We start from the raw sequence: 112,804 nt of genomic DNA, 5'->3' as shown, positions 1-112,804 counted from the left end.
CTGGGCCTCAGCGAGCCAAGGGGTCTTGGCGGGCAGTTGGCGCAGTTGCAGCCGCAGGCATTCGCTTAAGGTGCGCGCGCCAATGCCGGCCGGCTCGAACTGCTGGATACGGTGCAGGACGGCTTCGATCTCGTCCAGTTCGATGTCCAGTTCCGGGTCGAAGGCCTCGAGGATTTCATCAAGGGTTTCGTCCAGGTAGCCCTGGTTATTGATGCAGTCGATCAGGGTGACGGCGATCAGGCGATCGGTGTCGGACATCGGTGCCAGGTTCAGTTGCCACAGCAAATGGCTTTGCAGGCTCTCGCCAGCGGATGTGCGGGTGGTGAAATCCCACTCGTCATCATCATTATTGCTCGGCAGGCTGCTTGCGCTGGTCTGGTAAACGTCTTCCCACGCGGTGTCCACGGGAAGCTCGTTTGGAATGCGTTCGTTCCAATCGCCTTCCTCAAGGTTATCCACCGTAGGGGCAGTTTCCTGGTAGGAGGGTTCCTGCACGTCGGAATTGGGTTTTTGCTCGATGTTATCGGCCAGCGGGTCTGCATTATCGAAGTCTTCGCCTTCTTCTTGGCGTTCGAGCATCGGATTGGACTCCAGAGCCTCCTGGATTTCCTGTTGCAGGTCCAGGGTCGACAATTGGAGCAGGCGGATGGCCTGTTGCAGCTGCGGTGTCATCGTCAGCTGCTGGCCCATTCTCAGGACTAGCGATGGTTTCATGGCAGGGGCTTAACACCTTATTCGCCGGCGCAATGCGCCATCCACGACAGGGCGCGTGAGCGCCAAACATAAGCAAATTATATGCCTGATGTCGGGGGCTTTGCCTAGAGCGCGGTAACAATAAAAAAAAGAGGTTTTTATTGACTACCGCGCGTCTTGGCGTATGGCCAGACACCGCAGTGCTTACAGGCGGAACTCGTGGCCCAGGTACACTTCCTTGACCAGCTCGTTGGCCAGGATGGTGGCGGAATCGCCTTCGGCGATCAGTTGACCATCGTTGACGATATAAGCCGTTTCACAGATATCGAGCGTCTCACGGACGTTGTGGTCGGTGATCAATACACCGATGCCCTTGGCCTTGAGGTGGTGAATGATCTGCTTGATATCGCCGACCGAAATTGGGTCGACGCCGGCAAACGGTTCATCCAGCAGGATGAACTTCGGCGCGGTAGCCAGGGCGCGGGCGATTTCAACACGACGACGCTCACCACCGGACAAGCTCATGCCGAGGTTGTCGCGAATGTGGTTGATGTGGAATTCCTGCAGCAAGCTTTCCAGCTCTTTGCGGCGGCCGTCACGGTCGAGTTCCTTGCGGGTCTCGAGGATCGCCATGATGTTGTCGGCAACCGACAGTTTGCGGAAGATCGACGCTTCCTGGGGAAGATAGCCGATACCTGCGCGTGCACGACCGTGCATGGGCTGGTGGCTGACATCCAGGTCGTCAATCAGCACGCGCCCCTGATCCGCCTGAACCAGCCCGACGATCATATAGAAGCATGTGGTCTTGCCGGCACCGTTTGGGCCAAGCAAGCCGACGATCTGGCCACTGTCGATCGACAGGCTCACGTCGCGCACGACCTGGCGGCTTTTATAGGCCTTGGCCAGATGCTGGGCTTTCAGGGTTGCCATCAGTTCGCCTTCTTCGCAGGTGCAGGTTGGGCGGTGCCGTCTTTCTTCTTCGGTTGGATAACCATGTCGATACGCGGGCGAGGTGCGGTGACCTTGTTGCCATTGGCACGGCCAGCCTGAGCGATCTGCTTCACAGTGTCATAGGTGATTTTTTCACCTTCTGTGGTGTTGCCATCGGTGCTGACCACTTTGGCCTGATCGATCAGGACAATGCGGTTCTGCTGGGCGTGGTACTGGATGGTTTTTCCGTAGCCCTTCATCGGGGCGGTATCGGTGGGCGCCTGCTTCTGTTCGAAATAGGCCAGGTTACCCACCGACGTCACCACGTCAATATCCCCAGCCGGGGTACGCGTGAGCGTCACCGTGTTGCCAGTGATTTTCATCGTGCCTTGGGTGATGATCACGCCGCCTGTGTAGGTCGCGACGCCTTGCTTGTCATCCAGCTGCGCATCGTCAGCCTGAATGTGGATCGGTTGCTGGCTATCGTTCGGCAGAGCCCAGGCGCTCACGCTTCCCAGTGCTGCGCCCAGACCGAGCAAAATAGGGAGGGTTTTAACGAGCCTCATACTGTCCTCTTACGTTCGATAGCAGGTGTATCCTGCTTTCTTTCAAATACGCTTTCATTCCCTTGCCAGTCGATACACCGCCAGCGCCGTCGATTCTAACGTCTTGCTCGGTCTGCGCATATTGCTGTTGTGGGAAAACCGTCATGCGACTGCTGGTAATAATGGTGTCACGCTTCTTGTCGTCGGTACGTGCAATACGTACTGAGTCGATCAGTTCGACCTGGGTGCCGCCTTTGTTCACTTCGCCGCGCTTGCTGGTGACGTGCCATGGGAACTCGGTGCCCCGGTAAAGATTCAGGTCGGGATTGGTCAGCAGGCTGACGTCCGTGGCCTTCAGGTTCTCGACTTTATCAGCGGTCATTTCGTACTGAACCTTGCCGTCGGGCAGGAACTGTATGGTGTGAGCGTTGATCGCGTAGTAGGCGATAGCACTATCGTCGACGGCCGCTACAGGCTTGTCGAGGAAGCGCTCCGGGCTGATATTCCAGTAGCCCACCGCCAGGAACAGCGCGGCGATCACTGCGAATAACAGAAAGTTGCGAATCTTTTTGCTCAGCATAAAACGCTCTATAGGTAGGCGGCGTGGGCCGCTTCAAGACTGCCCTGGGCACGCAGGATCAACTCGCAGAACTCGCGGGCGGCACCTTCACCGCCACGTGCGGTAGTAATGCCGTGCGCGTGTTCGCGGACAAAAGCCGCGGCATTCGCGACGGCCATGCCCAAGCCCACCCGGCGAATAACCGGCAGGTCGGGCAGGTCGTCACCCAGGTAGGCGACCTGCTCATAGCTTAGGTTGAGTTGGCCAAGAAGCTCGTCCAGAACCACCAGTTTATCCTCGCGGCCCTGATACAGGTGAGGAATCCCCAGGTTTTGTGCGCGGCGTTCCACAACCGGAGTTTTCCGACCGCTGATAATCGCCGTTTGCACGCCCGCTGCCATCAGCATCTTGATGCCTTGACCGTCGAGGGTATTGAACGTCTTGAATTCGCTGCCGTCTTCGAGAAAGTATAAGCGGCCATCGGTCAGCACACCGTCAACGTCGAAAATCGCCAGCTTGATGTTTTTACCGCGTTGCAACAGGTCGCTGCTCATTTACATCACTCCCGCACGCAGCAAGTCGTGCATGTTCAGGGCGCCAATCGGGCGGTCGTCGCCATTGACCACCACCAGCGCGCCGATCTTGTGGTCTTCCATAATCTTCAGCGCTTCGGCTGCAAGCATCTCGGGGCGGGCGGTCTTGCCGTGTGGCGTCATGACCCCATCAATAGTGGCGGTATGGATATCGATGGTGCGGTCCAGAGTGCGGCGCAAGTCGCCGTCGGTGAACACCCCGGCCAGACGCCCATCGGCTTCCAGGATGACGGTCATGCCCAGGCCTTTACGGGTCATTTCCATCAGCGCGTCCTTCAGCAGAGTACCGCGCTGCACGTGCGGCAATTCATCGCCCGAGTGCATGACGTTTTCCACTTTAAGCAGCAGGCGACGGCCCAGGGCGCCGCCCGGGTGGGAAAACGCGAAATCTTCAGCGGTAAAGCCGCGAGCTTCCAGCAGAGCAACCGCCAAGGCGTCGCCCATGACCAGGGCGGCGGTGGTGGAGGAGGTGGGTGCCAGGTTCAGAGGGCACGCCTCATGGGTCACATGCACATTCAAATTAACTTCGGCGGCCTTGGCCAGCGTAGATTCCGGGTTGCCGGTGACGCTGATCATCTTGATGCCCAGGCGCTTGATCAGCGGCAGCAGCGTCACGATTTCATTGGTGGTCCCGGAGTTCGACAGCGCCAGGATGATGTCATCCTTGGTGATCATGCCCATGTCGCCATGGCTGGCTTCGGCGGGGTGCACGAAAAAAGCCGTGGTGCCGGTGCTCGCCAGCGTGGCGGCGATCTTGTTGCCGACGTGGCCGGATTTGCCCATGCCCACCACGACAACGCGGCCCTTGCTGGCCAGAATCATCTCGCAGGCGCGTACGAAATCCGCGTCGATATGGGCCAGTAAACCTTCTACGGCTTCAAGCTCGAGGCGAATGGTGCGTTGTGCGGATTGAATAAGGTCGCTGGATTGGCTCATGTCTGAAATCGTATAGCCTGACGAAAAGTCGGCGATTATAGCGGTAATGATCAATTCCCTCACGCAAGTTCGTCAGGCTTTATTCTGTAGGCGCCTGAAATTGGTGCTTAGTCGCGTTTTCTCCCTGTCCAGAATCTGAACGAGCGTGGTTCCGGCCTTGGGGGCGCTGTACCAGCAGTGATATAGTTCGCCGCCAGTTCGGTCCGCCCAACCCATGTGGCTAATTATTGCATCCATCGCAAACGAATGTCGCAAACATGGTGTCTGAGTGAAAGGCTGCATCCCAAGGAGATTAGATGAGTGCCGATAACGCCTACGCGGTCGAGCTGAAGGGCCTTACCTTCAAGCGCGGGACGCGCAGCATCTTCAATAACGTCGATATTCGCATTCCCCGCGGCAAGGTCACGGGCATCATGGGGCCTTCCGGTTGCGGTAAGACCACCCTGTTGCGCCTGATGGGCATGCAATTGCGCCCTAGCGCCGGCGAAGTCTGGGTCAACGGCCAGAACCTGCCGACGTTGTCGCGCAGCGATCTGTTCGATGCGCGCAAGCACATGGGTGTGTTGTTCCAGAGCGGCGCGCTGTTCACCGACCTCGACGTTTTCGAAAACGTGGCGTTTCCGCTGCGGGTGCATACCCAGCTGTCTGATGAAATGATTCGCGACATTGTGTTGTTGAAACTGCAGGCAGTCGGCCTTCGCGGTGCCATCGACCTGATGCCCGATGAGTTGTCCGGCGGCATGAAGCGCCGTGTCGCCCTGGCGCGGGCCATCGCCCTCGATCCGCAGATCCTCATGTATGACGAGCCCTTCGTGGGTCAGGACCCGATCGCCATGGGCGTATTGGTGCGTCTGATTCGCCTGCTCAACGATGCGTTGGGGATCACCAGTATCGTGGTGTCCCATGACTTGGCCGAAACGGCAAGCATTGCCGACTACCTGTATGTAGTCGGCGATGGCCAGGTCCTGGGGCAGGGCACGCCTGAAGAACTGATGAACGCTGATAATCCGCGTATTCGCCAGTTCATGACCGGCGATCCCGATGGCCCGGTGCCTTTTCATTTTCCGGCAGCGGACTACCGCTCAGATCTTCTGGGGAAGCGCTGATGCGCAAGACATCTATAGTCGAGAAGGTTCGCCTTTTCGGTCGTTCCGGCATCGATCTGGTCGAGGTGCTGGGGCGTTCGACGATATTCCTCTTTCACGCGTTGCTCGGTCGCGGTGGCATAGGCGGCGGTTTTAGCCTGCTGCTCAAGCAACTGCATTCGATCGGTGTGATGTCCCTGGTGATCATTGTGGTTTCCGGGATATTCATCGGTATGGTGCTGGCGCTGCAAGGGTTTAATATTCTCTCCAGCTACGGATCGGAGCAGGCGGTAGGGCAGATGGTCGCCCTGACGCTGTTACGCGAACTCGGCCCGGTGGTCACCGCCTTGCTGTTTGCCGGGCGCGCAGGGTCTGCACTGACCGCCGAGATCGGCAACATGAAGTCCACCGAGCAGTTGTCCAGCCTTGAAATGATCGGCGTGGACCCGCTCAAGTACATTGTTGCCCCGCGCCTGTGGGCCGGTTTCATTTCCCTGCCTCTGCTGGCAATGATTTTCAGCGTGGTGGGTATTTGGGGCGGCTCGTGGGTGGCGGTTGACTGGTTGGGCGTTTATGACGGCTCTTACTGGGGCAACATGCAAAACAGCGTGACTTTCAGCGGCGACGTGCTTAACGGCATCATAAAAAGCATCGTCTTTGCCTTTGTAGTGACCTGGATCGCCGTATTCCAAGGCTATGACTGTGAGCCCACTTCAGAAGGGATCAGTCGTGCCACCACCAAGACCGTTGTGTACGCCTCGCTGGCGGTACTGGGCCTTGACTTCATTTTGACCGCCTTGATGTTTGGAGATTTCTGATGCAAAACCGCACTGTGGAAATCGGTGTCGGCCTTTTCTTGCTGGCTGGCATCCTGGCTTTACTGTTGCTGGCCCTGCGAGTCAGTGGCCTGTCGGCCAGCACCACCGCCGATACTTATAAACTTTATGCGTACTTCGACAATATCGCCGGTTTGACTGTCAGAGCTAAAGTGACTATGGCCGGTGTAACCATCGGCAAGGTCACAGCAATCGATCTGGATCGCGACAGCTTCACCGGCCGAGTGACGATGCAAGTGGATAAGAAGGTAGATAATCTGCCGACTGACTCTACTGCATCTATCCTCACTGCGGGTTTGCTGGGCGAGAAGTACATCGGTATCAGCGTTGGCGGGGAAACGGCCCTGCTCAAGGATGGTTCGACAATCCACGACACACAGTCGTCGTTGGTGCTTGAAGACTTGATCGGTAAATTCCTGCTCAATACGGTCAATAAAGACGCCAAATGAGGAATCTGTTCATGATCTCTACCTTGCGACGTGGCCTGCTGGTGCTGCTTGCAGCACTGCCGATGATGGCCAACGCGGCAGGTTCTGCGCACGATTTGGTGCAGGACACGACCAACAAAATGTTGGCTGACCTGACCGCCAACAAAGAGCAGTACAAGCAAGACCCGACCAAGTTTTACGATGCGCTGAATACCATCGTTGGTCCGGTGGTCGATGCCGAAGGGATTTCCCGCAGCATCATGACGGTCAAGTATTCGCGTAAGGCCACGCCTGCGCAGATGCAGACCTTCCAGGAAAACTTCAAGAAGGGCCTGTTCCAGTTCTATGGCAATGCCCTGCTGGAGTACAACAACCAGGGCATTACCGTCGACCCTGCCAAGGATGAGTCGGGCGACCGCACCAGCGTTGGCATGACCGTCAAAGGTACTAATGGCGCCATCTACCCTGTGCAGTACACGCTGGAGAAGATCAACGGCGAGTGGAAGCTGCGCAACGTGATCATCAATGGCATCAACATCGGCAAGCTGTTCCGCGATCAGTTCTCGGACGCCATGCAGCGCAATGGCAATAACCTGGACAAGACCATCAATGGTTGGGCCGGTGAAGTCGCCAAAGCCAAGGAAGAAACCGACAAACAAGCTGCCGGGAAGCCTGCGCAATGACCGAGTCGGCTGTTCGTCTTGACGATGCCGGTGAGTTGTTCCTCAGCGGTGTGCTGGATTACCGCTCCGGTCCTGGCCTGCGCAAGCAAGGCCAAGCGCTGATCAACAGCAGCAACGCGCCTGCGCTGGTGCTGGATTGTTCGGCGGTGACCAAGTCCAGCAGCGTCGGCCTGTCGCTGTTGTTGTGCTTCATGCGTGATGCCGAAGCGGTGAAGAAGCCGCTCAGCATTCGTGCATTGCCCGATGACATGCGCGAAATTGCTGGCGTTTACGGTTTGACCGAGCTGTTGGCGCATCCTTAATACACATTATTAGAGAAGCCCCCCGTCAGAGTCCTGCTATGCGGGGTTCGCAGGCGCGGGGCTTTTTTGTATGATGTGCGACCCGTGCGCACTGGGCGCCGATAGAGGTTGAGCATGCAGGCCCTAGAAGTTAAAAGCTTCCTTGAAGGAAAGCTGCCCGAAACGAACGTAGAAGTTGAAGGCGAAGGCTGCAATTTCCAGCTGAACGTGATTAGCGATGAACTGGCGGCATTGAGCCCGGTCAAGCGTCAACAGCAGATCTATGCCCATTTGAACCCGTGGATCACCGATGGCAGCATCCATGCGGTCACTATGAAATTTTTCAGCCGCGCGGCCTGGGCCGAGCGCACCTGAGCCCCCAAGGCGTCGAGATTCTTATGGATAAATTGATTATTACCGGCGGTGCCCGCCTTGATGGCGAGATTCGCATTTCCGGTGCGAAAAACTCCGCCTTGCCGATCCTGGCAGCAACCCTGCTGTGCGATGGCCCTGTCACCGTGGCCAACCTGCCGCACCTGCACGACATCACCACCATGATCGAGCTGTTCGGTCGCATGGGCATTGAGCCGGTGATCGATGAGAAGCTGTCTGTCGAAATTGACCCGCGCACCATCAAAACCCTGATTGCACCGTACGAATTGGTGAAAACCATGCGTGCCTCGATCCTGGTTCTGGGCCCGATGGTTGCTCGTTTCGGCGAAGCCGAAGTGGCGCTGCCCGGTGGTTGCGCTATCGGTTCGCGTCCAGTGGACCTGCACATCCGTGGTCTTGAAGCCATGGGCGCGGTCATCGACGTTGAAGGCGGCTATATTAAGGCCAAGGCGCCGGAAGGCGGTCTGCGCGGTGCGAACTTCTTCTTTGATACCGTCAGCGTGACCGGCACTGAGAACATCATGATGGCCGCAGCCCTGGCCAACGGTCGCAGCGTCCTGCAAAACGCTGCGCGCGAGCCGGAAGTGGTCGACCTCGCCAACTTCCTGATCGCCATGGGTGCCAATATCACCGGCGCCGGCACCGACACCATCACCATCGAAGGTGTTAAGCGTCTGCACTCGGCCACTTACAAAGTGATGCCGGACCGTATCGAGACCGGCACGTACCTGGTGGCTGCTGCCGTTACCGGTGGCCGCGTCAAGGTCAAGGATACCGATCCGACCATCCTTGAAGCCGTTCTGGAAAAACTCAAGGAGTCCGGTGCTGAAATCACTACGGGTGCCGACTGGATCGAGCTCAATATGCACGGCAAGCGGCCAAAAGCGGTGAACGTGCGTACCGCTCCGTACCCGGCGTTCCCGACCGACATGCAAGCGCAGTTCATTTCCTTGAACGCAATTGCCGAAGGCACCGGTGCTGTGATCGAGACCATCTTCGAAAACCGCTTCATGCACGTCTATGAACTGCACCGCATGGGTGCCAAGATCCAGGTCGAAGGCAACACTGCCATCGTTACCGGTATCGACAAGCTCAAGGGCGCGCCAGTGATGGCCACCGACCTGCGTGCCTCGGCAAGCCTGGTAATCTCTGCACTGTGCGCCGACGGCGACACTTTGATCGACCGCATCTACCACATCGACCGTGGTTATGAGTGCATCGAAGAGAAACTGCAGATGCTCGGCGCCAAGATCCGTCGCGTACCGGGCTAGTTCCCGCTGCAAGTGTGGCGAGGGAGCAAGCTCCCTCGCCACACTGCGCTGTTAGCTGAATTTGTTTCAAGTCGAGGCTGTAATGGCCTCGATCTGTGTCTGGCGCCGTTTGCGACCGGACAGCAATAGCCTGATGAAGGACTGACGTTTCCCATGTTGACCATCGCACTGTCCAAGGGCCGCATCCTTGACGACACTTTGCCGCTTCTGGCTGAAGCGGGCATCGTGCCGACCGAGAATCCGGACAAGAGCCGCAAGCTGATCATCCCTACGACCCAGGACGACGTTCGCCTGTTGATCGTTCGGGCTACCGACGTGCCGACTTACGTTGAACATGGCGCGGCCGACCTCGGCGTCGCAGGTAAAGACGTGCTGATGGAATACGGCGGCCAGGGCCTGTACGAGCCGCTGGACCTGCGTATCGCCCTGTGCAAGCTGATGACCGCTGGCCGTGTCGGCGACGTCGAGCCCAAAGGGCGCCTGCGCGTAGCAACCAAGTTTGTCAACGTCGCCAAGCGTTACTACGCCGAGCAAGGCCGTCAGGTCGACATCATCAAGCTCTACGGCTCGATGGAGTTAGCCCCGCTGATCGGCCTGGCCGACAAGATCATCGACGTGGTCGACACCGGCAACACCCTGCGTGCCAATGGTCTCGAGCCTCAGGATTTCATCGCCGACATCAGCTCCCGCCTGGTCGTCAACAAAGCTTCAATGAAGATGCAACACGCCCGAATCCAGGCGTTGATCGACACCCTGCGCAAGGCAGTGGAGTCTCGACACCGCGGTTGACTCACCTGCGCGGCCCTAGGTCGCGCCCGTCTATCCGCCTCATAGCCAGAATTCTCAGGTGCCCAAGCGGATCGACTGCTAACGTTCGGCGCCTGAGCATTTTTGCCAATCCTATGAGGCCCTCGCTATGACCACGTCCACTGCAATTGCCCGACTCAACGCTGCCGACCCGGATTTCGCCCATCATCTGGATCATCTGCTGAGCTGGGAAAGCGTGTCTGACGACTCGGTCAACGGTCGAGTGCTCGACATCATCAAAGCCGTGCGCGAGCGCGGTGATGCGGCGCTGGTGGACTTCACCCGCCAATTCGACGGCCTGGATGTGGCGTCGATGTCGGACCTGATCTTGCCGCGTGAACGCCTGGAGCTGGCCCTGACGCGCATCACTGCCCCGCAACGTGAAGCCCTTGAAGTCGCGGCAGCACGGGTGCGCAGCTACCATGAAAAACAGAAACAGGACTCCTGGAGCTACACCGAAGCCGACGGCACCGTGCTCGGCCAGAAGGTCACGCCGCTGGACCGTGCTGGGCTGTACGTGCCGGGCGGTAAAGCCTCGTACCCGTCATCGGTGTTGATGAACGCGATCCCGGCCAAAGTGGCGGGCGTGACCGAAGTGGTCATGGTCGTGCCGACGCCGCGCGGTGAAATCAACGAGTTGGTGCTTGCTGCCGCTTGCATCGCCGGTGTGGACCGCGTGTTCACCATTGGCGGTGCTCAAGCCGTTGCCGCCCTGGCCTACGGCACTGAAAGTGTGCCGAAAGTCGACAAGGTCGTCGGCCCTGGCAACATCTACGTGGCCACCGCCAAGCGCCACGTGTTTGGCCAGGTCGGTATCGACATGATTGCAGGGCCCTCGGAAATCCTTGTGGTGTGTGACGGCCAGACCGACCCGGACTGGATCGCCATGGACTTGTTCTCCCAGGCCGAACATGACGAAGACGCCCAGGCGATCCTGGTCAGCCCGGATACCGAGTTCCTCGACAAGGTCGCCGCCAGCATCAACAAGCTGCTGCCGACCATGGACCGCGCCGAGATCATCGAGAAGTCGATCAATGGTCGTGGTGCGTTGATTCTGGTGCGCGACATGGAGCAGGCCATCGAAGTGGCTAACCGCATCGCGCCGGAGCACTTGGAATTGTCCGTCGCCGACCCACAAGCCTGGCTGCCGTCGATTCGCCATGCCGGTGCGATCTTCATGGGCCGCCACACCAGCGAAGCCCTGGGTGACTACTGCGCCGGCCCCAACCACGTGTTGCCGACCTCCGGCACCGCGCGTTTCTCGTCGCCGCTGGGGGTGTATGACTTCCAGAAGCGTTCGTCGATCATATTTTGCTCGCCGCAGGGCGCGTCTGAGTTGGGTAAAACCGCCTCGGTGCTGGCCCGTGGTGAATCGTTGAGCGCGCACGCTCGCAGCGCCGAATACCGCATCGTTGACGATAAGCAGGGGAACTGACACATGAGCAAATTCTGGAGCCCGCTCGTCAAGGATCTCGTTCCTTACGTGCCCGGTGAGCAGCCGAAGTTGACCAAGCTGGTGAAACTCAACACCAATGAAAACCCCTACGGCCCATCGCCCAAGGCGCTGGCCGCCATGCAGGCCGAGTTGAACGACAACCTGCGTTTGTACCCGGACCCCAACAGCGACTTGCTCAAGCAGGCGGTGGCGAAGTACTACGGGATCGACGCGGGCAAGGTGTTCCTCGGCAACGGGTCCGACGAAGTCCTGGCGCACATCTTCCACGGTTTGTTCCAGCACGACCTGCCGCTGCTGTTCCCGGACATCAGCTACAGCTTCTACCCGGTGTACTGCGGCCTTTACCGCATTGCGTTCGACGCCGTGCCGTTGGATGAGCAGTTCCAGATCCGCGTGTCGGACTACGCCAAGCCCAACGGCGGGATCATCTTCCCGAACCCGAACGCGCCGACCGGTTGCGTGATGGCGCTGGACGCCGTGGAGCAAATTCTCAAGGCCAGCCCGGATTCGGTGGTGGTGGTCGATGAAGCCTACATCGACTTCGGCGGCCAAACGGCGATCAGCCTGGTGGACCGTTACCCTAACCTGCTGGTGACCCAGACCCTCTCCAAATCGCGCTCACTGGCCGGTTTGCGTGTGGGCCTTGCGGTGGGGCACCCAGACCTCATCGAGGCGCTGGAGCGGGTCAAGAACAGCTTCAACTCCTACCCGCTGGATCGCCTGGCGATTGTCGGCGCGGCGGCGGCATTTGAGGACCGTGAGTACTTCGAGAAGACGTGCCAGTTGGTGATCGACAGCCGTGAAAAGCTGGTCGCGCAGTTGCAGGCCAAGGGGTTTGAAGTGTTGCCTTCTGCGGCCAACTTCATCTTTTCCCGTCACCCACGGCACGACGCCGCTGGCTTGGCCGCCAAGTTGCGTGAGCAAGGGGTGATTGTGCGGCACTTCAAACAGGAGCGGATTGCCCAGTTCCTGCGGATCAGCATCGGTACGCCGGAGCAGAACCAGGCACTGATTGACGGGTTGGGCGAGCTTTAAGCCCTACTGAAGATCAAAAAAATGTGGGAGGGGGCTTGCTCCCGATTGCGGTGTGACAGTCACAGTATCTGTGTCTGATCCACTGCTATCGGGAGCAAGCCCTCTCCCACATTTGGTTTTGCGGTGTGAGTTAGAGCAGTGGCTCATCCTGCTTCTTGTTCTTCCAGCCATCATTGCCCGGCAGCAGCAGGTTCAAACCAATCGCGACTACTGCGCACAAGGCGATGCCCTTGAGGCCGAAATCATCCGGGCCAGTGCCGGTGCCGACCAGCACGCCGCCAATCCCGAACACCAGGGTCACCGACACAATCACCAGATTGCGGGCTTCGCCCAGGTCGATCTTATGGCGGATCAGTGTGTTCATACCCACGGCTGCAATTGAGCCAAACAGCAGACACAGAATCCCGCCCATCACCGGTATCGGAATGCTTTGCAGCAATGCGCCGAACTTGCCGATAAACGCTAGGCTGATGGCAAACACCGCCGCCCAGGTCATGATTTTCGGGTTGTAGTTCTTGGTTAGCATCACCGCGCCGGTCACTTCGGCATAGGTGGTGTTCGGTGGGCCGCCAAACAGGCCAGCAGCCGTGGTGGCAATCCCGTCACCGAGCAGGGTGCGATGCAGGCCGGGCTTCTTCAGGTAGTCGCGACCGGTCACGCTGCCCACCGCAATCACACCGCCGATATGTTCAATCGCCGGGGCCAAGGCCACCGGGACGATGAACAAAATCGCCTGCCAGTTGAATTCCGGCGCGGTGAAGTGGGGTAGGGCGAACCACGGCGCAGCGGCGATCTTCGCCGTATCGACCACGCCAAAGTAGAACGACATGGCAAAGCCGACCAATACGCCGGAGATGATCGGCACCAGGCGGAAAATGCCCTTGCCGAACACCGCCACGATCAAGGTGGTCAGCAACGCCGGCATCGAGATCAGCATGGCTGTCTGGTAATGGATCAGCTCGGCGCCATCGCCTGACTTACCCATCGCCATATTGGCGGCAATTGGCGCCATGGCCAGACCAATGGAGATGATCACCGGGCCGATCACCACCGGCGGCAGCAGGCGGTCGATAAAACCGGTGCCCTTGACCTTCACGGCCAGGCCGAGGAAGGTATAGACGAAACCGGCCGCCATCACCCCGCCCATCGTCGCCGCGAGGCCAAACTGGCCTTTGGCGAGAATGATCGGAGTGATAAACGCAAAGCTCGATGCCAGGAATACCGGCACCTGCCGCCCTGTCACCACCTGGAACAGCAACGTGCCTAGGCCCGCGGTAAACAGGGCGACGTTTGGATCAAGGCCTGTGATCAGCGGCATCAACACCAGCGCGCCAAATGCTACGAAGAGCATCTGTGCGCCAGACAGGATCTGGCGCCAAAGCGGGTCGTTGAATTCATCCTGCATGTTCACGCGTCCTTCTGCTTGGTGCCGAAGATCTTGTCACCGGCGTCGCCCAGGCCTGGGATGATGTAGCCGTGTTCATTCAAGCGCTCGTCGATCGACGCAGTGTAGATCTGCACGTCCGGGTGGGCCTTCTCGACGGCGGCAATGCCTTCGGGTGCAGCCACCAGCACCATGGCGCGGATGTCCTTGCAACCCGCCTTTTTCAGCAAGTCGATGGTGGCAACCATGGAGCTGCCGGTGGCGAGCATCGGGTCGATGATCATCGCCAGGCGCTCGTTGATTTCCGGGACGAGTTTTTCCAGGTAGGTGTGCGCCTGCAATGTTTCTTCGTTGCGGGCCACGCCGACGGCGCTGACTTTAGCGCCCGGAATCAGGCTGAGCACGCCTTCGAGCATGCCGATACCGGCGCGCAGGATCGGCACTACAGTGATTTTCTTACCGGCGATTTTCTCCACCTGCACGGGACCGGCCCAACCGGGGATCTCGTAGGTTTCCAGGGGCAAATCTTTGGTAGCTTCGTAAGTGAGCAGCGCTCCGACTTCCTGAGCAAGCTCACGGAAGTTCTTCGTGCTAATGTCGGCACGGCGCATAAGGCCGAGTTTGTGTCTGATCAGCGGGTGGCGGATCTCGCGAGTGGGCATGGGAAAAGCTCCGGCGGCGGGCAAAAAAACCGGCCTAGATTAATCTATCCGAGGGTGTTGTCCTATAGACATCTAGTACGTTAGTCCATTAAGGCTTGAACGTTGCGCCTCACATGCGTACCTTTGCCCGCTTTTCTTGCCACAGCACCCCCCTTGGAGAGCGCCATGTCTGCTGATCTCGAGCATATCCGTCAAATCATGCGCGAGGCTGACTGCCTGTACACCGAAGCGCAAGTCGAAGAGGCAATCGCCAAGGTCGGCGCTCACATCACTCGCGAAATGGCCGACACCAACCCGGTGGTCTTCTGCGTGATGAACGGTGGCCTGATCTTCGCCGGAAAATTGCTCACTCACCTGCAATTCCCGTTGGAAGCCTCCTACCTGCACGCCACCCGTTATCGCAACGAAACCACCGGCGGCGACCTGTTCTGGAAAGCCAAGCCGGAAGTCTCGTTCATCGACCGCGACGTGCTGATCATCGACGACATCCTCGATGAAGGTCACACCCTGGGCGCGATCATCGACTTCTGCAAACACGCTGGTGCGCGCACTGTGCACACCGCCGTGCTGATCGACAAAGACCACGACCGCAAGGCGCGCCCGGACCTGAAAGCCGATTATGTCGGCCTGCCGTGCATCGACCGTTACATCTTCGGTTACGGCATGGACTACAAAGGCTACTGGCGTAACGCCAATGGCATCTTCGCCGTTAAAGGGATGTAACCCGTGGCCCGCTTTCTTGATCAGTCGCTGTTCACCGAATTGGCCGAGAAAGCGGCCGTCAGCCCCCGGGCTCGGCACCATCACAACTTCCATCAAATGGAAGAGCCCTGCCACCGCCTGGCCGTGGGAATGCAACCCGACACGTATGTGCCGCCGCATCGCCACCTGAGCGCCGACAAGGCAGAAACCCTGTTGGTGCTCAAGGGCAGCGTGGGCGTGTTGGTGTTCAGCGACACCGGCGAGGTCATTGCCAAACGCGTGATGCAGGCGGGCGGTGAATGCTCGGGCGTTGACCTGCCACCGGGTGTGTTTCATGGCCTGGTCGTGCTGGAGCCTGACAGCGTGATGTTCGAGTGCAAGGCCGGGCCGTATCGAGCGTTGGGCGAGGGAGAATCACCTGCCTGGGCGCCGCGCGAAGGCGATGCCGGCGTCGCCGAGTATCAACGCTGGATGCTCGCCCAGTTCGATTGAGCTACAGTGCTCGGCCACCTTCCACGGAGCGGCCCATGAGCCTGTTGATACGCACCTGCGCCGTCCTGGCGTTGACCCTCAGTTTGCCCTTGGCGGCGGCCCCGGTGCCGATGCACAGCCAATTCCTGCCGCCTGACGACCTGACTCTGCGCGCCGAAACCCCTGACCAGCAGCAACTGCTGCAAATCACCGAATACGCGGTGGTGGTGGGCAATCAACGGCAATCCACTCAGCAGCCGATCCCGGTGACGTCGCCGCTGATGATTCGCCTCAAGGGCAAACCCTTGAACAAAGGCGCGACCATCGCTCAGGTGGTGCTCAATTTTGATGCCGAAAGCAAAAGCCTGAAAAAGCCGGTGTTCGATGAGAACAGTAAAACCCTGACGTTGTCTTACCCAGTGGCCCAGTACCGTGTGATTGTCGACCTGCTGCGCAACGACACGGTGTATGTGCAGTTCCTCAGTTATGCCAACGGGCATATCTGGGCGGATCTGCACACTGGCGCTGTTCGCGCTAAATAGTGAGACCGCGGGTAAGCCAATGTGCGGGCTCTTCGTTGCTTCCGAAGCGCGTGCCCCGCAGGTAAACTGCTTCTCCCGTGTAATGTCTGCAGGCTGGAGTCGGTAATGCGTAAAGATAAGAAACAGGTGATTGGTGACGAGATCGGCGACGACCAGATCAAGTTGTTCCTGGACTTCGAGCCGGTTGATGCGACTTCACCGTCCCTGCACAAGCTGATCAAGGCCTACCGCGGCCTGCGTATCGACGACTTCGAGCGTTTCCTGGGCTTTTTCAAGGAAGCAGGCCTGGATCTGGACGGCAAGGACGAGCATGGCCAGACATTCGTTGAGTTGATCAAGGATCAGCGCAACGCTGGCGAGTACATCGAGCTGATCGACAACGCTCGCAGCTGATTATCCGAGGCATAAAAAAACGCCCATAGGGGCGTTTTTTGATCTGCATCCTGTGACGCTCTGCGTCACGTCCTCAAGCGTAGCTTTCGGCTTCGTTGCTGTGCTCAACCAGTTCCAGGCTGATGTTGTTCTGCGTATTGATCTTGCGATACAGCTCGGCATCCGTTTCCAGCACTTTTTCTCGCGCGGGGAAGATCTCGTGCAACTTGGCCGCCCACTCACCGGCCGTTTTCTCCGGGAAGCAACGCTCGATCAACTCCAGCATGATCGACACGGTCACCGAAGCACCTGGGGACGCGCCCAGCAGGGCTGCCAGCGAGCCGTCTTTCGCTGCGACCAGCTCGGTGCCGAATTGCAGTACGCCGCCTTTTTTCGGGTCTTTCTTGATGATCTGCACCCGTTGGCCGGCCACTTCCAGGCGCCAGTCTTCGGCTTTCGCCTCAGGGTAAAAGCGGCGCAGGGATTCCAGGCGCTGCTCCATCGACTGGCGCACTTCGCTGACCAAGTACTTGGTCAGGTCCATGTTGTCGCGGGCCACGGCCAGCATCGGGCCGATGTTGCCGGCACGAATCGACATTGGCAGGTCCAGGAACGAGCCGTGCTTGAGGAACTTGGTGGTGAAACCGGCGTATGGTCCAAACAGCAGGGATTTCTTGCCTTCCACTACGCGCGTGTCCAAGTGCGGCACGGACATCGGTGGTGAACCCACCGCAGCCTGGCTGTAGACCTTGGCCTGGTGGTGCTTGACCACTTCCGGGTTGTCGCAACGCAGCCACTGGCCGCTGACCGGGAAGCCGCCGAAGCCTTTGCTTTCTTCAATACCCGACGCTTGCAGCAGCGGCAGGGCTGCGCCACCGGCGCCGAGGAACACGAACTTGGCGTCGACTTCACGGCTGTTGCCGCTGTTGACGTCCTTGATGCTGACGGTCCAGCCCGCGCCGTTGCGCTTGAGGCCGGTGACGCGCTTGCAGTACTTGACCTGGGCATCCGGTGCGCTGGTCAAGTGCGACAACAGTTGATTGGTCAGGGCGCCGAAATTGACGTCGGTGCCATTCATCACGCGGGTGGCAGCGATTTTTTCGTCGAGCGGGCGGCCCGGCATCATCAGCGGCATCCACTCGGCCATCTCGCTGCGGTCTTCGGTGTAGTGCATGTCCGAAAACGCGTGATGCTGGCTGAGGGTTTCAAAGCGCTTCTTGAGGAAGGACACGCCTTTGTCGCCCTGCACGAAGCTCAGGTGCGGCACCGGGCTGATAAACGATTTGGACGAGCCAAAGGTGCCCTTTTTGGTCAGGTACGCCCAGAACTGCTTCGACACCTCGAACTGGGTGTTGATGTGCACGGCTTTTTTGATGTCGATAGAGCCGTCAGCGGCCTGCGGTGTGTAGTTCAGCTCACACAGCCCGGCGTGACCGGTACCGGCGTTGTTCCACGGGTTGGAACTTTCCGCGGCACCCGAATCCATCAGCTCAACGACTTCCAGCTTGAGGCCAGGGTCGAGCTCTTTGAGCAGTACGGCCAGGGTGGCACTCATGATGCCGGCCCCTACCAGTACTACGTCGACTGCTTCGTTATGCGCCATTTAACGCGTCTCCAAAATCTGCAGCACCAAATTGACGGCATGGCTGCCAGGAGTGACGGGGCGGTTCACGTGTTGCCCCAGGTTACCCATGGCCAGGATCGCCATGTCCGTTTCGCAATTCTTTGCAACTTCAGCGCACGCTTCCTGCCGGGCTAATCTGCCTATGAACGCATTCATACGCGCCTGTGGCAATTCGACTTATGGTCAAAGCGTGCGATTTGTGCAACCAATCCGTAGCGGACAGGCTCAATCTCCGGTGTTTGAGGAGTACTTGGTCCTGTGTGGTTGGGCTGTTCCAGACGCTGATGGTGCTTGTACAAACGCCAAACTATTCATTTGCTCGCCACACTCTTGTGAAGTTGTGAAAACCCGTTTTTTTCACGCTCTTTTGAAGACGTGAACCTCAAAAAAGGGCTGCCCCAGCCTGGCACCTGGCCCGCAAACCTCTGCCGACACGCGGCAAAAAACGGGTAAACAACTCAAGTGGCCGAGCGCAATGGCAGCTCTGGCAGATTCGGGTAAAGACGATGGTTTGCAGAGAAAACAGCAAGCGCGCCAGCTTCACTCGATCTGTGTGGGCGGCTCTCTGTGGGCGATTTTGGAGTTAATACCGAGGCATTAACGATGCTGCGAGGCCCGATCAGGAGACGTCCTTATAATCGGGGGGAGATTGTAGCGAAGAACGCCAGGGAAATGGGCGTGTTTTATGACTTTAATTCGTGTCTCGGTCAGGAGGCCAACGCATGCCGGGTTTGCGCGTGCGTCACTTTTGGGCTAACCCGGGCGCTCGCTGGCAGCGGGCGGTGCATCCAGCCCAAGTGGGTCTCGGCGACCTCCACCCAGCCTTCACCGACGGGCGGCAAGCTGCACTGCTTGAAAGCTTGGCAATGACCATGGGCGTCCAGCAGGGCATAGTGCCGATGACGGGCGCGTGGCATGAACAATGACTTGAGAAGGCGCATGGCTTTGTACCTATTACGTTACATGCTTGAAGGTTGCCAGTGTGCCATGACACTGGAATGACGGATTTATGTGAAATTGTAATTTCAGCATGCTTTCAGCTGCCGTTCAGGATGGCTGGTGAGTGGCGCGTATGCACCGTTATACTGGCGGCCTGTTTGCATCTAGTCCTGGAGAAATGAGTATGTTGCAACGCCTGTTGTTCGGTTTGATCACTGTGACCAGTTTGACCCTGGTTGGCTGCGCCAACAGCCCGCAACAACTCAGCCCGCAACCTAAAGTCACCGCGCAACTGGCCCCTGTTGGCCATGGTCAGCCGGTGTCGGTGCGCGTGGTGGACGGTCGCCCCTCGCCGACTCTGGGCTCGCGTGGTGGCCTGTACCCTGAGACTGCGCTTATTTCGGTAACCGGTCAGGACGTGCTTCCCAAGCTGCAAGCCCAGGCTGAAGCTGCCGTGCGCCTGCTGGGTTTCACCCCGGCCAACTCGCCGGGCGCTCCTCAATTGACCATCACATTGGCGGAGCTGAAATACCAGTCGCCTAAAGATGGCCTGTATGTGACTGAAGCCTCCATCGGCGCGACGTTCAAGTCCGACGTCAGTGCCGGTACGCGTCGCTACAGCGGCCGCTATGGTGCTTCGCTGAATCAGCGCTTTGGCATGTCGCCGAACCAGGAAACCAACACCAAGTTGGTCAGCGATGTCCTGAGCGACGCCCTGACGCGTCTGTTCAAAGACCCAAGCATCGGCCAACTGCTCAGCTCGCAGTAACCGCCAACCGGCGCCTTAAAAAACAACCGGGCTCAGTGGATGAGCCCGGTTTTTTTATGCCTGTAACGTTCATGCAGCCGTTTCGACATAAAAGTCCAGCACACTCACACCAGTCAGCGAATCCAGCTCCGGCAGGTCGGCATGCTGGTGCCCGCCCAGCGCGCAATACACCAGCCAGTGGCGATCCTGCACGTTAAACGCCAAGCCGCCGACCAGCGCCTCTTGCTCATCGGTCTGGGCGATCAGATACAGCCGATCCTGGTTCTGCGCATGCAACATGAGAAGCTCCCGAACGTTCGAAGGGCAACAGAGTGGCCTGTTAAGGTGACGTTCAGGTGACGCTGTAAATTACTGGATACATTGATCGTACATGGGGGACGGAGCGTTTCGCGGCAGGAGGCCAATATCGTTCAGGTTTGTATCTGAATGGGTACCAGAACACTGTCCGACTGAGGTTTGCGATGGCGCTGCCTGCACTGCTGATCAATGCTGTGGCTTTAGTGGTAGCCTGCCTGGGTGCAGCGCTGCTGTTCATTACCCGCCTGCGCGAGCAACGCGCACTGGCTGACCTGACCACGCAAAGCGAAGAGCGCGCGATCGACCAACCTATGTTGTTTCTGGATGTGCGCACCGAACGGGCGCATCGCCTGGCTTACCGTGTCGGGTTTGCCTGCCTCGGGCTGGCGCTGGTCGCTTCTTGGCTCAGCACCCGCTTGTAAAAACACTGCAAAACTAAATGTGGGAGCGGGCTTGCCCGGCTCCCACATTTAGTTCCGGTGTTTACAGCGGGATGCCCGCTTTAACCCGATATTGATTACGCACTGGCGTCGCATACTGCACCACCAGAAACGGCCGGTGCTCAGTCGGGCACTCATTCAAGCGCCGCTCCCATTCCGCCTTCGCCTTGGCCAACTCCTCAGCTGGGAACACCTCGGCCGCCGTCGGCACCTGCAATTGCGGATCAGCGTCGCTCCACTGCGCGTATGCCAGGTAATGCACTGGGAACAAGCGATAGCCGCCGAGAATCTGCCGATCCATTTCCGTCGCCAGCAGTTTAGTGTCTTCAAAGCGCTCGGTAATCGGCGGTGCAAAGTTCACATGCACACGTCCCTTGTAGCCGGTGATGCCCAAAGCAATGCTCACATCATCTTCACCTGGCGCCTTGCTGTAGGTGCCGGTGGTGGCGCGGATGTACAACTCGCGAGCCTTGGCGGTGTCGCACGGGTCGTATTCGTAGCTGATCGACACCGGCGTCAGGTTCAACGACTGGATCACCTCGGCAAACGGCTCGTCCTTACGGCTGACATGGAACATCTTGAGGATCGCCGACTCGGTGCGATCATCGCCATCCTTGGCGCGGCCTTCGGCCTGGGCGATCCAGATCGACTGGCAGTCGTTGCGGATCGAGTGGTTGATGTAGGCCGACAGCAGGTTATACGCAGCCATCTTTTCCTTTCGCCCGGTGATCGAGCGGTGCACGATGAAGCTCTTGTTCAGGCGCATCAGGTCGCTGACAAACGGCTTTTGCAGCAGGTTGTCGCCAATCGCGATGCGCGGTGTCGGCAGCCCGGCGTGGTACACCGCGTAGTTGACGAAGGCGGGGTCCATCACAATGTCGCGGTGGTTGGCCAGAAACAGGTAGGCAGTGCCGGATTTGAGCTGTTCGACGCCGGTATAAGTAACGCCGTCGGTCGCGCGATCAATGGTATGGTCGACGTAATACTCGACTTTGTCCTGCAGCGTGGCCACGGTGGTGACGCCGGCGAACTCGCGGCGCAGCTTGCGGGCGATCATCGGCTTGAGCAACCAGCCCAGGGCGCCGGCAAAGCGCGGGAAGCGGAAGTGGGTCAGGATGTCCAGAAAGGCCTTGTCACTGAACAGACGTGCCAGCACTGCCGGGACTTCGCTGTCGTTGTAAGGTCGGATGGTATCGAATTCGCCCATCATGCTCTCTTGTTAGAAACGGCTAGGGTAAGTAAAGGAAATATCAGGGTGCGGCCGCAATATTGGCTCTGCCGTGAATAGCCCTGTAAATAGACCGGCGATTATACGCACAAGTCACCTGGGAGACCGCGATGCTGGAAACCGAGTCGTACGATTGTCCTTATTGTGGTGAGCCGGCCGAGGCTGTACTCGACCTTTCCGGCGGCGATCAGTCATACATTGAAGACTGCCCGGTGTGTTGCCGGCCGATTATCTTTGATCTGCAGGTACACGATGACGAATGGATGCTCTCGGTACGCAGCGAGAACGAGTGACAGGTACGTCCATGCAGCGAATCTATGAACCGGAGAACCTGATGGAAGGCGAGCTGCTGCAACAGATGCTCGCCAGCGAAGGCATCGAGGCGCACCTGGTGGGGCGCCATTTGCTCGGTGGTACCGGCGAATTGCCGATTTTCGGCCTGCTGGGCCTGGAAGTAGACAACGACCAGGCCGCCTACGCTCGCGAGCTGATCACCGCCTACATCGGCGCGCAACCGCTGCCCGGCGATGAACCCGACAGCTTCCCTGACGTATTGGTCTGTTAGGCTGTCGGTCGGTTTACCCAAGAGTCGTGTTGCCCCATGTGTGGACGTTATGCCCTGTTTCGCTGGAACCCCGCCTTTGCCGCCTTGCCGGGCTTCCCGGCCGACCAGCAGGCCCAGTGGAACATCTCCCCGAATGATTCGGTGCTGATCCAGCGCTTGAGCGAAGGCCAGCGCACCCTCGCGCGCGCCCGCTGGGGGCTTACCCCGCCCTGGCTGACCGACCTTTCGCGCACCCCGGCCCACGCCCGCGCCGAAACCCTGGCCGAGCAACCGATGTTCCGCGAGGCCTTCCGCCAGCGCCGCTGCCTGCTGCCGGCCAACGGTTTTTACGAGTGGCGTGGCACCCAGCGCAAGCGCCCCTACTGGCTGACCCCGGGCGAGGGCTCCACGCTGTTTTTTGCGGCGATCTGGGAAGCGTATCCGGTGCAGGAGCAAGTGTGGCTGAGTACGGCGGTGGTGACCCAGGCGGCGCAGAGCCAGCGACGGCCGTTGATTCTGGATGCGGCGGGGCAAGAGGCGTGGCTGAATCCGCAGACGCCGTTGTCGGTGTTGCAGGGTTTGTTGGCCGGTGAGCCGACCGCGTTGCGCGAGCGGGTGTTGGCCAATATGGTCAATGATCCGAAGCTGAATGGGCCAGAGTGCCTGACCCCAGGTTGAGGGCGGCCTCAAAACCACCGCAGATCCCTAAACCTTGAACTGATTGATCAACCGCCGCTGCTGCTCCGCCAGCTTGGTCAAGTCCGCACTGGCCGCACTCGATTCATCCGCGCCGCCCGCCACTTCATTGGCCACCTGGCCAATATTGATCACATTGCGATTGATATCCTCAGCCACCGCGCTCTGCTCCTCGGCTGCGCTGGCAATCTGGGTGTTCATGTCGTTGATTACCGACACTGCCTGAGTAATCGTTTCCAGCGCCTGCGCCGCCTTGGCCGCATGTTGTACGCTTTCATCGGTGCGGTTCTGGCTGTCTTCCATGACCTTCACCACGTCGCGCGTGCCTTGTTGCAGATGTTGGATCATGGTCTGGATTTCTTCGGTGGCCTTCTGGGTTTTCTGCGCCAGGTTACGCACTTCATCTGCCACCACCGCAAATCCACGGCCTTGCTCGCCAGCCCTTGCCGCCTCGATGGCGGCGTTGAGCGCCAGCAGGTTGGTCTGCTCGGCGATCCCGCGAATTGCCGTGAGGATCGCATTGATGTTCTCGCTGTCCTTGGCCAGGGCTTGCACAACGCCCACCGCCTTACCGATTTCTTGCGCCAACGCGCCGATAGATGTTGAGGTCTCGCGCACGATGCGCATGCCTTGGCTCGCCGCCTGGTCAGCGTGGCTGGCGGCTTGCGCGGCCTGGGTGGCGTTACGCGCCACGTCCTGAGCGGTGGCGGTCATCTCGTGTACGGCGGTGGCCACTTGGTCGATCTCGACCATTTGTTTGTGCACGCCTTGGTTGGTGCGTATCGCGATATCGGCGGTGTGCTCCGACGAATCGCTGACCTTCTGCACCGAACTCACCACCTGGGTAATCATCCCCTGCAGCTTGATCAAGAAGGTATTGAAGCCGGTGGCGATTGCGCCCAGTTCGTCGGCGCGGTCACTGCTCAGGCGGCGGGTCAGGTCGCCTTCGCCCTGGGCGATGTCGTTGAGCATCGCCACCATTTGCTTCAGCGGGCGGGCGATGCCGTGGCCCACCAGCCAGATCACCAGTAAGCCGATGCCCGCGATCAGCAGGCCAACCATGGCCATGCCGAAGGTGTCGGTCTTACGCTGGGCTTGCAGGTCACTTTGCAGTTTTTGCGAGTCGGCCATCACCGCGCTCAGCGGCAGTTGCAGCATCAAGGTCCAGCGCGCTTCGGCCTGGCCGATATTGAAGGGCAGGAACAGCACGATATGCCCGTGTTCCTTGTCGATGTCGTAGCGCACTTCGCCGACTTTCAACTGACCGAGGTTGGCCAGCTCGTTACTGTCGAGAAGGTCGGTGGCCTTTTCGCCGAGTTTGCTGGCGTCCTTGGTGTAGGCCACCAGGCGACCGTTGTTGGAAATCAGCGCCAGTTCGCCGGCACCGTTATAGAGGTTCTGGTCGGCGCGGGTGAGCATGTCCTGGATGAAGTTGACCGACAGGTCTGCGCCGACGATGCCCTGGAAGGCGCCGTCAATCATGATCGGTTCGATAAACGAGGCCAGCATCACCATCGCATTGCCGACCTTATACGGTGCCGGGTCGATGGCGCAGGGCTTCTTGCTCTCCTTGGAGCACAGGTAGTACTCGCTGGCGCGCACGCCGGTGGCGAGGATGTTCTGGTCGTTGACGTCGGCGAGTTTATCCAGGCCCAGGCTGCCATCAGCGTTGCGGTACCACCACGGCAGGAAGCGTCCGTCGGCGGCCATGCCGACAATCGGCGTGTTTACGTAGGCGGCGTCGTTGTGGTCGATCGCATTGGGCTCCCAGCCGATATAGGCGCCGAGGATTTTCGGGTTGCGCACCACGGTCTCGTGCAGCAGGCTGATCAGTTGTTCGCGGCCGACCTGCAGCGCCGGTTCGCCCTTGGCGTCTTTCATGCCGAGCAGGGCGTTGGCGGTGGCCAGGCCTTTGGCCGTCGCCAGGGGCGCTTCCAACTCGCGCTGGATCAGCGTGGCCTGGGTTTGCGCCAATGCCGTGAGGCGCTGCTCGATGGCCTGCTCGAACTGCGCCTGGGTGCGTTCCTGCACCAGTTCCTGGGTGCGCGCCCCGGCAAACACGGCGTAGAGCACCAACACGGCAACCACACTCAACACGATGGCCCCGGTCAGTGCTGCGACAGAAAACTGAATCGACTTGAATTTCATGAAGGCTCCGGGCGCAGGGGCAGATGGGCTGCCTTCTTGTATCGGCCGGGGGCTCGAGAGGCTTAAGGCTGGGCCTGTGAAAGAGTGCCGGATGTCGCAAATGGGCTGTTCGTCGCCGTTGTGGGTGTGTGGGATGTATCTGAAAGTTAGCGATTACACGTCTTGTCTCTCTGGCGCAGATACACGCGACCGCCTAGGATACGCGCCATGTATTCAGGGAGCGTGTTCATGAAGAAGTCATTGGCGGTAAGTGGGGTATTTGCGGCGATGTTGCTGGCTGGTTGCCAGTCGGTAAACACCACCAGCGGCGGCGCCGTTGGGGTGGAGCGCAAGCAGTACATGTTCAGCATGCTGTCGAGCCAGGAAGTCGACCAGATGTATGCCCAGTCCTACCAGCAGACACTGGGTGAGGCGAGCGGCAAAGGTATGCTCGACAAGACCAGCGCCAACGCCAAGCGCGTGCAGGCGATTGCCAATCGTCTGATCGCCCAGGCGCCGACCTTCCGCCCGGATGCGGCGCAGTGGAAGTGGGAAGTGAATCTGATCAAAAGCGATGAGATGAACGCCAACTGCGGGCCTGGCGGCAAGATCTTTGTATACAGCGCGTTGATCGACAACCTCAAACTCACCGATGACGAACTGGCTGCGGTGATGGGGCATGAAATCGCCCACGCCTTGCGCGAACACGGGCGTGAGGCCATGTCCAAGGCCTACGGCATCCAGATGGCGAAACAGGGCGCGGGCGCATTGTTCGGTTTGGGTCAGGACAGCCTGGCGTTGGCCGATACCGTGGCCAACTACGGTATGACCTTGCCCAACAGTCGCGCCAATGAAAACGAAGCGGACCTAATCGGTTTAGAGCTCTCGGCCCGGGCCGGTTATAACCCGAACGCGGCCATCACATTGTGGAACAAGATGGCCAAGGCTTCGGAAGGCGCGCCACCCGAGTTCATGAGCACGCACCCGGCTTCCGACAGCCGAATCGCCTCGTTGCAGGCGGCGATTCCGAAGGTGATGCCGCTTTACCAGCAGGCCAAAAAGTCCTGAGTTAACGCGGACCCATGTGGGAGCTGGCTCGCCTGCGATGCAGGCGACTCAGTCCTTCAGAAATGCCGAGTTGATGCTATCGCAGGCAAGCCGGCGCCCACATTGGATTGGGTTTACAGGTCTAGATCCAGCCACTGCTTTGCATGGCTTTGTACACCGCCACCACCGCCAGAACGAAGAAAGCCGTTGCCGCCAGTCGACGAATCAGGGTCAACGGCAGTTTTTCCGCCGCGAAATTCCCTGCCAATACCACCGGCACGTTGGCAATCAGCATGCCCAAGGTGGTGCCGATAATCACCAGCCACAGCTCAGGGTACTGCGCCGCCAGCATCACCGTAGCGATCTGCGTTTTGTCACCGATTTCTGCCAGGAAGAACGCAATCAGCGTAGTCAGGAAAGGTCCGAACTTGCGCGTGGTACTGGCTTCGTCATCGTCGAGTTTGTCCGGCACCAAGGTCCATAGCGCCGTGGCACAGAAGCTCGCCGCGAGGATCCAGTGCAATACCGCATCCGAGAAGAAACTGCCGAACCAGGCGCCCACGGCACCGGCGGCCGCATGGTTGGCCAGGGTCGCGGCGACGATGCCGGCGATGATCGGCCAGGGTTTGCGAAAGCGTGCGGCAAGGATGAGCGCGAGCAGCTGCGTCTTGTCGCCGATTTCGGCCAAGGCAACGATTGCGGTAGGAACGAGTAATGAATCCAGCATCAGGTAGGTTTCCAGGGGCGGGTCGACACGGCTATGACACGTACAGCCTTCCCGCCCCGGGTAAGGTGTGCGTGTCATAGGTCTTGTCAAACCCCGGTCCGTCTGTGCGGACTCCTGGGTCGCATACGCCATGGTCTGTTGACCAAGTATGTTGACGTATGCCGGACGAGCATGGCGCTCGTGGGAGACTACTCCCCTAGGACGGAGCGGATTCTGCCTAGGCAAAATCCATTCGGCAAGCCTTCTTTTTCAAAAAAGCATCAGCCGCGTTTGGCACGATAAATGCGAAAACCATTGCCTTCGGCTTTGATTGCACACACGCCCAAGTGTTCTTCGATGAGCGGCTGGTACTTGAGGAAGCTGTTGGCAACCAGGCGCAGTTCTCCGCCTTTTGCCAGGTGTTTTGCCGCTTTTCGCAGCAAGTTTTCCGTAGCGAAATAGTCCGTATGCACGCCGACATGGAACGGTGGGTTGCTCAAAATTGCGTTCAAACCCATCGGCGCGGCGTCGATGCCGTCACCGGTCAATACCTCAGCTTCCAGGCCGTTGGCCGCCAATGTGAGGCGACTGCTGGCGGCGGCAAAGGCATCCACGTCCAGCAGGGTCACTGTGTTATGCGGGTAGCGACGTTTGACTGCTGCTCCCAGTACGCCGGCGCCGCAACCAAAGTCGAGCAGATGCCCGCTGGGCAACTTGTCCAGGTGCGCAAGCAGCAATTCAGTGCCGCGATCCAAGCGGCCGTGGCTGAACACGCCCGGCAGGCTCACGACCTTGAGCGGGCCTTCGGCCAGCGGCACGTCAAAAACCTGCGCCAGGCTTTCCAGCTCGACCGCTTGCGGGGCGTTGGTCACGGTGACTTGCCACAGCTGGCAATGCCGCGCGTTATCGAGCTTGCGTGGTTTACCGAACGGGATCATCTGTTTGGCGGCGCTTTCGATACCGCCTTTTTTCTCGCCGACCAGATACAGCTCGGCGCCGGGCAGACGCGCGGCCACGGCATTGAGCAGGTAGTCGGTGAGGTCCTTGGACTTGGGCAGGAAAATCACCGCCGCATCAAACCCACGCTCGGGCACGTCCACGCCGAACTGGCTGCGCTCTGGGAAGCGCGCATCGAGCGCCGCCTGGTCGCCGGCATGCCAGCTCCAGCCGTGGGCATTGGGCAGGCGGCCGAGTAAGTCGTCGGCGGGTAACCCAACCAGCAGCAGGTTGCCTTGAAAAAGTTCGGCCTGACGAAGCAGTACTTCACTGCGCGGATCCATGGTCTGCTCCTTGAAAAGGGGCGCAGTTTATCAACTGACGACGCGCAGCGGGGCGCCGCTGAAAAAGGTGCGAGCGTTTTCTGCCAATTGGCCGACGATGCGCTGCCGCGCTTCGCGACTGCCCCAGGCGTTGTGCGGCGTGACAATCAAGCGAGGAATATCGCCGGCCAGCAGTGGGTTACCATTCACTGGCGGTTCCACGCTCAGCACATCAGTGGCTGCGCCGCCCAGATGGCCGCTGCGCAGGGCGTCCGCCAGCGCCTGTTCGTTGACCAAACCGCCGCGAGCGGTGTTGACGATAAACGCGCCGCGTTTGAGCAACGCCAGTTCGCGGGCGCCGATAAAGTCGCGGGTGTGTTCATTGAGCGGGCAGTGCAGGGTCAGCGCATCGACCTGCGCCAGCAGTTCATCCAGCGGGACGCGGTCGGCGCGGGCAGGGCGCCCGGGGATTGCACCGAGCAGCACGCGCATGCCAAAGGCCTCGGCCAGGCGCGCCACGGCGCTGCCCAGTTCGCCGTGGCCGAGCAGGCCAAGGGTTTTGCCTTGCAGCTCGACAATCGGGTAGTCCAGCAGGCAGAACTGCTTGGCGTCTTGCCATTTGCCAGCGGCAACATCCCGTTGATAGTCGTTCAAGCGTGTTGCCAAGTTGAGCAGCAGCATGATTGTGTGCTGCGCCACCGACGGCGTGCCGTAGCCCTGGCAGTTGCTTACGGTAATGCCATGGGCGCGCGCGGCGGCGAGGTCTACGTTGTTGGTGCCGGTGGCCGACACCAGGATCAGCTTGAGTTCGGGGCAGGCCTCCAGGGTCTCGGTGTTGAGGGCGATCTTGTTGCTGATAGCCACCTGGGCGCCTTGCAAGCGCTCGATCACGTTCTGCGGCGTGGTGTGCGTGTACAGCTGCAGGTCGCTGAAGCTGTTGCGCAATTCGCTGAGGTCGAGGTCCCCCAGGTCCAGAGATGGGTGATCAAGGAAGACGGCGCGGCGATTGTTCGTCATCAACTGTACCTTTTGCGACAGGGTTCGAAGGCGTAATCTGCCGAGCCTATCAGATGAAATAATCAGTTACTTAATGGAGTGAACATGTACGCCGCCGAGTTTTTGACCGTAGCCTTGATTCACTTGTTAGCGGTGGCCAGCCCCGGCCCGGATTTCGCCGTGGTGGTGCGCGAGAGTGTGACCCATGGCCGTCGCGCCGGGACGTGGACCGCTTTGGGTGTGGGTTCGGCGATTTTCCTGCACGTGGGTTATTCGCTGCTCGGGATTGGCCTGATCGTGTCGCAGTCCATCGTGCTGTTCAACGCGCTGAAATGGGCGGCGGCGGCGTACCTGTTGTACATCGGTTTCAAGGCCCTGCGCGCGCAGCCGGCCAAACCGCCGGTTGAAGGCGAGTTGCACCGCGAAGCCGGTGAACGCACGCCGCGTGGCGCCTTCACAGCAGGGTTTGTGACCAATGGCCTGAACCCCAAGGCCACGCTGTTCTTCCTCTCGCTGTTTACCGTAGTGATCAACCCGCACACGCCGTTGGCGATCCAGGCGGGTTACGGTGTGTACCTGGCGGTGGCGACGGCGTTGTGGTTCTGCATGGTCGCGATGTTGTTCAGCCAGCAACGGGTGCGTGCTGGTTTTGCGCGGATGGGCCATTGGTTTGATCGGACGATGGGTGCGGTGTTGATTGCGATTGGCGTGAAGTTGGCCTTCACCAGCATGAAGTAAACGAATTTCTTGAGTGACCACGGCTCAAAATGTGGGAGCGGGCTTGCTCGCGAATACGGCGTGTCAGTCACCGAATACCTAGGCTGATACACCGCCTTCGCGAGCAAGCCCGCTCCCACATTGGATCTCGGCTAGGCTCAAGTAATGGCGCAAAGCTAGCATTCATTGGGGTCTACAAATCATTCCTTTGGCTGATTTAGCTGAAACATAAGCGCTCTACAGTGCAGCTCTTCAAGCCAAGACCGTGCAGTCAGATAAGGGATTAGTATGTTGCAGACCCGTGTTATCCCGCCCGCCGAAGGCGCTTACCAATACCCGCTGTTGATCAAACGCCTACTGATGTCCGGGGCGCGCTACGAGAAGACCAGGGAAATCATCTACCGCGACAAACTGCGTTACACCTACCCGACCCTGATCGAGCGCGTTGCGCGCTTGGCCAATGTGCTGACCGAGGCCGGGGTCAAAGCCGGTGACACCGTCGCCGTGATGGACTGGGACAGCCACCGTTACCTGGAATGCATGTTCGCCATCCCGATGATCGGCGCGGTGATCCACACCATCAACGTGCGCCTGTCGCCGGAACAGATTCTCTACACCATGAACCACGCCGAGGACCGCTTTGTACTGGTCAACAGTGAGTTCGTGGGGCTCTACCAGGCCATCGCCGGGCAACTCACCACCGTCGACAAGACCTTGCTGCTCACCGATGGCGACGCCAAGACCGCCGAGCTGCCCAACTTGGTCGGCGAATACGAAACCCTGCTGGCGGCCGCCAGCCCCAAGTACGACTTCGAGGACTTCGACGAACATTCCGTCGCCACCACTTTTTACACCACCGGCACTACCGGCAACCCCAAGGGCGTGTACTTCACCCACCGCCAACTGGTGCTGCACACCATGGGTGTGGCGACCATCATGGGCAGTGTCGACAGTGTGCGTCTGTTGGGCACCAACGACGTGTACATGCCGATCACGCCGATGTTCCACGTGCACGCCTGGGGCCTGCCGTATGTGGCGACCATGCTCGGCTTGAAGCAGGTCTACCCCGGCCGCTACGACCCGGAATACCTGGTGGAGTTGTGGCGCAAGGAAAAGGTCACCTTCTCCCATTGCGTGCCGACCATCCTGCAAATGGTGCTCAATGCCAAGGCCGCCCAAGACGTGGACTTCGGCGGCTGGAAAATCGTCATCGGCGGCAGCGCGCTGAATCGCACGCTGTATGAAGCGTCCAAGGCGCGTGGCATTCAACTGACCGCCGCGTACGGCATGTCCGAGACTGGACCGCTGGTGTCCTGCGCCCACCTCAACGAAGAACTGATGGCCGGCACCGAGGACGAACGCACCACTTATCGCATCAAGGCCGGCGTGCCTGGGCCGTTGGTGGAAGCGGCGATTGTCGACAGCGAGGGCAACTTCCTGCCCGCTGACGGAGAGTCCCAAGGCGAGCTGGTGCTGCGTGCGCCGTGGTTGACCGAGGGCTATTACAACGAGCCGCAAAAGGGCGCCGAGCTATGGGATGGCGGCTGGATGCACACCGGCGACGTGGCCACCCTCGATGCATTTGGCGTGATTGATATCCGTGACCGCATCAAGGACGTGATCAAGACCGGCGGCGAGTGGATCTCTTCCCTGGCCCTCGAAGACCTGGTCAGTCGTCATCCGGCGGTACGCGAAGTAGCGGTGGTGGGTATCGCCGACCCGCAGTGGGGCGAGCGCCCGTTTGCGTTGCTGGTGGTGCGTGATGGCCATGTGATAGGTGCCCGCGAGCTCAAGGAACACCTTAAGCCTTTCGTCGAGCTGGGCCATTTGAGCAAGTGGGCGATTCCAAGTCAGATCGCCGTTGTTACTGATATTCCCAAGACCAGCGTAGGAAAACTCGACAAAAAACGTATCCGCATCGACATCATTGAATGGCAGGCCAACAACAGCACCTTCCTGTCCACGCTCTGAACCCCCGCGCCGCGCCCGTTCGGGCGCGGCAACGCTCTATCTCGCGCCTTGACTTGTGATTTGCCAATTTTCAGCCATCCTTGCCTCGCCGGCCTTCGTCGGCGTGGCGAAAGGGTTGTGGCAGACGGGTCGGTGATGCAAATCACACTTTAGAGGGATCAAGCGATACCCCCCGCTGGCTATAGTCCCCTTCAGAGTTTTTCAAGGATGTTGTGCTTCGAGCCATGGAGGCTCGGCTGCCGTTCGGCATTGGAATCGTTGTGTTCCGGCCGATACATGCATCCAGAAGACAAACTCACTGCCATAACAATAATGCACATGGAGTAGCGTCGATGACCTCAGTAAACCAGTTCTGGCGCCGGGCAAGACTGCCCCTGGCCGTCAGCCTCGCTTCTACGCTCGCCGGGCCCGCATTCGGCGTCAGTTTCAACATCGGTGAAATCGAAGGTAGCTTTGACTCATCCCTGTCGGTGGGGGCGAGCTGGTCGACTGCGGGTCGAAATAAGGACCTGATCGGCGTCAACAACGGTGGCAAGGGGTTGTCGCAAACCTCCGATGACGGCCACTTGAACTTTGACAAGGGCGACGCCTTTTCGAAGATCTTCAAGGGTATTCACGACCTCGAATTGAAATACGGCGACACCGGCATCTTTGTGCGTGGCAAGTACTGGTACGACTTCGCCCTGCAAAACGAAGACCTGGACTTCAAGAACGTCAGTAACAACAACCGTAAAGAGGGCGCCAAGTCCTCTGGCGGGCAAATCCTCGATGCCTTCATCTACCACAACTACAGCATCGCCGATCAGCCGGGCAACGTGCGCTTTGGTAAGCAGGTGGTGAGTTGGGGTGAAAGTACCTTCATTGGTGGCGGTATCAACTCCATTAACCCGATCGACGTGTCCGCATTCCGTCGCCCGGGGGCTGAAATCAAGGAAGGCCTGATTCCGGTCAACATGTTCTACGTGTCGCAGACGCTGACCGATAACCTGTCGGCGGAAGCGTTCTACCAGTTGGAGTGGGACCAGACCGTTACCGATAACTGCGGCACCTTCTTCTCCCAGCCTGATGTGGTCTCCGACGGTTGCAGCGACAACCTGCGCTTGCTTGCCAAACGCTCGACCATCGCCGCCACGGCGCCGGGCCGCGGGGCGCTCGCTCAATTCGCGGCGCGGGGCGTGGACACTAACGAAGAGGGCACCCTGGTCCGTCGTGGCGGTGATCGGGATGCGCGTGACAGCGGCCAGTTTGGTGTGGCCATGCACTACAACTTCGAGCCGCTGGACACCGAGTTCGGTGCCTACTTCATGAACTACCACAGCCGCGCGCCGATCTTCAGCGCAACGGCGGCGCCTGCCTCCGCTTATGCAATTGCACCGGCCTTCGGCACGTTGGCTCCGGTGTTTATCGCCGGTAACTCCAAGTACTTTATCGAGTACCCCGAAGATATCCGTCTATACGGCTTGAGCTTCTCGACCACATTGCCGACGGGGACGGCCTGGAGCGGTGAGCTGAGCTATCGCCCTAACGCACCGGTACAGCTCAATACAACCGACATCCTTTATGCGGGCGTGAAAGACCTGGGGGGCGCCTTCTCCAACGCCTCCCTACTCAGCGGCGCCAAGGGTCAGGACCTGAATGGTTACCGTCGTAAGGAAATCACGCAGTTCCAGACCACACTGACGCACTTCTTCGATCAGGTGATGGGCGCCAGCCGCTTGACCCTAGTGGGTGAAGTGGGTGTGACGCATGTGGGTGGGCTTGAAAGCAAGAACAAGGTTCGTTATGGCCGCGATCCGGTCTTCGGTCCTGGCGCTTTGCCGTCTACTGGTGGGCGTAACACCTGCGCGCAGATCCTCAACCCGTCCACTATCGGTGGCGCCGGCCCTGGTGCAGATGCCAGCAATGTCTCCAAGTACTGCGACAACGATGGTTTCACCACTGCCACCTCCTGGGGCTACCGTGGGCGGGCGATCTGGGAATACCCGGACACGTTTGCCGGTGTGAACCTCAAGCCTAGCGTGGCCTGGTCCCACGACGTAAAAGGTTACTCGCCGGGCCCTGGCGGCAACTTCGAAGAAGGTCGCAAGGCTGTCAGCCTGGGTGTCGATGCCGAGTATCAAAACACTTATACCGTTGGCTTGAACTACACCAACTTCTTTGGTGGCAAGTTCAGCACCGTGGACGATCGTGACTTTATCGCCTTGAGCGCCGGCATGAACTTCTAAGCACACTCTCTTTACGTAGTCCGTTTTCAGGAAGAACCAGAACATGAAAATAACTAAAAGTCTGTTGCACGTGGGTGTGCTAGGGCTGTCGATCATGGCGGGTAGCGTCATGGCGGCCGTCTCGGCAGATGAAGCCGCCAAGCTGGGCACGACCCTGACCCCGATGGGTGCTGAAATGGCCGGTAACGCCGCCGGCACCATCCCGAAATGGTCGCCACTGCCCACCAATGCTGGCGCCGTGGACGCACGCGGTTTCCTGGCCAACCCGTATGCCAGCGAACAACCGCAGTTCACCATCACCGCGCAGAACGTTGAGCAGTACAAAGACAAACTGGCGCCGGGGCAGTACGCGATGTTCAAGCGTTACCCGGACACTTTCAAGATGCCGGTTTACCCGACTCATCGCGGCGCCACCGTGCCAGCTGATGTGTTCGCCGCAATCAAGAAGAACGCCACCAACACCAATCTGGTGTCCGGCGGCAACGGCCTGGAAAACTTCGAAACCGCGATTCCATTCCCCATCCCGAAAAGCGGTGTGGAAGTTATCTGGAACCACATCACCCGCTATCGCGGTGGCAGCGTAACTCGCCTGGTCACCCAGGCCACCCCGCAAACCAACGGCTCGTTCAGCCTGGTGTACTTCCGCGACCAGTTCGTGTTCCGCGACAAGATGAAGGACTACGACCCGAAAAATCCGGGCAACGTATTGTTCTACTTCAAGCAGCAAGTGACTGCGCCGGCACGTCTGGCCGGTGGTGTGCTGCTGGTGCACGAAACGCTGGACCAGGTGAAGGAGCCGCGTTCGGCGTGGGTCTACAACGCTGGCCAACGCCGTGTGCGTAGGGCGCCGCAAGTGTCCTATGACGGGCCGGGCACGGCGGCCGACGGCCTGCGCACGTCCGACAACCTCGACATGTACAACGGTGCACCGGACCGCTACGACTGGAAGCTGGAAGGCAAGAAAGAAATGTACATCGCCTCCAACAGCTACAAAATCGACGATCCGAAGCTCAAGTATGCCGACATTATCAAGGCCGGCCACATCAACCAGGACCTGGCTCGCTACGAGCTGCGCCGCGTCTGGCACGTGGTCGCCACCCTGAAGGAAGGGCAGCGCCACATCTACGCCAAACGTGACTTCTTCATAGACGAAGACACCTGGCAAGCGGCGGTGATCGACCACTACGACGGCCGTGGCCAACTGTGGCGCGTCGCCGAAGCGCATGCCGAGAACTACTACGACAAGCAAGTGCCGTGGTACGCCATCGAAACCCTCTACGACCTGCAGTCCGGCCGCTACCTGGCCCTTGGCATGAAGAACGAAGAGAAACAGGCGTATGACTTCGGCTTCACTGCCAGCACCAGCGACTTCACCCCAGCGGCCTTGCGCCAGGATGGTGTTCGCTAAGGCGCACTCGCTCGACAATGTGGGAGGGGGCTTGCGCCCGATAGCAGTGGGTCAGTCGATGTATTGAGCGACTGACACTCCGCTATCGGGAGCAAGCCCCCTCCCACTTTTGTTTGTGGGGCTCTGGTGGGGATATTTTTTGTCGCAGTTCTTTTTCAGGCAAATGTTGCAAAGATCTACAAAGCTGCCGCTTTTACCGCTAGTCTGCGGACATCTGCAATGCCGACAACAGCCTTCTACAAGAGCCCGGCGATGACTGATCTGTCCCGAATCAAAGGGCCTGCAAGCGCGGTAATTCCAACCTTGGAAGCGCGTTTCTACAGGCCGCCGTTGCCTGATGGCTATGTGCTGCGCCCGCGCCTGTGCGAACGGCTGAGTGCGGGCCTTGCAGGGCGATTGTTATTGGTCAGTGCCCCGGCCGGGTTCGGCAAGAGTTCGTTGGCGGTGGAGTTCTGCCAAGGTTTACCGGCGCATTGGCATAGCCTGTGGCTGGGCTTGAGCCCACGCGATGGCGACCCCGGCCGTTTCCTCGAGCGCCTGCTCGACGGCTTGCAACACTACTTCCCGCAACTCGGCGCCCAATCACTGGGCTTGCTGAAAATGCGTCAGCGTCACCAACCCTTTGCCTTTGAAGAATGGCTCGACGGCCTGCTCGATGAGTTGACGCTGCACCTGTCCGCGCGCGCGCCGTTATTGTTGGTGCTTGATGACTACCACCTGGCCCAGGGCCCGGTGCTGGATCGCTGCCTGCAGTTTTTCCTCAATCATTTACCCGATGGGCTGGTGGTCATGGTCACCAGCCGCCAGCGTCCGGACTGGCATCTGGCGCGGCTGCGGCTGTCGCGGCATTTGCTGGAGTTGCACGAACAAGACCTGCGTCTGACCCACGACGAATCGTTGGCTGTGTTGGATCGACATAGCAGCTCGTTGCGCGGTGAGGCGTTGGACAACTTGATTCGGCGCAGTGAGGGTTGGGTCGCCGGCCTGCGCTTCTGGCTGTTGGCTGTCTCCGAAGCCGGCAATGAAAACCCGCTGCCGCAAAGCCTGCACGGGGGCGAAGGGCTGATTCGTGATTACCTGCTCGAAGAAGTCATCGACTGCCTGCCGGTTGAAGTCCAGGCGTTCCTTTATGATACCGCGCCTCAGGATCGTTTTTGCAGCGAATTGTGCGACGCCGTGCGCGAGGCTCACGACAGCGCCGAGATCCTCCGGTATCTGCAGGCCCATCAAGTATTTCTGGTGCCGCTGGACGAACAAGGCCACTGGTACCGTTATCACCACCTGTTTTCCGATTTGCTGCGCACCCGTCGCGCGAGCAACGCCACTTTGCCGATTGCCAGCCTGCACCTGCGGGCCTGCCGTTGGTTCAACGCCCAGGGCTTGATCGACGAGGCCGTGGAGCAGGCGTTGCGCGCCGGTCACCTCGATGTGGCTGCCAACTTGGTGCAGAACCTGTCGGAGGAGCAGCTGCTGGCCGAACAGAATGTCGGCATGCTGCTGCGCTGGAAGATGGACTTGCCCGACAGCCTACTGATCAGCACCCCGCGTTTGATCGTGCTGTACAGCTGGGCCTTGGGGCTGGCTTGCCAGTTGGATGCCGCCGAAGAATTGTCCGGCTACCTCAGTCGCTTCCTGCCAGCACCGTCGGTCACCGCGCAAAAATCGATGTTGGCCCAGTGGCTGGCGTTGAGCGGGATCATCGCCCGTGGGCGAGGCGACCGCGAGTTGACCCAGCGCTATTGCAGCGAAGCCTTGGAAAGCCTGCCGCACAAACGCTACGGCCAGCGCCTGATGTGCCTGTCGACCCTGTCTAACCTGGCCATCGTCGATGCTGACCTGTGGCGCGCCCGTGGCCTGAATCGCGAATCGCTGGAACTGGCGCAACGCGTTGGTAACCCGTTGTTTGAAGCCCTGGCCCACTACGACCGTGCGCGTGTCTTGCAGGCGCGTGGCGAAATCCTGCGTTCGCTGGACGAAGTGCGCCAAGGCCTGCAACGCTTGCATGGCCTGGCGCCGCAGCGGCTGTATGCGGTGCGCGCGCGGTTGTCGCTCTACGAAGGCTACTTGCTGCTGGTGCGTTATCAGCCCGAAGCTGGCCTCGCGCGTTTGCGTGCCGGTTTGAGCGAAGCGCGTGCCTGTCGGGATATCAGTGTGCTAATCGGGCATTGCGTGATTGCCAACTTCGAAGGGCGACGCGGTGATTTTGCCACGGCCTTTGCCGAACTTGCCGAGGCCGAGCGCTTGATGCACATCTGGGACGTACCGCCGATCTACTACCTGGCGATGATCACCCTGATCAAATGCGAATTGTGGTTGGCTCAAGGCCGTACCGACCTCGCCGATGCCTGGCTGACGCGTCTGGGGCAGACCTACAACGGCGAACACGCCGCTGCCGCGCCGGAATTTCACCCACACCTGCCGCAACATATCGGGCTGCAACAGGCTGCACTCGATGCCATCCGCCATCAGCCCGACGCCGCGCTTCAGCGCCTCGAAGAGCTGGCGCAACAGGCGTATAACAGCGGACGCCAGATGATTGCCCTGATGGCCCTCACCCAACAGGCGCATTTACTGCTGGAGTGTGGCCAGGAAGCCAAGGCGCGGCCGATCATGGCCTTGGCCCTTGAGGCGGGCGCTGGCGGCGCACTGCAACCGTTCCAGCGCCTGCTGGAACGCTACCCTGACTGGATGCGCGAACAACTCGGCAAAGACCCGCATGGCTTGTTGAATCAAAGCCTGTTGGCACTGCTGCCGGTGGTTGCCGCCGTCGAGACGTCGCCTACTCACGAAACCCTTAGCACCCGCGAGCTGGCGGTGCTGCAACTGATCGCCCAAGGTTGCTCGAACCAGGAGATCAGCAACCAGTTGTTCATCTCCCTGCACACGGTGAAAACCCACGCCAGTCATATCAACAGCAAGCTGGGTGTGGAACGGCGCACCCAGGCGGTGGCGCGGGCCAAGTCGATGGGCTTGCTGGTCTGATAGCCGATCTGCTTTCCTGTGGGCGCTGGCTTGCCTGCGATGGCATCAACGCTGTGTGCCTGATGTCTCCAGTCGTCCGTATCGCAGCATAGGTATCTACACATCTTTTTATGGGTTGAATTCTTTGGTTGTCGCGGGGGCGCGGGGTACATATCCGTTGCTGCGGTAACGGCTGATATTGGTTCCGCCCTTACGGCGGGTTACTTTTGGCTGGGCCGGCATTCCGGGCTCTTTTCCAAAAGTGACCCGCCGTAAGGGCGGAACCCTAAGCAGCCGTTACCGCAGCAACGGATATGTACTCATATCTACCTAAAAACCCCGTCAAAAGCTCAGCGCAACACAAAAATTTGCGTAGATACCCATGCGTATCGCAGGCAAGCCAGCTCTCACATGTTTACCGCGTATTACTTAAGGTTTATGGCGCCGTAGGGCACGCTTGCAGGGACTTGTCGACCGTTTGGCTGATCAGCGCAGCGAAGCGTTTGACGTTGTTCTGGTGCGCAACCACCACATCGTCGATCGTCGGGCCTGCGGGTGACTGCAAGGTGGTGCGGCAGGTCAGGGCTGGGCGATCACCGCCGCCGCTCGGCCTCAGCCGCCACCTCACGTCGAACAATGCGTACTGCCCGGGCACCGAGTCGAAGCGCTGCACTTCAACGCGTAATGACATGGCTTGTCGGGCGCTGCTGTTGGCCAGTTGATCCACCAGCGCACTTTTGAGCTCATCCGCCAGGCTGGATGCCCACCACTGGGTTTCCAGAATGGCCACGCCGCTGTCGCCCTGGCGAATCACAATCTGTGCCCGGTCGACCTGCGGCGGCACGCTGATGCTTTCAATGCGGATACCGCTAGCATCGGCGCCTGCACTGTTGTTCCAGTGCGCTGGGGTTAGCGTATGGAACGCAATCGGCTCGCTGCGACACGCCGCGAGTAACACCAACGCGGTGATCGAGGTGATCTTCAACGGAAACGTCATGGCTGCTCCAATGCTCATTTGCGGGGTGGCCCTTGCAGGTCAGTTGGTGCGGCGTTGTCAGGGCGGCCGCGAATCAGTGATTCCGGGTGCCGGCCGAGGTAATCCGACAGCTCGCGCAAGGAGCGTGACATACGGCCCAGTTCATCCAGGGTCTGGGTCAGTTGTTCGCGTTGCGGCGAGTCTTCGGCCAGGGTTGAGTTGGCTGATTGCAGGGTCTTGCTCATATCGCCCAATGTGTTCTGCACGCCGGGCAAGGTTTTGGCGTTGAGCTGGGCGAGCCCCTTGCGCAGTTCGACCAGGCTGCCGTCGAGGTTGGCGGCCATGCGCTCGATAGGCAGTTGGTTGATCTTGTTGACGATGCCTTCGAGTTTTTCCTGCAGTTGTTCGAGGTTGCCGGGGATCGTCGGAATGTTGACAGGACGCAACTTCGGGTCAAACGCGACTTTCTCGGCTTTCGGGAAGAAATCCAGGGCGATGTACAACTGGCCGGTCAGCAGGCTGGCGCTGCGAGCCTGAGCGCGCAGGCCGTTCTCGATAAATGTGCCAATCAAGCGTACGCCGCCCGCTTCATCGGCGGGGTCATGGTTGGTGGCCTTGAGCAGCTTGGTATTGGCCTCCCCAAGCAGCTGTGGATAAATCACGATGCCGACGTTGATCGGAAAGCTGCGCTTCTTCGCATCAAAATCCAGGTTGATTGACACCACTTTGCCGAATTCGACGCCGAGGAACTCCACCGGCGCGCCGACTTTGAGCCCGCGCAATGCCTGATCAAAACGCAGCGCTATGTATTGCCCCTGGCCATTGGGCGGGGCGAGGGCGCTTTGCTGGTCGTCGAAGAGCTCATACGTGTGATCTTCGGCGGCCGGTTTGTCGTTCGGGCTGTAGGGCGGCGCCTGGAACGCAATGCCGCCGGCCAGCATCGACGACAAGGACTCGGTTTTCAGTGCGAAACCATTGGCGCCGACGCTCAAATCAATACCGCTGGCATTCCAGAATCGTGTGTTTTCGGTGACATAAACATCATTGGGCGCATGCACGAAGACCTCGATATTCACACCTTTGCCATCGGCATCCAGCTCATAGGCCACAACCTGGCCCACGGGGATTTTGCGGTAATACACCGGCGAGCCGATATCCAGCGACCCCAGGCTTTGGGTGTGCAGGGTGAAGCGTTTGCCTGGCTCGCCGTACGTGATGGGTGGCGGGTTTTCCAGGCCCTTGAACTGTTTGGCGCGGATATCGGACTGGCCGATGTCGGCACCGATGTAGTCGCCGGACAGCAAGGTATCGATGCCGGACACGCCACCGGCGCCGATGCGCGGGCGCACCACCCAGAACGTCGAGTCTTGGCGGGTGAAGCTTTCCGCCTGTTTGGTCAGCTTGATGGTGGCGTTGACGCTTTTCTGGTCATCGCTCAAGGCAACGTCGGACACCTGGCCGATCACCACGTTGCGGTACTTGACCTCGGTTTTGTTAGCGACCAGGCCGCTGCCGGTCTTGAAGTTGAGCGTGATGGTCGGGCCTTGTTGCAGGACGTTGTGAACCACCAGCGAGATGCCCACCAGCACCGCAACAATCGGCACGATCCACACCAGCGAAACGCTAAAGCGCCGCGTCTTGATCGCAGGTGTGCCTGCAGGAGTGCGTGTATGAGTGTCAGCGTTGTGTGGTGTCATCCAGGCGCTCCTCGTTGTGTGGGTTTTCCCAGATCAGCCGGGGGTCGAAACTCATGGCTGCCAGCATCGTAAACACGACCACCAAGCCAAAAAACAGAATACCCAGACGTGGCTCAATAGTGCCCAGGGCCTGGAACTGAACCAGCGCGGCAACCAGCGCAACCACGATCACATCGAGCATCGACCAGTAGCCGATGAGCTCGACAAACCGGAACAGCTTCGAGCGCTCCTTGCGCGCCCACAGGCTGTTGCGCTGCACGGTGACCAGCAGCAGCGTCAGCGACACGAACTTGATGCCCGGCACCGCAATGCTGGCGATAAATATGATCAGGGCAATGTCCCAGGCGCCATGCTGCCAGAACTCCAGCACGCCGCTCATGATAGTGCTGTCTGCGCCCGAGCCGAGCATCGTTGTATTCATCACCGGCAATAAGTTCGCCGGCACATAAAACGCCAGGGCCGTTAGCAGGTAGGCCCAGGTGCGCGTCAGCGAGTGCACCTTGCGCCGGTGCAGGGCTGCGCCGCAACGGTCGCATTCGGTGGGCGCAGTGCTCATGTCGCAGGGCTGGCCGCAGGTGTGGCACAGGCACAGGTTGAGCTCGCGGGCGGTCGGCGGTGCGTTCATAAGGTGTCCCAAAGGTCGCGCACATCGCGCCCGGCGATACGGATCAGCAATAAGCTGAGGGCCGCCAACGCAAACAGCCCGGTGCCGGGTATCACATCGAGCATGCCAGCCAGCTTAAACACCGCCACCATCGCACCGAGCAGGCAGACTTCGAGCATGCTCCACGGTCTGAGCGCTTCCAGCCAGCGCATGCACAGCTTGAACGCCGGTGCGCGCCTGCCGGACAGGGCGAAACTCAAGACCCAGATCAGCAACAGCAGTTGGAACACCGGCGCGATGATGATGGAAATCGCTGCCACCAACGCAATAAAAGTGATCGGCCCCTGGCTCAACGCGACCACTGAATCCCAAAGGGTCGCGCTGTTTTTCAAGCCTTGCAGGCTGATGCTCATGACTGGGTAGAAGTTGGCAAACGTCCACAGGACGGCAGCGGTGACGCTCAGGGCCAGGCGTTGTTGCACTGACAGACCGTTGTAGCGCTGCAATACGCCTTCGCAGCGCGTGCAAAGGGCTTTTTGATGTTTGGCGAGCGTGACTTTTTCATACACGCAGTCGCAGTGTTCGCAGATCACCCGTTGATTCGCCATATGTCTTGCTCCAAACGCGATGCGCTGCGGTCTTGGACAGTGCTAGTGATTCAATGGCGCTTGAACAGCTTAGCAGTTGAGGTGCCGCAGGTTTGATCCCTTCCGGATCGGGGGCAAGGTCAACCATACTGCGGTTGGAATGTGCCATAGAGCTTGCAGGAACGCCCATGAATATCGAAAAAGCCGCGCTGATCCGCGAAACCTTCCCCGTCGGGCCGTTGCAGTGCAACTGCACGATCATTGGTGACCCGATTACCAAAAAAGCCATTGTGGTTGACCCAGGTGGTAATCATGAGCTGATCCTGGCGCGGCTCGATGCGTTAGGCTTGAAGGTGGTGAGTATCATCCATACCCATGCGCACCTTGATCACTTTCTGGCGTCCGGGCAGTTGAAAGAGAAAACGGGTGCTACCTTGCATTTGCATAAGGAGGATCAATTTCTTTGGGACAACCTGGAAATGCAGTGCCAGATGTTTCGTGTGCCGTATACGCCGGTGCCGTCGCCGGATCGCTGGCTTGAGCATGACGAGGAGTTGGCGTGTGGTTGTGGTGTGGCCTTGCACACACCGGGGCATACCCCAGGCTCAATGAGTTTCTGGTTTGCCGATGCAAAGTTGCTGATCGCCGGAGATACGTTGTTCAAGCGGGGCGTGGGGCGTACGGATTTGTGGGGTGGGGATCAGGCGACCATCGTGCGTTCGATCAAGCAGCGCCTATACACTCTGGATGAGGGCGCGACGGTGGTTACTGGGCATGGGCCGGATACGCGGCTGGGGGATGAAATGCGTGAGAACCCATTTGTCAGGGCTTAGATCCCAAGTGGCAACCGTCCTACGATTCTTATAGAGAAAATGACAATTTCCGTTGATGAAGTCTCTGCTAGGGTTTTAGTGTGCTCAGACGCTGTAGAGCGCGGGCTGGCCGGGTACGGAATTTTTACCGTTTGTCGCGTTCAAAACTCGGCACAGGTCCATTGCGAATGTCCTTTGCACCACAGAATGCAAAAGTAGGAGCTCCCTTCATGTTTACTCCGCGTCGTCTTCTTGTTGTTGCTACCGCCGTAGCCCTGCTGTCTGGTTGCGCCTCACCTAATCCTTATGATGGCAGCCAGGGGCAGGCGAATAACGGTTCGCAAGGCGGCATCAGCAAAACCGCCAAGTACGGCGGCCTGGGTGCCCTCGCCGGGGCATTGGCCGGTGCAGCCATCGACCATAACAACCGTGGAAAGGGCGCACTGATCGGGGGCGCCATCGCCGGCCTCGGCGCTGCCGGTTACGGCTACTACGCCGACCAGCAGGAAAAAAAGCTGCGTGAAAGCATGGCCAACACCGGGGTTGAAGTGCAGCGCCAGGGCGACCAGATCAAGCTGATCATGCCGGGTAACATCACGTTTGCTACCAACTCGGATGCGATCTCCAGCAGCTTCTACACGCCGCTGAACAACCTGGCGGGCTCGCTCAAGCAGTTCAACCAGAACACTATCCAGATCGTCGGTTACACCGACAGCACCGGCAGCCGCCAGCTGAACATGGACCTGTCCCAGCGTCGTGCGCAGAGCGTGGCCAACTACCTGACTTCCCAAGGCGTCAGCCCGACCAACCTGAGCGCACGCGGTGCCGGCCCGGATAACCCGATTGCCAGCAACGCCGACGTGAATGGCCGCGCCCAGAACCGTCGCGTCGAGGTCAACCTCGGCCCGATCCCTGGCCAGCAATACGGCCAGCCTGGACAGCAGCAGCAACAGGCGCCGCAGCAGAACAACCAGTTCCAAGGCAACCCGTACCAGCAGTACCAATAAACGCAGGCCATTAAAAAGGGCGCCGTGCAGTCAATGCACGGCGCCCTTTTTTGTGGCTGTCGTTTACATCAGTCGATGTATTCGAACACCTTGACGATTTTCTGCACGCCGGACACACCTTGTACAAGATTGGCCGCGCGCGTGGCTTCCGCCTGGGTCAGCAGGCCCATCATGTAGACGATGCCGTTATCGGTGACGATCTTGATTCGCGAACCTGGTATTGCGTTGTCGGTGAGCATCTGTGCTTTGATCTTGGTCGTCAGCAATGCGTCGTTACTGATGGCCAGCAGGGTGATCGGGTCCATGACTTGCAGTTCGTTGTGGACTTTCTTCACGCGTTGCACGCTCGAGGCGGCTTGTTCAGCCTGGGCCTTGAGGTCGGCACGCGGCGTTTGGCCAGCAAGCAGGACCACACCGTTGAAGCTGGTCACGACGATACGCGATGCGCCGTTGCCCAAGTCTGTCGCGGCCTTGGCAACGTTGACTTCGACCTTGGTTTCGATCAACGAGTCATCAATCTTGCTGCCAAACGTACGTGTGCCCCGGTCATCCTGAATGGGTGTGTCACGTGTCGCAGTGATTGCCGTGCTGCAGCCGCTGATGGCGAGGCACAGCGTAATGGCCAAAAGGCTGAGGCGGTTAACGGTCATTCTTCACTCCCGAACAGTTGGCTGTCGATCAGATCGCACAGGCAGTGGATCGCCAGCAGGTGGACTTCTTGAATGCGTGCAGTGACATTGGCCGGAACGCGGATCTCCACGTCCTCTGGCAACAGCAGCGAGGCCATGCCGCCGCCATCACGTCCGGTCAATGCTACGACAATCATTTCGCGATCATGTGCGGCCTGGATCGCTTGAATAATATTGGCTGAGTTGCCGCTGGTGGAAATCGCCAGCAACACGTCACCCGGTTGGCCCAGGGCGCGGATCTGTTTGGAGAAGATTTCGTTGTAGCTGTAATCGTTGGCGATCGAGGTGATCGTCGACGTGTCGGTGGTCAAGGCAATGGCTGGCAGGCTCGGGCGCTCACGCTCGAAGCGGTTGAGCAGCTCGGAGGAGAAGTGCTGGGCATCACCGGCCGAACCGCCGTTACCGCACGAAAGCATTTTGCCCTCGTTGAGCAAGGCATTGACCATGACCTGACTGGCTTGCTCGATGTGCGGTGCAAGTACGTCCATCGCCTGTTGCTTGGTGTCGATACTGGCCTGGAAAAGCTGGCGAATTCGGGATTGCATGTCCATCTGTGTGACCTTAAGTAGCGCGGCTGTTTGGCACAGGAATGTGCAGCCCGCAAAGCAAAGAGCAAAAGTGTGGGGTGAAGATGTCCGGTGAATCAGCTGTCGAAGGCGTCTTTAAGCCAGTTCAAATCAGCAGTGCCTGCCGGTGTGCTTTCTATGGCAACCACGTCGAAACGGCAGGGGGAGTCGGCCCAGCGATGCTCCTTTTGCAGGAAATACTGCGCGGCGAGTATCAGCTTCTGACGCTTGCGCCCGTCGATACTGGCGAGCGCACCACCCCATTGTGCGTGTTTTCTGTAGCGGACTTCGACGAATACTACTGTATCGCCGTCAAGCATGACCAGATCAAGCTCACCGCGTTTACACAACCAGTTCTGCGCCAGAAGGCGCAGACCTTGTTGTTGCAGGTACTTGAGCGCTTGAAGTTCAGCATCCTTGCCGCTTTGTGCGCTGGACCGCTCGGGCATCAGCGCGGGGTGTCCGGCAGGCGCTGGATTTCGCCGCCAACGAACTTGGCCCATGGCATCTGGCGGTCAACGCGTTGGTTGCCACTAATGCCCAGGTTACCTGAGAGGCCGTCAACGCGCGTATCTGGCAGCGCCTTGAGCTGACCCAGGCGTGGCGCCAGGCGGTAGGCATCGGCGCCCATCGCATACAGGCGGCCGAGGCTGCCATTGGCTTGTGGCCATTGCGCGGCAACCTGGTTGCGCAGCGGGTCGGTGGTGTTGAGCAGCCAAGGGGTCTCACAGAACATCACGTTGGTCATGTCCAGGTACTGGTTCCTGTCACCGCTGGCGCTGAACACGTGGGACGTTGCATACACCGGCACGTCGCCAGCGTACTGGAAGTTCAGGGTCGGCTTGATCTGCTGGGCCAATTGAGGCGTCACAGCCAGGAAGATGAACTCGATGTCCTGGCGACGCGACGGTTGGGCCGCTACGTCGGTGCCTACCGTGTTTTGCAGGCTTTTGGCGCGGCCTTCGCTTTTACGCAATTGGAACAGGTCGGCAATCTGCTGGGCGAGGGCAATCGGCTGGTCAACGTACTCGACGCCGACGACGGTGCCGCCATTGGCTTCCCAATCCTGGCGGAAGGCTTTATAGACGCGCTCGCCCCATTCTCCACGCGGCACCATGGCGGCGGCGCGGTGCAGGCCGTCGGCGCGCGCGCGGCGTGAGACTTCACGGGCTTCGTCTTCAGCAGCCAGGCCAAATTGGAACAGTTGCGGCGGGCTTTGATCGGTTTCGCTGTAGTTCAGCGCCAGTGTGGTAATGGGCAATTGCGGGCGAGCGGCGAGTTGTTTGACCAAGGGTTTTTCCAACGGGCCGACCACCAGCTGCACACCGGCGGCCTGGGCCTTGGCGTAGAAGTCATCGATGGAGGTCAGGCGCGAGCTGTCATAGAACTCGATCACCGGTGGTTTCTGCCCGGCGTGTTCAGCCTGGTAGTGAGCAGCCATGAACCCTTCGCGCAGCGCCTTGCCGACCGAGGCCAGCGGGCCTTCCTGCGGCAACAGCAGGGCGATCTTGTTCAGCGGCTGGCTGGCCAGTTCCTTGAGTTTGTTCAGTGGGGTTGGCAGATTGACTGCCGCCGGGTGACCTGGGTTTTGTGCGCGCCAGGTATCGATGGCGGCCTGTTGTTGCTCCAGGGTGCCAGCACCTTTGACCGCCTTGGCCAGGCTGATCCAGCCGTCGAGTGTCGGGTTACCGCTGGCTTGCAGCTGTTCTGCCGGCAGCGCGGCAATCAGCGCCCAGATGGCTTCGTGATTGCTGTTGGCTGCGTCGCCTGTCAGCAACGGGGCCATGGCGACACGCTCGCGAGCGGCTGCGAGGGTTTGACCGTCAGCCTCATAAGCGCGGGCATGCACGGTACCGGTACGGATCTGCTGGTCTGTCGGCAGCTCCTTCAGGTTTTGCAGGCTGGGGTGGTTCAGGGCAGTCAACGCAGCCTTTGGCTGGTTGCGTGCCATGGCCAGTTCGGCAGCCAGCGTGCTGGCAAATACTTGTGCGGCTGGCTTCAGGACATCCAGGGGTACTTGCGCAAGAATCTGCGACGAACGGGCTGGGTTGTTCTGGTGATAGGCCAGGTCCGCTGCACTCAGGCGCAGCATCGCGGCCTTTTCTGGCGTGTTGGCGGAGGCCGCCTGTTCGAGCAGTTGCTCGATACTGGCATCCGGGGTCCGGGGGAGGTCGCCAAGGCTGGACGAGGGCGAGCTGGCGCAAGCGGCCAGAAAGGCAGCGAGGCAGAGGGCGGAGAGCAGCCGCAGGCAAGCGATCATGTAAGTGTTCCTGATACCGATCAAATAAGCGTGGAATTGTACCCAAGCACTGGCCCAGGCGCGATGTTACTGGCGTGAAACCGTCGATTTAGGTCGTGCCAATGTTGCGAGCAGGCATCGACGGCCGACCTTGAGGGCATATTATCGAAGCGCCTACGCGCTACAATGCGACTTTTCTCAACCATCGAGGTGTGCGTTTTGACTGCTCCAGGTCCTTTGAATTCCACTGCAGGCTCGCTTTTTGTCGTGGCGACGCCCATTGGCAACCTGGACGACATCAGTGCCCGTGCACTGAAAGTGTTGCGCGAGGTAAAACTGATCGCGGCGGAAGACACGCGGCACTCCCAGCGTTTGATGCAGCATTTTGGTATCAGCACGCCATTAGCTGCGTGCCACGAGCATAACGAGCGCGAAGAAGGCAGCCGTTTTATCACGCGCCTGCTGGCCGGTGATGATGTGGCGCTGATCTCCGATGCCGGTACGCCGCTGATTTCCGATCCTGGCTACCATCTGGTCCGTCAGGCGCGTGCCGCTGGTATCAATGTAGTGCCTGTTCCGGGAGCGTGCGCGCTGATTGCAGCATTATCAGCTGCCGGGCTGCCGTCGGACCGCTTTATATTCGAGGGTTTCCTGCCGGCCAAGACGGTTGGGCGTCGCGCGCGTCTTCAGGCTTTAAAGGAAGAGCCGCGCACGTTGATCTTTTATGAAGCCCCGCACCGTATCCTTGAATGCCTGCAGGACATGGAGTTGGTGTTCGGCGGCGAGCGCCTGGCGCTGCTGGCGCGTGAGCTGACCAAAACCTTCGAAACCCTCAAGGGGCTCCCGCTGGAAGAACTGCGCGCCTTCGTCGAAGGCGATAGCAATCAACAGCGTGGCGAGTGCGTGGTGCTGGTCGCTGGGTGGACGGCACCGCAAGAGGAGGACGCAGTGGGCAGCGAGGCCGTGCGCGTTCTGGATTTGCTGCTCAAGGAAATGCCGCTCAAGCGCGCAGCAGCGCTGGCAGCCGAAATTACTGGCGTGCGTAAGAACGTGTTGTATCAAGTTGCGCTGGATAAACAGAAAACCGAATAGTTCCGGGGTTAAACCGGTATTCCGTCCGATGGTGATGCATTGCTGCACTTTTAATACTTGTCCTCAGCCTGCCGTGCCGTTAACCTGCGCGGCGGAGAGTCGATTGGACAGTCGCTGCCTTCTATGAAAATTAGGGGGGGGAGGAAAGTCCGGGCTCCATAGGGCGAAGTGCCAGGTAATGCCTGGGAGGCGTGAGCCTACGGAAAGTGCCACAGAAAATAACCGCCTAAGCACTTCGGTGCCGGTAAGGGTGAAAAGGTGCGGTAAGAGCGCACCGCACGACTGGCAACAGTTCGTGGCTAGGTAAACCCCACTTGGAGCAAGACCAAATAGGGTCCCAAGGCGTGGCCCGCGCTGGGACCGGGTAGGTTGCTAAAGATGTCCAGTGATGGCCATCGTAGACGAATGACTGTTCAAGACAGAACCCGGCTTACAGATCGACTCTCCACCTTTTTTCCTTTTGTCCGAATCTCGGGCAGAAACCCGGTAGTAACGCAAGAATCCCTCCCTGCCAAATCATTGGCAGATGCGTCTTCGTAATACCAAAAAAATCTTACTCTTAATAAATTACTTTAACTTTAAGCCATAGCTCTCTGAGCTATTTGCGATTGTTGAGTCAAAAACATCCCCGAACTCGCGTTTCTCCTCCTTTTGCGCTCCTAAATCTCCGTTCTGTAAGGCTTTTCCTTGAATCCGTGCCTTGACGGTGTGGTGGGCGCATTCCTATAGTGTGCGCAAGTGGCGGAAAGTGGCACAAAGTGGGTTTTTTGAACGTAAAACGCTAAAATTTGGAGAAACGCATCTGTGTTTCGCGGAGCTAACGCTATCAGTCTCGATGCAAAAGGCCGTCTCGCCATGCCGAGCCGGTATCGTGACGAGCTGATTTCGCGAAGTTCCGGGCAATTAATCATCACGATTGATGCCGTTGACCCTTGTTTATGTGTTTACCCGCTCGATGAGTGGGAGTTGATCGAAACCAAGTTGCGCGCTCTGCCTTCATTGCGTGAAGAAAACCGCCGCCTGCAGCGTTTGCTGATTGGTAATGCCGTCGACCTTGAACTCGATGGCAGTGGGCGTTTCCTGGTGCCCCCGCGTTTGCGCGAGTACGCCAAGCTGGACAAGCGCGCAATGCTGGTCGGCCAACTGAACAAGTTCCAATTGTGGGACGAAGATGCCTGGGATGCTGTTTCTGCAGCTGACCTGGCTGCTATTCAACAACCGGGCGCCATGCCTGATGAACTGCGTGATTTGATCCTGTGACTATTGATAGCGGCTTTAACCACATCACCGTACTGCTTGACGAAGCCGTTGAGGCTCTCGCCGTACGCGCGGATGGCTGCTATTTGGATGGCACCTTCGGCAGGGGCGGGCACAGTCGGTTGATACTTAGCCAGCTCGGGCCCGACGGTAAACTCCTCGGGTTCGACAAAGACCCCCAAGCGATTGCCACCGGGCAAGCGCTAGCGGCCGAAGACGGCCGCTTTGTCGTTGTGCAGCGCAGCTTTGCCGAGCTGGGTGCCGAAGTCGCCGAGCGCGGCATGGCAGGCAAGGTGGCCGGGGTTTTGCTCGACCTCGGCGTGTCTTCGCCGCAGCTTGATGACCCTGAGCGCGGCTTCAGCTTCATGAACGACGGCCCACTCGACATGCGCATGGACCCCACTCGTGGTGTCAGCGCTGCGCAGTTCATCGCCACCGCACCTCATGAAGAAATTGCCCGTGTGTTCAAGGAATACGGCGAAGAACGCTTCGCCGGTCGCATGGCCCGTGCCGTGGTCGAGCGCCGCGAAATCCAGCCGTTCGAGCGCACCGCCGACTTGGCCGAAGTGCTGAAAGTCGCCAACCCGGCGTGGGAAAAAGGTAAGAACCCGGCAACTCGCGCATTTCAGGGCTTGCGCATTCACGTCAATAACGAATTGGGCGACTTGGAGGCTGGCCTCGAGGCTGCCCTTGAAGCGCTGGAAGTGGGCGGTCGCCTGGTGGTGATCAGCTTCCACTCCCTGGAAGATCGCATCGTCAAATTGTTCATGCGTCGTCTGGTCAAGGGAGAGTCCGATAACCTGCCGCGCAACCTGCCGGTACGTTTCGAAGCCTTCGTGCCGAAAATCAAGATCCATGGCAAAGCGCAGTTCGCCTCCGAGGCCGAACTCAAGGCCAACCCACGTTCCCGTAGCGCCGTCATGCGCGTCGCGGAGAAACTGCGGTGAGCAAGCTTTTCGCCAAACCCCTCCCGGGCGGCAGCTTCTTTATGTTGCTGCTGTTTGTCGGCGTGCTGGTGTCCGCAATTGCGGTGTCCTATAGCGCCCACTACAACCGCCAATTGCTCAATACCCTGTACGGGGAGTTGAGCGTGCGGGATAAAGCGCAGGCGGAATGGGGGCGGTTAATCCTGGAACAAAGCACTTGGACTGCGCATAGCCGCATCGAAGTGCTGGCGACTGAGCAGTTGAAAATGCACATCCCTAGCGCGGCCGACGTTCGCATGGTGGCGCCATGATTAAACTTGAGGGCGCACTCTACCCATGGCGCTTCCGTCTGATGCTGGGCTTGCTGGCATTGATGGTGGGCGCGATTGTCTGGCGGATTATCGACCTGCAAGTGATCGACCGCGACTTCCTGATCGGCGAGGGCAACGCCCGCAGCCTGCGGCATATCCCGATTCCTGCACACCGCGGCCTGATCACCGACCGTAACGGTGAGCCTCTGGCTGTGAGTACGCCGGTCACCACGCTGTGGGCTAACGCCAAAGAATTGCAGGTGGCCAAGGACAAGTGGCCGGAACTGGCGGCCGCCCTGGGCCAGGATCCCAAAGCCTTGTCTGAACGCCTGGAAGCCCAGGCCAATAAAGAATTCATCTACCTGGTTCGCGGGCTCACCCCTGAACAAGGCCAGCAAGTGCTCGACCTTAAAGTCCCCGGTGTCTACGGCATCGAGGAGTTTCGTCGTTTCTACCCGGCCGGTGAAACCACCGCGCATATGGTCGGCTTTACCGACATCGATGACCACGGCCGCGAAGGCGTGGAGCTGGCCTACGATGAATGGCTGGCCGGGGTTCCCGGCAAGCGGCAGGTCATCAAGGATCGGCGTGGCAGGCTGATCAAGGATGTCCAGGTCACCAAAAACGCCAAGGCCGGTAAGCCCTTGGCGTTGTCGATTGACCTGCGCCTGCAATACCTGGCCAACCGCGAGTTGCGTAACGCGATCATTGAAAACGGTGCCAAGGCCGGCAGCCTGGTGATCATGGACGTGAAGACCGGCGAGATCCTGGCCATGGTCAACCAGCCGACCTATAACCCGAACAACCGACGCAACTTGCAGCCGGCGATGATGCGTAACCGCGCGATGATCGACGTGTTCGAGCCCGGTTCGACCATGAAAGCCATCTCCATGAGTGCCGCCCTTGAGACCGGGCGCTGGAAACCAAGCGACAAAGTCGAGGTTTACCCGGGCACCCTGCAGTTGGGCAAATACACCATTCGCGACGTGTCCCGCAGCGAAGGTCCGGTGCTGGATTTGACAGGTATCCTGATCAACTCCAGTAACGTGGGCATGAGTAAAGTCGCGTTCGATATCGGCGGCGAAACCATTTACCACCTGGCGCAAAAAATCGGCTTGGGCCAGCCTACCGGCCTCGATTTCCCTGGCGAGCGCGTGGGCAACCTGCCGAACTACCGCGATTGGAAAAAAGCCGAGACCGCCACACTTTCCTATGGCTACGGCCTGTCGGTGACTGCGATCCAGTTGGCCCATGCTTTCTCTGTATTGGCCAATAATGGCCGCATGGTTCCACTGAGCCTTATCCACATCGATGAAGCGCCCAAAGCCACCCAGGTGATCCCGGAAAGCGTCGCCAAGACCATGCAAGGCATGCTGCAACAAGTGATCGAAGCGCCGCGCGGTGTATTCCGTGCCAAGGTGCCGGCGTATCACGTGGCGGGCAAGTCGGGTACTGCACGTAAGACCTCGGTCGGCACCAAGGGCTACGCCGAAAACTCTTACCGCTCGCTGTTCGCCGGCTTCGGTCCGATGAGCGATCCGCGCTACGCCATCGTCGTAGTGATTGATGAACCGAGCAAGGCCGGCTACTTCGGTGGCCTGGTGTCGGCACCGGTATTCAGCAAAGTGATGTCCGGCACCCTGCGCCTGATGAATATCACGCCGGACAACCTGCCGCCGACTCAACAAGCGAACGCAGGACCACCGGCCGCAGCTGTCAAAGCCAATGGAGGGCGCGGCTGATGTCTCTTAGCCTGAACAAGATTTTTGCCCACGCCGGCCGCGATCTGCTGATTCGTGAATTGAGCCTGGACAGCCGTAATGTACGCGCCGGTGATCTGTTCCTGGCGGTGCCCGGCGGCAAGCTCGATGGCCGTGCACATATCGCCGATGCCCTGCAACGAGGCGCGGCCGCCGTGGCTTATGAAGTGGAAGGCGCTACCGTGCTGCCGATCACCGACGTGCCCTTGATTCCGGTCAAGGGCCTGGCCGCGCAACTGTCGGACATCGCCGGGCGTTTTTATGGTGACCCGAGCCGTCAGTTGAACCTGATCGGTGTGACTGGCACCAATGGCAAGACCAGCGTGACCCAATTGGTTGCGCAGGCACTCGACCTGCTGGGCCAGCATTGCGGCATTGTCGGCACCCTGGGCACGGGTTTTTACGGTGCGCTGCAAAGCGGCCTGCACACCACGCCGAACCCGATCGCCGTGCAAGCGACCCTGGCCGACCTGAAAAAGGCCGGTGCCAAGGCGGTTGCCATGGAAGTGTCATCCCACGGTCTGGACCAGGGCCGTGTGACTGCCTTGGCGTTTGACGTGGCGGTGATGACCAACCTGTCTCGCGACCACCTCGACTACCACGGCACCATGGAGGCGTACGCCGCCGCCAAGGCCAAGCTGTTCGCCTGGAATGACCTGAAGTGCCGGGTGGTAAACCTGGATGACGCATTCGGCCGCCAACTGGCTGCGCAAGACAGCGAAGCACGCCTGATCACCTACAGCCTGGAAGATTCCAGCGCGTATCTGTATTGCCGTGAAGCCCAATTTAATGACGAAGGCGTGCTCGCTACGTTGGTCACGCCTCAGGGCGAGCACCACTTGCGCAGCACCTTGCTCGGGCGTTTCAACCTGAGCAACGTGCTTGCGGCTGTTGGCGCATTACTTGGCCTGGATTACGCCCTGGACGAAATCCTGCGCGTGCTGCCCAAGCTCGAAGGCCCGGCCGGCCGTATGCAGCGTTTGGGTGGCGGCTCTCAGCCACTGGTGGTGGTCGATTACGCCCACACCCCGGACGCGCTGGAAAAAGTCCTCGAAGCCCTGCGCCCACACGCTAAGGGCAAATTGCTGTGCCTGTTCGGCTGTGGCGGTGATCGTGATCGCGGCAAGCGCCCGTTGATGGCCGAGATCGTCGAGCGCCTGGCCGATGGCGTACTCGTTACCGACGACAATCCACGCAGCGAAGCGCCGAGCCAGATTTTCGACGACATCCGTGTTGGCTTCAAAGACGCGTCCAAGGCCACTTTCGTCGCCGGTCGTGGTGCCGCCATCGCTCAACTGATCGCCGGCGCCAGCGCTGACGACGTAGTGGTGCTGGCCGGTAAAGGTCACGAGGACTATCAGGAAATCAACGGTGAGCGCCATGCTTTCTCCGATCTGGTCGAGGCCGATCACGCCCTGACCGCCTGGGAGGTCGCTCATGCTTAAGGCGATGAAGTTCAGCGAGCTGACCCAGGCCTTGTCGGCCCGCGTAGTGTCGAGCGACTGCAGTTTCAACGGCGTCAGTATCGACAGTCGCAACATCAAGCCGGGGCAACTGTTTATTGCACTGGCCGGCCCGCGTTTCGATGGGCACGACTACCTGAACGAAGTAGCCGCCAAAGGTGCCGTGGGCGCCTTGGTGCAGCGTGAAGTCACGGACTCGACGCTGCCGCAATTGCTGGTCGCCGATACCCGCCTGGCCCTCGGGCTGTTGGGCGCGCTGAACCGCGCTGCATTTGATAAGCCCGTTGCCGCCATCACTGGCTCCAGCGGCAAAACCACGGTCAAGGAACTGCTTGCCGGCGTGCTGCGCACGCGCGGGCCGGTGCTCGCCACCCGTGGCAACCTGAACAATGATTTCGGTGCGCCGTTGACCCTGCTTGAACTGGCCCCGGAACACACGGCGGCGGTAATCGAGCTGGGCGCTTCGCGCGTCGGCGAAATTGCTTACACCGTGGCGCTGACCAAGCCTCACGTGGCGATTATCAACAATGCCGGCACCGCCCACGTAGGCGAGTTCGGCGGCCCGGAGAAAATCGTCGAAGCCAAAGGTGAAATCCTTGAAGGCCTCGATGCCTCGGGCACCGCGGTATTGAACCTCGACGACAAGGCCTTTGAGACCTGGCGTGTACGCGCCGCCGGTCGCAAGGTGCTGACGTTTGCCGTGCTGAACGCCACGGCTGATTTCCACGCGTCGAACATCACCGTCGACGCGCGTGGCTGCCCATCCTTCACGCTGCACACCCCGCAAGGCGACGAGCACGTGCAGTTGAACCTGCTCGGCAACCACAACGTCGCTAACGCGTTGGCCGCTGCCGCCGCCGCGCATGCCCTGGGCGTGTCGCTGTTCGGCATCGCCACCGGCCTGGGCGCTGTGCAGCCGGTCAAAGGCCGCACGGTTGCGCAACTGGCGACCAATGGCATGCGCGTGATTGATGACACCTACAACGCTAACCAGTCCTCGATTTGTGCCGCCATCGACCTGCTTAAAAGCTTCGACGGTCGCAAGGTACTGGTCCTGGGCGATATCGCCGAGCTGGGCGACTGGGCCGAACAGTCCCATCGCGAAGTCGGTGCCTACGCCACAGGTAACGTCGATGCGCTCTACGCAGTCGGTCCGAACATGGCTCATGCCGTTGACGTCTTCGGCCTCGGCGCGCGGCATTTCGCAACCCAGGCCGAGTTGATCCAGGCATTGCTTGCGACTGAACACGACCAACACACAACCATTTTGATCAAGGGATCGCGCAGCGCGGTGATGGAAAACGTCGTCGCGGCCTTGTGTGGCTCAAGTACGGAGAAACATTAATGCTGCTGCTGCTGGCTGAGTATCTGCAACAGTTCCACAAAGGCTTCGCGGTCTTTCAGTACCTGACCCTGCGCGGGATTCTGGGTGTGCTGACTGCGCTGTCTCTGTCGCTGTTCCTGGGACCGTGGATGATCCGCACCCTGCAGAACCTGCAAATTGGTCAATCGGTTCGTAATGACGGCCCGCAGTCGCACCTGTCCAAATCCGGCACCCCAACCATGGGCGGCGCGCTGATCCTGTCGTCCATCGGCATCAGCACCTTGCTGTGGGCCGACCTGCATAACCGCTACGTGTGGGTGGTGCTGCTGGTGACCCTGCTGTTCGGCGCCATCGGCTGGGTCGATGACTACCGCAAAGTGATCGAGAAAAACTCCAAAGGGCTGCCAAGCCGCTGGAAGTATTTCTGGCAGTCGGTGTTCGGTCTTGCCGCCGCGATCTTCCTTTACACCACCGCCCCGAGCGCGGTCGAGACCACCTTGATCATTCCGATGCTCAAGGACGCCAGCATTCCATTGGGCATTGGCTTCGTGGTGCTGACCTACTTCGTGATCGTCGGCTCCAGCAACGCGGTGAACCTGACCGACGGCCTCGATGGCCTGGCGATTATGCCGACGGTGATGGTTGGTGGTGCGCTGGGTATCTTCTGCTACCTGTCGGGTAACGTGAAATTTGCCGAGTACCTGTTGATCCCTTATGTACCGGGCGCGGGTGAGCTGATCGTATTCTGCGGCGCGCTGATCGGCGCCGGCCTGGGGTTCCTGTGGTTCAACACCTACCCCGCACAAGTCTTCATGGGCGACGTCGGCGCACTGGCGCTGGGCGCAGCCTTGGGCACCATCGCCGTGATCGTTCGCCAGGAAATCGTGTTGTTCATCATGGGCGGTGTGTTCGTGATGGAAACCCTGTCGGTGGTCATCCAGGTGGCTTCCTTCAAATTGACCGGGCGCCGTGTGTTCCGTATGGCGCCGATTCACCACCACTTTGAACTCAAGGGCTGGCCCGAACCGCGTGTGATTGTCCGTTTCTGGATCATCACCGTGATTCTGGTACTGGTCGGCCTTGCCACCCTGAAACTGAGGTAGAAACGAGTGTCCCTGATCGCTTCAGACCACTTCCGCATCGTTGTCGGCCTCGGCAAGAGCGGCATGTCCCTGGTTCGCTTCCTGGCGAACCGGGGCACGTCGTTTGCCGTGGCCGACACGCGGGAAAATCCACCGGAGCTGGTCACGCTGCGCCGTGACTACCCGCACGTGGAAGTGCGATGTGGCGAGCTGGATGTCGAGTTTCTGTGCCGCGCCGATGAGCTCTACGTGAGCCCCGGCCTGGCTGTTTCGACACCGGCCCTGCAAGCGGCAGCGGCGCGTGGTGTGAAGCTGTCCGGCGACATTGACCTGTTCGCACGTAACGCCAAGGCGCCGATCGTGGCCATCAGCGGCTCCAACGCAAAAAGCACCGTGACGACCTTGGTCGGTGAGATGGCGGTTGCGGCCGGCAAGCGTGTGGCCGTGGGCGGTAACCTCGGTACGCCGGCGCTGGATCTGCTCAGCGATGACGTCGAGCTTTATGTGATGGAACTCTCGAGCTTCCAGCTCGAAACCACTCACGATCTGGGCGCTGAAGTCGCCACCGTGTTGAATGTCAGCGAAGACCACATGGACCGCTACAGCGGCCTGCCGGCGTATCACCTGGCCAAGCACCGGATCTTCCGCGGTGCCCGGCAAGTGGTGGTCAATCGCCAGGATGCCCTGAGCCGTCCGCTGATGGGTGAGGGCCTGCCATGCTGGACCTTCGGCCTCGGCAAACCCGACTTCAAGGCGTTCGGCATTCGCGAAGAGAACGGCGAGAAATACCTGGCCTTCGAATTCCAGAACCTGATGCCGGTGCGTGAACTGAAAATCCGTGGCGCGCATAACCAGTCCAACGCCCTGGCGGCGTTAGCACTCGGTCACGCAGTGGGCCTGCCGTTCGATGCCATGCTCGCGAGCCTGCGCACCTTCGCTGGCCTTGAGCACCGCTGCCAGTGGGTCCGCGACCTCAATGGCGTCAGCTATTACAACGATTCCAAGGCCACCAATGTGGGGGCTGCCTTGGCTGCCATCGAAGGTCTTGGCACCGATATCGACGGCAAGCTGGTGCTGATCGCCGGTGGCGATGGCAAAGGTGCTGACTTCAAAGACCTCAAAGCTCCAGTGGCTGCCCATTGCCGCGCCGTGGTGTTGATGGGGCGGGATTGCGGTTTGATCGCCGCCGCCCTCGGTGACGCCGTGCCACAAGTACGTGCCACGTCCCTGGACGACGCCATCGCTCAATGCAAAGCCCTGGCCCAGCCGGGTGATGCCGTGCTGCTGTCGCCAGCCTGCGCCAGTTTCGACATGTTCAAGAACTACGAAGAGCGCGGCCAGCTGTTCGCCCGCGCCGTGGAGGCCTTGGCATGAATTTCAGAAATATCATCAAGCCGTACCCGTCGCCGATCATCACTGGCCGTGGCATCGACCTTGATTTCCCGATGCTGGCCGGTTGTCTCGCGTTGCTCGGTCTGGGCCTGGTGATGATCACGTCGGCGTCCTCCGAAGTGGCTGCCGTGCAGTCGGGCAACACCCTGTACATGATGATCCGCCACTTGGTGTACCTGGTGATCGGCCTCGGCGCGTGCATCGTCACCATGATGATCCCGATTGCCACTTGGCAGCGCCTGGGTTGGCTGATGCTGATCGGTGCGTTCGGCTTGCTGATCATGGTGATCCTCCCCGGCATCGGCCGTGAGGTGAACGGTTCGATGCGTTGGATCGGTTTCGGTGCGTTCAACGTGCAGCCGTCGGAAATCGCCAAGGTGTTCGTGGTGATCTACCTCGCCGGCTACCTGGTGCGTCGCCAGAAAGAAGTCCGCGAAAGCTGGATGGGTTTCTTTAAGCCATTCATCGTGTTGCTGCCGATGGCTGGTCTGTTGCTGATGGAGCCCGACTTCGGTGCCACCGTCGTGATGATGGGCGCGGCTGCGGCGATGCTATTTCTGGGCGGTGTTGGCTTGTTCCGCTTCACCTTGATGGTGGTGCTGGCCGTGGCCGCCGTGACAGTACTGGTGCAGGCGCAACCTTACCGGATGGCCCGTCTGATTACCTTTACCGACCCGTGGGCCGACCAGTTCGGTTCCGGCTACCAGTTGACCCAGGCGCTGATCGCCTTCGGTCGCGGCGAGTGGCTGGGTGTGGGGCTGGGCAACAGCGTGCAGAAGCAGTTCTACCTGCCGGAAGCGCATACCGACTTCGTGTTCTCGGTACTCGCCGAAGAACTCGGCGTGGTCGGTTCACTGTGCACCGTCGCGCTGTTCGTGTTCGTGTGTGTACGCGGCATGTACATCGGCTTGTGGGCCGAGAAGGCCAAACAGTATTTCGCCGCGTATGTGGCGTATGGCTTGTCATTCCTGTGGATTGGCCAGTTCCTGATCAATATTGGAGTGAACGTCGGTCTGTTGCCGACTAAGGGCCTGACCTTGCCGTTTCTCAGTTATGGCGGCAGTTCGTTGGTGATTTGCTGCGCGTGCCTCGGGTTATTGCTGCGCATCGAGTGGGAGAGTCGAACCCACCTGGGCAGCGAAGAGATGGAATTCAGCGAGAGCGATTTTGCCGAGGAGCCGACCCATGGGCGCTAACGTGCTGATCATGGCGGGCGGCACCGGGGGCCATGTGTTCCCGGCCCTGGCCTGCGCGCGTGAATTCCAGAACCGTGGCTACAACGTGCATTGGCTGGGTACGCCGCGTGGCATCGAAAACGAACTGGTGCCGAATGCCGGCTTGCCGCTGCATTTGATCAACGTCACGGGCCTGCGTGGCAAGGGCAAGTTGTCCCTGCTCAAGGCGCCGTTTGTGTTGCTCAAGGCGGTGTGGCAGGCGCGTAAAGTCATTCGTGAATTGAAGCCGGTGTGTGTGCTCGGTTTTGGCGGTTATGTGACCGGCCCTGGCGGTGTTGCGGCCAAGCTCGCGGGCGTGCCGGTGATCGTGCACGAACAGAACGCCGTCGCTGGTACCGCAAACCGCTTGCTGGTGCCGTTAGCTGCGCGAGTGTGTGAAGCGTTCCCGAATACCTTCAGCATGTCGGACAAACGCCGCACCACCGGCAACCCGGTGCGTACTGAGCTGTTTATGGACATTGCCCGCTCGGCGCTGGCCGGGCGCAAGGCGCATTTGCTGATCCTCGGCGGAAGCCTTGGCGCCGAGCCGCTGAACAAATTGCTGCCGGAAGCCGTGGCGCAACTCCCTGTGCAATTGCGCCCGGAGATCTTCCACCAGGCCGGCAAGAATCACGATGAAGTGACCGCAGCCCGCTATCGCGAGGCTGGGGTCGAGGCGAATGTACAGCCCTTCATCAAAGACATGGCCCAAGCCTATGGCTGGGCCGACCTGGTGGTCTGTCGCGCTGGTGCGTTGACCGTCAGTGAACTGGCTGCGGCCGGTCTGCCGTCCTTGCTGGTGCCTTTGCCCCACGCGATTGACGATCACCAGACCCGCAACGCCGAATATTTGGCCGGGGAGGGCGCTGCCTTCCTGCTGCCGCAAAGAACGACTGGCGCCGCCGATTTGGCCGCACGCCTGACCGAGGTTTTGATGCAACCGGAACGACTCAACAGCATGGCGAGCACCGCAAGCCGCCTGGCCAAACCTGACGCAACCCGCACCGTGGTCGATATCTGCCTGGAGGTGGCCCATGGTTGAGAATCAGAAAGCCATGCCGCAACCGGAAATGCGCCGCATCCGTCGCATCCACTTCGTCGGTATCGGCGGCGTGGGCATGTGCGGGATTGCTGAAGTACTGCTGAACTTGGGCTACCAGGTGTCCGGCTCCGACTTGAAAGAGTCGCCGGTCACCGACCGCTTGAAGTCCTTTGGCGCGCAGATCTTTATCGGCCACCGCGCCGAGAACGCCGCCGAGGCTGATGTACTGGTGGTTTCCAGTGCCGTGAACACCTCCAACCCGGAAGTGGCCACCGCCCTTGAGCGTCGTATTCCCGTGGTGCCACGCGCCGAGATGCTCGCTGAGCTGATGCGCTATCGCCACGGCATCGCCGTCGCCGGTACGCACGGCAAAACCACCACCACCAGCCTGATCGCCTCGGTGTTCGCCGCCGGTGGCCTGGACCCGACGTTTGTCATCGGTGGCCGTCTGAATGCAGCGGGCACCAATGCCCAGCTCGGCACCAGCCGCTACCTGATCGCCGAAGCCGATGAAAGTGATGCGAGCTTCCTGCACCTGCAACCGATGGTCGCGGTAGTCACCAACATCGACGAAGACCACATGGCGACCTACGACGGTGACTTCAACAAATTGAAGAAAACCTTCGTCGAGTTCCTGCACAACCTGCCGTTCTACGGGTTGGCCGTGGTGTGCCTGGACGATCCGGTGGTGCGTGAAATCCTGCCGCAGGTTAAGCGTCCGACCGTGACCTACGGCTTCAGCGAAGACGCCGACGTGCGCGCGATCAATGTGCGTCAGGAAGGCATGCAAACTTTCTTCACTGTGCTGCGCCCTGACCGTGAGCCGTTGGATGTTTCGGTGAACATGCCAGGCAATCACAACGTGCTCAACTCACTGGCGACCATCTGCATCGCCTCCGATGAGGGCGTCAGCGATGAAGCCATTGTTGAAGGCTTGTCGCGCTTTGCCGGTGTTGGCCGGCGCTTCCAAGTCTACGGCCAACTGCCGGTAGAGGGCGGCGACGTCATGCTGGTTGACGATTACGGTCACCACCCGACCGAAGTTGCGGCGGTGATCAAAGCCGTACGCGGTGGCTGGCCGGAGCGCCGCCTGGTGATGGTTTACCAGCCGCACCGCTACAGCCGCACACGCGACCTGTATGACGACTTCGTTAATGTATTGGCCGATGCCAACGTGCTGCTGCTGATGGAAGTTTACCCGGCCGGTGAAGAGCCGATCCCGGGCGCCGACAGCCGCAAACTGTGCAACAGCATTCGTCAGCGTGGCCAGTTGGACCCGATCTACATCGAGCGCGGTGTGGACCTGGCGCCGATCGTTAAACCGCTTCTGCGTGCCGGTGACATTCTGCTGTGCCAGGGCGCCGGTGACATTGGCGGTCTCGCGCCTAAGTTGCTCGCCAGCCCGCTGTTTGCTGCGCAGAAGGGGAAGTCGCAATGACCTCGAATTACGACGCCCTGCATTCCACCTTCACGCCTGCCGACTTCGGCCGCGTGGCCGTGCTGTTCGGCGGCAAGAGTGCTGAGCGTGCAGTCTCGCTCAAGTCCGGCAATGCTGTACTTGAAGCACTGCAAAGCGCCGGCGTGAACGCGTTCGGTATCGACGTGGGCGATGATTTCCTCGCCCGCGTGCAAGCTGAGAAGATCGACCGTGCCTTCATCATCTTGCACGGCCGAGGTGGTGAAGACGGCAGCATGCAAGGTCTGCTGGAGTGCGCTGGCATTCCTTATACCGGCAGCGGCATCCTTGCTTCGGCACTGGCGATGGACAAGTTGCGCACCAAGCAGGTGTGGCACAGCCTGGGTATTCCAACCCCGCGTCACAGCGTGTTGTGCAGCGAAGACGATTGTATTTCTGCGGCCAAGGAACTGGGCCTGCCTTTGATCGTCAAACCTGCCCATGAAGGCTCCAGTATCGGCATGGCCAAAGTGAACTCGGCCGCCGAATTAATCGACGCATGGAAAGCGGCAAGTACCTACGATTCGCAAGTGTTGGTGGAACAGTGGATCCAAGGTCCCGAGTACACCATCGCCACCCTGCGTGGCCAGGTATTGCCGCCTATCGCATTGGGCACGCCCCACACTTTTTACGACTACGACGCCAAGTATGTGGCTTCCGATACTCAGTACCGGATCCCGTGCGGCCTCGACGCAACCAAGGAACAGGAATTGATGGACCTCACGGCGAAAGCCTGTGAGGCGCTGGGTATCGCCGGTTGGGCGCGGGCAGACGTGATGCAGGATGACCAAGGGAATTTCTGGTTCCTGGAAGTCAACACCGCTCCGGGTATGACCGATCACAGCCTGGTACCTATGGCAGCCCGTGCCGCCGGTTTGGATTTCCAGCAGTTGGTGCTGGCGATCCTGGCCGCAAGCATTGAGCCAAGAGGCTAAGCACATGAACGGCGCATCGCTTCGTCATCAGCCCCCACAAGCACCCGGCCGCAAGCCGGTGCCACGGGGTGCCAGCCGGATGGTGGCTAAAGAGCCGATGTCGGCGCGCCTGCCGAAAGCCAACTTTGGTTTTATCAAAGCGCTGTTCTGGCCGGTGCTGTTGGTGGCGTTGGGCTTCGGTACTTACGAAGGTGCTCAGCGCCTGTTGCCGTATGCCGACCGGCCGATCGCCAAGATCAGCGTGCAGGGCGACTTGAGCTACATCAGCCAGCAAGCGGTGCAGCAGCGCATCAGCCCATACCTGGCGGCGAGCTTCTTTACCATCGACCTGGCCGGTATGCGCCGGGAGCTGGAACAGATGCCGTGGATCGCTCACGCCGAAGTCCGCCGCGTCTGGCCGGACCAAGTGACGATCCGCCTGGAAGAACAACTGCCCGTGGCCCGTTGGGGCGATGGCGCGCTGTTGAACAACCAGGGTCAGGCGTTTACCCCGCGTGAACTGGCCAACTACGAGCACCTGCCGCAGTTGTTCGGGCCGCAGCGGGCGCAACAGCAAGTGATGCAGCAGTACCAGGCCTTGAGCCAGATGCTGCGGCCACTGGGCTTCTCCATCGCACGCCTGGAATTGCGTGAGCGGGGCAGCTGGTTTTTGACCACCGGTGCAGGCAGTTCCGGCCCCGGTATCGAGTTGTTGCTGGGACGCGACCGCTTGGTAGAAAAGATGCGCCGCTTTATTGCCATCTATGACAAGACCTTGAAAGAACAGATTACGAACATTGCGAGCGTCGACCTGCGTTACGCCAACGGCCTGGCCGTCGGCTGGCGTGAACCGGCTGCGCCGACGACAGCCAAACCCGCTGTCGCGAAGAATTAAGAAGAGGCAGGACCCATGGCAAACGTGCAAAGCGGCAAAATGATCGTCGGTCTCGATATCGGCACCTCCAAAGTGGTGGCGCTGGTCGGCGAGGTCGGGGAAGACGGTGTTATCGAAATCGTCGGTATCGGCACGCATCCGTCCCGGGGCCTGAAGAAGGGCGTGGTGGTGAACATCGAGTCCACCGTGCAATCGATCCAGCGCGCCATCGAAGAAGCGCAGCTGATGGCCGGTTGCCGGATTCACTCGGCGTTCGTCGGCGTAGCCGGCAACCACATTCGCAGCCTGAACTCCCACGGCATCGTGGCGATTCGCGACCGCGAAGTCAGCGCGGCCGACCTTGAGCGCGTACTCGACGCTGCCCAGGCCGTGGCGATTCCGGCCGACCAGCGTGTGCTGCACACACTGCCGCAGGACTACGTGATCGACAACCAGGAAGGCGTTCGTGAGCCGCTAGGCATGTCGGGCGTACGTCTGGAAGCCAAGGTTCACGTGGTGACCTGCGCCGTCAACGCTGCACAAAACATTGAAAAATGCGTGCGCCGCTGCGGCCTGGAAATCGACGACATCATTCTCGAGCAGTTGGCTTCGGCCTACTCGGTATTGACTGACGACGAAAAAGAACTGGGCGTGTGCCTGGTGGACATCGGCGGCGGCACCACCGACATCGCGATCTTCACCGAGGGTGCGATCCGCCACACCGCCGTGATCCCGATTGCTGGCGACCAAGTCACCAACGACATCGCCATGGCGCTGCGTACACCTACCCAGTACGCCGAAGAAATCAAGATCCGCTACGCCTGTGCCCTGGCCAAGCTGGCGGGTGCCGGTGAAACCATCAAGGTGCCGAGCGTGGGGGATCGCCCACCGCGTGAGCTGTCGCGCCAGGCGCTGGCTGAAGTGGTCGAGCCGCGTTACGACGAGCTGTTCACCCTGATCCAGGCCGAACTGCGTCGCAGCGGCTACGAAGATTTGATCCCGGCCGGCATCGTGCTGACCGGTGGCACCTCGAAGATGGAAGGCGCGGTCGAACTGGCCGAGGAAATCTTCCACATGCCGGTCCGCCTGGGCGTGCCCCATGGCGTTAAAGGTCTGGGCGACGTGGTGCGCAACCCGATTTATTCCACCGGCGTGGGCTTGCTGTTGTACGGGCTGCAAAAGCAGACCGACGGCATTTCCCTGTCGGGCCCGAGTATTCGTGACAGCTACCGTGGCGGCGACGATGAAGCCAAAGCGCCGTTGTTCGAGCGGTTACAGGCTTGGGTAAAAGGCAATTTCTAAAGATTTACCGCAACACCGCAGTAAGTAGTAGGCGAAAAAACTAGAGAAAACGAAAGGAGAGGGAACATGTTCGAACTCGTAGACAACATCCCCGCAAGCCCGGTTATCAAAGTAATCGGTGTTGGCGGTGGCGGCGGCAACGCTGTCAATCACATGGTCAAGAGCAACATTGAAGGCGTTGAATTCATCTGCGCCAACACTGATGCCCAGGCGCTGAAAAGCATCGGCGCGCGGACCATCTTGCAATTGGGCACAGCCGTGACCAAGGGCCTCGGCGCTGGCGCCAACCCGGAAGTCGGCCGTCAAGCCGCGCTGGAAGACCGCGAGCGTATTGCTGAAGTGCTGCAAGGCACCAACATGGTGTTCATCACCACCGGCATGGGCGGCGGCACCGGTACCGGTGCAGCCCCGATCATTGCCGAAGTGGCCAAGGAAATGGGGATTCTGACCGTTGCTGTCGTGACGCGTCCGTTCCCGTTCGAAGGTCGCAAGCGTATGCAGATCGCCGACGAAGGTATCCGTCTGCTGTCTGAAAGCGTCGACTCGTTGATCACCATTCCCAACGAGAAGCTGCTGACCATCCTGGGCAAGGACGCAAGCCTGCTGTCCGCATTCGCCAAGGCTGACGACGTACTGGCCGGTGCCGTTCGCGGTATCTCCGACATCATCAAACGCCCAGGCATGATCAACGTCGACTTTGCCGACGTACGTACCGTGATGAGCGAAATGGGCATGGCAATGATGGGCACTGGCTGCGCCAGCGGTCCGAACCGTGCACGTGAAGCCACTGAAGCGGCGATCCGCAACCCGTTGCTCGAAGACGTGAACCTGCAAGGCGCACGCGGCATCCTGGTGAATATCACCGCCGGTCCTGACCTGTCCCTGGGTGAGTACTCCGACGTGGGTAGCATCATCGAAGCTTTCGCTTCCGAGCACGCCATGGTCAAAGTCGGTACCGTTATTGATCCGGACATGCGCGATGAACTGCACGTGACCGTGGTTGCCACCGGCCTGGGCGCAAAAATCGAGAAGCCTGTAAAGGTCATCGACAATACCGTTCACACCGGCCACAACAGCCACGCCAGCCAGCAAGCTGCCGCTCCAGCGCCTGCGCGCCAGGAACTGCCGTCTGTGAACTATCGTGACCTGGACCGTCCGACCGTGATGCGCAATCAGGCTCAGGCCGGTGCTGCGGCGTCCCGTAGCCCGAATCCGCAAGATGACCTGGACTACCTGGACATCCCGGCATTCCTGCGTCGTCAGGCCGATTAATGGAATGTATCAGGGCTATGAAGGTGATTGGTGTTCAGCAAAGGTCTGGTCTGCTATTATCGCCAGCCTTTGTTGATACCAGTTCGCAATTTGCGCTGAAGCGGTCCAAGCCATGATTAAACAACGCACCCTGAAGAATATTATCCGTGCCACAGGTGTAGGTCTGCACTCCGGGGAGAAGGTATACCTGACTCTCAAACCTGCACCTGTCGACACCGGCATCGTGTTTGTTCGTGCCGACCTGGACCCTGTGGTGCAGATTCCTGCTCGCGCGGAAAACGTTGGCGAAACCACTATGTCGACCACATTGGTCAACGGTGACGTCAAAGTGGACACGGTGGAGCACTTGCTCTCGGCCATGGCTGGCCTGGGCATCGATAACGCCTACGTCGAGCTCTCCGCGTCCGAAGTCCCAATCATGGATGGCAGCGCTGGACCCTTCGTATTCTTGATTCAATCTGCCGGCCTGGAAGAACAGGACGCAGCCAAGAAGTTCATTCGCATTCTGCGGGAAGTGACAGTAGAAGACGGCGACAAGCGCGCCACCTTCGTCCCGTTTGAAGGCTTTAAAGTGAGCTTTGAGATCGATTTCGATCACCCGGTATTCCGTGACCGCACCCAAAGTGCAAGCGTGGATTTTTCCAGCACTTCGTTCGTAAAAGAAGTCAGCCGCGCCCGTACCTTTGGTTTCATGAGTGACATCGAGTACCTGCGCAAGCACAACCTCGCACTCGGCGGTAGCGTTGAAAACGCCATTGTGGTCGACGCGGATGGTGTACTGAACGAAGACGGCCTTCGCTACGAAGACGAGTTCGTGAAGCACAAGATCCTCGATGCAATCGGTGACCTCTACCTGCTGGGCAACAGCCTGATAGGCGAGTTCAAAGGCTTCAAGTCGGGCCACGCCCTTAACAACCAGCTGCTGCGCAAGTTGATTGAGCAGACAGATGCTTGGGAAGTCGTGACCTTCGAAGATGCCAGCACCGCACCGATCTCTTACATGCGTCCCGTTGCGGCGGTGTAAGTAACAACTCTCTTTCTTTAGTTTTGAAAGGCCACCTTCGGGTGGCCTTTTTTTTTGCGCGCTTGGCAGGATTTTCATGTGGCTGGCGCTTTTTTATTCGAAGCCCAACACATCATGACACTTATGGGGATTGTCCGTGACTTGTTTGTAGGAACTGATACCTGGTCGCGTACCACAATATGTTCGTAAGCCCGTTGAATTGGCGACGTCTTAAGAAGTAAGGCAAGGGCCAAGCGATGAGTAAATAAAGCAATCACAGCGAAATACATCAAACCTTACTTTTTGAGGCGTATTGCTAATGAATAACGTATCTCCAAGTTACGCATACCGTGGCCCGTCCCCTCAACAACAAACCGGGCCGAGCGCTCATTATCAACAGCGAAGTGGCGGGGATATTAACGATCAGCAACAAAACGTTAATAGTCACCAGCCGCCGCGCTCCTTTGCCGCGCCCTATACCGCGAATGTATTCGGCGGTGAGGCAAGGTTTCAACCGATTCCCACGCTGTCTTTTTACCCGAGAGCCTATGCCACGATTGCGGCCAGGCTCACCCCGATTCCTGGCGGTCCCAGCGTTGGTGTGAGCGCAACAGCACGCTTCGACCCCGCAATCACCTTGCGCCCAACGGAGGCCGGTGGCCTCCATGTCAGCTTTGTACCCAGGATGCAGATAGCTGCCAGTGGCGATGTTCGGGCAGGCATCCCCAATATTTTTAACACCGGTTTTGGTATTAACGCAGGTGCTCGCCTTACACAGTTTCTCAATTTCAGTGCGCCAGAGTTCAGCGCTAATATCGAACCCAATGGTGCATTCAACTTTAAAGCCAATCTGAATCCTACTATTAGCACTCAACAATTTGCTGGCGTGGATGGTGGGGTGGAGGGAAATGTCTCAGTCCCGGTGCCTGGCCCTGTTCCAGGTTTAAGTTTGGGGGCTGGAGGTGGGGTAAACCAAAGTATTACCGGTGGGCCGGGGCATGAAATAAAAGTTGGCGGTCCTGGTATTGAGTTTGCAATGTCTGCCAGCGGTAAACCGACAATAACCCATAATGTTGATCGCACTGTCTCAGTCGCAAACAGTTATACCTTTTTCCCAAGATCAAGTATCAACGCGAATGTTCACGCTGGCCCGGTAACCGTCACTACCGGAGCGGGCGTTACACCGACATTCACCGTTCAGCACAGGGTTACCTTCAGCACTGACCTTGCTAGCAAGATGACGCCCAAGCACGAGTTTTCTGCGACGCCAGGGGTGGCGGTTGACGGTTCCTTTGGTGTCCGGGTCTCGCTGCTTCCTCGCGAGTGGCCGGTGAGCATTACCAAAGAAATCGGTGCCGACCCCAGAGCCACAGTGACGACGAGGGCGAGTTACACGGTTTAGCGGTTTCAATCACGCCTGACTCCCAAGGAGAGGCGTTACCCTTTCAGCAGCGGGCTTTGGCATCGACGATCCGATTGCGCCCGCTGTGCTTGGCCTCATACAGCGCCTGGTCCGCACCCAGCAATAACGCTTCCAATGACATACGGCTGCGTTTGTCCCACGTACTCATACCGATACTCACGGTAATCGGCTGCTCGGCACCGGTCACCCATGGCAAGTGCTCGACGCTGCTGCGAATGTGCTCGGCGATCACCCACGCACCCTGGGCGTCGGTATGCGGTAGCACCACGGCGAACTCCTCGCCGCCGTAGCGCGCTGCCAGGTCGGCCGGTCGACGAATGTTTTCTTCGATCACTTGGGCTACCGTGCGCAATGCCTTGTCACCACCGTGATGGCCGTGACGGTCGTTGAATGCCTTGAAGTGGTCCACGTCGATCATCAGCAGCGTCAGCGGCTCGGTTGAGCGTTGTGCGCGGTCCCACTCCAGGTGCAGGCGCTGGTCCAGGGTGCGACGGTTCGCCAGGCCGGTGAGGGCATCGGTGGCGGCCAGTTCAGACAGCACGTGTTCGGCGCGACAGCGGCGGCGCAGCTCGCGGCGCAACATCCAGGTCAGCCACAACAGGCCGATACACAGCACGCCGGTGGCGCCGCTGGTCAGCAGCGCGGCACGTTGCCAAGGGGCGAACACGTTTTCGCTGGCCAGCGCCACCACCACAATCAATGGCAGCTCACCGACCTTGGTGAACGTATACAAACGCTCTGTGCCAGAGAGTGCGGAAATCGCCTGGAAGCTGCCTTCGCCTTCGCGCAGTATGCGTTTGAAATTGGGCCGGTCGCTGAGGTCCTTATCAATCATGTCGCGCTCCAGCAGCGGCTGCTGGGCCAGAAGAATGCCATGGGTGTTCAGCAGGTTGACGGAGCTGCCGTTGCCGATGGTGAGGCGGCTGAACAGTTGATCGAAATACGCCAGGCGCATCGTCGCCACGGCCACGCCAGCGAACTCGCCGTTGGGGCCCTCCACTCGACGACTGAATGCCATGCGCCACACTTGATCGCAATCGCAGCGGATCTTGAACGGGCGGCTGATAAAAAGCCCTGCCTGTGCATTTTGTTTATGCACCTGGAAATAGTCACGGTTGGCGAAATTGCGCGACGTCGGCTGCAACGTCGAAGAATCGGCAACCACCGCACCATTGGCATCCAGCAACAGCACTTCGCCCTTGAACGGCGCTGCGGTGGATTGATCAAACTGCACCATGTGCCGGATGTCCGGCGGCGTCCGCGACAGGTCATTGCGTGTGGTGGCCGTGATCAAGCCCTGCAGCGCCAGGTCGTAGAGTTCGGCGTTGCGCAGCACATCGGCATTGATCAGTTGGGTGATATTGGTGGTTTCGCGCTTGGCCGCCTGCAGGGTGCTGGCGTGTTCGCGGGTCAGCAAGGCTGCGACGATAACCACGATCAGGATGACGGTGAGGCCACTGCCCAGCATCAGCAGAAGCTCCGAGCGGGCAGGTAGATCAGGAGGGCGGGGTTGACTCATCGCGCAGGCTTCAACAGGGAAGATGCTGGCAGTTTAGTTCTACGCGATGAAAATTAGAGCATGGGCTAAAAAAGAAAGATCAACGGGTTAGAACACGTTGATCGGGTAGTCCACGATCACCCGGTATTCGTCCACGTCCCGATCGACCGCCGCGTAGCCGTTGCCACCGCGGTTGGTCGCCCACTGCAGGCGCACGGCCAGGTCTTTGGCTTTGCCGCCTTGCACCACGTACTTCAGGTCGATATCGCGCTCCCAATGTTTCGCGTCCTTGCCGTCGGCGCTGTACCAGGCGCTGTAGCCACGGCTTTGCGGGTCGACCTTGGTCAGGTCGGTCTTGCCGCTGATGTAGGACACGGCGGACGTCAGCCCAGGCATACCGAGGCCGGCGAAGTCATAGGCGTATTTGAGTTTCCACGAGCGCTCGTTGGGACCGTTGAAGTCCGAGTATTGCTGGGAGTTATCCAGGTAGATGCTATCGCCCTGGCTGATGTAGTCGAACGGCGTGTTGCCGTTGACCCGCTGGTAGGCGGCGGTAACGCTGTGGTTGCCCACGCCCACGGTGAAATGCAGGCTGTAGGTGTTGTTGTCGATGTTGCCCAGCAGCGATTGGCCGGTGTCCTGGGTGTGGTAGTAGTGCAGGCCTGGGTTGAGGCTGACCCAGTCGTTCAGCGCGTAGGTGTAGTCCAGGTCGTAGTAGTACTGGTGCCACACGTCCTTGAGTTCGGAGGCGTACAGATTGCTGGTCAAGCCTGGGATGCCGCTGAAGGACACGCCGGCCCAGTCCAGATGCTGGCTGTCGGCATGCTCCGGCAGCGCGCCGTAGCTGGTGCCGATGCGCCGGTGGCCGCTCTGGTTGTAAAGCTTGGTGAAACTGGCCCGGCCACCTTCGAGCATCCAGCCGTCGAAGCTGTGGTTGGTCAGGCTTACACCACGGAAATCCTGCGGCAACATGCGGGTCATGCCGCCGGCAATCACCGGATTATTGAGGAACAGGTCGCCGGCCTTCAGCTCGGTGTCGAAGGCGCGCATTTTCAAGGTGCCGCCTGCGGTGGAGAACGAGCCGGGCGCTTTGCCGTTGCCGGAGCCTACTGGCAGGATGCTGGAACCGTCGGTGCCGCCACCGCCGTCGAGCTTGAGGCCGAGCATGGCGTTGAGGTCCAGGCCGAAGCCGACGGTGCCTTGGGTGTAGCCGGATTCGAACGTGCCGATGAAGCCTTGGCCCCACTCCTTGCTGTCATCGGTGTGAATGTCGCGACGGTCGCGGTTCATGTAGTAGTTGCGGGTGTTGATCTTGAGGCTGGAACCTTCGACGAAACCGTCGGCTGGGGGGGGGGCTGCCGCTTGGGCGAAAGGGGCGATCGTTGCTGCAATCGCGAGGAATAGCGGGGTGAACGTCAGCGAGTTCTTCACCGGTGGAGCTCCTTTGGTCAATCGTAAACGGCCAATGTCGTGGGGGTGTGCCTGGCCTTTTTTACGGCAAAAAAAAACCGCTGAAATCAGCGGCTTTAAACAGATTCCCAGTGTAGAGCCCTGGAAATAAGTCGAGGGAAATTTTGGGGCGCGGGAAGCTGTGTTTGCCGTCGCGCTCATCGGTGCGTCAAATTAGCGCAGGTGAGCGGTGCGATACAGAGTGTAACAAGATAATGACTGTTGCCAAAATCGCAATAGTCAAGGTGACAGAGCTCCCACAGTTGACCTCGGTGTTAAACGGGCAACGTGATGCCAAAGGTATTGCCGCCCCCATCACTGCGTACAAACACATCCCCGCCATGCATCAAGGCAATCGCCTTGACGATCGCCAGCCCCAACCCATGATTCGCCCCGCTGTTACTGCGCGACGCGTCCACCCGATAGAAGCGTTCGAACAGCCGTGGCAAATGCTCCCTGGCAATTTCATCGCCAGGGTTGGTCACCCCGATGGCCACCTGATGCGCCTGCACTTCGATGTTCACTTCGATGATCTGCCCTGGCGCGGTGTGCTGCACCGCATTACTCAGCAGGTTGATCAGTGCACGGCGCAGGTGGGCTTTTTCGATCTGCACCATGGCATCGCCGCGCACCCGAACCTTGACTTGGGCGTCTTCGAGGATGAAGTCCAGGTAGTCGAGGGTGGTGGCAACTTCATCGGCCAGGGAGCTTTCAATCAGCTTGGTGGCCTTGCTGCCCTGGTCGGCGCTGGCGAGGAACAGCATGTCATTGATGATCGAGCGCAGGCGTTCCAGCTCTTCGAGGTTCGATTGCAACACTTCGAAGTAATGCTCGGCGGAACGGCCGCGCGTCAGCGCTACTTGGGTCTGGCCGATCAGGTTGGTCAGCGGCGAGCGCAGTTCGTGGGCGACGTCGGCGTTGAACGACTCCAGGCGCGAGTAGGCCTGTTCAACTCGATCCAGCGTTGAGTTGAACGAGTTGACGAACTGGCTCAGCTCCGGCGGCAACGGCGACAAGTGCAGGCGCCCGGAGAGTTTGGGCGGTGCGAGTTTTTGCGCTTCATCCGAGAGTTTGCCCAGCGGCTTGAGGCCGATACGCGAGACCCAGAACCCCAGCAGCGCCGCGAGGACCACGCCGACGAACGCCAGGCCGATCAAGGCCATCAACAGGTGGTGCTGGGTGGCGCGGAAGTTTTCGGTGTCGATGGCAATCATAAAACGCAGCGGCGGGCGTTGTTCTTTGGCTGGGAATTGGCTCAGTAACACCTTGAACGGGTATTTATGCCCAGGCAGGCGCAAGTCGCGTTTGCCGGTCGGCCCTTGGGCGAACGCGCGGATCTGCGCATCCGGGTTGCCGTACTCGTAGTTCGGGTCGCTGCTCACCACCCAGAAGCGGATGCGCTTGTCTTCCTCACTGAGCAATTTCAGTTTGGCGGTGATTTTCGCCCAGTGGTCCGGCGTGCCGAAGCGGTTCACCGAGGATTCGAGCACGCTGTAGCGCGCATCCAACTCGGCGCCCGGCAACAACCCTAAGCCCCGGTCTACTTGCTGGTACAACGCGCCGCCGATCAACATGAAGATCAGCAGCGCCACCAGGGTGAACATGCCGCTCAGGCGCAGGGCGATGGAGTTAGCCGACACTGCGGTTCTCCAGCACGTAGCCCATGCCGCGAATGGTGTGTAGCAGCTTCTGTTCGAACGGCCCGTCGAGCTTGGCGCGCAGGCGCTTGATCGCGACTTCCACGACATTGGCGTCGCTGTCGAAATTGATGTCCCAGACCATCTCCGCAATCGCGGTCTTGGAGAGGATTTCACCTTGGCGCCGCGCCAATACGCTGAGCAGCGAGAATTCCTTGGCGGTCAGGTCCAGGCGCAGGCCATTGCGGCTGGCCTTGCGGCTGATCAAATCTATCCACAGGTCGGCGACGGTGACCTGCACCGGTTCATGCCCGCCACTGCGCCGGGTCAGCGCCTGCAGGCGTGCCACCAGTTCCAGGAATGAAAACGGTTTGCCCAAATAGTCGTCGGCGCCTTCGCGCAGGCCGCGAATGCGGTCTTCCACGCGCTCACGTGCGGTGAGCATGATCACCGGTGTCTGCTTGCGTGCACGCAACGCGCGCAATACACCGAAGCCGTCGAGGCCGGGCAGCATTACGTCGAGCACGATTACCGCGTAATCGTTCTCCAGCGCCAGGTGCAAACCTTCGACGCCTTCACGCGCCACATCAACGGTATAGCCTTGTTCCGTCAGGCCGCGGTGCAGGTAATCCGCAGTTTTCTCTTCATCTTCAATAATCAGGACGCGCATGAGCCTTTTGCTCCAAGGCAGGGCCTCAGCCTCAGTGTGTGGTCGCCAACTCGGGCGTTGGTTTGGGCCTGTGGAAAAACCGTTCAAGGTACAAGTATATGACCGGTGTGGTGAACAGCGTCAGCGCCTGGCTCACCAGCAAGCCGCCGACCACGGCGATCCCCAGCGGCTGACGTAACTCCGCGCCTGGGCCGGAGCCCAGCATCAGGGGCACTGCGCCGAGCAGGGCGGCGAGGGTGGTCATGATGATCGGCCGGAACCGGGTGACGCAGGCTTCATAAATCGCCTCCTCGGGCGGCAGCCCGCGCACGCGTTGAGCGTCCAGGGCGAAGTCGATCATCAGGATGCCGTTTTTCTTCACGATACCGATCAGCAACACCAAGCCGATCAGGGCCATGATCGAAAAGTCCTGGCCCAGCAGCCACAGCATGATCAGCGCACCCAGGCCCGCCGACGGCAAGGTGGAAATGATCGTCAGCGGGTGCACAAAGCTCTCATACAGCACACCCAGGATAATGTAGACCGCCACCAGCGCCGCGAGGATCAACCAGGGCTGGCTGGCCAACGAACTCTGGAACGCCTGGGCCGCGCCCTGGAAGGTGCCGATCAGGGTGGCTGGCATGCCGATTTCATTCTTGGCCTGGTTGAGCATGATCACCGCATCGCCCAATGCCACACCAGGCGCCAGGTTGAACGACAGGTTGGCCGCCGGGAACATGCCGTCATGGCTGATGGATAATGGCCCCACAGTGGGCGGATCGACTTTAGCCAGCGCCGACAGCGGCACCATCTCGTTAGTCAGCGGCGAGCGCAGATAGAAGTAGTTCAGGCTTTCGGCCTTGCCGCGCTGCTGGCTGTCGAGTTCCAGCACCACTTGGTACTGGTTGATCTCGGTCTGGAACTCGTTGATCTGGCGCTGGCCGAACGCGTCATACAGCGCCTGGTCGACATCGGTGGCGGTGAGGCCGAAACGCGCAGCAGCCTGACGGTCAATGCTGATGTGGGTGATGCTGGCGCCCAGCTGCAGGTCGTTGGACAGGTCACGGAACGCCGGGTTGGCGCGCAGTTTTTCGGTCAGGCGCTGGGTCCAGGTGTTCAGCGTCGGGCCGTCGTTGCTCTTGAGCACATATTGATACTGCGCGCGGCTCGGGCCGGAACTGAGGTTGATGTCTTGGCCGGCGCGCAGGTACAACACAATGCCCGGCACCTTGGCCAGTTTGGGGCGAATGCGGTCGATGAATTGGCTGGCGGACACATCACGATCACCACGGGCTTTCAAGGCAATCCAGAAGCGCCCGTTGGCGATGGTCTGGTTGCTGCCGGTCACGCCCACCGAATGAGAAAACGCTTCGACGGCTGGGTCGGCCTTGACGATTTCGGCCAGGGCTTTGTGTTTGGCGACCATGTCCGGGTACGACACATCGGCCGCTGCCTCACTGGTGCCGAGCACGAAACCGGTGTCTTGCACCGGGAAGAAGCCCTTGGGGATAAACACGTAACCGGCCACCGCCAACGCTAGGGTGGCCATGAAGATCGCCGCCATCGTGCGTTGATGGGTCAGTGCGCGGCGCAGGTTGCGCGCATATGCGGCGAGCAGGCGGTCGCTGAAGCCGAGTTTGTCGTGGGCATGATGGGTGGGGGCGCGCATGAATAGCGCGGCCAGCGTCGGCGCCAGGGTCAGCGAAACCACCACCGAAATCAGGATGGTCGAGGTCGCCGTCAGCGCGAACTCCTTGAACAACCGCCCGACCACGCCGCCCATGAACAGCAGCGGAATAAACGCCGCCACCAGCGAGAAACTGATGGACACCACGGTAAAGCCAATCTCGCCGGAACCCTTGATCGCCGCCTCACGTTTGCTCAGGCCCGCCTCCAGGTGGCGGTGAATGTTCTCGACCACCACGATGGCATCGTCCACCACAAACCCCACCGCAATCACGATTGCCACCAGGGTCAGGTTGTTCAGGCTGAAGCCCATCAAGTACATCAAGGCGAAACTGGCGATCAGCGACACGCCGAGCACACTGGACACAATCAGCGTCGCCGACAATTGGCGCAGGAACAGCGCCATCACCGCCACCACCAGCAAGATGGCGATCAACAGCGTGACTTCCACTTCATGCAGGGAGGCGCGGATGGTCTTGGTGCGGTCGGTTAACACGCTGACCTGCACCGAGGCGGGCAACATGCCTTGCAGGCGCGGCAGTTCGGCTTGAATGCGGTCCACGGTCTCGACGATGTTGGCGCCGGGCTGGCGCGAAATCACCAGGTTGACCCCAGGTGTGTCGCCGGACCAGGCCTGCACGTAGGCGTTTTCCGAACCGTTGATGACTTTTGCGACGTCACGCAGTTGAACCGGCGCGCCGTTCTTGTAGGAAACGATCAACTGGCCGTATTCATCCGGGTGAAACAGCTGGTCGTTGGTCGACAGGGTCGACACGCTGTTCTCGCCGTAGATCGCGCCCTTGGCCAGGTTCAAACTCGATTGCTGGATCGCCACGCGCACATCGGCGAGGGTCAGGCCAATTGCCGCGAGTTTGTCTGGCGAGGCTTGTACGCGAATCGCCGGGCGTTGCTGGCCGGTGATGTTGATCTGGCCGACGCCGTCGATCTGGCTGATCTGCCGGGCCAGCAAGGTTTCCACGTAGTCGCTCAGCTCGGTGCTGGGCATGCTGTCGGAGCTGACGCTGAGGATCAGCACCGGGCTGTCCGCCGGGTTGACCTTCTTCCAGGTCGGCAGGCTCGGCATGTCACTGGGCAATTTGCCGGAGGCGGTGTTGATCGCCGCCTGCACTTCTTGCGCGGCGGTGTCGATGCTCTTGTTCAGCGTAAATTGCAGGGTCAGCAGGCTTGAGCCCAAGGCGCTGCTGGAAGTCATTTGGGTCATGCCAGGGATGGCACTGAATTGCACCTCCAAAGGCGTAGCCACCGAGGAGGCCATGGTGTCTGGGCTGGCGCCGGGCAATTGCGCAGAGACCTGGATCGTCGGGAATTCCGCTTCTGGCAGTGGCGCAACGGCCAGGCGCGGGAAGGCGATGATACCCAGCAGCACCAACGCGAAGGTCAACAGCAGAGTGGCGACCGGGTGGTCGACGCACCAGGCGGATGGCGAGCGGTTGCCCCTCATGGCTGCACCTTGGCTTCGACGGTCTGGATCACTTGCGGCGGTTCCTTGAGCACGTCTACCTGAGCGCCGGCCTTGAGTCGCGACTTGCCATCGCTGACCAGCACATCACCGGCCTGCACGCCCTTGATGATGTTCACGTCGCTGTCCTGATAGGTCACTTGCACCGGCACGATTTCGACCTTGTCACCCTTGACCCGGTACACGAAGTGCGAATCCAGGCCGCGTTGCACCACGGTCGGCGGCACCACCAGCGCGTTCTTGTCGAGAGCGGTCTGGATCTTGATGGTCACCAGTTGCCCCGGCCACAGGCGCTGCGAGGCATTCTTGAACTCGGCCTTGGCGCGCAGGGTGCCGGTGGTGGAGCTGATCTGGTTGTCGATTAGGCTCAAGTGGCCTTCACCGAGCAAGTCGCCGCTCTGGCCGTCGGTGTCGGCGCCCATGTAGGCGTCGACGCTGGCCTGGGTAGGCGCCGCGATCAGGCCTTGCAGGGTTGGTAGCATTTGTTGCGGCAATGAGAACTCCACGGCAATCGGGTCGATTTGCGTCACGGAGAACAGGCCCTGGGTATCACTCATGCGCAGGAAGTTGCCTTCATCCACCGTGCGAATGCCGACGCGGCCGGTGACGGGAGAGCGAATCTGAGTAAAGGAAAGCTGTACTTGGGCCGAATCAATCGCGGCCTGATTACCTTGCGCTGTGGCCTTCAGTTGGTTGACCAAGGCTTGTTGCTGGTCGTAGGTCTGTTTCGACACACCGTCGTCGATGCTCAGCGCCTTATAGCGCTTGAGGTTGACCTGCGCCACTTGCAACTGCGCCTGGCTTTCCCCCAGTTGCGCCTTGGCCTGGTCGAGGCTGGCGCGGATCGAGCGGTCATCAAGGGTGGCCAGCAGTTCGCCGGTTTTTACCAGTTGGCCTTCCTTGACCAGCAATTTAGTAAGGATGCCGTCGATTTGCGCGCGGATCACCACACTGTGCAATGACAGCACCGAGCCGATGCCGCTCACGTACCGAGGAATGTCCTGTTGCACGACGCTCACTACTCGTACCGGGATGGCGGTCGGTGCCGCCAGCTTGGTCTTGGCGGGCCGGGTCAAGGCCCAGCCTGTAATCGCCACGACCACGAGGACACCCACGATCAGGGCGGTTTTTCGTTGAATGTGCATGGGGTGAGGCGCCGAGGCAAAGGATTGGGGGAATAAAGGTCTTTATAGCCCGCCAATCCGGTCAGCATGGTGACTGCTAACTGACAGCGCTGTCAGTAAAGTCCGGTCATTCGTACAGGCGGTGGTTAAAGATGCGAAGCGCGCAGGTATACTGCGCGCCAGTGAGACCGGCCTGCCCGCCTCACCTCATTTTTTGCACGCTCCGGAGCTTCCATGACTTCCCCGACACAACCCCCTGTTGAAGCGGCCGACCTCGTCGATCCGGCCGACGCTCAAAGCGTTGAAAAAGCCGAGATCCCGGCGTTCAAGTTTCCGTTCAAGCCGGGTGAGTTGGCCGGGGCCAAGAATGCTGCCCAGCCTTGGTACAAAAATGGTGCCAAAAACGGCCACACCAAGTCGCCAGGCATGGCGCCGCCAGGCACTCGCCGTTCGATGGGTAAACGCTGAGAATAATGACGCGCAGACTCTAACGGCATTTGCCTACAGGTTCCGCTGATCTTTCTTATTGAAGGCCCATGACCGTTTCTTGAAAGCTTGCGCAGCCTCTGCTCCACCTCGATTGTGCTTCACGGGGCAGGGTGCAGTGAGGCTGGTCTTTCCAGAAAAGGACGTCCCCTGTGGATTTCATACGGGTTTTTGTAGCGCCTGCCTTATTGCCCTTGGCCGCTTTCTTCTGCTCCACCGCGACAGGTGATGAGCCACGGGACGACATTCGTTTTGCCGTCGTCGCCCAATTCCCACCCTTTCAGAGCCGCGATCAGCACGGCCAGTTGGTGGGGTTGAATATTGATTTGGGCAACGCCCTTTGCCAACAGCTCAACACGCGGTGTACCTGGGTCGATCAGGTGCTTGTTGAAAGTTTTCAAGCCCTTGAGGCTCGTCGATTCGATGCGATCATGGGCATAGCCCCGACTTCTAGGCGGCGCCAGTGGGCAAGTTTTACCGAGCATCTCTATCCGTTCACCACGCGGCTCGTAGCCCGCAAGGCATCAGGCTTGTTGCCTACCGTAGCCTCGCTCAGGGGCAAGCGTGTCGGCGTACTGCTGGGCAGCAACCGTGAAGCCTTCGCCCGATCAAAGTGGGCACCGGCGGGCGTGGTCATCAAGAGTTTCTGGCTTAATGACGAACTGGTGCGCAGCTTGGTGGCCGGCCATATCGATGCAACGCTGCAAGGCACGGTGGAAATCCGCAAGGCGCTGCTCAACACCGCTGTCGGCCAGGATTTCGATTTCCTCGGCCCCGCTGTTTCGGCCGAGCTATTGGGCGACGGCGTGGCCATCGCGGTGCGCAAGCCGGATATCGCCTTGCGTGATGAGCTCAACCACGCGCTGGAACAACTGAGGCAGAACGGCGACTACCAGCGAATTCTTCAGCCCTACAACCTGGACGAGCCGGCAACCGTCCATGACGGTTAATGAATTGCTCAGAACATGAGTTTGATCAGCACTTGCACCATCGGTGCGCTTAGAGTCGACGGCTCCAGTAATTACGAGCGCGCTTCTCTATGAAGGTCAATCTGCTGGTCATCGGTCGAAATGTGGACGTGGGCTGTGACGTCTACATCTCTCGACGACCGACCTGACTAGCGTGATTACCCATGCTAATCAGGCTTCATAGAGCCGTGATGAGTTGCTTGGCGCGCCGCACGACTAGCAGCGCCACCCCGATATGCCGCCGATAAGCTATTAGCGGGTGCGCGGATCGAAATCGAGTGCCTGGCCAGCCTGTAAACCAGCGCGTCTACGAGGCTCGCAGCGAAATAAACGCGTAGTTGGTCGGCACCTGAGTGGCGATCTGGGCGCCGGCATCCAGCAACTGTTCGGCAATGTCCATGCTGGAGACATGAAACCCCCACTCATTGGCTGCGCTGGGTTGTTCAGCGGCCAGCTCGATCGCCTGGGCAAAGGCGTTCATGTCCGGCAAGTACGCCGTGAACCCATCGCCCTTGAGGGCGGTGGTGCAAATGCCCAGTAGGGCGCACACGGTTTCCTTGGTTTGCACATCGTCACGGTCGGCTTGGCGCGAACGGCGGATCAACTCGGCTAATTCCTGATCCATCAGTTCGCCACCGGCAATCAGTGCCGGCCCCTGCTCCCAGGATTCCGGTGGGCAGTCCTTGGCGGCAGGATTCAGCGGGATATGCGGGTTGATTTCCATCGGATAGATGCGGCACACCAACGGGCGACGTTCATAAATGCCGCAGCGGTTGTTTTCGTCAAGATTCCGACAGCGCCCGGCGTTGTAAGCGGCAAAGGTGATTGCTACAAACGCCTCGGTCGTGCCGCTGGGCACCACCACCGAGCGGCGCTCGGCGTGTTCGCGTTGTTGCAGGGGCAAGCCCAGCCCGTTGCCAAGGAAACCCTCCACCAGCACGATGACGTTACCGCCGTCAACCGCCCATTGCCGGGCCTCTTCGAGGGTCAGGGGCACGTGATGGTCGGAGCAGCATTTACCGCAACCCACGCAGGAAAAATGAGTGTTCATGGGGTATCTGTCACCAGGCAAGGTCAGAGGGCACTCTTGAACAGTGACGGTTTTTTGCCTCTATGCACTGTTCAAGCTCTTGCTAAGCAAGTTATGCGCCAGTGTCTGTCAGTCCTCGGGTACCAAGTCGCGCAGCACAAACACCATGCCGGCGTTTTCATACAGTTGCCGGGCGCGCAGGTTGCTTTCGCGCACCTTGAGGTCGACGTAGGGTTCGCCACGTTGCTTGAACACATTAAAGGTGTGCAGCAATAAGGCGCGGCCGAGCCCCTGGCCTTGGGCGCAGGGATGTACGCAGAGGTTCTTGATAAACGCGCTGGTCCAGCATTGGGCCACACCGAGGATGCCGTCGCCGTTGCTGGCCACCAGGCACAGCGTGGGGTCGAACTCGGCGTCCGTGACGAACTGATGTCGCCATTGCGTCAGCCCGGCCACACGGCCACCGCCTTGGTCCTGGGCCATGCGCAACACCGCATGAATCGCCGGGGCCATTTCTTCGCGGTAATGATCCAGTCGCGTATCGGCCGGCCACTGCGGTGCGGGCAGGCTGCCGGTGAGGTCGCGGCGCAACAGTTGGAAATACTCCGTCACGGCCTACAGGCCCTTTTGCGCCACGGTTTGCGCAGCGATGACCAGGCATTTAGTCAGTTCGGGCGAGGAGAACTTGGTGAGCACCGAGTCGGCACCGGCCAGGCGCGCCTTTTCACTGTTCATTGCGCTGTCCAGGGACGTATGCAGCAGCACGTAAAGCTCCTGGAAGTCCGGGGTTTCGCGCAACGTGCGGGTGAGGGCATAACCATCCATTTCAGACATTTCGATGTCCGACACCACCACGTTGATCTGCTGTGCCGTGCCTTGCAGTTCCAGCAGCACGTCGATGGCTTCCTTGGCGCTGCGTGCGGTGTGGCAGGTCAGGCCGAGGTTGCGCAGGGTGTGCACGGATTGCTGCAGGGCGACCTGGCTGTCGTCCACCACCAGGATTCGCGCATTGCCCAATACTTCGGCTTCTTCCATGGTCAGGTCAGTGGGTGCCGCTTCAACCGGTGCCGGGGCGATGCCGTGGATGACCTTCTCAATATCCAGGACCTGCACCAGCCCGCCTTCAACCTGGGTCACCCCGGTGATAAACGAGCGATTGCCGCCTGAGCCATAGGGTGGCGGGCGAATATCAGTGGTCAGGCAGTGCACGATCTTGCTCACCGCCTGCACATGCAGGCCCTGCTTGGAGCGGCTGACGTCGGTGACGATCAGGCAGCCACCGTTTGGGTCTTGCAGGGGCATTTCGCCCAGGGCACGGCTTAGGTCAATCACCGACAGCGAAGCACCGCGCAGCGTGGCGATGCCTTTGACGTGGGGGTGAGACTCCGGCAGCTTGGTCAGCGGCGGGCAGGGGATGATTTCACTGACTTTCAGCAGGTTGATGGCCATCAGCTTGCCGCTGCGCAGGGTAAAGAGCAGAAGCGAGAGTGAATCTGCGCGGGCTTTGGTGGTGGACATAAAAACCTTCTGTGGATCAGGGAAGACGATCTTCTATAGAGGGTTATCGACTTGGGCGCGCCAGGCTTTAACCGGATTTTGTGTCGGGCTGGATCCGTGTGGAAGGGGCCTTGCTCCCGATTGTGGAGTGTCAGCCAAGAGATTCTCCACTGATACACCGCTATCGGGAGCAAGCCCCCTCCCACATGGATTAGCTGTCAGCCCTTCCACACTTGTGGGTTGACCAAGTCCTGCGGGCGCTGCCCCAACAAGGCGCTGCGCAGGTTGGCCAGGGCGCGATTGGCCATGGCTTCGCGAGTTTCATGGGTGGCCGAGCCGATGTGCGGCAGGGTCACGGCGTTGCTGAGTTGGAACAGCGGCGATTGCACCAGCGGTTCCTGTTCATACACATCCAGCCCGGCGCCACGAATTTTCTGGGTTTGCAGGGCTTCGATCAGCGCCGGCTCATCCACCACTGGCCCACGGGAGATATTGATCAGTATCGCGCTGGGCTTCATCAGCCCCAACTCGCGGGTGCTGATCAGGTGATGGGTCTTTTCGCTCAACGGCACCACCAGGCAGACGAAGTCCGACTCGGCCAGCAACTGGTCCAGGCTGCGAAATTGCGCCCCCAACGCCTGTTCCAACTCGGTCTTGCGGCTGTTGCCGCTGTACAGAATCGGCATATTGAAACCCAGTCGCGCACGCCGGGCGACAGCCGCGCCGATATTGCCCATGCCGACGATACCCAGGGTCTTGCCATGCACGTCGCAGCCGAACAACGGCGCGCCGACGCTGGCTTTCCACTGGCCGGCCTTGGTCCAGGCGTCCAGTTCGGCCACACGGCGAGCGCTGCTCATCAGCAAGGCGAAGGCCAGGTCGGCGGTGCTTTCGGTGAGCACGTCGGGGGTGTTGGTGAGCATGATCCTGCGCTCGTTGAAGTACGGCACGTCGTAGTTGTCGTAGCCCACTGACACGCTGGAGACTACTTCGAGTTTGCGTGCGCCTTCGAGTTGCTCGCGGCCCAGCTTTCGGCCCACGCCGATCAAACCGTGGGCGTGGGGCAAGGCTTCATTGAATTGAGCGTTGATGTCGCCCAGCTTTGGGTTGGGGGCGATCACCTCGAAGTCCTGTTGCAGGCGTTCGATCATAGCCGCAGTGATGCGGCTGAAGGCGAGGACGGTCTTTTTCATTGCAGGCGGGCTCATCGACTACGGAAGAATGCCAAGCACGCTAACATTCCTGGGGGGGATTGTCAGGGCACCGCCGCTCCCACACTCGATCTCTGTCAACAGATAGGAATCAGTTCGCTAGCCGTGCGCCGCTCAGGCTGCCACTCAACTCATAAGCCACCAATTCCGCCTGATGCGCTGCCAGAATCTCCGGCAACGAGCCGCGCAGGTATTCGACCCAGGTCTTGATCTTCGCATCCAGGTACTGGCGCGACGGGTAGATGGCATACAGGTTCAGCTCTTGCGAGCGGTAGGTTGGCATCACCCGCACCAACGTGCCGTTACGCAGTCCCTCGATGGCCGCATACACCGGCAATAGGCCAACACCCATGCCGCTGGTGATCGCGGTTTTCATCGCATCGGCCGAGTTGACCAGAAACGGCGAGGTGTTGATCGCCACGCTTTCCTGGCCTTCGGGGCCATTGAAGGTCCATTTATCCAGCTGGATCACCGGGCTCACCAGGCGCAGGCAGGCGTGGTTGAGCAAATCCTGCGGCCGTTGCGCGCAGCCTTTGGCCTTGACGTAGTCCGGCGAGGCGCACGCGATGCTGTAGGTAATCCCCAGGCGTTGGGAGACGAACCCCGAGTCCGGCAGTTCGCTGGCCAGCACGATGGACACGTCGTAGCCCTCGTCGAGCAGGTCCGGGACACGGTTGGCCAGGGTCAGGTCGAAGGTTACGTCGGGGTGGGTGCGGCGGTAGCGGGCAATCGCGTCAATCACGAAATGCTGGCCGATGCCGGTCATGGTGTGCACTTTCAACTGCCCGGCCGGGCGCGCGTGGGCGTCGCTGGCTTCGGCCTCGGCTTCCTCGACGTAGGCGAGGATCTGTTCGCAGCGCAGCAAGTAACGTTTGCCGGCTTCGGTCAGTGCAATGCGTCGGGTGGTGCGGTTGAGCAAGCGGGTTTGCAGATGGGCCTCAAGGTTGGAGACCGCGCGCGAGACGTTGGCGGTGGTGGTGTCCAGTTGCACGGCGGCGGCGGTGAAGCTGCCGGCTTCGGCCACGCAACTGAACGCGCGCATGTTTTGCAAAGTGTCCATGGGGTGTTCTCAGGGGAGATAACAAATTGTGACAGAAAGTTACGCCGTTCAGTGACCCCTACCAACGGATTATCGCCTGAACGGTAACAAAGATTCACAGGAATGCCAGCTTATCGTCCTCCATCGCGCCGCCTAGAATTGCGCCACCTTCCCCGCGTCAACCACCTCAGGAATTCGCTTGCCGTGCCGCGTCGCATCAGCAGAGAGCTTAAGACTCTCAGTGTTTGGGCCTTATCGTTAGCAATCAGCGGCTGCATCGGAACCGGAGGAATCGCCCCCCAAGGCCAGGCCCTCAACGCCAATAACCTGGCCACCGATGACGCTATCCAGAGCGCCGCTCAGGACGCGCACTGGCCCACCACGCAATGGTGGCAAGCCTACGGTGACCCGCAGTTGAACAGTTGGGTTGAACTCGCCACGCAAAACAGCCCGAGCCTGGCCGTGGCCGCCGCGAGGGTGCGTGAGGCGCGGGCTATGGCCGGGGTTGCCGAGTCGGCCGAGTCGTTGCAGATCAACAGCGACACCACTCTCAAACGCCATAACTGGCCGAAAGATCAGTTCTATGGCCCAGGCGAGTTGAGCGGTGCCAATACCTGGGACAACAATTCGTCGCTGGGCCTGAGCTATGCCCTCGACCTGTGGGGCCGCGAAAGCAACACCACCGAGCGCGCCGTCGACCTGGCGCATATGAGCGCCGCCCAAGCGCGTCAGGCCCAGCTCGAATTGCAGAACAACGTGGTGCGCGCCTATATCCAGTTGTCGTTGCATTACGCTAACCGCGACATCGTCGCGGCCACGTTGGCCCAGCAACAGCAGATTCTCGACCTGGCCAATAAACGCTTGAACGCCGGGATCGGCACGCACTTCGATGTCAGCCAGGCCGAAACGCCATTGCCGCAGACCCATCGCCAGCTCGACGCATTGGACGAAGAAATCGCCCTGAGCCGTAACCAGCTCGCGGCATTGGCGGGTAAAGGGCCAGGGGCGGGTGCGCAACTGCAACGCCCGAGCTTGTCCCTCGCGGCGCCGCTGAAATTACCCTCTAGCCTGCCGGCGCAGTTGCTTGGCCAACGCCCGGACGTGGTCGCCAGCCGCTGGCAGGTCGCCGCCCAAGCGCGAGGTGTCGACGTCGCCCACGCCGGCTTCTACCCCAATGTCGACCTGGTCGGTAGCCTGGGTTTCGTCGCTACCGGCGGCACGATGCTGGGCTTTCTCAGCGGTCAGAAATTCAACTACAACGTCGGCCCGGCGATCACCTTGCCGATCTTCGACGGCGGCCGTTTGCGCGCGCAGTTGGGCGAGGCCAGCGCCGGTTATGACATCGCCGTGGCCAAGTACAACCAGACTCTGGTGAATGCGCTCAAGGGCATCAGCGACCAGTTGATCCGCCGCGCATCCATGGACAAGCAATCGTCCTTCGCCGCGCAGTCGGTGGCCTCTGCGCAGAAAACCTACGACATCGCGATGATCGCCTATCAGCGCGGCCTCACCGACTACCTCAATGTGCTGAACGCCCAGACCCTGCTGTTCCGCCAGCAACAGGTGCAGCAACAAGTGCAGGCCGCGCGCCTGAGCACGCATGCCGAGCTGGTCACCGCCCTGGGCGGCGGGCTCGGCGCCGGTAATGACGTGCCGCAGCCTACCAAGGCCCTCCCGAGTAAAACCCCGGCGGCCCTTGCCGTGTTTGATCACTGAGTAGGATTTAATGACGCCCTTACCTGCACCGCTGCGCTGGTTGCACTCCTTGGAGTGGCGCCGTGGTTTTTTTGACTGGGCACGCAGCGATGGCGTGACCTGGGTGTATATCTTCAAGGTGCTGGTCGCCGCTTTCCTCACGCTCTGGCTGGCGATGCGCCTGGAACTGCCGCAACCGCGTACAGCGATGATCACCGTGTTCATCGTGATGCAACCGCAGAGCGGCCAGGTGTTCGCCAAGAGCTTTTACCGCTTCCTCGGCACGTTGGCGGGATCGGCGGTGATGGTCTTGTTGATCGCCTTGTTTGCGCAGAACACCGAATTGTTCCTCGGCGCGCTGGCGGTCTGGGTCGGTATTTGCACCGCTGGCGCAACGCGTAACCGCAACTTCCGCGCCTATGGTTTTGTGCTGGCCGGCTACACGGCGGCGATGGTGGGTTTGCCCGCCCTGGCGCACCCGGACGGCGCATTTATGGCGGCAGTGTGGCGGGTGCTGGAAATTTCCCTGGGGATTCTCTGTTCCACGCTGGTCAGCGCCGCGATCCTGCCGCAGACCAGCAGCGCGGCCATGCGCAACGCCCTGTATCAGCGCTTTGGCGTGTTCGCGCTATTTGTCACCGACGGCCTGCGCGGGCGCAGTCAGCGTGAAGGTTTTGAGGCCAGCAACGTGCGCTTTATCGCCGAAGCCGTGGGCCTGGAAGGGTTGCGCAGCGTCACCGTATTTGAAGACCCGCACATGCGTCGGCGCAATGGTCGACTCAGTCGCCTCAACAGCGAATTCATGAGCATTACTACGCGTTTCAATGCCCTGCACCAGCTGTTGGAACGGCTGCGCACGGTTGAAGCCGATCATGTGGTCGCGGCGATCAAACCCGGCCTGCAAGACCTTGCCGAAGTGCTCGACGGCTTCTCCGGCCGCGCACTCACCAGCCCTGATGCCGCGCGGCTGGTCAACCGACTCAGCGCTTACAAGGACGGCCTGCCTGCCAAGGTGCGCAGCCTGCGGGCGACCTTCCAGGAGGGCAACCCCAGTGAGGCCGAGCAGCTGGATTTCCATACCGCCTACGAACTGCTGTACCGCTTCGTCGACGACCTGCACAACTACGCGCAAACCCATGCATCGTTGGCCGATCACACCCACGCGCGGGAGCAGTGGGACGAAGCCTACACGCCGAAAACCAACTGGCTGGCCTGCGCTGCCTCGGGGATTCGCGCGTCGTTTATCCTGATCGTACTGGGCAGTTACTGGGTGGCCACCGCCTGGCCCAGTGGCGCGACCATGACCCTGATCGCCGCCGCCACCGTCGGCTTATCCGCCGCCACACCCAACCCCAAGCGCATGGCCTTTCAGATGGCCTGCGGCACCTTGATCGGCGCGCTGGTGGGCTTCGTCGAAATGTTCTTCGTGTTCCCCTGGATCGACGGCTTCCCGCTGCTGTGCGTGATGCTTGCGCCGGTGATCATCTTCGGCGCCTTCCTCGCCTCACGGCCGAAATATGCGGGCGTCGGCGTGGGCCTGTTGATTTTCTTCAGCACCGGCTCGGTGCCGGACAACCTCACGGTCTACAACCCCTACACCTTTATCAACGACTACATCGCCATGGTCATCGGCATGCTGGTGTGTGCGGCGGCGGGGGCGATCATCTTGCCGCCGAACAGCCGCTGGTTATGGCGCCGCCTGGAACAGGACCTGCGCGAGCAAGTGGTGTATGCGATCAGCGGCAAGCTCAAGGGCTTGGCGTCGAGTTTCGAAAGCCGCACCCGCGATCTGCTGCACCAGGCCTACGGCCTCGCCGTCGGCCAGCCGCACGTGCAGCGCAACCTGCTGCGCTGGATGTTCGTGGTGCTGGAAGTCGGCCACGCAATCATCGAGCTGCGCAAGGAGCAGGCGATATTGCCGGTGCACCCGGCGTATGCCGAATCGCAACCTTGGCGCCAGGCTATCCGCGTGATGGGCCGCTCGTTGGTGCGGCTGTTTCTGCAACCCAGCGCGAGCAACCTGGAGCGCGGCCTGATTGCGGTCGACCATGCGATCAGTCGTGTGCAGGCCACCGACGAACCTTTCGCTCCGCACTTCGACACCTCGGCGCTGCGCCGGGTGAAAAGCTACCTGCACTTTATTCGCACCTCTCTGCTCGATCCGCAATCGCCACTGGCGGCCCTCAAAGGAGCCCCGCATGCCCCGTGAAATCGCCTTCCACGGCCTCTACATGCCGACCATGACCCTGATGTTTTTTATCGCTGCAGGGCTGGCCTGGGCCTTGGACCGCTTCCTGGCCGGGCTCGACCTGTACCGTTTTTTCTGGCACCCGGCGTTGCTGCGCCTGAGCCTGTTCGTTTGCCTGTTCGGCGCGCTGGCGCTGACCGTCTACCGTTGAGAATGCCCCGATGAAAAAGTTTTTCAGCCTGCTCGCGACCTTGCTGGTATTGGCTTTGGCGATCTGGATTGGCCGCACATTGTGGGTGCACTACATGGAGACGCCGTGGACCCGCGACGGCCGCGTGCGCGCCGATGTCATCAACGTCGCCGCCGACGTTACCGGCGAAGTGGTGGATGTGCCGGTGCGTGACAACCAGTTGGTGAAGAAGGGCGACCTGCTGATGCAGATCGACCCCGAGCACTACCGCATCGCGGTCAAGCAGGCGCAATCGCTAGTGGCTTCGCGCAAAGCCACCTGGGAGATGCGCAAGGTCAACGCCCACCGCCGCGCGGACCTCGACGCGTTGGTGATCTCCAAGGAAAACCGCGACGACGCCAGCAACATCGCCGACTCGGCCCTGGCTGATTACCAACATGCACTGGCGCAGCTGGAAGCGGCCGAACTCAACCTCAAGCGGACTCAAGTGGTGGCGGCGGTGGACGGCTACGTCACCAACCTCAATGTGCACCGCGGCGACTATGCGCGCATCGGCGAAGCCAAGATGGCCGTGGTCGATATGAACTCGTTCTGGGTGTATGGCTTCTTCGAAGAAACCAAGCTGCCCCACGTCAAAGTCGGTGATAAGGCCGATATGCAATTGATGAGCGGCGAGACGCTCAAGGGCCACGTGGAAAGCATCTCGCGGGGTATCTACGACCGTGACAACCCTGAAAGCCGGGAACTGATCGCCGATGTGAACCCGACCTTCAACTGGGTGCGCCTGGCCCAGCGCGTGCCGGTGCGGATTCACATTGATGAAGTGCCGGACGGTGTGTTGCTGGCGGCGGGGATTACCTGCACCGTCATTGTTGACCCAACAAGGAACTGAAGATGCTTGATTATTGATCTGGCGAATTGGCAATGATTTTGCGTCGACACTTGACCCTCAACATGCTGGTGTAGCGCCGGTGACTCTTTGAGTTGAGAACCAAAATGTAGAGCAGGGCTGAGAACAGCGGCAATAGGTTAAGCAACGTTGGAGGGTGAGTTCCGAGGTATGCGATCGCGAGCAGGGTATTCACGAGGACCACAGGTATAAGTATTTGGGGGGCATGACGGGATCCTTCATACAGCATTATTTGGCCTGCGTAGAAGATTAAGCAGAGTGCCACGCCGGTTCCGAAAGCATATTCAGTGGGTAGGTGATAGACCTTTGCGTAATACGACAGGCTGAGTGCCATATTGCCAGCAATACTGTTCAAGCAAAGTAGTATGGCCCCGGCCCATGCCGGTAAGAACCGGTAGGCATAACGGCGCCATATTCGATACTCCTGTGAAGGATCGACGCTATACTTCATGACTGTCGAACTCCTCATACAGTGCGACAAGTATAGGGTTGATGTTTCCGGATAAAGCGCTGCCCGCGACAGCTAAAGTAGCTCCGATTTGGTCTTTGATTTGAGTCATGATGCTTAGACGTATCTGAGGGTTGCTGAGCCGCTTGGGTAAACGCCCGGACAACTGCCTCAGGTGAATTATCTCGCGAGAATGAAGAGGATTTCTCAGCTGCAATATTTCGCTCGTTAACTTCGCACGCTCTTGGCGACTCAGGTGTCTCAATATGTCTGTCAGGTTGCGATTTGTTGAGCGTTTTATAGCCATGACTGTTTTAACGGTGGCAAACGTACTGCTTCCAGCGCCGACAAGTGAGATGCCGTCCAAGGCAACAGTCATTGTTTGATACCAACCTAATGTGTCGTAATAATCGTTCTCGGCGGGGTTGGCCAATTCGTTATAGATCCGCCATGAACCGTTCAAACACTGCACTCCACTGGCGGCCGAGCCTGCATAGGCAATGTAGGACAACGCAAGGCTAGTGCCTGCACTGAACGGCGCGGCCGCGACTCCGGCCTTTGCAATAATGAATCCAATCACCGCCCCGCCGCAGGCGGCAGCCATCCCCGATGCCTCCTTCCACAGCTGCGACTCACGTGGCGAACGTGCAGCCAGCTGCGCATACTCATCGGCAGACATTATTGGTCCCGCCATCTCCCGCAAAATCACCCGCTTGGGCTTGATACTGCACAGCGGCATAAACTCACGCAGCACCGTCACCTGATAATCACTGCCGATATGCACCACCCCAGCCCCGACGATAGCCGGGTCGGCGTCAATGGTTCGATAGAGTTTGGGCAGGTCCAGCAGACTGGTCAGTCGCTGGCGAGTCGTAGTATGTGCATCCGGCACGCCGCTTCGTAGGAGATCACTTGGCATCCTTTCACCTGTGAGTAAACAGAGGTGAAAGAGACTGAGGAGTCGTGCCTTTTAATGATGTCAGGCGGTTCGCCGTTTTTTGTAGGAATCAGTCATCTAGTTACTTCATGGCGCTATAAAAGTTTCGTGCAAGTGGCGCCACAGCAGCGCACCGCTGGCCTGTTTTTCAAACACCACGGTGGCACGGCGATCGGTCTGGGTGCCGCTGTCGTCAACCTGACGTTCGCGATAAGTCACCGTCGCGCCGCGTGCATGGCGGTCAATGCCGGCCATTTCGCTCAAGGTGATCTTCAACCCCGGGCGCATGCCGCCCAGGCGGGTAAACAGCGCTTTAACCCCGGCCGCATTCACCCGTGTGCCGGTGGCAGGTGCGACCATGCTGAACTCGGGTGAGAACCGCGCAAGCAAGGTTTCCAAGGTTCCTTCAGGCGCAACGCCGGCAAACCATTGTTCGATCTCGACGTGGGTCTGGATCACTTCCTCAAAAAAATCGCTGTAATCAATCATTGCTGGGACTCGCTGGCAGGGTGAAGCAGTGTGCGTACCCTGGACGCATCCAGGCGCAACACGGCAAAAAGGGGCAACAGTGTCAGGGCTGCGGCCATCGTGAAGGTTATGGCGAAGGAATCCAAGGCCGACAACAACGCACTGAGTGCCGCCGCGCCGAGGCAAAAACTCACTTGGCGATTGATGTTCCACAACGCGCTGGCGTGGCCCATGCGTTCGGCGGGGATATCTAGAAACGCCAGGGTCTGCGCGGTGCTGCTGCACAGGCTGCCGCCCAGGCCCATCAACGCGTAGGCCAGAATAATCACGCCCGGTTCGGGTTTGGTCAGCAGCAAAATGCCGCTGCATTGCAGGGCCATGCCCGCCAGTAGCAAGGGCTTGGGGCCGCAGCGGTTGAACAGTTTTTTGCTCAGGAAAATCGCCAGCGCCGACGCCAGCGCCCACGGCAACATCAGCGCGCCGGTGCGTGTGGCGTCGTAACCCAGGCCGCGCAGGTAGAGGATAGCGATCAGGCTGGTGCCGATAAATACGCCGGGAATGAACAGGTAGACCAGCATCGCCACGCGCAGCATCGGGCTACAAATCTGTTTAAAAATACTGCCCATATCCAGGGCCGGGCGCACCGTTGCCGGCGCGTCAGGTTTTATCCACAGCAGTGCCAGCAGCAGCGTGAGCAACGCCAGCGGCAGGTTGGCGTAGAAGATCCAGCGCCATGACACGCTGTCGACGATCAGCCCGCCCAACGCTGGCGACAGCGCCGGTACCAGCAGGGCTACCGACATCACCCGTGCCGTAAGTTGGCTGCGTTCCGCCGCCGGGTAGTGCCGGTAGGCCATGGCCTGGCCCACGGGAATCAGCAGTCCGCCGCCCAAGCCTTGCAGCGCACGCCAGCCAATCAACGCTTCGATTGAACCCGCCTGGCCGACCATCACCGAAGCCCCGGCGAATAACAGCAGGCTCGCCGCGATCAGACTTCGTTCACCCAGGAGCGCAGCCAGCCACACGCTCAAGGGGATGATCACGGTCAGCCCGAGCATATAGGCGTTGCTGATCCAGGCCAGCTGCGTCACCGAGGCATGCAGTTCGCGGGCAATGTCCGGGTAGGCGACCGTGGCGACAAACATGTTCACCAGGTCCAGGGCGAAGCCGAGTAAGAAGATCCAGGCGACTTTCGAGCGGTAGGTCATGAACGCGATCCTGCGAGTGAAGCGGGCAGGGTAGGCGGGATGCAAGGTTTGGGATACGCCGGTTTGCCTGTTAGTTTGTCAAAAATATTTTGACAAAGGAGGGCATGGCCGATGGTCAGCCTGGATCGATTCGACACCTTCAAGGCTGTAGTGGAAGCCGGTTCGCTCACCGCAGCGGCGGATATGCTGGGCCAGACCCGCGCCGTGGTCAGCTTCAACCTCAAGCGCCTGGAAGCGGAACTGGGCGTCACCCTGCTGACCCGCAACACGCGCCAACTGGCACTGACCGATGCCGGCGAACGCTTCTACCTGCGCTGCACACGCATGCTCGAAGAAGCGCGACTGGCGGTAGAAGAAGCGCGCTCCGAACATGCCCAGCTCAAAGGCACGCTGCGCATCACCACCACCGTGGAATATGCGCTGGCGGTAGTCGCCCCAGCGGTGGAAGCCTTTCGCCGCTTGCATCCGGACTTGAACATTCACTTATCCACATCCTCGACCCATGCTGATTTGATCTCGGAACGCTTTGACGTGGCGATTCGGTTGGGCCGCCTGCTGGACTCCAACCACCGCGCAGTGCAGTTGTCGACCTTCGAGGTGTTTGCAGTGGCGGCGCCTGAGTTTGCCGGGGTTCACACGCTGGATGCGTTGGAGCAGGTGCCCAAACTGGGCCATGGCCGTTTAACCGAACTGAGCGTGACCGACCCCACTGGTAGCGAGCATCAATACCGCCCCGGCCCTACGGCGCTGGCGGCCGACAGCGCCGCTGTGCTTCAGGCGTTCGCCGTGCGCGGCCACGGCGTGGCAGTGCTGCCGCAGTGGCTGGTGCAGGAGGATCTGGACGCGGGGCGGCTGGTGCGGTTATTGGCCGACCATCGCTTTGCGCCGCAGGGGATTTATGCGATGTACCCGGACACGCGGCATTTGCCGCTGAAGGTGCGGGCGTTTATTGATTTCATGAAGGGTTAGAGCGAGCCCGCCAGCCCGAAACGCTTCTTCAACACCTTCTCCAGCAATGCCTTGGGCAACAAGGCCGCCATCAACGGCAACGCCCGGCTGCCATTGCCCGTACGCAGCAGCCGGGGCGGCGTGGGCTGTTGCACTGCCTTCAATACCTGCGCCGCGAATTGCTTGGCTGAAGTCGGGTTGTTCTGCGAGGCCTGGGAGCGCGCGCGAATGCCTTCGCGCAACGGCCACCAGGGCGATTTTTCGTTGATCAGCAGCTCAGCCTGGGCCCCGGCGTTTTTCGCGAAACTCGTATCGATGGCCCCCGGTTGTACTTCCATCACGCGAATCCCAAAGGGCGCCAGCTCCATGCGCAAGGCATCGCTCAAGGCATGCACCGCCGCTTTCGAGGCACAGTAGGCACCGGCAAACGGCGTGACCAGCACCCCGGAAACGCTGCCGATATTCACCACCAACCCTTTGCTGCGACGCAGTGCGGGGAAGAGCGCCTGGGTGACACCGACGACGGAAAACACATTGGTCTCGAACTGGCGCTGCATCGCCTCGGTGCCACCGTCGAGCAGCGGGCCCATGGCGCCGTAGCCGGCGTTGTTGATCAGCACATCCAGTTCGCCCCATTGCTCGGCGAGGTGCCGCAAGGCGGCGCTGTCGTTGACGTCCAGCTTGACCGCGTTGAAGCCGGCAGCGGCGAGGGCGGCAACGTCGCCTTCGCGGCGGGCGCTGGCCCACACTTCGAAACCTGCGGACTTGAACGCGTCAGCCAGGGCGCGGCCAATGCCGCTGGAGCAACCAGTGATCAGTACTTTGGGCATGGATCAATCCTTTGTCAGTCCGAGAAGCTGCCTTGCAGGTGCTCGGCGCGAAATTCCAGGGTTTGCGGGCGGTAGCCGGGGCGCAGTGGCGGCGTCGGCAGGCAGTCGTCCCAAGTGGCGCCGGCCTGCAACTCGCCGGGGCCACGATAGCGTGGAGCGGCGTAGACGTTGTCGGCCAGGTTCACCGTGTCGCCCGGTGCATAAGCGGCGACGCGCCAGCGCAGTTCGGTGAGGGGCACGTCGTTGCCGTTGCTCAGGATCAGTTTTAACGGGCGGTCGGCGGGGCATTCCTGTGGCGCATAGCTGATGCGCATTTCCAGGCGCGACAGTTGCGAAGCTTCGCGGTTATCCAGCCACACCACCCAAATCGCCACGCAGCCCAGGCCGACGGCGGCGGCAAGGGAAACCGGCAAGGCCTTGGCCGGGTAGCGCAGCAGCAGGATCAGCCAGGTGATGATCAGTAGAACGCCGAAAAACATGGAGACCACCTCGAATAGGGAACGAGCATCCTAACTTAAGCGTAGGTGGGATTGGCGAGCGTGAGAGGTGTGTTGGCCCGGTGGACGCCTTCGCGAGCACGCCCGCTCCCACATTTGGACCGGGCACACCCTTGGAATACGGTCCAAATAATGTGGGAGGGGGCTTGCTCCCGATGACTTGCTTACTGAGCAGAAGAATCCGCCTGCAAGCCTTCGATGGAAGCCTCAACCAATGCCAAACCGGTTTCGGCCAATTGCAGGCTGGCCCAATTCAGGTAGCTCTGGTGTTCTGTGCATAAGTCTTGAGCCGCCAGGGTGAGCACGCGCGCGGTGCCCAAAACATAACTGGCATCACGAATGAGTCGTGACAGGCGCGAGGATAGGCAGGATGGGGGCAGGGGTCAATGATGGCGGTTGTGCTTTCGGGCGCCATCGCAGTCACCACAACGCCCAAACAAAAAGCCCCCACCCAGCCCACTGCGGATAGGGGACGTAATGGGCTGGATGAGGGCTTCTTGTACGACCGTGTTACTGCGCGATAGTTTTCACCGACACGCCACGCTCAACCGGCGTCGAGCGCCCGTAGATATCTTCAAACCGTTCGATATCGTCTTCGCCCAAATAGCTCCCGGACTGAACTTCGATGATCTCCAACGGGATCTTGCCCGGGTTGCGCAGGCGGTGCACCGAGGCGATCGGGATGTAGGTGGACTGGTTTTCGCAGAGCAGGAACACGTTCTCGTCACAGGTGACTTCGGCAGTGCCGCTGACCACGATCCAGTGCTCGGCGCGGTGGTGGTGCATTTGCAGGGACAGGCACGCGCCCGGCTTGACCGAGATGTGCTTGACCTGGAACCGCCCGCCCATGTCCACCGAGTCGTAGGAGCCCCACGGGCGATAGACTTCGCAGTGGTTCTGGGTTTCGCTGCGGCCCTGGTCGTTGAGGGTGCTGACCATCTGCTTGACGCCTTGGACCTTGTCCTTGTGGGCAATCATCATCGCGTCCTTGGTTTCCACCACCACGATATTGTCCAGGCCGATCACCGAGACCAGCTTGCCGTTGCCGTGGATCATGCAGTTGCGGCTGTCCTGAATCACCACATCGCCTTTGCTGACGTTGCCGTTGGCGTCTTTGTCGTTGACTGCCCACAGCGAGGCCCAGCAACCCACGTCGCTCCAGCCGGCACTCAGCGGCACCACGCAGGCGCGCTGGGTTTTCTCCATCACGGCGTAGTCGATGGAGTTATCCGGGCAGCAGGCGAAAGTCGCTTCGTCGAAGGTCACGGTGTCGGCGGTCTGCTCGCTGCGTTCCAGGGTCAGCAGACAGGTGTCGTAGATGTCTGGATCGTGCTTTTTCAGCTCTTCGAGGAAGCGGCTCGCACGGAACAGGAACATGCCGCTGTTCCAGAAGTAACCACCGCTTTTGACGAACTCGACAGCACGTTTTTCATCGGGTTTTTCCACGAACTGTTGCACGCGGCTCACGCCTTCGGGCAGCAGCGAATCGTTGGTGGACTTGATGTAGCCATAACCGGTTTCCGGACGGGTCGCCGGCACGCCGAACAGCACCATCTCGCCACGCTCGGCAGCCACGGTAGCCAGGGCCAGCGCACGTTGCAGGGCTTTCTGGTCGTCGATCACGTGGTCGGCCGGCAGCACCAGCATCAGTTCGTCGCGGCCTTCGTTGACCAGCATCATCGCGGTCAGGGCCACGGCCGGTGCGGTGTTGCGCCCGAACGGTTCCATCAGGATGCGTTGGCATTCGAGCTTACGCGTGCTCAGTTGCTCGTTGACGATGAAACGATGGTCTTTGTTGCAGACCACGATTGGGGCGTCCATGCCTTCGAACACCAAGCGTTCCAGGGTTTGCTGGAACAGCGTGTGCTCGCCGGTCAGGGCCAGGAATTGCTTGGGGAACTGTTTGCGGGAAAGCGGCCAAAGACGTGAGCCGCTACCACCGGAAAGGATTACTGGGATCATGGATGTTTCTCCTTGAATCGATATGGGTCAGAGCCTGTGGGAGGGGGCTTGCTCCCGATGGCGGTGATTCAGTCAGTACATCTGTTACTGAACCACCGTATTCGCGAGCAAGCCCGCTCCCACAAGGGGGAGCGTCAATTTCAAAAGCTAATCAGCGGGTCGACACCGGGCGCTTGACCCAAACTGGCGACAAGCTCGAACCCGAGCCGGTGACATACAGCACCGCCGCTTCACCACGTTCCAACGCAACCGGCTTCACATCGCCGACTTTCTTGTCACCGTCATACAACGCCAGGCTCACCTTCACCGGGTTGATTTCACGTTCGCCACGGCCCTTGGCAGCCACAGCTTTGACCACATCAGTCTTGCCATCGGCAGTCTTCAGGGTCAGGGCCTTGTCGCTGAGGTTCTGCACGCGTACCAGGGATTTCTGCTTGTTCTTGTACGGCGGTTCTTCGATCAATTGCGGCTGGCCGCTGCCGCTGTTGACCAGGGTGTAGTAGTGGTCGGCGGCGAGTTTGACCGGCACGGTCTGGCTGCCGACCTTGGCGCTGTAGTCGCCGCCCGGCATAAAGCTGAAGTCACTGCTGGCCAGCGGCGCAACGTCGCTGAGGTTGGTCGCGCCGACGGTGGCGCTGACTTCCTGGTTGCTGGCGTTATAGACCCGCACGAAGCTGGAGCCTTTCGGCGCGGTTGGGCCGTACAGGGCAGCGTCGCCACCGGCGAAGGCGGACATCGATACGAAGCTCAAGCCGGCAGCGATGGCCAGGGTCTTGGCGAGACGACGCGGAGTAGTAGTGAAAGTCATGTGAGTTACCTCTCTTTCAGTTTTGCGCCCGGTCGGGCGTCTCGGATTTTGGGTGTTTAACTGGTGTATTCAGTGCCATGTTCTGTTGGCGCGAACCGGCTTGTTTAAGCTGCGCAACCCACTGCGGGTCGGCGTCACCGATTTCGTTGTTGACGGGCAGATAACGTTCAGGGAATTCCCAGATCAGCACCTGTGGCGGGCTGTTCTTGAAATCGTCGCTTTTCAGGTAGCTGAGCATCGGCAGGATTGGGCCGTGGCCGTCCTCCGAGTAGTTGATGACATCGCTGTGCAGGGCCTGCTTGAGCGCGCCGACGAAGTTCCAGTTGGGGTTGGCGCTGTAACTGGTGCCGACCAGTGCCACCGGGGTTTCGCTGTTGCTGAACAGCGCGTCGTCGCCTTGGTTTTCAGCCAGGTGCGTCACGCGTTTTTGCAGCGGCTCCTTGGGCGGCATCAGGTTTTCAAACAACGGGTCCAGCGGCAGGAACAGACGCAGGTCGCCTTTGTGCGGGGAGGTTGTCTCGGCTTCGGTGACAAAGCGTTGTGGTTCACCGCTGAGCGGCGTCTTTTCGCTAATCACCTTGGCCAGCTGTTTGGCGGCGATTTCGGCGCCGTCCGGCGTCCAGTGAGTGTCGGTGCGCAGGAACACTTGCTGGCCGCCAAGCTTGGCCTGTTGCAGGGGCCCAAGCAGGTCCGGGGCGATGATCTTGTCGGCGGCGACACGGGCGTGGAAGTCCTGGTACAGGTTGGCGTGAATGCTCGCCGGTTTCACTTCGCCCAAGTGTTCTGGGTACAAGCGCACCTTGGCCGGCACAATCGCCATCACCAATTGAATGCCCTGGGCCTTGAGTTTCTGGCGCACGCCTTCGACCAGCGCGTAGTTGCCCTCAAGGTTCTGGTCTTCATTGACGGCGGGGTTGAACTCCTCGTCGCTGTACAGCCAGTGATCGCGGCCCAGCACCACGCCAGGGCGGCCTTCATTGAACAGCTTGTAGTCCAGCGCCGCCCAGAGGTTGGTGCCGATGCGCTTGATCGGGAACTGGTCGTCGTAATGGGTTTCGACGGCCTTGGTCCAGCGGCCGTTAAGCACGGTCGCGTCGGCATTGGTGCTGAAGCCGAAGAAACTGCGCATCGACCAGGCGCCCAGGGCCAGCAGCACCAACAGGAACAGCGCGATATAGAGGATGCGGAATGAACGGGTCATGGTCGGCTCCCTCAAAATTGGAAGTAAAGGAACGGCGAGAAACTCTGCGCCGACAGTTTCAGGATTGACGCCACGAACAGCAGCAGTACTGCACCGCGCATGGCGTAGCGTGGCCAATCAGCAGTCCAGTAGGCCGGTTGCACGGCGGCGTCTTGACCGACGGTGAAGCCTGGCTGGTGGATGCTGTTCGGGTTGTCGCCCGGCACGGCCTTGATCAGGCTCGGGTCGGCCGGCTTGGCTTTCTTGGCAGGGCGGTTGCTGTAGAAGTCGCGCAGGCCGAAGAACGCCAAGGTTGCGTAGGCCACCACCAGGGTTGCCACTTGCAGGCCGGTGAGGCTGGCGCGGTTGAGTTCCGACAGAGACCATTCGCCAAAGCTGAACATGGCACCGTACATACGGCCGGCGACGTGCAGGTTCTCCGAGCGGAAGATCACCCAGCCCATTACTACCAGCAGGAAGGTGAAAGCCCAGCGCACCACGTTGAAGCTGCGCGGCGCGGTGTTGAGGCCGATGGCTTTTTCAATCGCCAGCCACATGCCGTGCCAGGCGCCCCACACGATGTAAGTGATGTTCGCACCGTGCCACAGGCCACCGAGCAGCATGGTCAGGAACAGGTTGCGGTAGGTGGTCAGTGTGCCTTTACGGTTGCCGCCCAGGGTGATGTACAGGTAGTCACGCAGCCAGGTCGACAAGCTGATGTGCCAGCGGCGCCAGAACTCGGTGATCGACTGGCTGATGTACGGCTGTTTGAAGTTTTCCATAAAGCGGAAACCCATCATCAAGCCCAGGCCGATGGCCATGTCGCTGTAGCCGGAGAAGTCGAAGTACAGCTGCGCGGTGTACGCCAGCGCACCCAGCCACGCATCGCCCGTCGTGGGGTTTTGCAGGGCGAAACAATGGTCGGCCACCACCGCCAGGGTGTCGGCGATGAAGACTTTTTTGATGAAACCCTGCATGAACCGCGTGCAGCCCTCGGAGAACTTGTCGAGGGTATGCGTGCGGTTATTGAACTGGTCGGCCAGGTCGCGAAAACGCAGCACTGGGCCGGCAATCAGGTGCGGGAAGATCGCCACGAACGCCGCAAAGTCGATGAGGTTGCGGGTTGCCGGCGTATCACCGCGGTACACGTCGATGATGTAGCTGATGGACTCGAAGATGTAGAACGAAATCCCGATCGGCAACAGCACGTGGGTGAGAATGAACGGCTCCAGGCCCGCTGACTTCATCATCACGTTGATGCTATCGACGCCGAAGTTGGCGTACTTGAAGTAGCCGAGAATGCACAGGTCGATTGCCACGCCCAACAGCAGCCAGCGCTGGGCCGGCTTGGTGCGCACGCCTGCCGCACCGACCTTGAGGCCGATCCAGTAATTCCACAGCGTGACGGCGGCGAACAGCGCCAGGAAGTCCACTCGCCACCAGGCGTAGAACACGTAGCTGGCAATCAGCAGCAGCAGGTTGCGATAGCGTTGCCCGCTCAAGTAGTACAAGCCGAGGAAGATCGGCAAGAACAGAAACAGGAACACATTGGACGAGAAAACCATCCCGATCTCTCCATGTTTAACAGACAGTCAAGGGCCAGAGCCCCCCCCAAACCCCCCCACGATTTCGGGGGGAGGCCGTACAACATTCCTACTGACGAAACCGGCTCAAACTGTGGGAGGGGGCTTGCCCCCGATGGCGGTGTAACAGCCGCCATCTGTGTTGAATGACACACTGCTATCGGGGGCAAGCCCCCTCCCACATTTCTAACCGTGTTCCGTCAAATTCCTTTGTTGCCTTTTTCATGCGTCGGGTCGTAGACCTTGGTCAGGTCACCGCCCAATCGGAAAGTCTTGAACGGCTGCATGCCATGCTTACGCTCGAGCACCTCCGGGGTGCAGGTGTAGAGGGTGCAGAAGGGTTCAAGCCAGGCAAATTTCATGTCCTCCTTGAGGTCCTTCATGTCCTGTTCTTTGCCGTTCTTTTGCTCGAAGATTTCCGGGTCTTTGACCCCGGCGAGCACCTTGTCACCCAGGCGTTTCAATGCACCGTTGTTTTCCTGGCGCAAGTCCACGCCGTTGACCAAGGCAAAGCTGGCGATCATCGACAGCGGTGGCAGTGCGTAGTTGTGGTACGACAAGGCCCGTTGCTGGCGCTTCAATTCATTCGGCAGGAAGCCCTGGTCATCGACCTGGTTGGCGCCGACCTTGTATTCCTTCACCGCCCAATCAAACAGGTCGCGACGGTTGACGGCGACGGACGTCGCCATCACCGACCAGGCGGCCCAGTAGGAGTGGTTGTTGGTTTTTTCCAGCGGCAGGTTGTCCCAATCGCTCACCACCTGATCGGCCATTTTGCTGAACCAGGCTTCGATCAACTGCGACTCCTGCTGGTGGTTGGCCAGCGGGTGCGAGTCGGAAAACTTCAGGCGCACATAGGCCGACGCCATGCTGCCCAGCGCCCATTTGCGCATGGACTTACCGGTGTGGTTGAAGTCTTTGGACATCAACGCATCCGCCTTGGCCCAGCTCGTGAGCCAGTTCAACGTGCATTCCAACTGCTGCGGGCGACCGTCGCGCATGAACTGCATCACGCGCTTGCTGGTGTCTTTTTCCAGCTTGGTGATGTCGGCGGTGCTGTCGCGAAAGGCTTTTTCGGATTGCACATTCAGGGTCGCACGGGCCTTGTCCGACCCTTCGTACTTGCTGCGAAATTGCAGCGAGCCGGTGTACGGCGCCGGCATGGCGTCGCAGTCATTTTTGAAGTCACCGGTCTTGAACGCTTCCACCGGGGCGAAATAGCCCTGGGGTGGACGCAGTGGCGCGGCGGCATTCACGGAGCCGGCGAACATCGCCAGGCCCAGTAATGTTGGGATCAATAACTTCTGCATAAGTAACCTCATTGCCCTGTCGAGGCAGTCTGTTGACCACCTGCTGGGAATACGTTGCGTGTGCAAATTTTCGCTTCGACTTTCTGCGCGGCAGCACCCTTTTCTGGGCCCTGCACTTCCACGGCCAGCAAGTTTTGCGAGGCCCAGTCTTCATCGGTACGCAACTCAAAGGCGAAACGCCCGTCTGTATCGGATGTTTCGGGTTTCTCGATCTTGATGTCCTCGTGGCGCCCGTTCATGTACCAGAGGGTGGCTTGCAGGTTTTTCACCGACGGGTCGGCGAAGCGGATATCAACTTGATGGTTGGCGTTGCGCAGGTCTTTGTTCGAACTGTTGACCAGCAATTCGTTCTTGCCGGGTTTCAGCGTCGTGCTGGTACTCATCTGCGCGGTCTTGCCTTCGCAGCCGTTGTCGAGCAGCGCCATCATCTGGCGGTAGATGGTCTCTTGGTCGAGGCGATACAGCGGCGAGAATTCCCAGATTAAAATCTTCGGCGGGTTCTTCTGGAAATAGTGGCTGCCCAAGTACTGGATCATCGAGCCTTCGAGGCCACCGCCGGGGAAGGCGACGTTGAGGATGTCGGCACCGATTTCCTGTTCAAGGAAACCGGCGAAGTTGTAGTTCTTGCCGCTGTGGCTGGTACCCACCAGGGTGATCTGCGGGTTACCTGAATCGCCGAACAGGTCGCCGTCAGCGGCTTCGCCCTTGGGCTCGGTGGTGAACTGGTCCATGTACTGGATCGCATAGCTGGTACCGCACAGTTGCCCGGCCATGTTGTGCAGGGTGCCGGTCTTGCCCATGCGGCCCGAGCGCTTGGTCTCGAATTCGCGCTTGGGAATATCGGCAAACTGCGGCATTGCACGCACTTTGGCGCCGACGATTTTCGCCGTGCGCTGGGCACCGTATGGCGTCCAGTGTTGGTCGCCACGGAAGTAGAAATCGTGGGCCGGCAGTTCATCCGGCAGTTGCTCGTTGGTAAGCGGCGACAGGTCCGGCACCACGTAACCCATCTTGGCAAAACGCCCGAGCATGGTTTTGTAGTTGCCCAGCGCTTTGTCGAAATCGAAACTGGCTTTCTCTGCGGGGTTGAGCTTGTTGCGGTTCACCAGGCCACGGGTTGGCTGGTAGACCACCACCAATTCCACGCCTTTGGCTTTGAACGCATCGTGCAGTTGTTGCATGCGCTTGTAGCCGGCGGGGCTGGTGTCGAATTCGGTGCGCAGGTCTTCCTGGGTACGGAACAGCCAGTCGCCCTGGGCTTGCACCAGGGTGGTGAAGTTCTGCTGGTAGCGCGTGGTGTAGTTCTTCGCGTCATGGGCGGCCGGGCACAGGCTGCAGCACGGCTCGGCGGTGAACGTAGGGGCTTTGACGTCATCGGCGCGCACGCCCTGGCTGGCCGCCAGCAGGCCGAGGGTCAGACCCGAGAGGCTCAGCAATTTGATCATGTGTGGGTGCATAAGGGTCATCCTCAGTCCTGCATTTCGGTCTGGCGTTCGACAGGGTCGATCAGCACGGCTTTCTGCTGGCGCACCAACAGGTCGAGAATTTCTTCCTGCCGATCACCCAGCACGCCGTTGAAGCTGATGCCGCTGGATTTGGTCGGCGCCAGCATCGATACGCGATACAGCTCGACACTCAACGGCGAGTCGATCGACAGCGGCCCGCTGCCGTTACCCGCCAGCTCACCGCCGACCACAATCAGCGAGACCTTGGTGTCGAACGGGTCGAGGGCGATGTCGCGGTCGGTGTCGGTCAAGTCCTTGATGTGCCCGTACACACCGGTCAGGCCGTTGGCCATCGAACTGTTTTCGTACAGGCGAATGTTCACGCTGTTACGGATACGAATGCCGTGACGACGGTTGCTGATCACCTTGTTGCCCCACAGCAGGTTGTCGCCGCTCTCATAGAGGGTGATGCCGTCGGTATGGTTGCGGTAGATCTCGTTGTCGGCGATCAGGTTGTTCACGCTGTTACGGTCGATCACCAAGCCCGAGAGCTTGTTGTCGTAGCTGCGGTTGTTGAAGATGAAGCTGTCGTTCACCTCCCGGGAAATGATGATGCCGTGCTTCTTCTTGGTGCCGTAGACGGTGTTGTCGGCGATGATCAGGCCGTGGGAACGGTCGTGCGGGTCAATGCCGTAGACGATGTTGTCTTTGTAGGTGTTGCCCTTGAGCACAAAGCCGGTGGTTTCGTAGCAATAAAAGCCGTACCACATGTCCGAGAACTCGGAGTCGACGATCCAGCCGGTCGGCTCAGGGCGCTTGAGCACCTTGGCCATGTTCGGCGTGTACTGGGAAATACTCACCCCGTACGACTTACTGTTGGCGTAGCCGAAACTGGCCATTTTGCTGTTGGCCACGTACGTCTCGGTGCCGCCCCAGGCCAGCAGGAACGGGCGGAATTCCTTGGGCGACTGGAACAGTGCCGGGCCATTGGTTTTTTCGTTCCAGCCGGTGATCTTGGTGTCACGCACAAACAGCTGGCCGTCGTTGATCAGGAACGAGCCGGCTTGTTGGGACAGGCGCAGTTCCTGGGTGTTCTTGTCGATTTCCAAGATGCCTTTGCGCCCGACCACGATCGGCAGCTTGGCCAAAAACACACCCGGCGAGGTTTCGCTGAGGTACTGCTTGGGCACTTTGCCGAGCAGGTCCTTGAGGTTCATGTAGCCGTCGTCGACAAAGATCGCCTGGGGAATGCCGTGTTGGCGCACCACCCATTCGGCCATCTTGTTGTCGCCGCCGATAAAGTCCTTGAGCGCATCTTCTTGCATCATGCGGCGGATGCTGATTTTGCCCGGCTTGCTTCTGACGATCTTTTTTTCCATCGCGGCGGCGGTATAGCCCGACAGGTCCGGCAGGGCAGGCTTGGCCATTTCCAGCGGCGCGGTCGGTGGGCTGGAAATGGTGTAGGTCTTGGCCTGTTGCAGTTCTTTGGCGATGGTCGGCGCCTTCACCGCCGCACCGTCGGCAAAGGCCGAAGTGCTGGCCAGCAGCATGGCTGCGACCAGCAGGCTGACCGAGCCTTTGAGGGCTTGAGGGTTCATCGCGCAGGCTCCCATCAGAATTTCCAGATCACGTCGACAAAGGCGCGGTGCATATATGAATCGACTCCGCTGCCATAGGCGTCACCTGGCTTGAATACACCGGCACGCAAGCGCACCAGGGCCGACGGTTCGTCGATCGACTGGCTGAGCGCGGCCGGCAGCAGGCCTTTCTTGAAGTACTTGGTGACGACCAGGTCCATCTCCTGGCCCAGGTCTTTCTTGCCGTCTTCAAGCGGCAGGGAAGTACTGGACAGGATCGCGCCGGTCACGTCATCAGTGTTGTTCTGCACGGCATCAATGCCGTTGCTGCCCACCGGCTTGTTGCCGTCGACGCGCCAGAACTTGTGATAGACCAGGCTGGCGTCGTAGTCCTCGCGCAGTTGCCAGGAACCGAACAGGCTCATGGACTGCATGTTGTTCATCTCGCCGCGAAACGCCTCGCCGAAACGGTGCACGCGCGACTGGGTGCCGGTCCAGTTCGAACGGTTGCTCTGCAGGCCGTTCTGCTCGTAGTTGGCACTCGCACGCGAATAAGCCGCGCCGACCTGCCACTGCGGGTCCAGACGCAGGCGGATACCCAAGTCGGTGGCCCAGCCACTCACGTCATCGCTGCGCTTGGTCTGGGTCGGACGGGTGCCGTCGGCGTTCAAGGCGTTGACCGTGTTGCGGTCGCCTTTCATGCCGGTGACGCTGGCCCAGTAGTTGACGGTGTTGGTGTTGCGCCAGTTGTAGGCGTCGCTGTTGGCTTCGATGCCGAGCCAGGTCAGGTCGCCGTTCTCGCGTTTGTCCAACGAGTCAGTGGCCACGCCCGGTTCTGGGTAGTCGAGCTTGCCGTTGTCATGGGTGTGGTGGGCGCGCAGGCCGATCCACTGGCCGGGCGTCCACTGGTAGGCGGCGTCGGCGTAGAGGTGCTGGCGGTCTTTGTCTTTGGGCGACAGCTCCTTGAGGTCGGTGCGGTATTCGCTGAAACGTTCGGCGACGCCGACGTTGGCCTTGAGTAAGGTGGTGTCGAAGGTCCAGTTCAGCGCTTCGATATTGGTGTCGCGCCATTGGCCGTCGTCATTGCGCAGGCGTTGGCGACCGAGCTTGAGGATCTCGCCCGGGTAAGGCGTGAAACCGCTGTAGCCGACCCAGAATTCGCGCATGGCCAGGTAGTTTTTCTTGGCCTTGCGGTCGTTGTTGGTGGTTTGCTGATTTTCGGCATCGGCCGATTGTTGCAGGGGGTCAGTCTCGATGATGTCGCTCGACACGACCGCCTGGCCCATGGCGTAAGCGCTCCACGCGCCGCTTTCGCCGTAGACCCACGGGCGCAGGTCGAGGCCGATGCCGTTGACGTCGCCGCCTTTCTGGGTGCCGAGGTCGCGGTCATCTTCGGACTGCGCGGTGGCTTTGACTTCCAGGCCGAAGTTCTTGGCTTCGGTCAGTGCGGCCAGGGTCGGGCACGACCACAGCAAGGCGAAGGTCAGGCCGATGCCGGCCTTGACGAATGGGTTGAGCTTCATAGGGATTCCTCGCCGTCTTCTTCAAGGGCGTGCAGTTGCAGCGTGCTCTGGGCCAGGGTGCCGCGCGTGGCCAGTTCCTGTTGCACCAGGCGTTGGCCTTCGGCGCGTTGTTCTGGGGTGAGCGGGGCTTCGAGCTGCGTGGCCAAGTCATTGGCCTCTGGCGTGTCTTGGGCTTTGGCCAACTGGCTGAAGACATAGGCGTTCAATGGGTTGGGCTGGGTGCCCTTGCCTTGGGAAAATAACTGCGCGATGGCGAAGTCGGCGCTGTTCTGGCCGTTGCGCGCAGCGGTCAGCAAGTGGTCGAGGGCTTTTTGCGAGTAGACCTTGCCCAGGTAGCCACGGCGGTAGATCTGGCCGAGGTAGTAATCGGCGGCGACTTCCTTGCCCACGGCTTTTTCGAAATGCGCTTCGGCGGCCTTGGCGTCTGCTGGCACCCACTTGCCTTCGTAGTAGAGCTTGCCCAGCAACAGCTCGGCGCGCGGCTGGTCAGCGGCGCGGCCGTTGTCCAGGTATTTCATCATCTGGTCGACGTCACCCAGTTCGGGGAAGTCGTAGAGCAGTTGCGCCAGGCTGACCCAGGAAGCAGGGTAGCCGGGGGCGATTTTTTCCAGCAGCGCTTGCGCGGTTTTCTCGTCGGTTTTACCGAGGGTCGCATCGCCCAACACTCGCGCAACGCTATCAACACGCTGGGCCGTGACGGTGCCACGGCTTACGCCTGCTTCCATCTGCTTGAGCAGTTCAGCCTGTTTTTCCGGTTCGGCTTTTTTCTGGTAGACCGTGGCCAGTTCGACGTAGCAGATGTCAGTGGTGTTCAGTGCGGCCTTGCAGATGCGCTCTACATCATCCAAGTGCTGGTCGTAGGTGCCCTGGGTGCGATACAGCAGCACCTGGGCCAGGCCCGCTTCCGGGTAACCCGCCGCCTGCCATTTGCTGATCTGTTGCTGGGCGTTCACGTTAGGAAAGCTGTGCGGGTATTGCAGGTACAGCATCGCCAGCGGAATCAGGGTATTGCCTTCGCCATTGGCAAAGGCTTTTTTCAGCAGGCCTTCGGCCTCGTGCTGCTCGGCCTCGGTGGCGCCGGGCTTGGCTACCAACAGGCGACCCAGGCGGGCCTGGGCACGCGGTGAGGTATCCGCCGCTGCACGGTAGGTGGCTTCGGCCTGGCGGATTTGCTCGGGGTCGCGGGTGGTCACCTGGATATCTGCCAGGCCGACTTGGGCCTCGCTGTAACCCAGGTCCGCCAACTGCTGATAATTCTGTTGGGCGGTGACCGTGTCGCCACGTTTGAGGGCTTCATTGGCCAGGCGCTGGTCAGGCAGACCGGCGCAACCGGCGAGGCTGACCGCCAGTGCCAGCAACGCCACGGAACCCATGTGGGAGCGGGCTTGCTCGCGAAGAGGCCCTGTCAGTTGGTGAATGTGTTGGCTGACACACTGCTTTCGCGAGCAAGCCCGCTCCCACATTGATCTGGGTGTATTCGAGAGAGTCATCACAGGCATGTCCTCGCTTACAGACCGTGAGCCATGGCTTTATCGATGAGCCAGTTCAGGGACGGGCCACGATCGCTGGTCACTTCTACCGGGCGGCCGGCGTAGGTGCTGTCCAGCGGTGCATCCGGCTTGATTTGCACGCGAATGTCGGAGGACAGGTCGGCGCTGTTCAGGCTGGTGCTGCTGACGATGGTGCCGGTGCGGATCTGTTCTTCGTCGGCGACCTGGAAGTTCACCTGTGTACCTGGGCGAACGTCGGCGAACTGGCGGTAGGTGAAGCGTGCTTCCACGTTGGCCAGGCTACCGCGTGGCACCAGTTGGAAGATCACATCGCCCTTGCTGGCGTACTGGCCGTCGGCAACCAGTTGCTGGGCAACCACGCAATCGCACGGTGAGGTCAACGTACCGGTCATTTGCTTGCCGAACAGCTCTTCAACTTTGGCTGGTTGCAATTGGTCTTCGTCCAGATGGCCCTTGAGCACATCAAGCATGCTAGTGCTGAAGGTCGCCAGTGGCGCGCCTTTGGCGGCAACCGCGTCTCCTTTGAGCAGGCTTTGGACGGTGCCGTCGCGCGGCATGGTCACGTTCATGCCGGGCACGCTGACCAGGCCAGCCTGGGCGTGGCTGATAAAGTACATGCCGTAGACGGATTTGAAGATAAAGCCGAATGCCGCCAGGCCTACCAGGAAGATCGCCAGGCTAAAAGTGACGGCGCGCAGGCGACCGAACGCGGTCATGCCGCTGCCGCCGTCCTTGACCTTGCGCGCCTTGGTGAAGTTGTCCCGTTGCAGGGTGGCGAGTACGTCGCCCATGGTCACGATGTCGCCCGACAAGTGTGAGGTGATCAAGTGGCGCAGGGTGGAAATATCCTGGGCGTCGAGGTTCTGGAACTGGCAACCGGTACGGCCAGTCTGGCGGTCGTAGGAGCGAATCTGCAGCTCGACATCCATCGCCAGGCCGAGGTTATCGATGACGAATTGCAGGCGGCCTTTGTGCACTTCACCGAGGGTCAACGGCTGAGTGGCGGTGAACGCCAGGCCACCGGCGGACAGGTCGATTACCCGTGCTTCGGTCTGGCTGCGGTCGGTGTTGAAGAAGCGCAGCTTGGCCGGGATTTTCACGCGGGCATGTTGGCGCTGGGCTTCGGATTCGTGGACAACGTTGGCGTTTACGGGGCTGTTCATCAGGGCAATTTCCTAGAGTTAATTCAGGCTTGGCAGGGTCAGACCATCATCAGCAACACGGCGACGAAAATGCTGCCGGCGGAGAAGGTCATGGTCCGAGACGACCAGGTGTTGAACCAACGTTGAAAGCTGGCCAAATCGCGGGTCAGTTTGGTGTCCTGGCGGGTCCAGGACTGTTGATCGAGGCGGAAGAACACGTAGATCTTCACCAGCGCGCCCATGATCTGGTTGTAATAGAGAATCACCGGGTAAGCCGGGCCGATCTTGTGGCCGGAGCACGACAGCAACAGGGTCAGGATCAGGCGAGTGATACCGATCCATAGCAGGTACGCGAGGATGAATGCGCCGCCGTATTTGAAGGTGGCGATGAAAGCCACGGTCAGGCCGAGCAGGGAGGTCCACATCGACACGCGCTGATCGAACAGCACCACGCTGGTGAACAGGCCGAGCCGGCGCACACCCAGGCCAAGTGCGCGGGAGTTCTGGCGCAGGTTGTTGCCGTACCAGCGGAACATCAGCTTGCGGCTGGCTTTGATAAAGCTCTTTTCCGGCGGGTGTTCCACGGTGTTGATCGCGGCATCCGGAACGTAGAAGGTGTCGTAGCCCAAGCGCATCAGGCTGAACCAGCTGGATTTGTCATCGCCGGTCAGGAACTTGAAGCGGCCCAGGCGCCAGTGTTGCAGCGAGTCGCTTTCCACGTCGGCGATGAAGCCCGGGTCGGTGACCACGCTGGCACGGAATACCGACATGCGCCCGGTCATGGTCAGCACGCGCTTGGACAGGGCCATGGAGCACATGTTGATGTGACGCTGGGCGAAGCGCAGCTTGTGCCATTCGCTCATGATGTAGCCGCCGCGCACTTCGCAGAACTCGTTGGTGGTCAGGCCGCCGACATTGCCGAACAGCTGGAACCACGGCACGGTCTTGCGCACCACGCCTTCGGCGAGCACGGTGTCGCCATCGATCACCGCAACCACGGCACGGTCATCCGGCAGGTGGCGGGAGATGGCGCGGAAACCAAAGGCCAGGCCGTCGCGTTTACCGGTGCCGGCGATGCGCACAAAGTCGAGCTTCACGTGTTCCGGTGGGTTCATGCGTTCCCACAGGCTTTTCACCAGCAGCTCGTCGGACATTTCCACCAGCGAGCACACCACAGTAGTGGGGAAGCCGCATTCGATGGCTTCGCGGATCACCGAGCTGTACACCTGCGCGGTGGTCAGCGCATCGATACGAAAACTGGTCACCATCAGGAACACATGGGAGGGGTCCGCCGACTTGCCCAGCTTGCGCACTTTACGGCGCAGGTGCGGGTAGACCACGTACAGGAACAGCATGCCGCGAAAGAAATGCGTAGCACCCATTGAGTAGCGCCAGATGCCGACGGCGCCAATCAGGAAAATAAAATTCTTCGACTCGGAGTCGAACGTACTCGCCGGTAACAGTAGGGCGAGTCCCATCAGCAGGCTCAAAAAGAACAGCCAGCCGGCGGATTGGAGGAGTACGTGTTTTAACTTGGACATAAGCGTCATCCGAAGGTGAAGAAGGCTCCAGGCTGCATGCGCTGGGGATGGGTACGCCTGCAGCCTGAAACTTGCCGTTGCTGTTACCAGCAAATGCCTTCGGTACGGCCGGTGACACTGGTGGCCTTGGACATGAAGCCCACCAAGTCGACCACTTGCTTGCCGTGCGGGGCGTTATGCGCCAGGGCACGGAATTTCTCATCACGGTTGCCGAGGATGATCACGTCGGAGTTGTTGATCACGTCATCGAAGTCCGAGTTGAGCAGCGACGACACGTGTGGGATCTTGCCCTCGATGTAGTCTTTGTTGGCGCCGTGAACACGGGCGTATTCGACGTTGCTGTCGTAGATGCTCAGGTCGTAACCCTTGCCGATCAGCATTTCCGCCAGCTCTACCAGCGGGCTTTCACGCAGGTCGTCGGTACCGGCCTTGAAGCTCAGGCCCAGCAGGGCGACTTTGCGCTTGTCATGGCTTTCGACGATGTCGAAGGCGTTCTGCACTTGGGACTCGTTGCTGCGCATCAGCGAGTTGAGCAGCGGCGCTTCCACGTCCAGGGAGCTGGCGCGGTAGGTCAGGGCACGCACGTCTTTTGGCAGGCACGAGCCGCCGAACGCGAAGCCTGGGCGCATGTAGTACTGGGACAGGTTGAGGGTCTTGTCCTGGCACACCACTTCCATCACTTCGCGACCATCGACACCGACGGCCTTGGCGATGTTGCCGATCTCGTTGGCGAAGGTCACCTTGGTGGCGTGCCACACGTTGCAGGTGTACTTGATCATTTCGGCAACAGCGATGTCCTTGCGGATGATCGGTGCGTCGAGTTCTTCGTAAAGCGACTGCAGGACATCACCGGAGGCTGTGTCGAATTCGCCGATTACGGTCATCGGTGGCAGGTCGTAGTCGGCGATGGCGGTGGATTCACGCAGGAATTCCGGGTTGACCGCGACGCCGAAGTCTACGCCAGCTTTCTTGCCGGAGCAGTCTTCGAGGATCGGGATCACCACATTGGCGACGGTGCCCGGCAATACGGTGCTGCGCACCACGATGGTGTGGCGGGTGGATTTTTCACGCAGGACAAAACCGATCTCGCGGCATACCGCTTCGATGTAGTTGAGTTCCAGGTCGCCGTTTTTCTTGCTCGGCGTGCCGACGCAGATCATCGAAAGGTCGGTATCGCGGATGGCTTCTGCGAAGTTGGTCGTGCCGCGCAGTCGACCCGTCTCGATGCCCTGGCTCAACAATTCACCCAGACCCGGCTCAACGATTGGCGATTTTCCCGCATTGATCAGGTCAATCTTTTCCTTGGAGATATCTACGCCGACCACTTCGTGGCCGCGGGCAGACAGGCAACCGGCACAGACTGCGCCAACGTAACCGAGACCAAATATGCTAATGCGCATCGCATTTACCTCTTTGTCATTGAAGACGATATTAATCATGCCAATTAGATGGCTGGAGTTCATGTTTGCAAGCGTCACTGATGCCACGAAAGTTGGGCGAATAGACGCCGACTTGCCGTGCACAGGCATGTTAAATAACGAGTGACTAATCGATTGCACTCAAGGTGTGCGAAACGTGGCCTTGTTATTGGGGCTTGCCCTGAAATGCAGCCGGCTTTCTTCGCAGAAGAGCCTGGCGCCAGTGCCGCAGGGCTTTGATAGAGGTAATTAGCCTTTAAGTATCAATGCCTTGGGTTGTATCACTGACCCATTAGGGGAAGCTGAACCTTGGCCTTATAGTCAGTGGCAATGCATCCTTGTCGCCGCTCTTAACTAATCGGTTGGTAGTATGACCACGCAGTCAAAGTTGATATGACAACTTTGCTACTTCCGTTGGTCGGTCATGTAAGTCATCTCTTACAGCAACAGAGAATTTCGTTACCGGTGGTATGAGCAGTGCTTCAGGGTGAAGTTCCTGGCCGCTCATCCTGTTTTCGGAAATTTCTTGAAATATTAGAAAAGATGGCACTGGTACTATATTGATAGCACTTGCTATTTGGGCGAGTGGTTATGGGGAGTTGAAGAGAGGGGATAGTTTTGTGCCACTACCGTTTAAAAAAAGTGGTGCCACTACGAAAAAAAATGACGAATGTCGAGTGAAAGATTCGTTAGGAATCTGCCCGCTGATTTTTTGGCGCCAAACAAATGACGATTCGGGGCGTGAAATGCAGACAAAACTGTGGGAGCGGGCTTGCTCGCGAATGCGGTCTGTCAGTAACAGATACTCTGACTGATACACCGCATTCGC

106 protein-coding genes, 1 other RNA gene, 1 pseudogene and 1 riboswitch (1 of these 109 cut by a window edge) are annotated in these 112,804 nt (G+C 59.9%); of the genes and pseudogenes, 53 read left to right on the top strand and 55 right to left on the bottom strand.

What is annotated here, in order from left to right; genetic code table 11:
- The 6 genes from FW764_RS14955 to FW764_RS14930 all read right to left on the bottom strand — a co-directional run.
- Positions 1–714 carry the 5' end (the start) of an RNA polymerase factor sigma-54 gene (locus tag FW764_RS14955; protein ID WP_446434574.1) on the bottom strand. 783 nt of this gene lie to the left of the window's left edge, so only the first 714 of its 1,497 coding nucleotides appear in the window; its start codon is at positions 712–714; the stop codon falls past the left edge of the window.
- A 183-nt stretch (positions 715–897) separates the two neighbouring features.
- Positions 898–1,623: an LPS export ABC transporter ATP-binding protein gene (gene lptB, locus FW764_RS14950; RefSeq protein WP_003171806.1), complete on the bottom strand. Its 726-nt coding sequence runs from the start codon at positions 1,621–1,623 to the stop codon at positions 898–900.
- Entirely contained in the window at positions 1,623–2,189 is a 567-nt protein-coding gene (gene lptA / locus FW764_RS14945) for a lipopolysaccharide transport periplasmic protein LptA (protein WP_446434573.1), read from the bottom strand. The genes lptB and lptA overlap by 1 nt, the downstream gene beginning before the upstream one ends.
- Positions 2,176–2,748: an LPS export ABC transporter periplasmic protein LptC gene (lptC, locus tag FW764_RS14940; protein ID WP_083360125.1), complete on the bottom strand. Its 573-nt coding sequence runs from the start codon at positions 2,746–2,748 to the stop codon at positions 2,176–2,178. The genes lptA and lptC overlap by 14 nt, the downstream gene beginning before the upstream one ends.
- A gap of 8 nt (positions 2,749–2,756) precedes the next feature.
- Positions 2,757–3,281, bottom strand: a complete 525-nt coding sequence (locus tag FW764_RS14935; RefSeq protein WP_233893909.1) for a KdsC family phosphatase — start codon at positions 3,279–3,281, stop codon at positions 2,757–2,759.
- Positions 3,282–4,256: a KpsF/GutQ family sugar-phosphate isomerase gene (locus tag FW764_RS14930; protein WP_446434572.1), complete on the bottom strand. Its 975-nt coding sequence runs from the start codon at positions 4,254–4,256 to the stop codon at positions 3,282–3,284.
- Between the two features lie 296 nt (positions 4,257–4,552).
- Between FW764_RS14930 and FW764_RS14925 the strand changes: the two genes are divergently transcribed.
- The 10 genes from FW764_RS14925 (at position 4,553) to hisC (ending at position 12,531) form a co-directional block, all read left to right on the top strand.
- Positions 4,553–5,362, top strand: a complete 810-nt coding sequence (locus tag FW764_RS14925; RefSeq protein WP_003171811.1) for an ATP-binding cassette domain-containing protein — start codon at positions 4,553–4,555, stop codon at positions 5,360–5,362.
- Positions 5,362–6,159, top strand: a complete 798-nt coding sequence (mlaE, locus tag FW764_RS14920; protein WP_083360122.1) for a lipid asymmetry maintenance ABC transporter permease subunit MlaE — start codon at positions 5,362–5,364, stop codon at positions 6,157–6,159. Before FW764_RS14925 ends, mlaE begins: the two co-directional genes overlap by 1 nt.
- Entirely contained in the window at positions 6,159–6,626 is a 468-nt protein-coding gene (gene mlaD, locus FW764_RS14915) for an outer membrane lipid asymmetry maintenance protein MlaD (RefSeq protein WP_446434571.1), read from the top strand. Before mlaE ends, mlaD begins: the two co-directional genes overlap by 1 nt.
- Positions 6,627–6,637: 11 nt before the next feature.
- Positions 6,638–7,288: an MlaC/ttg2D family ABC transporter substrate-binding protein gene (locus tag FW764_RS14910; RefSeq protein WP_083360121.1), complete on the top strand. Its 651-nt coding sequence runs from the start codon at positions 6,638–6,640 to the stop codon at positions 7,286–7,288.
- Positions 7,285–7,590, top strand: a complete 306-nt coding sequence (locus FW764_RS14905; protein ID WP_446434570.1) for an STAS domain-containing protein — start codon at positions 7,285–7,287, stop codon at positions 7,588–7,590. The genes FW764_RS14910 and FW764_RS14905 overlap by 4 nt, the downstream gene beginning before the upstream one ends.
- Positions 7,591–7,704: 114 nt before the next feature.
- Entirely contained in the window at positions 7,705–7,944 is a 240-nt protein-coding gene (locus FW764_RS14900; protein ID WP_008434291.1) for a BolA family protein, read from the top strand.
- Between the two features lie 23 nt (positions 7,945–7,967).
- Complete coding sequence (gene murA, locus FW764_RS14895) at positions 7,968–9,233, top strand: UDP-N-acetylglucosamine 1-carboxyvinyltransferase (RefSeq protein WP_446434569.1); 1,266 nt, start codon at positions 7,968–7,970, stop codon at positions 9,231–9,233.
- Between the two features lie 153 nt (positions 9,234–9,386).
- Positions 9,387–10,022, top strand: coding sequence for an ATP phosphoribosyltransferase (hisG, locus tag FW764_RS14890; RefSeq protein WP_083360118.1), 636 nt, complete (start codon positions 9,387–9,389; stop codon positions 10,020–10,022).
- Between the two features lie 127 nt (positions 10,023–10,149).
- Positions 10,150–11,475 carry a histidinol dehydrogenase gene (hisD, locus tag FW764_RS14885; protein WP_446434568.1) on the top strand — a complete coding sequence of 442 codons (1,326 nt, stop codon included), beginning with the start codon at positions 10,150–10,152 and terminating at the stop codon, positions 11,473–11,475.
- A 3-nt stretch (positions 11,476–11,478) separates the two neighbouring features.
- Positions 11,479–12,531 carry a histidinol-phosphate transaminase gene (gene hisC / locus FW764_RS14880; RefSeq protein ID WP_446434567.1) on the top strand — a complete coding sequence of 351 codons (1,053 nt, stop codon included), beginning with the start codon at positions 11,479–11,481 and terminating at the stop codon, positions 12,529–12,531.
- A 130-nt stretch (positions 12,532–12,661) separates the two neighbouring features.
- On the opposite strand, the gene FW764_RS14875 is transcribed toward hisC, so the two are convergent.
- Positions 12,662–13,936 (bottom strand): uracil-xanthine permease family protein, encoded by a 1,275-nt coding sequence (locus tag FW764_RS14875; protein ID WP_446434566.1) that lies wholly within the window; start codon positions 13,934–13,936, stop codon positions 12,662–12,664.
- A gap of 2 nt (positions 13,937–13,938) precedes the next feature.
- Positions 13,939–14,577: a uracil phosphoribosyltransferase gene (upp, locus tag FW764_RS14870; protein ID WP_017138223.1), complete on the bottom strand. Its 639-nt coding sequence runs from the start codon at positions 14,575–14,577 to the stop codon at positions 13,939–13,941.
- A gap of 165 nt (positions 14,578–14,742) precedes the next feature.
- Between upp and FW764_RS14865 the strand changes: the two genes are divergently transcribed.
- From FW764_RS14865 to FW764_RS14850, 4 genes are all read left to right on the top strand, one after another.
- Positions 14,743–15,300, top strand: a complete 558-nt coding sequence (locus FW764_RS14865) for a hypoxanthine-guanine phosphoribosyltransferase (protein ID WP_446434565.1) — start codon at positions 14,743–14,745, stop codon at positions 15,298–15,300.
- A 3-nt stretch (positions 15,301–15,303) separates the two neighbouring features.
- On the top strand, positions 15,304–15,771 hold the full coding sequence (locus tag FW764_RS14860) for a WbuC family cupin fold metalloprotein (protein ID WP_446434564.1): 468 nt from the start codon (positions 15,304–15,306) through the stop codon (positions 15,769–15,771).
- A 35-nt stretch (positions 15,772–15,806) separates the two neighbouring features.
- Positions 15,807–16,292 carry a hypothetical protein gene (locus FW764_RS14855; protein ID WP_446434563.1) on the top strand — a complete coding sequence of 162 codons (486 nt, stop codon included), beginning with the start codon at positions 15,807–15,809 and terminating at the stop codon, positions 16,290–16,292.
- 105 nt (positions 16,293–16,397) lie between these two features.
- Positions 16,398–16,685, top strand: coding sequence for a PA4642 family protein (locus FW764_RS14850; protein WP_446434562.1), 288 nt, complete (start codon positions 16,398–16,400; stop codon positions 16,683–16,685).
- 73 nt (positions 16,686–16,758) lie between these two features.
- Here FW764_RS14850 and mqo read toward each other — a convergent pair whose 3' ends face one another.
- Positions 16,759–18,267: a malate dehydrogenase (quinone) gene (gene mqo, locus FW764_RS14845; RefSeq protein ID WP_446434561.1), complete on the bottom strand. Its 1,509-nt coding sequence runs from the start codon at positions 18,265–18,267 to the stop codon at positions 16,759–16,761.
- A 728-nt stretch (positions 18,268–18,995) separates the two neighbouring features.
- Positions 18,996–19,229 (bottom strand): hypothetical protein, encoded by a 234-nt coding sequence (locus tag FW764_RS14840; RefSeq protein ID WP_446434560.1) that lies wholly within the window; start codon positions 19,227–19,229, stop codon positions 18,996–18,998.
- 182 nt (positions 19,230–19,411) lie between these two features.
- Here FW764_RS14840 and FW764_RS14835 point away from each other — a divergent pair, with 182 nt between their 5' ends.
- Complete coding sequence (locus FW764_RS14835) at positions 19,412–19,996, top strand: YajG family lipoprotein (RefSeq protein WP_094953024.1); 585 nt, start codon at positions 19,412–19,414, stop codon at positions 19,994–19,996.
- Between the two features lie 69 nt (positions 19,997–20,065).
- Here the strand turns inward: FW764_RS14835 and FW764_RS14830 are convergent, their stop codons facing one another.
- On the bottom strand, positions 20,066–20,275 hold the full coding sequence (locus FW764_RS14830) for a hypothetical protein (protein ID WP_446434559.1): 210 nt from the start codon (positions 20,273–20,275) through the stop codon (positions 20,066–20,068).
- A gap of 182 nt (positions 20,276–20,457) precedes the next feature.
- Here FW764_RS14830 and FW764_RS14825 point away from each other — a divergent pair, with 182 nt between their 5' ends.
- Complete coding sequence (locus FW764_RS14825; RefSeq protein ID WP_446434558.1) at positions 20,458–20,715, top strand: hypothetical protein; 258 nt, start codon at positions 20,458–20,460, stop codon at positions 20,713–20,715.
- A gap of 61 nt (positions 20,716–20,776) precedes the next feature.
- Here the strand turns inward: FW764_RS14825 and FW764_RS14820 are convergent, their stop codons facing one another.
- Positions 20,777–21,940 carry a 1-acyl-sn-glycerol-3-phosphate acyltransferase gene (locus FW764_RS14820; protein ID WP_446434557.1) on the bottom strand — a complete coding sequence of 388 codons (1,164 nt, stop codon included), beginning with the start codon at positions 21,938–21,940 and terminating at the stop codon, positions 20,777–20,779.
- Between the two features lie 131 nt (positions 21,941–22,071).
- Between FW764_RS14820 and FW764_RS14815 the strand changes: the two genes are divergently transcribed.
- From FW764_RS14815 to FW764_RS14805, 3 genes are read left to right on the top strand one after another with little or no spacing between them, the layout of a single operon-like run.
- Positions 22,072–22,254 carry a CPXCG motif-containing cysteine-rich protein gene (locus tag FW764_RS14815; RefSeq protein ID WP_083360104.1) on the top strand — a complete coding sequence of 61 codons (183 nt, stop codon included), beginning with the start codon at positions 22,072–22,074 and terminating at the stop codon, positions 22,252–22,254.
- 11 nt (positions 22,255–22,265) lie between these two features.
- Positions 22,266–22,526: a putative signal transducing protein gene (locus FW764_RS14810; RefSeq protein ID WP_064450739.1), complete on the top strand. Its 261-nt coding sequence runs from the start codon at positions 22,266–22,268 to the stop codon at positions 22,524–22,526.
- A 36-nt stretch (positions 22,527–22,562) separates the two neighbouring features.
- A complete protein-coding gene (locus tag FW764_RS14805) occupies positions 22,563–23,183 on the top strand; it encodes an SOS response-associated peptidase (protein WP_446434556.1) in 621 nt (206 codons plus the stop codon).
- A 27-nt stretch (positions 23,184–23,210) separates the two neighbouring features.
- Here FW764_RS14805 and FW764_RS14800 read toward each other — a convergent pair whose 3' ends face one another.
- Entirely contained in the window at positions 23,211–23,954 is a 744-nt protein-coding gene (locus FW764_RS14800) for a methyl-accepting chemotaxis protein (protein ID WP_446434743.1), read from the bottom strand.
- A gap of 114 nt (positions 23,955–24,068) precedes the next feature.
- Positions 24,069–24,263, bottom strand: a pseudogene (locus FW764_RS14795) (HAMP domain-containing protein); the annotation flags it as partial.
- A gap of 1,314 nt (positions 24,264–25,577) precedes the next feature.
- On the opposite strand from FW764_RS14795, the gene FW764_RS14790 reads away from it, so the two are divergent.
- Positions 25,578–26,396, top strand: coding sequence for a M48 family metalloprotease (locus tag FW764_RS14790; protein ID WP_446434555.1), 819 nt, complete (start codon positions 25,578–25,580; stop codon positions 26,394–26,396).
- 121 nt (positions 26,397–26,517) lie between these two features.
- Here FW764_RS14790 and FW764_RS14785 read toward each other — a convergent pair whose 3' ends face one another.
- The 3 genes from FW764_RS14785 to FW764_RS14775 form a co-directional block, all read right to left on the bottom strand.
- Positions 26,518–27,102, bottom strand: coding sequence for a TMEM165/GDT1 family protein (locus FW764_RS14785; RefSeq protein ID WP_016974259.1), 585 nt, complete (start codon positions 27,100–27,102; stop codon positions 26,518–26,520).
- 88 nt (positions 27,103–27,190) lie between these two features.
- Positions 27,191–27,312: riboswitch (yybP-ykoY riboswitch) on the bottom strand.
- A 50-nt stretch (positions 27,313–27,362) separates the two neighbouring features.
- A complete protein-coding gene (locus tag FW764_RS14780; RefSeq protein WP_446434554.1) occupies positions 27,363–28,361 on the bottom strand; it encodes a methyltransferase in 999 nt (332 codons plus the stop codon).
- Between the two features lie 30 nt (positions 28,362–28,391).
- Positions 28,392–29,357, bottom strand: a complete 966-nt coding sequence (locus FW764_RS14775) for a 2-hydroxyacid dehydrogenase (protein WP_446434553.1) — start codon at positions 29,355–29,357, stop codon at positions 28,392–28,394.
- Between the two features lie 84 nt (positions 29,358–29,441).
- Here FW764_RS14775 and FW764_RS14770 point away from each other — a divergent pair, with 84 nt between their 5' ends.
- From FW764_RS14770 to FW764_RS14750, 5 genes are all read left to right on the top strand, one after another.
- Complete coding sequence (locus FW764_RS14770) at positions 29,442–30,074, top strand: LysE family translocator (RefSeq protein WP_446434552.1); 633 nt, start codon at positions 29,442–29,444, stop codon at positions 30,072–30,074.
- 267 nt (positions 30,075–30,341) lie between these two features.
- Entirely contained in the window at positions 30,342–32,024 is a 1,683-nt protein-coding gene (locus tag FW764_RS14765) for a fatty acid--CoA ligase (RefSeq protein WP_446434551.1), read from the top strand.
- Between the two features lie 332 nt (positions 32,025–32,356).
- Positions 32,357–34,249, top strand: a complete 1,893-nt coding sequence (locus tag FW764_RS14760) for a DUF1302 domain-containing protein (protein ID WP_446434550.1) — start codon at positions 32,357–32,359, stop codon at positions 34,247–34,249.
- Between the two features lie 43 nt (positions 34,250–34,292).
- Positions 34,293–35,657 carry a DUF1329 domain-containing protein gene (locus FW764_RS14755; RefSeq protein WP_446434549.1) on the top strand — a complete coding sequence of 455 codons (1,365 nt, stop codon included), beginning with the start codon at positions 34,293–34,295 and terminating at the stop codon, positions 35,655–35,657.
- Positions 35,658–35,909: 252 nt separating this feature from the next.
- Positions 35,910–38,639: a LuxR C-terminal-related transcriptional regulator gene (locus FW764_RS14750; RefSeq protein WP_446434548.1), complete on the top strand. Its 2,730-nt coding sequence runs from the start codon at positions 35,910–35,912 to the stop codon at positions 38,637–38,639.
- A gap of 415 nt (positions 38,640–39,054) precedes the next feature.
- On the opposite strand, the gene FW764_RS14745 is transcribed toward FW764_RS14750, so the two are convergent.
- From FW764_RS14745 to FW764_RS14730, 4 genes are read right to left on the bottom strand one after another with little or no spacing between them, the layout of a single operon-like run.
- Positions 39,055–39,615, bottom strand: coding sequence for a PqiC family protein (locus tag FW764_RS14745; RefSeq protein WP_446434547.1), 561 nt, complete (start codon positions 39,613–39,615; stop codon positions 39,055–39,057).
- A 14-nt stretch (positions 39,616–39,629) separates the two neighbouring features.
- Positions 39,630–41,291, bottom strand: coding sequence for a PqiB family protein (locus FW764_RS14740; RefSeq protein ID WP_446434546.1), 1,662 nt, complete (start codon positions 41,289–41,291; stop codon positions 39,630–39,632).
- Positions 41,272–41,916 carry a paraquat-inducible protein A gene (locus FW764_RS14735; RefSeq protein ID WP_446434545.1) on the bottom strand — a complete coding sequence of 215 codons (645 nt, stop codon included), beginning with the start codon at positions 41,914–41,916 and terminating at the stop codon, positions 41,272–41,274. The genes FW764_RS14740 and FW764_RS14735 overlap by 20 nt, the downstream gene beginning before the upstream one ends.
- Positions 41,913–42,503: a paraquat-inducible protein A gene (locus FW764_RS14730; RefSeq protein WP_446434544.1), complete on the bottom strand. Its 591-nt coding sequence runs from the start codon at positions 42,501–42,503 to the stop codon at positions 41,913–41,915. Before FW764_RS14730 ends, FW764_RS14735 begins: the two co-directional genes overlap by 4 nt.
- 167 nt (positions 42,504–42,670) lie before the next feature.
- Between FW764_RS14730 and FW764_RS14725 the strand changes: the two genes are divergently transcribed.
- Positions 42,671–43,315, top strand: coding sequence for an MBL fold metallo-hydrolase (locus FW764_RS14725; protein ID WP_083360088.1), 645 nt, complete (start codon positions 42,671–42,673; stop codon positions 43,313–43,315).
- Positions 43,316–43,524: 209 nt separating this feature from the next.
- A complete protein-coding gene (locus FW764_RS14720) occupies positions 43,525–44,301 on the top strand; it encodes an OmpA family protein (protein ID WP_446434543.1) in 777 nt (258 codons plus the stop codon).
- Positions 44,302–44,369: 68 nt separating this feature from the next.
- Here FW764_RS14720 and FW764_RS14715 read toward each other — a convergent pair whose 3' ends face one another.
- The 4 genes from FW764_RS14715 to FW764_RS14700 all read right to left on the bottom strand — a co-directional run bounded on the left by FW764_RS14715 (position 44,370) and on the right by FW764_RS14700 (position 47,816).
- Entirely contained in the window at positions 44,370–44,951 is a 582-nt protein-coding gene (locus tag FW764_RS14715) for a BON domain-containing protein (RefSeq protein WP_083360086.1), read from the bottom strand.
- Complete coding sequence (locus FW764_RS14710) at positions 44,948–45,541, bottom strand: phosphoheptose isomerase (protein ID WP_003216190.1); 594 nt, start codon at positions 45,539–45,541, stop codon at positions 44,948–44,950. Before FW764_RS14710 ends, FW764_RS14715 begins: the two co-directional genes overlap by 4 nt.
- 92 nt (positions 45,542–45,633) lie before the next feature.
- Entirely contained in the window at positions 45,634–46,005 is a 372-nt protein-coding gene (locus FW764_RS14705; protein ID WP_446434542.1) for a YraN family protein, read from the bottom strand.
- Positions 46,005–47,816 (bottom strand): penicillin-binding protein activator, encoded by a 1,812-nt coding sequence (locus tag FW764_RS14700; protein ID WP_446434541.1) that lies wholly within the window; start codon positions 47,814–47,816, stop codon positions 46,005–46,007. The genes FW764_RS14705 and FW764_RS14700 overlap by 1 nt, the downstream gene beginning before the upstream one ends.
- A gap of 165 nt (positions 47,817–47,981) precedes the next feature.
- On the opposite strand from FW764_RS14700, the gene rsmI reads away from it, so the two are divergent.
- From rsmI to FW764_RS14605, 19 genes are all read left to right on the top strand, one after another.
- Positions 47,982–48,887, top strand: a complete 906-nt coding sequence (gene rsmI, locus FW764_RS14695) for a 16S rRNA (cytidine(1402)-2'-O)-methyltransferase (protein WP_446434540.1) — start codon at positions 47,982–47,984, stop codon at positions 48,885–48,887.
- Between the two features lie 95 nt (positions 48,888–48,982).
- An RNA gene (rnpB, locus tag FW764_RS14690) (RNase P RNA component class A) lies at positions 48,983–49,336 on the top strand.
- Positions 49,337–49,691: 355 nt separating this feature from the next.
- On the top strand, positions 49,692–50,147 hold the full coding sequence (gene mraZ / locus FW764_RS14685) for a division/cell wall cluster transcriptional repressor MraZ (protein WP_003171868.1): 456 nt from the start codon (positions 49,692–49,694) through the stop codon (positions 50,145–50,147).
- Complete coding sequence (gene rsmH, locus FW764_RS14680) at positions 50,144–51,091, top strand: 16S rRNA (cytosine(1402)-N(4))-methyltransferase RsmH (RefSeq protein ID WP_446434539.1); 948 nt, start codon at positions 50,144–50,146, stop codon at positions 51,089–51,091. Before mraZ ends, rsmH begins: the two co-directional genes overlap by 4 nt.
- Positions 51,088–51,381: a cell division protein FtsL gene (gene ftsL, locus FW764_RS14675; protein WP_058414273.1), complete on the top strand. Its 294-nt coding sequence runs from the start codon at positions 51,088–51,090 to the stop codon at positions 51,379–51,381. Before rsmH ends, ftsL begins: the two co-directional genes overlap by 4 nt.
- Positions 51,378–53,123, top strand: coding sequence for a peptidoglycan D,D-transpeptidase FtsI family protein (locus tag FW764_RS14670; protein ID WP_446434538.1), 1,746 nt, complete (start codon positions 51,378–51,380; stop codon positions 53,121–53,123). The genes ftsL and FW764_RS14670 overlap by 4 nt, the downstream gene beginning before the upstream one ends.
- Entirely contained in the window at positions 53,123–54,586 is a 1,464-nt protein-coding gene (locus FW764_RS14665; RefSeq protein WP_446434537.1) for a UDP-N-acetylmuramoyl-L-alanyl-D-glutamate--2,6-diaminopimelate ligase, read from the top strand. Before FW764_RS14670 ends, FW764_RS14665 begins: the two co-directional genes overlap by 1 nt.
- A complete protein-coding gene (locus FW764_RS14660) occupies positions 54,579–55,949 on the top strand; it encodes a UDP-N-acetylmuramoyl-tripeptide--D-alanyl-D-alanine ligase (RefSeq protein ID WP_446434536.1) in 1,371 nt (456 codons plus the stop codon). The genes FW764_RS14665 and FW764_RS14660 overlap by 8 nt, the downstream gene beginning before the upstream one ends.
- On the top strand, positions 55,949–57,031 hold the full coding sequence (gene mraY / locus FW764_RS14655; RefSeq protein WP_003171875.1) for a phospho-N-acetylmuramoyl-pentapeptide-transferase: 1,083 nt from the start codon (positions 55,949–55,951) through the stop codon (positions 57,029–57,031). Before FW764_RS14660 ends, mraY begins: the two co-directional genes overlap by 1 nt.
- A gap of 6 nt (positions 57,032–57,037) precedes the next feature.
- On the top strand, positions 57,038–58,384 hold the full coding sequence (gene murD / locus FW764_RS14650; RefSeq protein WP_446434535.1) for a UDP-N-acetylmuramoyl-L-alanine--D-glutamate ligase: 1,347 nt from the start codon (positions 57,038–57,040) through the stop codon (positions 58,382–58,384).
- Positions 58,381–59,598, top strand: coding sequence for a putative lipid II flippase FtsW (gene ftsW / locus FW764_RS14645; protein ID WP_083360078.1), 1,218 nt, complete (start codon positions 58,381–58,383; stop codon positions 59,596–59,598). Before murD ends, ftsW begins: the two co-directional genes overlap by 4 nt.
- Positions 59,588–60,658 (top strand): undecaprenyldiphospho-muramoylpentapeptide beta-N-acetylglucosaminyltransferase, encoded by a 1,071-nt coding sequence (gene murG, locus FW764_RS14640; protein WP_446434534.1) that lies wholly within the window; start codon positions 59,588–59,590, stop codon positions 60,656–60,658. The genes ftsW and murG overlap by 11 nt, the downstream gene beginning before the upstream one ends.
- Positions 60,651–62,096, top strand: coding sequence for a UDP-N-acetylmuramate--L-alanine ligase (gene murC / locus FW764_RS14635; RefSeq protein ID WP_446434533.1), 1,446 nt, complete (start codon positions 60,651–60,653; stop codon positions 62,094–62,096). Before murG ends, murC begins: the two co-directional genes overlap by 8 nt.
- Positions 62,093–63,049: a D-alanine--D-alanine ligase gene (locus FW764_RS14630; RefSeq protein WP_446434532.1), complete on the top strand. Its 957-nt coding sequence runs from the start codon at positions 62,093–62,095 to the stop codon at positions 63,047–63,049. Before murC ends, FW764_RS14630 begins: the two co-directional genes overlap by 4 nt.
- 4 nt (positions 63,050–63,053) lie before the next feature.
- Positions 63,054–63,923 carry a cell division protein FtsQ/DivIB gene (locus FW764_RS14625; RefSeq protein WP_446434531.1) on the top strand — a complete coding sequence of 290 codons (870 nt, stop codon included), beginning with the start codon at positions 63,054–63,056 and terminating at the stop codon, positions 63,921–63,923.
- 15 nt (positions 63,924–63,938) lie between these two features.
- Positions 63,939–65,204 (top strand): cell division protein FtsA, encoded by a 1,266-nt coding sequence (gene ftsA / locus FW764_RS14620; RefSeq protein ID WP_446434530.1) that lies wholly within the window; start codon positions 63,939–63,941, stop codon positions 65,202–65,204.
- 66 nt (positions 65,205–65,270) lie between these two features.
- Entirely contained in the window at positions 65,271–66,476 is a 1,206-nt protein-coding gene (gene ftsZ, locus FW764_RS14615) for a cell division protein FtsZ (RefSeq protein ID WP_017138180.1), read from the top strand.
- Positions 66,477–66,588: 112 nt separating this feature from the next.
- Entirely contained in the window at positions 66,589–67,500 is a 912-nt protein-coding gene (gene lpxC, locus FW764_RS14610) for a UDP-3-O-acyl-N-acetylglucosamine deacetylase (protein ID WP_003171886.1), read from the top strand.
- A 298-nt stretch (positions 67,501–67,798) separates the two neighbouring features.
- A complete protein-coding gene (locus FW764_RS14605; protein WP_446434529.1) occupies positions 67,799–68,881 on the top strand; it encodes a hypothetical protein in 1,083 nt (360 codons plus the stop codon).
- A 43-nt stretch (positions 68,882–68,924) separates the two neighbouring features.
- On the opposite strand, the gene FW764_RS14600 is transcribed toward FW764_RS14605, so the two are convergent.
- The 6 genes from FW764_RS14600 to FW764_RS14575 all read right to left on the bottom strand — a co-directional run bounded on the left by FW764_RS14600 (position 68,925) and on the right by FW764_RS14575 (position 78,446).
- Positions 68,925–70,421, bottom strand: a complete 1,497-nt coding sequence (locus FW764_RS14600) for a sensor domain-containing diguanylate cyclase (RefSeq protein ID WP_446434528.1) — start codon at positions 70,419–70,421, stop codon at positions 68,925–68,927.
- Positions 70,422–70,508: 87 nt separating this feature from the next.
- Positions 70,509–71,831, bottom strand: coding sequence for an OprD family porin (locus tag FW764_RS14595; RefSeq protein ID WP_446434527.1), 1,323 nt, complete (start codon positions 71,829–71,831; stop codon positions 70,509–70,511).
- A 293-nt stretch (positions 71,832–72,124) separates the two neighbouring features.
- On the bottom strand, positions 72,125–73,489 hold the full coding sequence (locus tag FW764_RS14590) for a heavy metal sensor histidine kinase (protein ID WP_446434526.1): 1,365 nt from the start codon (positions 73,487–73,489) through the stop codon (positions 72,125–72,127).
- Positions 73,479–74,156, bottom strand: a complete 678-nt coding sequence (locus tag FW764_RS14585; protein ID WP_064450771.1) for a heavy metal response regulator transcription factor — start codon at positions 74,154–74,156, stop codon at positions 73,479–73,481. Before FW764_RS14585 ends, FW764_RS14590 begins: the two co-directional genes overlap by 11 nt.
- 31 nt (positions 74,157–74,187) lie before the next feature.
- Entirely contained in the window at positions 74,188–77,283 is a 3,096-nt protein-coding gene (locus tag FW764_RS14580; RefSeq protein WP_446434525.1) for a multidrug efflux RND transporter permease subunit, read from the bottom strand.
- The gene (locus FW764_RS14575) at positions 77,280–78,446 is read right to left on the bottom strand and encodes an efflux RND transporter periplasmic adaptor subunit (protein ID WP_446434524.1); all 1,167 of its coding nucleotides are present in this window, start codon (positions 78,444–78,446) and stop codon (positions 77,280–77,282) included. The genes FW764_RS14580 and FW764_RS14575 overlap by 4 nt, the downstream gene beginning before the upstream one ends.
- A gap of 213 nt (positions 78,447–78,659) precedes the next feature.
- Between FW764_RS14575 and FW764_RS14570 the strand changes: the two genes are divergently transcribed.
- A complete protein-coding gene (locus FW764_RS14570; protein ID WP_056858969.1) occupies positions 78,660–78,893 on the top strand; it encodes a hypothetical protein in 234 nt (77 codons plus the stop codon).
- 206 nt (positions 78,894–79,099) lie between these two features.
- Positions 79,100–79,861, top strand: a complete 762-nt coding sequence (locus FW764_RS14565) for a transporter substrate-binding domain-containing protein (protein ID WP_446434742.1) — start codon at positions 79,100–79,102, stop codon at positions 79,859–79,861.
- A 325-nt stretch (positions 79,862–80,186) separates the two neighbouring features.
- Here the strand turns inward: FW764_RS14565 and FW764_RS14560 are convergent, their stop codons facing one another.
- From FW764_RS14560 to FW764_RS14540, 5 genes are all read right to left on the bottom strand, one after another.
- Positions 80,187–80,930, bottom strand: coding sequence for a YkgJ family cysteine cluster protein (locus FW764_RS14560; RefSeq protein WP_446434523.1), 744 nt, complete (start codon positions 80,928–80,930; stop codon positions 80,187–80,189).
- A 108-nt stretch (positions 80,931–81,038) separates the two neighbouring features.
- A complete protein-coding gene (locus tag FW764_RS14555; RefSeq protein ID WP_446434522.1) occupies positions 81,039–81,521 on the bottom strand; it encodes a GNAT family N-acetyltransferase in 483 nt (160 codons plus the stop codon).
- A 3-nt stretch (positions 81,522–81,524) separates the two neighbouring features.
- On the bottom strand, positions 81,525–82,427 hold the full coding sequence (locus tag FW764_RS14550) for a chemotaxis protein CheV (RefSeq protein WP_083360064.1): 903 nt from the start codon (positions 82,425–82,427) through the stop codon (positions 81,525–81,527).
- A 197-nt stretch (positions 82,428–82,624) separates the two neighbouring features.
- The gene (locus FW764_RS14545; protein ID WP_446434521.1) at positions 82,625–83,599 is read right to left on the bottom strand and encodes a 2-hydroxyacid dehydrogenase; all 975 of its coding nucleotides are present in this window, start codon (positions 83,597–83,599) and stop codon (positions 82,625–82,627) included.
- Positions 83,600–83,708: 109 nt separating this feature from the next.
- On the bottom strand, positions 83,709–84,677 hold the full coding sequence (locus FW764_RS14540; RefSeq protein ID WP_053254489.1) for a LysR family transcriptional regulator: 969 nt from the start codon (positions 84,675–84,677) through the stop codon (positions 83,709–83,711).
- A gap of 183 nt (positions 84,678–84,860) precedes the next feature.
- Here FW764_RS14540 and FW764_RS14535 point away from each other — a divergent pair, with 183 nt between their 5' ends.
- From FW764_RS14535 to FW764_RS14520, 4 genes are read left to right on the top strand one after another with little or no spacing between them, the layout of a single operon-like run.
- Complete coding sequence (locus FW764_RS14535) at positions 84,861–86,372, top strand: efflux transporter outer membrane subunit (protein ID WP_446434520.1); 1,512 nt, start codon at positions 84,861–84,863, stop codon at positions 86,370–86,372.
- A 10-nt stretch (positions 86,373–86,382) separates the two neighbouring features.
- Positions 86,383–88,560 (top strand): FUSC family protein, encoded by a 2,178-nt coding sequence (locus tag FW764_RS14530; RefSeq protein ID WP_446434519.1) that lies wholly within the window; start codon positions 86,383–86,385, stop codon positions 88,558–88,560.
- Positions 88,550–88,750 (top strand): DUF1656 domain-containing protein, encoded by a 201-nt coding sequence (locus FW764_RS14525; protein ID WP_446434518.1) that lies wholly within the window; start codon positions 88,550–88,552, stop codon positions 88,748–88,750. Before FW764_RS14530 ends, FW764_RS14525 begins: the two co-directional genes overlap by 11 nt.
- A 10-nt stretch (positions 88,751–88,760) precedes the next feature.
- Entirely contained in the window at positions 88,761–89,621 is an 861-nt protein-coding gene (locus FW764_RS14520; protein ID WP_446434517.1) for an efflux RND transporter periplasmic adaptor subunit, read from the top strand.
- Between the two features lie 458 nt (positions 89,622–90,079).
- Here the strand turns inward: FW764_RS14520 and FW764_RS14515 are convergent, their stop codons facing one another.
- The 3 genes from FW764_RS14515 to FW764_RS14505 all read right to left on the bottom strand — a co-directional run bounded on the left by FW764_RS14515 (position 90,080) and on the right by FW764_RS14505 (position 92,700).
- A complete protein-coding gene (locus tag FW764_RS14515) occupies positions 90,080–91,006 on the bottom strand; it encodes an NAD synthetase (protein WP_446434516.1) in 927 nt (308 codons plus the stop codon).
- Between the two features lie 105 nt (positions 91,007–91,111).
- Positions 91,112–91,513 (bottom strand): DUF4440 domain-containing protein, encoded by a 402-nt coding sequence (locus FW764_RS14510; RefSeq protein WP_446434515.1) that lies wholly within the window; start codon positions 91,511–91,513, stop codon positions 91,112–91,114.
- The gene (locus FW764_RS14505; RefSeq protein ID WP_446434514.1) at positions 91,510–92,700 is read right to left on the bottom strand and encodes an MFS transporter; all 1,191 of its coding nucleotides are present in this window, start codon (positions 92,698–92,700) and stop codon (positions 91,510–91,512) included. The genes FW764_RS14510 and FW764_RS14505 overlap by 4 nt, the downstream gene beginning before the upstream one ends.
- Positions 92,701–92,811: 111 nt before the next feature.
- Here FW764_RS14505 and FW764_RS14500 point away from each other — a divergent pair, with 111 nt between their 5' ends.
- Entirely contained in the window at positions 92,812–93,669 is an 858-nt protein-coding gene (locus tag FW764_RS14500; protein WP_446434513.1) for a LysR family transcriptional regulator, read from the top strand.
- Here FW764_RS14500 and FW764_RS14495 read toward each other — a convergent pair.
- From FW764_RS14495 to FW764_RS14420, 16 genes are all read right to left on the bottom strand, one after another.
- Positions 93,666–94,478, bottom strand: a complete 813-nt coding sequence (locus FW764_RS14495; RefSeq protein WP_446434512.1) for an SDR family oxidoreductase — start codon at positions 94,476–94,478, stop codon at positions 93,666–93,668. The genes FW764_RS14500 and FW764_RS14495 overlap by 4 nt on opposite strands.
- 14 nt (positions 94,479–94,492) lie before the next feature.
- Positions 94,493–94,957 carry a multidrug transporter gene (locus FW764_RS14490; RefSeq protein ID WP_446434511.1) on the bottom strand — a complete coding sequence of 155 codons (465 nt, stop codon included), beginning with the start codon at positions 94,955–94,957 and terminating at the stop codon, positions 94,493–94,495.
- Positions 94,958–95,139: 182 nt separating this feature from the next.
- Positions 95,140–95,280 carry a hypothetical protein gene (locus FW764_RS14485; protein WP_446434510.1) on the bottom strand — a complete coding sequence of 47 codons (141 nt, stop codon included), beginning with the start codon at positions 95,278–95,280 and terminating at the stop codon, positions 95,140–95,142.
- 205 nt (positions 95,281–95,485) lie between these two features.
- A complete protein-coding gene (locus FW764_RS14480) occupies positions 95,486–96,937 on the bottom strand; it encodes a mannose-1-phosphate guanylyltransferase/mannose-6-phosphate isomerase (RefSeq protein WP_446434509.1) in 1,452 nt (483 codons plus the stop codon).
- A gap of 151 nt (positions 96,938–97,088) precedes the next feature.
- Positions 97,089–97,745, bottom strand: a complete 657-nt coding sequence (locus tag FW764_RS14475; protein WP_446434508.1) for an alginate O-acetyltransferase AlgF — start codon at positions 97,743–97,745, stop codon at positions 97,089–97,091.
- Between the two features lie 16 nt (positions 97,746–97,761).
- Positions 97,762–98,946 carry an alginate O-acetyltransferase gene (locus FW764_RS14470; protein ID WP_446434507.1) on the bottom strand — a complete coding sequence of 395 codons (1,185 nt, stop codon included), beginning with the start codon at positions 98,944–98,946 and terminating at the stop codon, positions 97,762–97,764.
- A gap of 11 nt (positions 98,947–98,957) precedes the next feature.
- A complete protein-coding gene (locus FW764_RS14465; protein WP_446434506.1) occupies positions 98,958–100,490 on the bottom strand; it encodes an MBOAT family O-acyltransferase in 1,533 nt (510 codons plus the stop codon).
- Between the two features lie 218 nt (positions 100,491–100,708).
- Positions 100,709–101,818: a mannuronate-specific alginate lyase gene (locus FW764_RS14460; RefSeq protein WP_446434505.1), complete on the bottom strand. Its 1,110-nt coding sequence runs from the start codon at positions 101,816–101,818 to the stop codon at positions 100,709–100,711.
- Between the two features lie 8 nt (positions 101,819–101,826).
- Positions 101,827–103,275, bottom strand: coding sequence for an alginate O-acetyltransferase (locus tag FW764_RS14455; RefSeq protein WP_446434741.1), 1,449 nt, complete (start codon positions 103,273–103,275; stop codon positions 101,827–101,829).
- A gap of 11 nt (positions 103,276–103,286) precedes the next feature.
- Positions 103,287–104,876 carry a mannuronan 5-epimerase AlgG gene (algG, locus tag FW764_RS14450; RefSeq protein ID WP_446434504.1) on the bottom strand — a complete coding sequence of 530 codons (1,590 nt, stop codon included), beginning with the start codon at positions 104,874–104,876 and terminating at the stop codon, positions 103,287–103,289.
- The gene (locus tag FW764_RS14445; protein ID WP_446434503.1) at positions 104,876–106,363 is read right to left on the bottom strand and encodes an alginate export family protein; all 1,488 of its coding nucleotides are present in this window, start codon (positions 106,361–106,363) and stop codon (positions 104,876–104,878) included. Before FW764_RS14445 ends, algG begins: the two co-directional genes overlap by 1 nt.
- A complete protein-coding gene (gene algK, locus FW764_RS14440) occupies positions 106,360–107,736 on the bottom strand; it encodes an alginate biosynthesis TPR repeat lipoprotein AlgK (protein ID WP_446434502.1) in 1,377 nt (458 codons plus the stop codon). The genes FW764_RS14445 and algK overlap by 4 nt, the downstream gene beginning before the upstream one ends.
- Before the next feature lie 134 nt (positions 107,737–107,870).
- Entirely contained in the window at positions 107,871–109,037 is a 1,167-nt protein-coding gene (locus FW764_RS14435) for a PilZ domain-containing protein (protein WP_446434501.1), read from the bottom strand.
- Between the two features lie 38 nt (positions 109,038–109,075).
- Entirely contained in the window at positions 109,076–110,557 is a 1,482-nt protein-coding gene (gene alg8, locus FW764_RS14430; protein WP_242171464.1) for a mannuronan synthase, read from the bottom strand.
- A gap of 83 nt (positions 110,558–110,640) precedes the next feature.
- On the bottom strand, positions 110,641–111,957 hold the full coding sequence (locus FW764_RS14425; RefSeq protein ID WP_446434500.1) for a nucleotide sugar dehydrogenase: 1,317 nt from the start codon (positions 111,955–111,957) through the stop codon (positions 110,641–110,643).
- Between the two features lie 607 nt (positions 111,958–112,564).
- Positions 112,565–112,804: hypothetical protein (locus FW764_RS14420; RefSeq protein WP_446434499.1), on the bottom strand; the 240-nt coding region annotated here is incomplete at its 5' end.

This window comes from Pseudomonas sp. 1152_12 (genome assembly GCF_052850675.1).
This window is presented reverse-complemented; position numbering and strand designations above follow the sequence as displayed.

What these genes read in the sequence shown, in the direction of transcription:
- lptA (WP_446434573.1), bottom strand. Translation starts at nt 2,189, where the DNA reads ATGAGGCTCGTTAAAACCCTCCCTATTTTGCTCGGTCTGGGCGCAGCA.
- FW764_RS14505 (WP_446434514.1), bottom strand. Translation starts at nt 92,700, where the DNA reads ATGACCTACCGCTCGAAAGTCGCCTGGATCTTCTTACTCGGCTTCGCC.
- FW764_RS14725 (WP_083360088.1), top strand. Translation starts at nt 42,671, where the DNA reads ATGAATATCGAAAAAGCCGCGCTGATCCGCGAAACCTTCCCCGTCGGG.
- FW764_RS14910 (WP_083360121.1), top strand. Translation starts at nt 6,638, where the DNA reads ATGATCTCTACCTTGCGACGTGGCCTGCTGGTGCTGCTTGCAGCACTG.
- lpxC (WP_003171886.1), top strand. Translation starts at nt 66,589, where the DNA reads ATGATTAAACAACGCACCCTGAAGAATATTATCCGTGCCACAGGTGTA.
- ftsW (WP_083360078.1), top strand. Translation starts at nt 58,381, where the DNA reads ATGAATTTCAGAAATATCATCAAGCCGTACCCGTCGCCGATCATCACT.
- FW764_RS14600 (WP_446434528.1), bottom strand. Translation starts at nt 70,421, where the DNA reads ATGAGTCAACCCCGCCCTCCTGATCTACCTGCCCGCTCGGAGCTTCTG.
- FW764_RS14580 (WP_446434525.1), bottom strand. Translation starts at nt 77,283, where the DNA reads ATGAGGGGCAACCGCTCGCCATCCGCCTGGTGCGTCGACCACCCGGTC.
- FW764_RS14775 (WP_446434553.1), bottom strand. Translation starts at nt 29,357, where the DNA reads ATGACGAACAATCGCCGCGCCGTCTTCCTTGATCACCCATCTCTGGAC.
- FW764_RS14670 (WP_446434538.1), top strand. Translation starts at nt 51,378, where the DNA reads ATGATTAAACTTGAGGGCGCACTCTACCCATGGCGCTTCCGTCTGATG.
- upp (WP_017138223.1), bottom strand. Translation starts at nt 14,577, where the DNA reads ATGCCCACTCGCGAGATCCGCCACCCGCTGATCAGACACAAACTCGGC.
- FW764_RS14770 (WP_446434552.1), top strand. Translation starts at nt 29,442, where the DNA reads ATGTACGCCGCCGAGTTTTTGACCGTAGCCTTGATTCACTTGTTAGCG.
- FW764_RS14545 (WP_446434521.1), bottom strand. Translation starts at nt 83,599, where the DNA reads ATGAAAAAGACCGTCCTCGCCTTCAGCCGCATCACTGCGGCTATGATC.
- FW764_RS14740 (WP_446434546.1), bottom strand. Translation starts at nt 41,291, where the DNA reads ATGACACCACACAACGCTGACACTCATACACGCACTCCTGCAGGCACA.
- alg8 (WP_242171464.1), bottom strand. Translation starts at nt 110,557, where the DNA reads ATGTCCAAGTTAAAACACGTACTCCTCCAATCCGCCGGCTGGCTGTTC.
- hisC (WP_446434567.1), top strand. Translation starts at nt 11,479, where the DNA reads ATGAGCAAATTCTGGAGCCCGCTCGTCAAGGATCTCGTTCCTTACGTG.
- FW764_RS14700 (WP_446434541.1), bottom strand. Translation starts at nt 47,816, where the DNA reads ATGATCGCTTGCCTGCGGCTGCTCTCCGCCCTCTGCCTCGCTGCCTTT.
- FW764_RS14585 (WP_064450771.1), bottom strand. Translation starts at nt 74,156, where the DNA reads ATGCGCGTCCTGATTATTGAAGATGAAGAGAAAACTGCGGATTACCTG.
- FW764_RS14800 (WP_446434743.1), bottom strand. Translation starts at nt 23,954, where the DNA reads ATGGTCGAGATCGACCAAGTGGCCACCGCCGTACACGAGATGACCGCC.
- FW764_RS14710 (WP_003216190.1), bottom strand. Translation starts at nt 45,541, where the DNA reads ATGGACATGCAATCCCGAATTCGCCAGCTTTTCCAGGCCAGTATCGAC.
- FW764_RS14815 (WP_083360104.1), top strand. Translation starts at nt 22,072, where the DNA reads ATGCTGGAAACCGAGTCGTACGATTGTCCTTATTGTGGTGAGCCGGCC.
- FW764_RS14455 (WP_446434741.1), bottom strand. Translation starts at nt 103,275, where the DNA reads ATGCACCCACACATGATCAAATTGCTGAGCCTCTCGGGTCTGACCCTC.
- FW764_RS14835 (WP_094953024.1), top strand. Translation starts at nt 19,412, where the DNA reads ATGTTGCAACGCCTGTTGTTCGGTTTGATCACTGTGACCAGTTTGACC.
- FW764_RS14765 (WP_446434551.1), top strand. Translation starts at nt 30,342, where the DNA reads ATGTTGCAGACCCGTGTTATCCCGCCCGCCGAAGGCGCTTACCAATAC.
- FW764_RS14760 (WP_446434550.1), top strand. Translation starts at nt 32,357, where the DNA reads ATGACCTCAGTAAACCAGTTCTGGCGCCGGGCAAGACTGCCCCTGGCC.
- FW764_RS14560 (WP_446434523.1), bottom strand. Translation starts at nt 80,930, where the DNA reads ATGAACACTCATTTTTCCTGCGTGGGTTGCGGTAAATGCTGCTCCGAC.
- FW764_RS14515 (WP_446434516.1), bottom strand. Translation starts at nt 91,006, where the DNA reads ATGCCAAGTGATCTCCTACGAAGCGGCGTGCCGGATGCACATACTACG.
- FW764_RS14660 (WP_446434536.1), top strand. Translation starts at nt 54,579, where the DNA reads ATGCTTAAGGCGATGAAGTTCAGCGAGCTGACCCAGGCCTTGTCGGCC.
- FW764_RS14435 (WP_446434501.1), bottom strand. Translation starts at nt 109,037, where the DNA reads ATGAACAGCCCCGTAAACGCCAACGTTGTCCACGAATCCGAAGCCCAG.
- FW764_RS14730 (WP_446434544.1), bottom strand. Translation starts at nt 42,503, where the DNA reads ATGGCGAATCAACGGGTGATCTGCGAACACTGCGACTGCGTGTATGAA.
- FW764_RS14780 (WP_446434554.1), bottom strand. Translation starts at nt 28,361, where the DNA reads ATGGATCCGCGCAGTGAAGTACTGCTTCGTCAGGCCGAACTTTTTCAA.
- FW764_RS14850 (WP_446434562.1), top strand. Translation starts at nt 16,398, where the DNA reads ATGCGTAAAGATAAGAAACAGGTGATTGGTGACGAGATCGGCGACGAC.
- FW764_RS14785 (WP_016974259.1), bottom strand. Translation starts at nt 27,102, where the DNA reads ATGCTGGATTCATTACTCGTTCCTACCGCAATCGTTGCCTTGGCCGAA.
- ftsA (WP_446434530.1), top strand. Translation starts at nt 63,939, where the DNA reads ATGGCAAACGTGCAAAGCGGCAAAATGATCGTCGGTCTCGATATCGGC.
- FW764_RS14475 (WP_446434508.1), bottom strand. Translation starts at nt 97,745, where the DNA reads ATGACTTTCACTACTACTCCGCGTCGTCTCGCCAAGACCCTGGCCATC.
- hisG (WP_083360118.1), top strand. Translation starts at nt 9,387, where the DNA reads ATGTTGACCATCGCACTGTCCAAGGGCCGCATCCTTGACGACACTTTG.
- mlaE (WP_083360122.1), top strand. Translation starts at nt 5,362, where the DNA reads ATGCGCAAGACATCTATAGTCGAGAAGGTTCGCCTTTTCGGTCGTTCC.
- FW764_RS14490 (WP_446434511.1), bottom strand. Translation starts at nt 94,957, where the DNA reads ATGTTTTTCGGCGTTCTACTGATCATCACCTGGCTGATCCTGCTGCTG.
- FW764_RS14745 (WP_446434547.1), bottom strand. Translation starts at nt 39,615, where the DNA reads ATGACGTTTCCGTTGAAGATCACCTCGATCACCGCGTTGGTGTTACTC.
- FW764_RS14530 (WP_446434519.1), top strand. Translation starts at nt 86,383, where the DNA reads ATGACGCCCTTACCTGCACCGCTGCGCTGGTTGCACTCCTTGGAGTGG.
- FW764_RS14465 (WP_446434506.1), bottom strand. Translation starts at nt 100,490, where the DNA reads ATGGTTTTCTCGTCCAATGTGTTCCTGTTTCTGTTCTTGCCGATCTTC.
- algG (WP_446434504.1), bottom strand. Translation starts at nt 104,876, where the DNA reads ATGGGAGCCTGCGCGATGAACCCTCAAGCCCTCAAAGGCTCGGTCAGC.
- FW764_RS14875 (WP_446434566.1), bottom strand. Translation starts at nt 13,936, where the DNA reads ATGCAGGATGAATTCAACGACCCGCTTTGGCGCCAGATCCTGTCTGGC.
- FW764_RS14840 (WP_446434560.1), bottom strand. Translation starts at nt 19,229, where the DNA reads ATGCGCCTTCTCAAGTCATTGTTCATGCCACGCGCCCGTCATCGGCAC.
- FW764_RS14715 (WP_083360086.1), bottom strand. Translation starts at nt 44,951, where the DNA reads ATGACCGTTAACCGCCTCAGCCTTTTGGCCATTACGCTGTGCCTCGCC.
- FW764_RS14750 (WP_446434548.1), top strand. Translation starts at nt 35,910, where the DNA reads ATGACTGATCTGTCCCGAATCAAAGGGCCTGCAAGCGCGGTAATTCCA.
- mqo (WP_446434561.1), bottom strand. Translation starts at nt 18,267, where the DNA reads ATGGCGCATAACGAAGCAGTCGACGTAGTACTGGTAGGGGCCGGCATC.
- FW764_RS14830 (WP_446434559.1), bottom strand. Translation starts at nt 20,275, where the DNA reads ATGTTGCATGCGCAGAACCAGGATCGGCTGTATCTGATCGCCCAGACC.
- FW764_RS14425 (WP_446434500.1), bottom strand. Translation starts at nt 111,957, where the DNA reads ATGCGCATTAGCATATTTGGTCTCGGTTACGTTGGCGCAGTCTGTGCC.
- rsmI (WP_446434540.1), top strand. Translation starts at nt 47,982, where the DNA reads ATGCGACTTTTCTCAACCATCGAGGTGTGCGTTTTGACTGCTCCAGGT.
- algK (WP_446434502.1), bottom strand. Translation starts at nt 107,736, where the DNA reads ATGGGTTCCGTGGCGTTGCTGGCACTGGCGGTCAGCCTCGCCGGTTGC.
- FW764_RS14900 (WP_008434291.1), top strand. Translation starts at nt 7,705, where the DNA reads ATGCAGGCCCTAGAAGTTAAAAGCTTCCTTGAAGGAAAGCTGCCCGAA.
- FW764_RS14500 (WP_446434513.1), top strand. Translation starts at nt 92,812, where the DNA reads ATGGTCAGCCTGGATCGATTCGACACCTTCAAGGCTGTAGTGGAAGCC.
- FW764_RS14790 (WP_446434555.1), top strand. Translation starts at nt 25,578, where the DNA reads ATGAAGAAGTCATTGGCGGTAAGTGGGGTATTTGCGGCGATGTTGCTG.
- FW764_RS14755 (WP_446434549.1), top strand. Translation starts at nt 34,293, where the DNA reads ATGAAAATAACTAAAAGTCTGTTGCACGTGGGTGTGCTAGGGCTGTCG.
- FW764_RS14810 (WP_064450739.1), top strand. Translation starts at nt 22,266, where the DNA reads ATGCAGCGAATCTATGAACCGGAGAACCTGATGGAAGGCGAGCTGCTG.
- FW764_RS14820 (WP_446434557.1), bottom strand. Translation starts at nt 21,940, where the DNA reads ATGGGCGAATTCGATACCATCCGACCTTACAACGACAGCGAAGTCCCG.
- FW764_RS14720 (WP_446434543.1), top strand. Translation starts at nt 43,525, where the DNA reads ATGTTTACTCCGCGTCGTCTTCTTGTTGTTGCTACCGCCGTAGCCCTG.
- FW764_RS14510 (WP_446434515.1), bottom strand. Translation starts at nt 91,513, where the DNA reads ATGATTGATTACAGCGATTTTTTTGAGGAAGTGATCCAGACCCACGTC.
- FW764_RS14445 (WP_446434503.1), bottom strand. Translation starts at nt 106,363, where the DNA reads ATGAAGCTCAACCCATTCGTCAAGGCCGGCATCGGCCTGACCTTCGCC.
- mlaD (WP_446434571.1), top strand. Translation starts at nt 6,159, where the DNA reads ATGCAAAACCGCACTGTGGAAATCGGTGTCGGCCTTTTCTTGCTGGCT.
- FW764_RS14495 (WP_446434512.1), bottom strand. Translation starts at nt 94,478, where the DNA reads ATGCCCAAAGTACTGATCACTGGTTGCTCCAGCGGCATTGGCCGCGCC.
- FW764_RS14480 (WP_446434509.1), bottom strand. Translation starts at nt 96,937, where the DNA reads ATGATCCCAGTAATCCTTTCCGGTGGTAGCGGCTCACGTCTTTGGCCG.
- FW764_RS14825 (WP_446434558.1), top strand. Translation starts at nt 20,458, where the DNA reads ATGGCGCTGCCTGCACTGCTGATCAATGCTGTGGCTTTAGTGGTAGCC.
- hisD (WP_446434568.1), top strand. Translation starts at nt 10,150, where the DNA reads ATGACCACGTCCACTGCAATTGCCCGACTCAACGCTGCCGACCCGGAT.
- murA (WP_446434569.1), top strand. Translation starts at nt 7,968, where the DNA reads ATGGATAAATTGATTATTACCGGCGGTGCCCGCCTTGATGGCGAGATT.
- FW764_RS14930 (WP_446434572.1), bottom strand. Translation starts at nt 4,256, where the DNA reads ATGAGCCAATCCAGCGACCTTATTCAATCCGCACAACGCACCATTCGC.
- FW764_RS14935 (WP_233893909.1), bottom strand. Translation starts at nt 3,281, where the DNA reads ATGAGCAGCGACCTGTTGCAACGCGGTAAAAACATCAAGCTGGCGATT.
- FW764_RS14525 (WP_446434518.1), top strand. Translation starts at nt 88,550, where the DNA reads ATGCCCCGTGAAATCGCCTTCCACGGCCTCTACATGCCGACCATGACC.
- FW764_RS14550 (WP_083360064.1), bottom strand. Translation starts at nt 82,427, where the DNA reads ATGTCCACCACCAAAGCCCGCGCAGATTCACTCTCGCTTCTGCTCTTT.
- FW764_RS14460 (WP_446434505.1), bottom strand. Translation starts at nt 101,818, where the DNA reads ATGCAGAAGTTATTGATCCCAACATTACTGGGCCTGGCGATGTTCGCC.
- FW764_RS14540 (WP_053254489.1), bottom strand. Translation starts at nt 84,677, where the DNA reads ATGGACACTTTGCAAAACATGCGCGCGTTCAGTTGCGTGGCCGAAGCC.
- FW764_RS14665 (WP_446434537.1), top strand. Translation starts at nt 53,123, where the DNA reads ATGTCTCTTAGCCTGAACAAGATTTTTGCCCACGCCGGCCGCGATCTG.
- murC (WP_446434533.1), top strand. Translation starts at nt 60,651, where the DNA reads ATGGTTGAGAATCAGAAAGCCATGCCGCAACCGGAAATGCGCCGCATC.
- FW764_RS14470 (WP_446434507.1), bottom strand. Translation starts at nt 98,946, where the DNA reads ATGACCCGTTCATTCCGCATCCTCTATATCGCGCTGTTCCTGTTGGTG.
- lptB (WP_003171806.1), bottom strand. Translation starts at nt 1,623, where the DNA reads ATGGCAACCCTGAAAGCCCAGCATCTGGCCAAGGCCTATAAAAGCCGC.
- FW764_RS14865 (WP_446434565.1), top strand. Translation starts at nt 14,743, where the DNA reads ATGTCTGCTGATCTCGAGCATATCCGTCAAATCATGCGCGAGGCTGAC.
- ftsZ (WP_017138180.1), top strand. Translation starts at nt 65,271, where the DNA reads ATGTTCGAACTCGTAGACAACATCCCCGCAAGCCCGGTTATCAAAGTA.
- FW764_RS14570 (WP_056858969.1), top strand. Translation starts at nt 78,660, where the DNA reads ATGACTTCCCCGACACAACCCCCTGTTGAAGCGGCCGACCTCGTCGAT.
- FW764_RS14855 (WP_446434563.1), top strand. Translation starts at nt 15,807, where the DNA reads ATGAGCCTGTTGATACGCACCTGCGCCGTCCTGGCGTTGACCCTCAGT.
- FW764_RS14925 (WP_003171811.1), top strand. Translation starts at nt 4,553, where the DNA reads ATGAGTGCCGATAACGCCTACGCGGTCGAGCTGAAGGGCCTTACCTTC.
- FW764_RS14520 (WP_446434517.1), top strand. Translation starts at nt 88,761, where the DNA reads ATGAAAAAGTTTTTCAGCCTGCTCGCGACCTTGCTGGTATTGGCTTTG.
- FW764_RS14735 (WP_446434545.1), bottom strand. Translation starts at nt 41,916, where the DNA reads ATGAACGCACCGCCGACCGCCCGCGAGCTCAACCTGTGCCTGTGCCAC.
- FW764_RS14625 (WP_446434531.1), top strand. Translation starts at nt 63,054, where the DNA reads ATGAACGGCGCATCGCTTCGTCATCAGCCCCCACAAGCACCCGGCCGC.
- FW764_RS14705 (WP_446434542.1), bottom strand. Translation starts at nt 46,005, where the DNA reads ATGCCCGAGCGGTCCAGCGCACAAAGCGGCAAGGATGCTGAACTTCAA.
- mraY (WP_003171875.1), top strand. Translation starts at nt 55,949, where the DNA reads ATGCTGCTGCTGCTGGCTGAGTATCTGCAACAGTTCCACAAAGGCTTC.
- FW764_RS14805 (WP_446434556.1), top strand. Translation starts at nt 22,563, where the DNA reads ATGTGTGGACGTTATGCCCTGTTTCGCTGGAACCCCGCCTTTGCCGCC.
- FW764_RS14905 (WP_446434570.1), top strand. Translation starts at nt 7,285, where the DNA reads ATGACCGAGTCGGCTGTTCGTCTTGACGATGCCGGTGAGTTGTTCCTC.
- FW764_RS14630 (WP_446434532.1), top strand. Translation starts at nt 62,093, where the DNA reads ATGACCTCGAATTACGACGCCCTGCATTCCACCTTCACGCCTGCCGAC.
- FW764_RS14605 (WP_446434529.1), top strand. Translation starts at nt 67,799, where the DNA reads ATGAATAACGTATCTCCAAGTTACGCATACCGTGGCCCGTCCCCTCAA.
- murG (WP_446434534.1), top strand. Translation starts at nt 59,588, where the DNA reads ATGGGCGCTAACGTGCTGATCATGGCGGGCGGCACCGGGGGCCATGTG.
- FW764_RS14575 (WP_446434524.1), bottom strand. Translation starts at nt 78,446, where the DNA reads ATGCACATTCAACGAAAAACCGCCCTGATCGTGGGTGTCCTCGTGGTC.
- lptC (WP_083360125.1), bottom strand. Translation starts at nt 2,748, where the DNA reads ATGCTGAGCAAAAAGATTCGCAACTTTCTGTTATTCGCAGTGATCGCC.